Annotated in this window: 95 protein-coding genes and 1 tRNA gene (1 of these 96 only partly in view); 47 read left to right on the top strand and 49 right to left on the bottom strand. The window is 64.8% G+C overall.

What is annotated here, in order from left to right; genetic code table 11:
• The coding region (locus QO014_RS19465) for a TetR/AcrR family transcriptional regulator (RefSeq protein WP_307258818.1) at positions 1 to 242 on the bottom strand (242 nt) is incomplete at its 3' end.
• Between the two features lie 237 nt (positions 243 to 479).
• On the opposite strand from QO014_RS19465, the gene QO014_RS19460 reads away from it, so the two are divergent.
• The 4 genes from QO014_RS19460 (at position 480) to chrA (ending at position 7,273) form a co-directional block, all read left to right on the top strand.
• Positions 480 to 1,688 (top strand): efflux RND transporter periplasmic adaptor subunit, encoded by a 1,209-nt coding sequence (locus tag QO014_RS19460; protein ID WP_266350396.1) that lies wholly within the window; start codon positions 480 to 482, stop codon positions 1,686 to 1,688.
• Positions 1,685 to 4,771 (top strand): efflux RND transporter permease subunit, encoded by a 3,087-nt coding sequence (locus QO014_RS19455; protein ID WP_266350395.1) that lies wholly within the window; start codon positions 1,685 to 1,687, stop codon positions 4,769 to 4,771. Before QO014_RS19460 ends, QO014_RS19455 begins: the two co-directional genes overlap by 4 nt.
• 196 nt (positions 4,772 to 4,967) lie before the next feature.
• A complete protein-coding gene (locus tag QO014_RS19450; protein WP_266350394.1) occupies positions 4,968 to 5,909 on the top strand; it encodes an alpha/beta hydrolase family protein in 942 nt (313 codons plus the stop codon).
• Positions 5,910 to 6,091: 182 nt separating this feature from the next.
• Entirely contained in the window at positions 6,092 to 7,273 is a 1,182-nt protein-coding gene (chrA, locus tag QO014_RS19445) for a chromate efflux transporter (RefSeq protein ID WP_266350393.1), read from the top strand.
• A gap of 86 nt (positions 7,274 to 7,359) precedes the next feature.
• Here the strand turns inward: chrA and QO014_RS19440 are convergent, their stop codons facing one another.
• From QO014_RS19440 to QO014_RS19430, 3 genes are all read right to left on the bottom strand, one after another.
• Complete coding sequence (locus QO014_RS19440; protein ID WP_266350392.1) at positions 7,360 to 8,874, bottom strand: DHA2 family efflux MFS transporter permease subunit; 1,515 nt, start codon at positions 8,872 to 8,874, stop codon at positions 7,360 to 7,362.
• 62 nt (positions 8,875 to 8,936) lie between these two features.
• Positions 8,937 to 10,106 carry an HlyD family secretion protein gene (locus tag QO014_RS19435; RefSeq protein WP_266350391.1) on the bottom strand — a complete coding sequence of 390 codons (1,170 nt, stop codon included), beginning with the start codon at positions 10,104 to 10,106 and terminating at the stop codon, positions 8,937 to 8,939.
• A complete protein-coding gene (locus tag QO014_RS19430) occupies positions 10,103 to 10,609 on the bottom strand; it encodes a MarR family winged helix-turn-helix transcriptional regulator (RefSeq protein WP_266350390.1) in 507 nt (168 codons plus the stop codon). Before QO014_RS19430 ends, QO014_RS19435 begins: the two co-directional genes overlap by 4 nt.
• Positions 10,610 to 10,912: 303 nt before the next feature.
• On the opposite strand from QO014_RS19430, the gene QO014_RS19425 reads away from it, so the two are divergent.
• Entirely contained in the window at positions 10,913 to 12,085 is a 1,173-nt protein-coding gene (locus QO014_RS19425) for an OpgC family protein (protein WP_266350389.1), read from the top strand.
• A 98-nt stretch (positions 12,086 to 12,183) separates the two neighbouring features.
• Here QO014_RS19425 and QO014_RS19420 read toward each other — a convergent pair whose 3' ends face one another.
• Entirely contained in the window at positions 12,184 to 12,366 is a 183-nt protein-coding gene (locus QO014_RS19420; protein WP_266350388.1) for a YdcH family protein, read from the bottom strand.
• A 265-nt stretch (positions 12,367 to 12,631) separates the two neighbouring features.
• Here QO014_RS19420 and QO014_RS19415 point away from each other — a divergent pair, with 265 nt between their 5' ends.
• On the top strand, positions 12,632 to 12,838 hold the full coding sequence (locus QO014_RS19415) for a YdcH family protein (protein WP_266350387.1): 207 nt from the start codon (positions 12,632 to 12,634) through the stop codon (positions 12,836 to 12,838).
• A gap of 47 nt (positions 12,839 to 12,885) precedes the next feature.
• Here the strand turns inward: QO014_RS19415 and QO014_RS19410 are convergent, their stop codons facing one another.
• Positions 12,886 to 13,551: a GGDEF domain-containing protein gene (locus tag QO014_RS19410; RefSeq protein ID WP_266350386.1), complete on the bottom strand. Its 666-nt coding sequence runs from the start codon at positions 13,549 to 13,551 to the stop codon at positions 12,886 to 12,888.
• Positions 13,552 to 13,718: 167 nt separating this feature from the next.
• Between QO014_RS19410 and purE the strand changes: the two genes are divergently transcribed.
• The 4 genes from purE (at position 13,719) to QO014_RS19390 (ending at position 19,865) form a co-directional block, all read left to right on the top strand.
• On the top strand, positions 13,719 to 14,183 hold the full coding sequence (purE, locus tag QO014_RS19405; RefSeq protein ID WP_266350422.1) for a 5-(carboxyamino)imidazole ribonucleotide mutase: 465 nt from the start codon (positions 13,719 to 13,721) through the stop codon (positions 14,181 to 14,183).
• A complete protein-coding gene (locus QO014_RS19400) occupies positions 14,176 to 15,264 on the top strand; it encodes a 5-(carboxyamino)imidazole ribonucleotide synthase (RefSeq protein ID WP_266350385.1) in 1,089 nt (362 codons plus the stop codon). Before purE ends, QO014_RS19400 begins: the two co-directional genes overlap by 8 nt.
• Before the next feature lie 360 nt (positions 15,265 to 15,624).
• On the top strand, positions 15,625 to 18,786 hold the full coding sequence (gene ileS, locus QO014_RS19395) for an isoleucine--tRNA ligase (RefSeq protein WP_266350384.1): 3,162 nt from the start codon (positions 15,625 to 15,627) through the stop codon (positions 18,784 to 18,786).
• Positions 18,787 to 18,872: 86 nt separating this feature from the next.
• Positions 18,873 to 19,865, top strand: coding sequence for an LLM class flavin-dependent oxidoreductase (locus QO014_RS19390; RefSeq protein ID WP_266350383.1), 993 nt, complete (start codon positions 18,873 to 18,875; stop codon positions 19,863 to 19,865).
• Positions 19,866 to 19,901: 36 nt separating this feature from the next.
• Here the strand turns inward: QO014_RS19390 and QO014_RS19385 are convergent, their stop codons facing one another.
• The 3 genes from QO014_RS19385 to QO014_RS19375 are packed head-to-tail and all read right to left on the bottom strand — an operon-like array spanning position 19,902 to position 21,784.
• Positions 19,902 to 20,462, bottom strand: a complete 561-nt coding sequence (locus QO014_RS19385) for a biotin transporter BioY (protein ID WP_266350382.1) — start codon at positions 20,460 to 20,462, stop codon at positions 19,902 to 19,904.
• A gap of 51 nt (positions 20,463 to 20,513) precedes the next feature.
• Positions 20,514 to 21,113, bottom strand: coding sequence for an energy-coupling factor transporter transmembrane component T family protein (locus tag QO014_RS19380; protein ID WP_266350381.1), 600 nt, complete (start codon positions 21,111 to 21,113; stop codon positions 20,514 to 20,516).
• On the bottom strand, positions 21,110 to 21,784 hold the full coding sequence (locus QO014_RS19375) for an energy-coupling factor ABC transporter ATP-binding protein (RefSeq protein WP_266350421.1): 675 nt from the start codon (positions 21,782 to 21,784) through the stop codon (positions 21,110 to 21,112). Before QO014_RS19375 ends, QO014_RS19380 begins: the two co-directional genes overlap by 4 nt.
• A gap of 163 nt (positions 21,785 to 21,947) precedes the next feature.
• Between QO014_RS19375 and QO014_RS19370 the strand changes: the two genes are divergently transcribed.
• Positions 21,948 to 22,589, top strand: coding sequence for a 2-dehydro-3-deoxy-phosphogluconate aldolase (locus QO014_RS19370; RefSeq protein WP_266350380.1), 642 nt, complete (start codon positions 21,948 to 21,950; stop codon positions 22,587 to 22,589).
• Between the two features lie 109 nt (positions 22,590 to 22,698).
• On the top strand, positions 22,699 to 23,502 hold the full coding sequence (locus QO014_RS19365; RefSeq protein WP_266350379.1) for a tellurite resistance TerB family protein: 804 nt from the start codon (positions 22,699 to 22,701) through the stop codon (positions 23,500 to 23,502).
• Positions 23,503 to 23,572: 70 nt separating this feature from the next.
• Here QO014_RS19365 and QO014_RS19360 read toward each other — a convergent pair whose 3' ends face one another.
• Positions 23,573 to 24,757: a pyridoxal phosphate-dependent aminotransferase gene (locus tag QO014_RS19360; RefSeq protein ID WP_266350378.1), complete on the bottom strand. Its 1,185-nt coding sequence runs from the start codon at positions 24,755 to 24,757 to the stop codon at positions 23,573 to 23,575.
• A gap of 163 nt (positions 24,758 to 24,920) precedes the next feature.
• Here QO014_RS19360 and QO014_RS19355 point away from each other — a divergent pair, with 163 nt between their 5' ends.
• The 5 genes from QO014_RS19355 to QO014_RS19335 are packed head-to-tail and all read left to right on the top strand — an operon-like array spanning position 24,921 to position 28,714.
• Positions 24,921 to 26,717: an IlvD/Edd family dehydratase gene (locus QO014_RS19355; RefSeq protein WP_266350377.1), complete on the top strand. Its 1,797-nt coding sequence runs from the start codon at positions 24,921 to 24,923 to the stop codon at positions 26,715 to 26,717.
• A gap of 12 nt (positions 26,718 to 26,729) precedes the next feature.
• Positions 26,730 to 27,023, top strand: coding sequence for an immunity protein CdiI family protein (locus tag QO014_RS19350; protein ID WP_266350376.1), 294 nt, complete (start codon positions 26,730 to 26,732; stop codon positions 27,021 to 27,023).
• A gap of 19 nt (positions 27,024 to 27,042) precedes the next feature.
• Positions 27,043 to 27,222, top strand: a complete 180-nt coding sequence (locus QO014_RS19345; RefSeq protein WP_266350419.1) for a hypothetical protein — start codon at positions 27,043 to 27,045, stop codon at positions 27,220 to 27,222.
• Positions 27,219 to 27,905 carry a GNAT family N-acetyltransferase gene (locus QO014_RS19340; RefSeq protein WP_266350375.1) on the top strand — a complete coding sequence of 229 codons (687 nt, stop codon included), beginning with the start codon at positions 27,219 to 27,221 and terminating at the stop codon, positions 27,903 to 27,905. Before QO014_RS19345 ends, QO014_RS19340 begins: the two co-directional genes overlap by 4 nt.
• Positions 27,906 to 27,958: 53 nt before the next feature.
• Positions 27,959 to 28,714, top strand: coding sequence for an SDR family oxidoreductase (locus QO014_RS19335; RefSeq protein WP_266350374.1), 756 nt, complete (start codon positions 27,959 to 27,961; stop codon positions 28,712 to 28,714).
• Positions 28,715 to 28,874: 160 nt separating this feature from the next.
• Here the strand turns inward: QO014_RS19335 and QO014_RS19330 are convergent, their stop codons facing one another.
• Together QO014_RS19330 and QO014_RS19325 are read right to left on the bottom strand one after the other, a co-directional pair.
• The gene (locus QO014_RS19330; RefSeq protein ID WP_266350373.1) at positions 28,875 to 29,852 is read right to left on the bottom strand and encodes a 2-hydroxyacid dehydrogenase; all 978 of its coding nucleotides are present in this window, start codon (positions 29,850 to 29,852) and stop codon (positions 28,875 to 28,877) included.
• Positions 29,853 to 29,878: 26 nt separating this feature from the next.
• Positions 29,879 to 30,949: a LacI family DNA-binding transcriptional regulator gene (locus QO014_RS19325; RefSeq protein WP_266350372.1), complete on the bottom strand. Its 1,071-nt coding sequence runs from the start codon at positions 30,947 to 30,949 to the stop codon at positions 29,879 to 29,881.
• A gap of 98 nt (positions 30,950 to 31,047) precedes the next feature.
• On the opposite strand from QO014_RS19325, the gene QO014_RS19320 reads away from it, so the two are divergent.
• From QO014_RS19320 to QO014_RS19310, 3 genes are all read left to right on the top strand, one after another.
• On the top strand, positions 31,048 to 31,944 hold the full coding sequence (locus tag QO014_RS19320) for an NAD(P)-dependent oxidoreductase (RefSeq protein ID WP_266350371.1): 897 nt from the start codon (positions 31,048 to 31,050) through the stop codon (positions 31,942 to 31,944).
• Between the two features lie 43 nt (positions 31,945 to 31,987).
• Complete coding sequence (locus QO014_RS19315) at positions 31,988 to 32,977, top strand: SDR family oxidoreductase (protein WP_266350370.1); 990 nt, start codon at positions 31,988 to 31,990, stop codon at positions 32,975 to 32,977.
• A 260-nt stretch (positions 32,978 to 33,237) separates the two neighbouring features.
• Entirely contained in the window at positions 33,238 to 34,242 is a 1,005-nt protein-coding gene (locus QO014_RS19310) for an aromatic ring-hydroxylating dioxygenase subunit alpha (RefSeq protein WP_266350369.1), read from the top strand.
• A gap of 16 nt (positions 34,243 to 34,258) precedes the next feature.
• Here QO014_RS19310 and QO014_RS19305 read toward each other — a convergent pair whose 3' ends face one another.
• The 4 genes from QO014_RS19305 to QO014_RS19290 all read right to left on the bottom strand — a co-directional run bounded on the left by QO014_RS19305 (position 34,259) and on the right by QO014_RS19290 (position 38,486).
• The gene (locus QO014_RS19305; RefSeq protein ID WP_266350368.1) at positions 34,259 to 35,473 is read right to left on the bottom strand and encodes an MFS transporter; all 1,215 of its coding nucleotides are present in this window, start codon (positions 35,471 to 35,473) and stop codon (positions 34,259 to 34,261) included.
• 2 nt (positions 35,474 to 35,475) lie between these two features.
• Positions 35,476 to 36,393 (bottom strand): DMT family transporter, encoded by a 918-nt coding sequence (locus QO014_RS19300; protein ID WP_266350367.1) that lies wholly within the window; start codon positions 36,391 to 36,393, stop codon positions 35,476 to 35,478.
• 77 nt (positions 36,394 to 36,470) lie between these two features.
• Positions 36,471 to 36,971 carry a MarR family winged helix-turn-helix transcriptional regulator gene (locus QO014_RS19295; protein WP_266350366.1) on the bottom strand — a complete coding sequence of 167 codons (501 nt, stop codon included), beginning with the start codon at positions 36,969 to 36,971 and terminating at the stop codon, positions 36,471 to 36,473.
• 72 nt (positions 36,972 to 37,043) lie between these two features.
• Positions 37,044 to 38,486 carry an outer membrane beta-barrel protein gene (locus tag QO014_RS19290; protein ID WP_266350365.1) on the bottom strand — a complete coding sequence of 481 codons (1,443 nt, stop codon included), beginning with the start codon at positions 38,484 to 38,486 and terminating at the stop codon, positions 37,044 to 37,046.
• 200 nt (positions 38,487 to 38,686) lie between these two features.
• On the opposite strand from QO014_RS19290, the gene QO014_RS19285 reads away from it, so the two are divergent.
• Complete coding sequence (locus QO014_RS19285) at positions 38,687 to 39,685, top strand: KpsF/GutQ family sugar-phosphate isomerase (RefSeq protein WP_266350364.1); 999 nt, start codon at positions 38,687 to 38,689, stop codon at positions 39,683 to 39,685.
• A gap of 99 nt (positions 39,686 to 39,784) precedes the next feature.
• On the opposite strand, the gene hemH is transcribed toward QO014_RS19285, so the two are convergent.
• Positions 39,785 to 40,840, bottom strand: a complete 1,056-nt coding sequence (gene hemH, locus QO014_RS19280) for a ferrochelatase (RefSeq protein WP_266350418.1) — start codon at positions 40,838 to 40,840, stop codon at positions 39,785 to 39,787.
• Positions 40,841 to 41,020: 180 nt separating this feature from the next.
• Here hemH and QO014_RS19275 point away from each other — a divergent pair, with 180 nt between their 5' ends.
• From QO014_RS19275 to QO014_RS19265, 3 genes are all read left to right on the top strand, one after another.
• Positions 41,021 to 42,520, top strand: coding sequence for a bifunctional metallophosphatase/5'-nucleotidase (locus QO014_RS19275; RefSeq protein ID WP_266350363.1), 1,500 nt, complete (start codon positions 41,021 to 41,023; stop codon positions 42,518 to 42,520).
• A gap of 157 nt (positions 42,521 to 42,677) precedes the next feature.
• Positions 42,678 to 43,238, top strand: coding sequence for a TRAP transporter small permease subunit (locus tag QO014_RS19270; RefSeq protein WP_266350362.1), 561 nt, complete (start codon positions 42,678 to 42,680; stop codon positions 43,236 to 43,238).
• 11 nt (positions 43,239 to 43,249) lie between these two features.
• The gene (locus tag QO014_RS19265; protein WP_266350361.1) at positions 43,250 to 45,277 is read left to right on the top strand and encodes a TRAP transporter large permease; all 2,028 of its coding nucleotides are present in this window, start codon (positions 43,250 to 43,252) and stop codon (positions 45,275 to 45,277) included.
• A gap of 78 nt (positions 45,278 to 45,355) precedes the next feature.
• On the opposite strand, the gene QO014_RS19260 is transcribed toward QO014_RS19265, so the two are convergent.
• Both QO014_RS19260 and QO014_RS19255 read right to left on the bottom strand, forming a co-directional pair.
• Positions 45,356 to 46,462 carry a TRAP transporter substrate-binding protein gene (locus QO014_RS19260; protein ID WP_266350417.1) on the bottom strand — a complete coding sequence of 369 codons (1,107 nt, stop codon included), beginning with the start codon at positions 46,460 to 46,462 and terminating at the stop codon, positions 45,356 to 45,358.
• A gap of 135 nt (positions 46,463 to 46,597) precedes the next feature.
• Positions 46,598 to 47,593 carry an aldo/keto reductase gene (locus QO014_RS19255; RefSeq protein WP_266350360.1) on the bottom strand — a complete coding sequence of 332 codons (996 nt, stop codon included), beginning with the start codon at positions 47,591 to 47,593 and terminating at the stop codon, positions 46,598 to 46,600.
• 139 nt (positions 47,594 to 47,732) lie between these two features.
• On the opposite strand from QO014_RS19255, the gene QO014_RS19250 reads away from it, so the two are divergent.
• Positions 47,733 to 48,683, top strand: a complete 951-nt coding sequence (locus tag QO014_RS19250; RefSeq protein ID WP_266350359.1) for a LysR family transcriptional regulator — start codon at positions 47,733 to 47,735, stop codon at positions 48,681 to 48,683.
• Positions 48,684 to 48,777: 94 nt separating this feature from the next.
• Positions 48,778 to 49,566, top strand: a complete 789-nt coding sequence (locus QO014_RS19245) for a gamma-glutamyl-gamma-aminobutyrate hydrolase family protein (RefSeq protein WP_266350358.1) — start codon at positions 48,778 to 48,780, stop codon at positions 49,564 to 49,566.
• On the opposite strand, the gene QO014_RS19240 is transcribed toward QO014_RS19245, so the two are convergent.
• From QO014_RS19240 to QO014_RS19220, 5 genes are all read right to left on the bottom strand, one after another.
• Positions 49,567 to 50,589, bottom strand: a complete 1,023-nt coding sequence (locus tag QO014_RS19240; protein ID WP_266350357.1) for a nickel/cobalt transporter — start codon at positions 50,587 to 50,589, stop codon at positions 49,567 to 49,569.
• Positions 50,580 to 51,224, bottom strand: a complete 645-nt coding sequence (locus QO014_RS19235; RefSeq protein ID WP_266350356.1) for a DUF1007 family protein — start codon at positions 51,222 to 51,224, stop codon at positions 50,580 to 50,582. Before QO014_RS19235 ends, QO014_RS19240 begins: the two co-directional genes overlap by 10 nt.
• A gap of 85 nt (positions 51,225 to 51,309) precedes the next feature.
• The gene (locus QO014_RS19230) at positions 51,310 to 52,218 is read right to left on the bottom strand and encodes a LysR family transcriptional regulator (RefSeq protein ID WP_266350355.1); all 909 of its coding nucleotides are present in this window, start codon (positions 52,216 to 52,218) and stop codon (positions 51,310 to 51,312) included.
• A gap of 12 nt (positions 52,219 to 52,230) precedes the next feature.
• Positions 52,231 to 53,415, bottom strand: coding sequence for an amidase (locus QO014_RS19225; RefSeq protein ID WP_266350354.1), 1,185 nt, complete (start codon positions 53,413 to 53,415; stop codon positions 52,231 to 52,233).
• A gap of 127 nt (positions 53,416 to 53,542) precedes the next feature.
• On the bottom strand, positions 53,543 to 55,132 hold the full coding sequence (locus tag QO014_RS19220; RefSeq protein ID WP_370877173.1) for a gamma-glutamyltransferase family protein: 1,590 nt from the start codon (positions 55,130 to 55,132) through the stop codon (positions 53,543 to 53,545).
• A 733-nt stretch (positions 55,133 to 55,865) separates the two neighbouring features.
• On the opposite strand from QO014_RS19220, the gene QO014_RS19215 reads away from it, so the two are divergent.
• From QO014_RS19215 to QO014_RS19200, 4 genes are all read left to right on the top strand, one after another.
• Entirely contained in the window at positions 55,866 to 56,996 is a 1,131-nt protein-coding gene (locus QO014_RS19215) for a type III PLP-dependent enzyme (protein ID WP_266350353.1), read from the top strand.
• A gap of 8 nt (positions 56,997 to 57,004) precedes the next feature.
• Entirely contained in the window at positions 57,005 to 57,562 is a 558-nt protein-coding gene (locus QO014_RS19210; RefSeq protein ID WP_266350352.1) for a GNAT family N-acetyltransferase, read from the top strand.
• A gap of 164 nt (positions 57,563 to 57,726) precedes the next feature.
• Complete coding sequence (locus QO014_RS19205) at positions 57,727 to 59,160, top strand: homospermidine synthase (protein ID WP_266350351.1); 1,434 nt, start codon at positions 57,727 to 57,729, stop codon at positions 59,158 to 59,160.
• A gap of 260 nt (positions 59,161 to 59,420) precedes the next feature.
• Positions 59,421 to 59,573 carry a DUF1127 domain-containing protein gene (locus QO014_RS19200; protein WP_266350350.1) on the top strand — a complete coding sequence of 51 codons (153 nt, stop codon included), beginning with the start codon at positions 59,421 to 59,423 and terminating at the stop codon, positions 59,571 to 59,573.
• A 246-nt stretch (positions 59,574 to 59,819) separates the two neighbouring features.
• On the opposite strand, the gene QO014_RS19195 is transcribed toward QO014_RS19200, so the two are convergent.
• Positions 59,820 to 60,350 (bottom strand): DUF2937 family protein, encoded by a 531-nt coding sequence (locus QO014_RS19195; RefSeq protein ID WP_266350349.1) that lies wholly within the window; start codon positions 60,348 to 60,350, stop codon positions 59,820 to 59,822.
• A gap of 137 nt (positions 60,351 to 60,487) precedes the next feature.
• Between QO014_RS19195 and QO014_RS19190 the strand changes: the two genes are divergently transcribed.
• Complete coding sequence (locus QO014_RS19190; protein WP_266350348.1) at positions 60,488 to 60,856, top strand: hypothetical protein; 369 nt, start codon at positions 60,488 to 60,490, stop codon at positions 60,854 to 60,856.
• Between the two features lie 39 nt (positions 60,857 to 60,895).
• Here the strand turns inward: QO014_RS19190 and QO014_RS19185 are convergent, their stop codons facing one another.
• The 13 genes from QO014_RS19185 to QO014_RS19125 form a co-directional block, all read right to left on the bottom strand.
• The gene (locus QO014_RS19185) at positions 60,896 to 61,879 is read right to left on the bottom strand and encodes a WD40 repeat domain-containing protein (protein ID WP_266350347.1); all 984 of its coding nucleotides are present in this window, start codon (positions 61,877 to 61,879) and stop codon (positions 60,896 to 60,898) included.
• A gap of 157 nt (positions 61,880 to 62,036) precedes the next feature.
• Positions 62,037 to 63,092, bottom strand: a complete 1,056-nt coding sequence (locus tag QO014_RS19180; protein WP_266350346.1) for a CobW family GTP-binding protein — start codon at positions 63,090 to 63,092, stop codon at positions 62,037 to 62,039.
• A gap of 103 nt (positions 63,093 to 63,195) precedes the next feature.
• The gene (locus QO014_RS19175; protein ID WP_266350345.1) at positions 63,196 to 64,206 is read right to left on the bottom strand and encodes a dipeptide ABC transporter ATP-binding protein; all 1,011 of its coding nucleotides are present in this window, start codon (positions 64,204 to 64,206) and stop codon (positions 63,196 to 63,198) included.
• On the bottom strand, positions 64,203 to 65,210 hold the full coding sequence (locus tag QO014_RS19170) for an ABC transporter ATP-binding protein (RefSeq protein WP_266350344.1): 1,008 nt from the start codon (positions 65,208 to 65,210) through the stop codon (positions 64,203 to 64,205). The genes QO014_RS19175 and QO014_RS19170 overlap by 4 nt, the downstream gene beginning before the upstream one ends.
• Before the next feature lies 1 nt (position 65,211).
• Positions 65,212 to 66,117, bottom strand: coding sequence for an ABC transporter permease subunit (locus tag QO014_RS19165; RefSeq protein ID WP_266350343.1), 906 nt, complete (start codon positions 66,115 to 66,117; stop codon positions 65,212 to 65,214).
• Positions 66,107 to 67,117: an ABC transporter permease subunit gene (locus QO014_RS19160; protein ID WP_266350342.1), complete on the bottom strand. Its 1,011-nt coding sequence runs from the start codon at positions 67,115 to 67,117 to the stop codon at positions 66,107 to 66,109. Before QO014_RS19160 ends, QO014_RS19165 begins: the two co-directional genes overlap by 11 nt.
• Positions 67,118 to 67,293: 176 nt before the next feature.
• Positions 67,294 to 68,883: an ABC transporter substrate-binding protein gene (locus QO014_RS19155; RefSeq protein ID WP_266350341.1), complete on the bottom strand. Its 1,590-nt coding sequence runs from the start codon at positions 68,881 to 68,883 to the stop codon at positions 67,294 to 67,296.
• Between the two features lie 150 nt (positions 68,884 to 69,033).
• A complete protein-coding gene (locus tag QO014_RS19150; protein ID WP_266350340.1) occupies positions 69,034 to 69,960 on the bottom strand; it encodes an NAD(P)-dependent oxidoreductase in 927 nt (308 codons plus the stop codon).
• 99 nt (positions 69,961 to 70,059) lie between these two features.
• Entirely contained in the window at positions 70,060 to 70,869 is an 810-nt protein-coding gene (locus QO014_RS19145; protein ID WP_266350339.1) for a creatininase family protein, read from the bottom strand.
• Between the two features lie 9 nt (positions 70,870 to 70,878).
• Positions 70,879 to 71,289: a hypothetical protein gene (locus QO014_RS19140; protein WP_266350338.1), complete on the bottom strand. Its 411-nt coding sequence runs from the start codon at positions 71,287 to 71,289 to the stop codon at positions 70,879 to 70,881.
• Position 71,290: 1 nt separating this feature from the next.
• Positions 71,291 to 72,646, bottom strand: a complete 1,356-nt coding sequence (locus QO014_RS19135) for an 8-oxoguanine deaminase (RefSeq protein WP_266350337.1) — start codon at positions 72,644 to 72,646, stop codon at positions 71,291 to 71,293.
• Between the two features lie 345 nt (positions 72,647 to 72,991).
• Positions 72,992 to 74,350: an 8-oxoguanine deaminase gene (locus QO014_RS19130; RefSeq protein ID WP_370877172.1), complete on the bottom strand. Its 1,359-nt coding sequence runs from the start codon at positions 74,348 to 74,350 to the stop codon at positions 72,992 to 72,994.
• A gap of 82 nt (positions 74,351 to 74,432) precedes the next feature.
• Positions 74,433 to 75,446 (bottom strand): YeiH family protein, encoded by a 1,014-nt coding sequence (locus QO014_RS19125; protein ID WP_266350335.1) that lies wholly within the window; start codon positions 75,444 to 75,446, stop codon positions 74,433 to 74,435.
• Positions 75,447 to 75,547: 101 nt separating this feature from the next.
• Here QO014_RS19125 and QO014_RS19120 point away from each other — a divergent pair, with 101 nt between their 5' ends.
• A complete protein-coding gene (locus tag QO014_RS19120; protein ID WP_266350334.1) occupies positions 75,548 to 76,429 on the top strand; it encodes a LysR family transcriptional regulator in 882 nt (293 codons plus the stop codon).
• Between the two features lie 3 nt (positions 76,430 to 76,432).
• Here QO014_RS19120 and QO014_RS19115 read toward each other — a convergent pair whose 3' ends face one another.
• Together QO014_RS19115 and QO014_RS19110 are read right to left on the bottom strand one after the other, a co-directional pair.
• Positions 76,433 to 77,323: a metallophosphoesterase gene (locus QO014_RS19115; RefSeq protein ID WP_266350333.1), complete on the bottom strand. Its 891-nt coding sequence runs from the start codon at positions 77,321 to 77,323 to the stop codon at positions 76,433 to 76,435.
• Between the two features lie 115 nt (positions 77,324 to 77,438).
• Positions 77,439 to 77,828, bottom strand: coding sequence for a RidA family protein (locus tag QO014_RS19110; protein WP_266350332.1), 390 nt, complete (start codon positions 77,826 to 77,828; stop codon positions 77,439 to 77,441).
• Between the two features lie 375 nt (positions 77,829 to 78,203).
• Here QO014_RS19110 and QO014_RS19105 point away from each other — a divergent pair, with 375 nt between their 5' ends.
• From QO014_RS19105 to QO014_RS19075, 7 genes are all read left to right on the top strand, one after another.
• Positions 78,204 to 79,208 carry an ABC transporter substrate-binding protein gene (locus tag QO014_RS19105; RefSeq protein WP_266350331.1) on the top strand — a complete coding sequence of 335 codons (1,005 nt, stop codon included), beginning with the start codon at positions 78,204 to 78,206 and terminating at the stop codon, positions 79,206 to 79,208.
• A 115-nt stretch (positions 79,209 to 79,323) separates the two neighbouring features.
• On the top strand, positions 79,324 to 80,160 hold the full coding sequence (locus QO014_RS19100) for an ABC transporter ATP-binding protein (protein ID WP_266350330.1): 837 nt from the start codon (positions 79,324 to 79,326) through the stop codon (positions 80,158 to 80,160).
• Positions 80,157 to 81,020: an ABC transporter permease gene (locus QO014_RS19095; RefSeq protein WP_266350329.1), complete on the top strand. Its 864-nt coding sequence runs from the start codon at positions 80,157 to 80,159 to the stop codon at positions 81,018 to 81,020. The genes QO014_RS19100 and QO014_RS19095 overlap by 4 nt, the downstream gene beginning before the upstream one ends.
• Before the next feature lie 2 nt (positions 81,021 to 81,022).
• The gene (locus QO014_RS19090; protein WP_266350415.1) at positions 81,023 to 82,336 is read left to right on the top strand and encodes a cytosine deaminase; all 1,314 of its coding nucleotides are present in this window, start codon (positions 81,023 to 81,025) and stop codon (positions 82,334 to 82,336) included.
• 2 nt (positions 82,337 to 82,338) lie between these two features.
• Positions 82,339 to 83,760, top strand: coding sequence for an FAD-binding oxidoreductase (locus QO014_RS19085; RefSeq protein ID WP_266350328.1), 1,422 nt, complete (start codon positions 82,339 to 82,341; stop codon positions 83,758 to 83,760).
• Positions 83,761 to 83,762: 2 nt separating this feature from the next.
• Entirely contained in the window at positions 83,763 to 84,344 is a 582-nt protein-coding gene (locus QO014_RS19080) for an NAD(P)H-dependent oxidoreductase (protein ID WP_266350327.1), read from the top strand.
• Entirely contained in the window at positions 84,345 to 84,932 is a 588-nt protein-coding gene (locus tag QO014_RS19075) for an NAD(P)H-dependent oxidoreductase (RefSeq protein ID WP_266350326.1), read from the top strand. It begins immediately after the preceding gene.
• 162 nt (positions 84,933 to 85,094) lie between these two features.
• Here the strand turns inward: QO014_RS19075 and galU are convergent, their stop codons facing one another.
• On the bottom strand, positions 85,095 to 85,979 hold the full coding sequence (galU, locus tag QO014_RS19070) for a UTP--glucose-1-phosphate uridylyltransferase GalU (RefSeq protein ID WP_266350325.1): 885 nt from the start codon (positions 85,977 to 85,979) through the stop codon (positions 85,095 to 85,097).
• 142 nt (positions 85,980 to 86,121) lie between these two features.
• Here galU and galE point away from each other — a divergent pair, with 142 nt between their 5' ends.
• From galE to QO014_RS19055, 3 genes are all read left to right on the top strand, one after another.
• Complete coding sequence (gene galE / locus QO014_RS19065) at positions 86,122 to 87,114, top strand: UDP-glucose 4-epimerase GalE (protein WP_266350324.1); 993 nt, start codon at positions 86,122 to 86,124, stop codon at positions 87,112 to 87,114.
• Between the two features lie 74 nt (positions 87,115 to 87,188).
• Positions 87,189 to 88,400, top strand: coding sequence for a lytic murein transglycosylase (locus tag QO014_RS19060; protein WP_266350323.1), 1,212 nt, complete (start codon positions 87,189 to 87,191; stop codon positions 88,398 to 88,400).
• 203 nt (positions 88,401 to 88,603) lie between these two features.
• Entirely contained in the window at positions 88,604 to 89,764 is a 1,161-nt protein-coding gene (locus tag QO014_RS19055) for an SGNH/GDSL hydrolase family protein (protein WP_266350322.1), read from the top strand.
• A 215-nt stretch (positions 89,765 to 89,979) separates the two neighbouring features.
• Here QO014_RS19055 and QO014_RS19050 read toward each other — a convergent pair whose 3' ends face one another.
• Both QO014_RS19050 and gltB read right to left on the bottom strand, forming a co-directional pair.
• Positions 89,980 to 91,401 carry a glutamate synthase subunit beta gene (locus tag QO014_RS19050; protein WP_266350321.1) on the bottom strand — a complete coding sequence of 474 codons (1,422 nt, stop codon included), beginning with the start codon at positions 91,399 to 91,401 and terminating at the stop codon, positions 89,980 to 89,982.
• A 14-nt stretch (positions 91,402 to 91,415) separates the two neighbouring features.
• The gene (gltB, locus tag QO014_RS19045; protein ID WP_266350320.1) at positions 91,416 to 96,137 is read right to left on the bottom strand and encodes a glutamate synthase large subunit; all 4,722 of its coding nucleotides are present in this window, start codon (positions 96,135 to 96,137) and stop codon (positions 91,416 to 91,418) included.
• Between the two features lie 406 nt (positions 96,138 to 96,543).
• Between gltB and QO014_RS19040 the strand changes: the two genes are divergently transcribed.
• Positions 96,544 to 97,632: a threonine aldolase family protein gene (locus QO014_RS19040; protein ID WP_307258781.1), complete on the top strand. Its 1,089-nt coding sequence runs from the start codon at positions 96,544 to 96,546 to the stop codon at positions 97,630 to 97,632.
• 83 nt (positions 97,633 to 97,715) lie between these two features.
• On the opposite strand, the gene QO014_RS19035 is transcribed toward QO014_RS19040, so the two are convergent.
• A complete protein-coding gene (locus QO014_RS19035; RefSeq protein WP_266350413.1) occupies positions 97,716 to 98,183 on the bottom strand; it encodes an Hsp20 family protein in 468 nt (155 codons plus the stop codon).
• Between the two features lie 263 nt (positions 98,184 to 98,446).
• Between QO014_RS19035 and QO014_RS19030 the strand changes: the two genes are divergently transcribed.
• Both QO014_RS19030 and QO014_RS19025 read left to right on the top strand, forming a co-directional pair.
• A complete protein-coding gene (locus tag QO014_RS19030) occupies positions 98,447 to 98,869 on the top strand; it encodes a hypothetical protein (protein WP_266350319.1) in 423 nt (140 codons plus the stop codon).
• A 228-nt stretch (positions 98,870 to 99,097) separates the two neighbouring features.
• Complete coding sequence (locus QO014_RS19025; RefSeq protein ID WP_266350318.1) at positions 99,098 to 100,042, top strand: alpha/beta fold hydrolase; 945 nt, start codon at positions 99,098 to 99,100, stop codon at positions 100,040 to 100,042.
• Positions 100,043 to 100,049: 7 nt separating this feature from the next.
• Here the strand turns inward: QO014_RS19025 and hisN are convergent, their stop codons facing one another.
• Positions 100,050 to 100,832, bottom strand: coding sequence for a histidinol-phosphatase (gene hisN / locus QO014_RS19020; RefSeq protein ID WP_266350317.1), 783 nt, complete (start codon positions 100,830 to 100,832; stop codon positions 100,050 to 100,052).
• A 347-nt stretch (positions 100,833 to 101,179) separates the two neighbouring features.
• Complete coding sequence (locus QO014_RS19015; protein ID WP_370877178.1) at positions 101,180 to 102,061, bottom strand: N-formylglutamate amidohydrolase; 882 nt, start codon at positions 102,059 to 102,061, stop codon at positions 101,180 to 101,182.
• A gap of 201 nt (positions 102,062 to 102,262) precedes the next feature.
• Between QO014_RS19015 and cpdR the strand changes: the two genes are divergently transcribed.
• On the top strand, positions 102,263 to 102,622 hold the full coding sequence (gene cpdR, locus QO014_RS19010; protein WP_266350412.1) for a cell cycle two-component system response regulator CpdR: 360 nt from the start codon (positions 102,263 to 102,265) through the stop codon (positions 102,620 to 102,622).
• A gap of 101 nt (positions 102,623 to 102,723) precedes the next feature.
• Positions 102,724 to 102,798: transfer RNA gene (locus QO014_RS19005), tRNA-Val, on the top strand.
• A 213-nt stretch (positions 102,799 to 103,011) separates the two neighbouring features.
• On the opposite strand, the gene QO014_RS19000 is transcribed toward QO014_RS19005, so the two are convergent.
• The 3 genes in view from QO014_RS19000 to QO014_RS18990 are tightly spaced (at most 31 nt apart) and all read right to left on the bottom strand, a layout consistent with a single transcriptional unit that may run on beyond the window.
• On the bottom strand, positions 103,012 to 103,749 hold the full coding sequence (locus tag QO014_RS19000; protein WP_266350315.1) for a ThuA domain-containing protein: 738 nt from the start codon (positions 103,747 to 103,749) through the stop codon (positions 103,012 to 103,014).
• Positions 103,750 to 103,776: 27 nt separating this feature from the next.
• Positions 103,777 to 104,853 (bottom strand): ABC transporter ATP-binding protein, encoded by a 1,077-nt coding sequence (locus tag QO014_RS18995; RefSeq protein WP_266350411.1) that lies wholly within the window; start codon positions 104,851 to 104,853, stop codon positions 103,777 to 103,779.
• Between the two features lie 31 nt (positions 104,854 to 104,884).
• Positions 104,885 to 105,403 carry the 3' portion of a carbohydrate ABC transporter permease gene (locus QO014_RS18990; RefSeq protein WP_266350314.1) on the bottom strand. The gene runs 396 nt beyond the window's last position, so only the last 519 of its 915 coding nucleotides appear in the window; the start codon falls outside the window, past its right edge — the gene reads right to left on this strand; it ends in the stop codon at positions 104,885 to 104,887.

Raw genomic sequence — 105,403 nt, 5'->3', positions numbered from 1 at the left:
CCCTCGCCCGTCAGCCCCGCAGATGCCTCTATCCCAGAAAGATGCGCCTCAACCAGACCACTCAATAACGCCTGCTTCGTCGGAAAGTGATAGAGAAGGCCGCCCTTGGATATGCCTGCCCGCTCCGCCACGGCCTCAAGCGACAAATGCCCCGGGCCAATATCCTGCGCGACTAAAGCCGCCGCTTCCAATATCCGAGCGCGGGCATTGCCTCGCGTGCCGGAACGGCCACTTGGCGACACTAGAACACCATCCTTGCTGATCCGATCTTCTTGTCGCCTGTGTTGCGAACCGGTCGCGCCTGGCGATCAATCATCATCTGCTGCAGCGCAGCACGTTGACACTACCGTCCGGACGGTACACTAATTCGATCCTTACGGGCAAGCTTTCCGCCATCTCTGGCGGGGCGTACCATTGTCCGTTATTTCCAGACCACAGCTGTCGCCCGGCGGTCGGGCACGCCTTTTGGATTGCCTGTCATGAAGCGGTTTATTATTGCCACCCTGCTCCTGATCGTCGTCGTGGCGATCTGCGGCGGCCTGATCTGGTTCAATTTCTTCCGCGACAAGATGATCGGGCAGTTCTTTGCCAATATGAAGGCGCCGGTCGTGACGGTCTCGGCCATCGAGGTCAAGCCGCAGACGTGGACGCCCGGCATCGAGGCGGTCGGCACGGCGGCGGCCTCCGAGGGTGTCGACATCGCCGTGCAGGCGAGTGGCATCGTCCAGACCATCGCGTTCAAGGCGAATGACCGCGTCACGCAGGGCGAACTGCTCGTGCAACTCGACGATTCCGTCGAGCGCGCCGGCTTGATCAGCGCGCAGACGAATGTGGCCGTGGCGCAGGACGCCGTGACCCGCACGCAGGCGCTGTTGAACCGCAATGTCTCGACGGTGGCGACGCTGCAGGATTCGCAGAACAATCTCGACAAGGCCAAGGGTGCGCTTGCCGAGCTCGAGGCGACGCTCGACCACAAGGCGGTCAAGGCGCCGTTCGCGGGCACGATCGGTATTCCGCGGATCGATGTCGGCCAGTATGTGCAGCCCGGCACGCTCGTCGCCACGCTGCAGAACCTCGACACGATGAAGGTCAACTTCACCATTCCCGAGCAGCAGCTGACGCAGTTGAAAATCGGGCAGACGGCCAAGTTCGGCCTGACCGAGGATGACTTGCGCTTCACCGGCAAGATCACCGGCATCGATCCCAAGATCGATCCGAGTTCACGTCTGGTCTCGGTGCAGGCGCTCGTGGACAATTCGGCCGGCATATTGCGTCCGGGCCAGTTCATTCGCGTCCGCGTCGATCTTCCGCAGGAAGACAATGTGATCGCGCTGCCGCAGACGGCGGTGACGATCAGCCTTTATGGCGCCTATGTCTATGTCGTGCAGGATGCGCCGCCGCCGGCCGCGCCCGCCACGCCGGCTCCGGACGCCGCCGCAAAGCCCGCCGATGGTGCGGCCAAGCCGGCCGAGGCCCCCGCCGCGCCGAGCCTCATCGCCAAGCAGCAATTCGTCACGCTCGGCCGCCGTTCGGGTGATCTGGTCGAGATCGTCAAGGGTGTCGAGCCGGGCATGCAGATCGTGACTTCCGGTCAGAACAAGCTCTCGAGCGGCAGCTCGGTCGCCATCGACAATTCCGTGCAGCCGATCAGCGACGCCGCCGCCAAGACGGGGGCGTCCAAGTCATGAGTTTTTCGGAAATCTTCATCCGCCGACCGGTCCTTTCGACCGTCGTCAGCTTCCTGATCCTGCTCCTCGGCGCGCAGGGCATCCTCTCCATGTCGATCCGGCAATATCCGAAGGTCGACGAGACGGTCGTGACCGTGACGACGGCCTATCCGGGCGCCAGCGCGGACGTGATCCAGGGCTTCATCACCTCGACGATCACCAAGTCGGTGTCGTCGGCCGAGGGTGTCGACTATGTGACGTCGAAGAGCGCGCTCGGCCTCTCGACGGTCTCCGTCTTCATGCGCCTCAACACGGATCCAGACAAGGCGCTGACCGAGATCATCGCCAAGGTGCAGCAGGTCCGCGGCCAGTTGCCGACTGAGGCGAAGGATCCCGTGATCCAGAAGGGGACGGGCTTCCAGTTCGCGCTCATGTATCTTGCTGCACGCAGCGAGACGATGAACGCGCAGGAACTGACCGATTATCTGATCCGCGTGATCCAGCCGCGCTTTGCGACCGTCAACGGCGTCGCCAATGCGGATATTCTCGGCGCGCAGGAATTCGCCATGCGCGTCTGGATCGATCCGGTCGCGCTCGCATCGCGCAACGTGACCGCGACCGAAGTGCTCGCGGCGATCAACAGTTCCAACTTCCTGTCGGCTCCCGGCAAGACCAAGAACGAATATTACGCCTATTCGATCGAGGCCAAGACGACGCTGCAGGATCCGGAGACCTTTGGCGCGTTGCCGCTCCGCAACAATGGTGCCGAGATCGTGCGCCTGCGCGATGTGGCCCATATCGAGCTCGCGGCCGCCTCGACCGATACGGCGGTTCGCTTCAATGGCAAGGAAGGCGTCTTCCTAGGCATCTTCCAGACGCCGTCGGCCAATCCGCTCGACGTCGCGGCCGGCGTTCGCGCCGAACTGCCGTTGATCCAGAACTCGCTGCCGTCGGGCATGACGATCGAACTCGTCTATGACTCGACCGAGGCCATCAGCGCGTCGATCGACGAGGTTCTGCACACCATCCTCGAGGCTTCGGCGATCGTCGTCGTCGTCATCTTCCTCTTCCTCGGCTCGTTCCGCTCGGTCGTCATCCCGATCGTGACGATCCCGCTCTCGCTCATTGGCGTCTGCTTCATCCTGTGGGCGCTCGGCTATTCGCTGAATACGCTCACGCTGCTCGCCATGGTGCTGGCGATCGGCCTCGTGGTCGACGACGCGATCGTGGTGGTGGAGAATATCCACCGCCATATCGAGGAGGGCCTGAAGCCGATGCGCGCCGCGATCGTCGGCATGCAGGAAATCACCGGCGCGGTCATCACCATGACGATCACGCTCGCCGCGGTCTATGCGCCCATCGCCTTCACGCAGGGCGTGACGGGCGCGCTGTTCCGTGAGTTCTCGCTGACGCTTGCCGGCGCAGTCGTTCTGTCGGGCTTCGTCGCATTGACGGTCTCGCCCATGATGTCCGCCCGTATCCTGAAGCCGGGCGGCGGTCGCATCCAGCATTTCATCGATCGGGTCTTTGACCGGTTCGGCAATTGGTATGCGCGCCGGTTGACCGGCTCGCTCAAGGTCCGGCCGATCACGCTCCTTATGGTCCTCGCCCTTCTCGGCACCATGGTGTTCCTGTTCACCAAGACCTCTTCGGAGCTGGCGCCTGAGGAAGATCAGGGCGCGATGTTCGCGGTCGTCAACGCGCCGCAATATGCGACGATCGACTACACGCAGCTCTATATTGACGAGATCGCCGCCAAGACGATGGACATTCCCGAGCGCGAAGCCCTGTTCTCGATCGCCGGCTCCGGCGCCGCGAATTCGGGCTTTGCCGGCCTGGTGCTGAAGCCCTGGAGCCAGCGGACACGTTCGCAGGCCCAGGTCCAGCAGGAGGTGCAGGGCCGTCTGGACAAGGTGGCCGGCGTGCAGGCCTTCGTGTTCGGCGTGCCATCATTGCCGGGCACCGGCGGCGGCCTGCCGATCCAGGTCGTGATTCAGTCGACGGAAGCCGCCGACCGCGTCTATGCGGTCGCCGACGAGATCAAGAACCGCGCCATGGCGTCGGGCAAGTTCATCATCATCCAGAACTCGCTCTCCTTCGATACGCCCAAGGTGAACGTCCTGATCGACCGCAATCGCGCCGCAGCACTCGGCGTCTCGGTTGCGGATATCGGCAACACGCTGACCCTGCTCGTCGGCGAAAACGGTGTCTCCAAGTTCGATCGCGAAGCCCGCGCCTATGACATCATCCCGCAGGTGCCGCAGAAGTACCGCATGAACCCGGAAAGCCTGGGCACGTTCTTCGTGCGGTCCCAGTCGGGTGCCATGGTGCCGCTCTCCGCCGTCGTCTCGGTCAGCACGACCGGATCGGCGCCCGCGATCGAACAGTTCAATCAGTTGAACTCGGCGACCCTTTCGGCCCTGCCACGGCCGACGGTGACGTCGGGCGAAGGCCTGGCCACGCTGCAGCAGATCGCGAAGGAAGTCATGCCGCGAGGCTATTTCCTCGAATATGCGGGCCAGTCGCGCACGGAAATCGAGACGGGCAATACACTGTTGATCGTGTTCGGGCTCGCGATTGTGGTGATCTACCTCGTGCTCGCCGCCCAGTTCGAGAGCTTCCGCGATCCGCTCATCATCATGATGTCGGTGCCGCTTTCGATCTTCGGTGCATTGGTTCCGCTCAATCTCGGCCTGGCCTCGCTCAACATCTATTCGCAGGTGGGCCTGATCACGCTGGTGGGCCTGATCACAAAGCACGGCATCCTGATGGTGGAGTTCGCCAACCAGCAGCGCGAATTGCGCGGGCTCAATCGGCATGATGCGATCGTGGAGGCGGCGCGCGTGCGTCTTCGCCCGATCCTGATGACGACGGCCGCCATGGTGTTCGGCGTGCTGCCGCTGCTCTTCGCGGAGGGCGCTGGCGCCAAGGCCCGCTTCTCCATGGGCCTCGTCATCGCCATGGGCATGTCGATCGGCACGATCTTCACGCTCTTCGTGGTGCCGATGTTCTACACCTACCTGTCGAGCCCGCATCACAAGAAGGAAGAGGACGAGGGCGCTCCGGCAGCTGCTACGCCGCCCGATGCCGTCCCCGCCCATTGACGCGGGCGAACGATCCGATCACGAAAAGGCCGGCCTCTGTGCCGGCCTTTTCTTTGCCGTCAGCTCTGCATTGAGCGAACGAACGGCATCCGAACGCACGGAATTATCGCAGTATCGAACGGAAAACCGGCAGCGACTTTCTCCCGGCTTGGCTTAGCATCGAGTCGTGTTCGACTCGCTTCATGGGGATCATTCGATGCTGAGAAAACTGCTGTTGTCCTCGTTCATGCTCATCGCGATCGTCGGATCGGCCATTGCGGAGGACGCGACGGCCCGGTTGACCGAGGCCGCCAAGGCGACGCTCGCGCGGGCTCCCGGGGAGGTCGTCGAAACCACGGTCAAGATCGCGCGTGGCAAGGAAACGATCGTGGGCACGCTGGCGCTTCCGAAGGGCGTCGCCAAGCCGCCCGTCGTACTGCTCCTGCATGGTTTCACCGGCAAGCGCGACGAACTCGCCATCGAAGGCACGAAGGAAGGCGTCTATTCGCGCACCGCGCGCATTCTCGCCGAACGCGGGCTCGCGAGCCTCAGGATCGACTTCGTCGGCTCGGGCGAGAGCTCCGGCAAATGGGAGGACACCACCACGTTCAGCCAGATTGCCGACGCGATTGCGGCGTTCGACTGGCTGAAGACGGAGACGGATATCGACCCGGCCAAGATCCATGTCATCGGCTGGAGCCTTGGAGGGCTGGTGGCGTCGCATCTCGCGGCGGAGCGCCCCGTCGCGAGCGCAACGCTCTGGGCCGCCGTCGCCAATCCGGTCTTCACCTTCGGCGTCGTGCTTGGAAAAGAGGCGCTCGACAAGGCCATGGCAGCGAAGGATCCGAACGAACTGATCGAGGGAACATTGCCGTGGGGCGCCAAGACCACCCTCAAGGCTGCCTTCTTCCAGTCTCTCGTCGTGACGGATCCCGTGGCCGCCATTGCGCGATATGATGGCCCGCTCTTCGTCATTGTCGGAACCAAGGACACGGTCGTGACGCCGCAGCCCCAGGCCGGCGAGATATTCCTGACCTATCACGAAGGCGAGGAAAGCCTGATGATCCTGCCGACCGATCACGGCTTCGATGCGTTTACCGGCCCTGCCACCGTCGATCTGATGGCCGCCGCCTCGCTGGACTTCATCGCAGCCCATTAGGATGGATAGGCTTGGCCGGCAGTTGTGCCGGTCTGGCCTATCCTTCAATTCGAAGCTCTCACGAGCCCAAGGGAGCTTCCTCCCGCCCGCCGATCGGCTATCGTCGCGCCGGTGCAGTGGCGGGGCCTATTTCAATGCGGCGGGGATCTGAAGTGCTTGAGGAGGCGGATGGCGCCGTCTTGGTGCCGCCTTCTCGCGTCTTTCTCGAATTCCTGCGCCTCGGCCTGACGGCCTTTGGCGGGCCGATTGCGCATATCGGCTATCTTCGGGCAGCCTTCGTCGATCGGCTGAAATGGATCGACGAAGCCTCGTTCGCCGATCTGTTCGCGCTCTGCCAGTTTCTTCCCGGCCCGACATCGAGCCAGCTCGGAATGGCGATCGGCATGGAGAAGGCGGGACTTGGCGGCGCGATCGCCGCGTTCCTCGGCTTCACACTGCCCGCGGCTCTGCTGATGACGAGTTTCGCGCTCGGGCTCGCGGCCCTGGGGGGCTCGATCAATGCGGGCGTGCTGGCGGGGCTCGGCATTGTCGCGGTCGCTATCGTCTTCGATGCCGTGCGCAGCATGGCTGTGACGCTCGCCCGCGGCCGGCTCAATGGTGCCATCGCGCTCGCCGCCGCGGTGATCTGCCTGATCCTGCCCGGCAGCGCGGCGCAGATCGGCGTGCTGTTCGCCGGCGGGCTCCTGGGCCTCGCTTTCGGCGTCGTTGAGCACCCGACTGCCACGGGGCACGTATCGCACCATGCGGTTTCGCGCGGTTATGCCGTGGCGGCACTGGCGCTCTTCGGCCTGCTCCTCATGCTGCTTCCACTCGCAGCCTCGGCATGGGCATCACCGACGCTTCATCTGCTGTCGGCGCTCTACCGCGCGGGGGCCCTGGTGTTTGGCGGCGGCCATGTCGTGCTGCCACTGCTGCAGGACGCGGTGGTCGGGCAAGGCTTCATGTCGTTGCAGACCTTCATGGCGGGCTATGGCGCGGTCCAGGCGGTTCCCGGTCCGCTGTTCAGCTTCGCCGCCTTCCTGGGGGCGACCGCGCTGTCACCGCCTCTGGCCGGTGCGGCGCTGGCGACGCTGGTTCTCTTTGCTCCAGCCTTCCTGCTCATCGTCGGGATCATGCCGTTCTGGCAAAGGCTGCGGCGCGTCGAGGCGATCCGCCGTGCGCTCTCCGGCGTCAACGCGGCCGTGGTCGGCCTGCTCGCGGCCGCGCTCTATGACCCGATCTTCATCACGGCGATCCATGGTGCGCGCGACATGGCGCTCGCTGTCGTCTGCTTCGGCCTGGTGACAGTCGGCCGGGTGCCGGCTTGGCTGGTCGTGCCCTTTGCCGGTCTTGCCGGATGGGCCTGGCTGTCGCCGCCCGTTTGACGAATGGCTTCGGCGCTTCCGGCTCTTCCGCGGCTCACCTGGTAGGGACAGGATGGCCGGGAAAGGAGCGGAAGCGCCGAACCGGGCTACTCCAGTGCGACGTGCTGCGCGGGACCCTTCTGGGGCCGATAGCGCAGGACGAGCAGGAGCGGAATCGTCGCGAGCGTGACGTACATCATGAATTTGAAATCATCGAGATAGGCGATGAACATCGCGTCGCGCGTGATGACGTTGTCGATCGCCTGCAGGCTGGAAAGGCTGCCCATGGCGGCCTCGGCCGGCAAAGCCGGGTTGAACGGCGTCACGTGGCCGGCGAGGACCTGATGGTTGATCTGCGTATTTTGCGACAGCAGCGTCGCGACGATCGAGACGCCGATCGAGGAGCCCAGATTGCGCACGAGGCTGAAGAGGCTCGCCGCATCGGTGCGCCAATGCGGCGGAAGCGTCGCAAAGGCGATGGTGGATAGCGGCACGAAGACGAAGCCGAGGCCGAATCCCTGCACGACGCCGGTGATCATGAAGGGCGTCGAGCCCATCTGCGGCGCCCATGTGGTCATCTCGTAGAGCGACCAGCTCGTCGCCGACAGCCCGAGCAGGATGAGCAGGCGTGGATCGACCTTCCCCATCAGCCGCCCGACCAGGATCATGGCGACCATGGTGCCGACCCCGCGCGGCGCGAGGATCACGCCGGTCGTGATGACGGGATAGCCGTAGAGGTTCTGCAGCATTGGCGGCAGCAGTGCCATGGTGGCGAGCAGGATGATGCCGATGATGAAGATGAAGACGAGCCCGGTGACGAAGTTCCGGTCCTTGAAGATGTGCGGATCGAGAAAGGTGAGCTTCGATGTCGCCATGTGGATCGCGAAGACCCAGAAACCGATCAAGGTCAGCGCCGCCTCGATCAGCACCTCGGGCGAGGAGAACCAGTCGTTCTGTTCGCCGCGGTCGAGCATCATCTGCAGCGCGCCGATGCCGAGCGAGAGGAAGGCGAAGCCGAAGAAGTCGAACTTGCGGCTGCGCGTGGCGCCTTCTCGCATGAAGATGAAGATGCCGGTGAAGGCGACGATGCCGACCGGCAGGTTGATGAAGAACACCCAGCGCCAGTTGAACGAGTCGGTCAGCCAGCCGCCCAGCGTCGGGCCGATAATCGGGCCGACCATGATGCCGGCGCCCCAGAGCGCCATGGCCTGGCCGTGGCGTTCCTTCGGATTGATGTTGAGGAGAACCGTCTGCGACAGCGGCACCAGCGCCGCGCCGAACAGGCCCTGCAGGATGCGGAATCCGACCATCTGCATCAGGCTGCCGGAAAGGCCGCACAACATGGACGCCAGCGTGAAGCCGGCGATGCAGATCAGGAACAGGCGCTTGATGCCGATCCGGTCGGCAAACCAGCCGGTGATCGGCGTCGCAATGGCCGCGGCCACGATATAGGACGTCAGGACCCAGGTGATCGTATCCTGCGCCGCGCCGAGCGATCCCTGCATGGAGGGGAGCGCGACGTTCGCGATCGTGGTGTCCAGCACCTGCATGATCGTCGCGAGCATGATCGAAAGCGTGATCAGCCCGCGATGCGGTACGGGTTTGAATTCCGTGGTGCTCATCGCGTTTCGATGCTCGTGGCGGCGATCGCTAATCCGCTAGGCTGGACCAGCGCCTGTTGGGATCACGGCGTTGCGGGCGTGTTCGGCCCGGCGACTGCCTGGCCGAGGCCGGGCAGCGAGCGGTGGTATTCGGTGTCGACATCGACGGCGGCGCTCATGCCGGCGCGCAAGGCGGCTACGTCGACCGTCCCGTCGAGCTTGAGGCGGACGGGGATGCGCTGGACGACCTTCACCCAATTGCCCGTCGCGTTCTGCGCCGGCAACAGCGAGAAGACCGATCCTGTTCCGGCATCGATCGACTCGACCTTCGCCTCGAAGGGCCGGTCGGGATAGGTATCGAGCGTAACGGTCGCCTTCTGCCCGACCTTCATATGCGTGAGGTCGGTTTCCTTGAAATTCGCCTCGACATAGGTCGTGCCGGTTTCGACCAGGCTCATCAGCGCCGTCGGTGCCATGGCCGGGTTCGTCACATATTGGCCGACGCGCAGGCGGTCCGTCTGCGATACGACGCCGTCGGCCGGCGCGAAGGCCGATGTCTGCTTCAAGGCCAGGGCCGCGTTCGCATCGGCCGCCATGGCCTGCTGAACTGCGGGATGATCCTCGGTCTTGATGTCGGGATTGCCGCCGAGGCCGGTCAGTGCGCCGACGACCTTTTCCTTCGCCTGCGCCACGGCCTGCTCGGCCACACGAAGATTGTTCTGCGCATCGTCGAAGGCCGCGTTGGAGGCGACGCCGCGCGCGAGCAGGTCCTGCTGGCGCTGGAAGTTCTTCTCCTGATAGGCGAGCGTATCCTCGGCGGTCTTCTGCTCGACGAGCGCCTGCTGATAGGCCGACCGCAATTGCTCGACCTGGAGGCGGGCCGTTGCGACGGCCGCATCGGCCTGGCGAAGCGCGATCTCATAGGGCTCGGGATCGATGCGGAAGAGCAGGTCGCCCTTCTTCACATGGTCGTTCTCGTGCACCGCGACTTCGACGATGCGGCCGGACTGGTCGGCCGTGATCGTGACGCGATTCTGCTCGAGATAGGCGTTGTCGGTCGAAACGTAGCGCCCGCCGGTCAGCCAGAGATAACCGCCGCCAATCGCGAGCACGATGGGCAGGGCGAGCATGAGGGCGATACGCCCGCGACGCTTCGGAGCCGTGGGCGGCGGGGCGATCGATAGGACGGGGGCGGCTGGCCTGCTTTCATTGCTGGCGTCAGCGGCTTCGCGCGGCTTGGGTTCGGCACTCATGTCAGGGCCTTCTTCGTCTTGTCGTTTCGTCCAGGAGCCACAGGCGCTGGCTCATCCACGGTTTCGATGCCGCGGCCGGCCATGTTCGAACGCATCCGGCTCAGCACCTCGATCATGCGGTCGGTCTCGTCGTCCGACACGCCTTCGAGGGCCGCGGAGAGAACCTCCATGCCGATCGCCTTCATGGCATCGAGCTGCGGCTGCACTGCCTTGGTCAAATAGAGCCGTCGCGCGCGTCGATCAGTGGGGTCGGGAAGGCGGGACACGAAGCCGAGCGCCTCGAGCCGATCGATATGTCGCGAAAGTGTGATGGGCTCGACATCGAGCGCTTCGGCTACGCTGGCCTGATTTGTCCCCTCATTGTGGAAGAGATAGGCCAGAACCTGCCATTGCGCCCGCGTCATGCCGCAATCCTGCGAACGCTGGTCGAACGCGCGGCGGAGCAGGCGCGCGACGTCGTTGATCAGGAATCCAAGATGTTTTTCACGGGGCGGCGTATTCATGCCTCAACATATAATAAGCTTACTTATAATATGCAACGACATTGATGCGGCCAAACTGACACAGTTCGTGATCGTCAAGGCCGATTGCGGCGCTGCGACGGACCTTGAGTGTGTGGAACCGGGCAAGGAAATCGATTGGCGGACCTTTTGGCCGCTTGCCGCGTTGATCAGCCTATCGATCTGTCGCAAGCTGGCCTTGTTTGCCGGTTAATCGGATTTTCATCTGTGCCAACTGGGTTTGACGGGTACCAGGAGAAGATTGGGCCGATGGTTTTCAGAAATAGTCGAGGATTTGCCGCCGCCATGCCGCGAGACTACCGGATCGATTTCTTCCGGGGCCTCGCGCTGATTTCGATTTTCGTCAATCACATTCCCGGCAATTTCTTCTCGAATTTCACCCATCGCAATTTCGGCTTGTCCGACGCGGCGGAGGTTTTCGTGCTGCTCGCCGGCATGTCGGCCGCGCTCGCCTATTTCCCGCGCTTCGTGTCGGGGCAGGGGCCCCGCGCCGTCGGGCTGGTCGCCAAGCGGATCGGCACGCTCTATATCGCGCAACTCTCCTCGATCCTGATCGGCTTTTCGATCTACGCCATCGCGTCGATCTGGTTGCAGGATCCTGGCCTCATGCTTCCGGACGAGCGTCGCTGGATCGTCGAGGTCCCGATCAAGGCGCTGGCGGGGCTCGGCCTGCTCACCTACCAGACCGGCAATTTCAACATCCTGCCAATGTATATCGGCATGATGGCTTTGCTGCCGGCGATCATGCTGATCGCGCGCTTCCGCCTGTCGCTCGCCGTTGCCGCGAGCTTCCTGCTCTGGCTGGTCGCCAATATCTTCCGGATCAACCTGCCCAATTTCCCCTCTTCCGGGGGCTGGTACTTCAATCCGCTGACCTGGCAGTTCCTGTTCACGATCGGCTTTGTCGGCGGCGTGATGCTGCGGCGCGGCGATCGGCTGTATTATTCCAAGACGCTCTATTGGCTGGCGCTCGCCTATCTGGTGGCCTCGGCCGTCCTGGTCGTCGGCCATTATTGGGATAGCTTTCCGCCGCTGCCGCAATGGGTCTGGCTGTCCGGCTTCGACAAGACGTGGGTCGGTGCCTTCCGCATCCTCCATGTCGTGTCGATCGGCTATGTCGTCGTCTTCAGCCCGATCCCGGCCATGCTGAAGCGCTGGCTTTATGCAGAGAACTGGATCGTTCGTCTCGGCCGCAACACCTTGCCCGTCTTCTGGCTCTCGACCGTGCTCGCCGTCACGGGCCACATCCTGCGCGAAAGCGTCTTCGGGCTGCCGAACGACCCGACCTTCACGGCGACCGGCATCATGCTCGATCTCCTGCTGATACCGGTCGGGCTCGCCATCATGTTCGGGCTCGCCGCCTTCCTGGACTGGACCAAGGCCAGCGCGTCCCGTCCGTCCGCCGCCGAAGAGGGCGCGCGTGGGCGCAGCAATGCGGGCATGGTTCCGGCGGAATAGGAGCTTCCCAAAAAAGAAGCGCCGCGGCCAGGCCGCGGCGCTCTTTAGGGTGGCGATGCCAAGCGCCCCGGGCGCACTGGCATCGCCGTGATCACGTCCTAGTGGATGGTTCCATTCGATTTCAATCTTGCGATCTCATCCTTGAGCTGGAGCTTCTTGCGCTTCAGATTGGCGAGTTCCACGGCATCCGCGCTCGGATGAGCCTTGGTAACAACGTCGATTTCCCGCGAAAGAGCTTCGTGACGCCGCTCCAGCGCTTCCAGATGCGATTCGATTGACATGAGAATGGGCCTCCCTTCGTTTGACCGATGATGGCTGGGGCAGGATGCCACAAGCCGGGTGGGCTGTCGAACAGGCGGGACACCTTTTGTGACCGGCAAATGACGCGCCGGCTCAGTTCCCGCCTTTATCTGATCTGTGGGCGGAGATGGTCCTCGTCAAGGGGGCGCTGATCGGAAACGAGGCTCGCAAGAGGCTGTTCGACAATGTATCCTGTGCGCGTCGCCGGCATGATCCGGCGGGCATGTCTCGGCGAGGTTGGGGTGTATGACCGAGGAAGAAGAGCAAGAAGTTCGGTTCGAACTCGCGCGGCTGAAGCAGGAGCACAGTGATCTCGACGCGGCGATCGCCGTGATGTCGGAGACCGGCAAGATCGATCCCTTGCGCATCCAGCGGCTGAAGAAGAAGAAACTGGCGCTGAAGGACAGGATCGCTGCACTTGGCGACCAACTTCTGCCTGACATCATCGCCTGATGGCACGGGGCAGCTGCTGAGCGTCTGGGCTTGCGGCGAGATCCGGATCAGGCCGCAAAGGCCTGATCGGCGCGGGCAATGATGGCCTCGGGCGTTTCGCCCGGCTCGATCCCGGTCACGGCCACGTCAAATCCGATCGCCACGTCCGGACCGAGAAATGCGAGGTCCAGACCGGCAATGGCGGTCTTCAGCGCCGAAAGGCGCTGGTCGCAATCGGCTGGCGCGGCATTCCACAGCACGATGCCGAACTGTTCCTCGCCGATCCGCGCGCCGACGTCGCAGGAGCGGATGGAGGCGCGGATATGGTCGCCGATGATGCGCAGCAGCCGGTTTGCGACCGTGCGGCCAAGGCGCTGCCCGATCGCGGTGAGGCCTTCGAAATTCACCAGCGCGACCGAAGTGACGGTGCGATAGCGGCCCTGGAACTGCAGCGCGCGCTCGATCTCGCGGCTGAAGGCGCGCTCGTTGAGAAGGCCCGAGAGTGGATCTTCCGAGACCTCGGCCTCGAGCGTCGCGATGCGGTGATGGCTCTGCTCGAGCGCGCGCCGCAAGGCCGCAACCTCCTGCGAGAGCCGTTGGATCAGGGCGCGCGGCTCGACGGGAAACGATGCCGGATCGGCCTCGGCCGGGAATTCCCGGCGACGGGTCGGCGGAATCTCGTTCGCTTCGGGCGCCTCGATACGGCGCTGTCGGGACGGCAGGGGCTCGGACATGGAGCGATTGTGCCGCGCTTTGGTTCAATTCTGGTTAACAAGATGTGACGATCGCGTGGCAGCGCCACGACTTGCGGATGAGGCGTCCACCTCTATAATCCGCGGCCTTCACCATATCGCTCGGAGGGTTGAGCTTGGCAGGAACCACGGCGCCGGTCGCCATCATCATGGGCAGCCAGTCCGACTGGCAGACCATGCGCTTTGCCGCCGAGACGCTCGATGCGCTTGCCATTCCTCATGATGACCGCATCGTCTCGGCGCATCGCACGCCGGACCGGCTGGTGGCCTTTGCCAAGAGCGCACGCGATGTCGGCTACAAGGTGATCATTGCCGGTGCTGGTGGTGCTGCCCATCTTCCAGGCATGGCGGCCGCGATGACGCCGCTGCCCGTCCTCGGTGTTCCCGTCGAATCGAAGGCGCTTTCGGGGCAGGACAGCCTGCTTTCGATCGTGCAGATGCCCGGTGGCATTCCCGTGGGCACGCTGGCGATCGGCAAACCCGGCGCGATCAATGCGGCGCTGCTGGCTGCCGCGATCCTGGCGCTGAACGATCCCGCGCTCGCCGAACGGCTCGACGCATGGCGTGCGGCGCAGACGGAAAAAGTGCAGGAGCGGCCGTCCAACGATGTCTGATACCGTCCTGAAGCCCGGTGCGACCATCGGCATTCTCGGTGGCGGCCAGCTTGGCCGTATGCTCGCCGTTGCGGCGGCGGAGCTTGGTTTCCGCTGCCATATCTATTCGCCCGAGGGCGAGAGCCCGGCCTTCGATGTCGCGGCGGCCCGCACCGTATCCTCCTACGAGAATGAGAGCGCGCTGGCGGCCTTCGCCGGATCGGTCGACGTCGTGACCTATGAATTCGAGAACGTGCCGGCTGCGACCGCGAAGTTTCTCGCCGAGCAGATCGACGTGCTGCCGAGCCCGCGTGCGCTCGCCATCTCGCAGGACCGCCTCTCCGAGAAGGAGCTGATGCAGAGCCTCGGCATTGGCGTTGCGCCGTTTGCGCGCGTCGACGGCGTGGCGGATCTGGAGGCGGCGCTCGATCGTCTCGGCCGTCCGGCGATCCTGAAGACGCGTCGGCTCGGCTATGATGGCAAGGGGCAGGTTGCGATCCGCGAGGGTGACGATCCGGCGCACGCCTGGGATGCCGTCGGTCACAAGCCGTCGGTGCTCGAGGGCTTTGTCTCGTTTGCGCGCGAGGTTTCGGCGCTGGTCGTGCGCGGCCGGTCGGGTGAGACGGCGGTTTATGACATCACCGAGAATGTCCACCGCAACCACATCCTGGCGACTTCGACCGTCCCGGCCGCCATCGCGCCGGCAACCGCCGACGCGGCGCGCGCGATCGCCATCAGGGTCGCTGATGCGCTCGATTATGTCGGCCTGCTCGCCGTGGAGATGTTCGTGGTCGAGACCGGTGGCGGCGAGACGCTGCTGGTCAACGAGATTGCCCCCCGCGTTCACAATTCCGGTCATTGGACGCAGGATGGTTGCCTTGTCTCGCAGTTCGAGAACCATATCCGCGCCGTCGCCGGCTGGCCGCTCGGCGCGACCGAACGCCACTCGAATGCGGTCATGACCAATCTCGTCGGCGCCGAGGCGGATGACTGGCATCGCCTCGCGGCCGAAGGCGGAGCGCGGCTCCATCTCTACGGCAAGAGCGAGACCCGTCTCGGCCGCAAGATGGGGCATGTGAACCGGATCGCGCCGAAGCGTTAGGCCCTCACCTAGCCCTCTCCCGCAAGTGGGAGAGGGAGCGCTGGCCGTAGAAGCTCGCGCGTCATGAAGTGCACGGTTCGCCCTCTCTCCCGCGAAGCGCGGAAGAGTGGGAGAGGGGGGCTTTCATCCCCCGACGGAGAACGAGGGGATGGAGCTCTGATTTCGATACGTCTCGGCAGCTAGCCCCCTCCCTAACCCTCCCCCGCTTTGCGGGAGAGGGGACGGCAACCTCCTGCTGCCCTGACCTTCAAAACCCGGCTTGCACGCTCTATATGCTGCTCCCTTGCCTCAGGGGTGGCGCAGCCCGCCCAAAGGCGCTATCGAAGGCGCCGATTTCCGCCGAGAAACGAAGACCCCGTCATGACAGAGCAGAAGACCGTTTATCCCGCCGCCGAGCCGTCGCCGTCCTTCCCCAAGATCGAGGAAGCGATCGGCGCCTGGTGGAAGGAGAACGGTATTTTCGAACGCTCGATCGCGCAGCGCCGCGACCGGGGTGCGTCGGAATTCGTCTTTTATGACGGCCCGCCCTTCGCGAACGGCCTGCCGCATTATGGCCATCTCGTCACCGGCTTCGTGAAGGACCTCGTGCCGCGCTATCAGACGATGCGCGGCAAGGTGGTCGATCGCCGTTTCGGCTGGGATTGCCACGGCCTGCCGGCCGAGCTGCAGTCCGAGAAGGAGCTGGGCGTTTCCGGCCGTCTCGAAATCCTGAAATATGGCGTCGCCCGCTTCAACGAGCATTGCCGCACCTCGGTGCAGCAGTTCACGTCGGACTGGGAATATTACGTCACGCGGTCCGCGCGCTGGGTCGATTTCGAGAACGACTACAAGACCATGGATCTCTCCTTCATGGAGAGCACCATGTGGGCCTTCAAGCAGCTCCACGATAAGGGGCTGATCTATGAGGGCTATCGCGTCGTGCCCTATTCCTGGGCCGCGCAGACCCCGCTCTCCAATTTCGAGACGCGCCTCGACAATTCCTATCGCATGCGCCAGGATCCGGCGCTGACGGTCGGCTTCACGCTCGATCCGCTGCCGGGCGAGGTTTCGCCGACGCGGCTCGTCGCCTGGACGACGACGCCCTGGACGCTGCCGTCCAATATGGCGCTCGCCGTGGCGCCGGATGCCGACTATGCGGTGCTGGAAAAGCATGGCGAGCGGGTGATCGTCGGCGCGCCGCTGGTCGTGAATTACGCGCGCGAGCTTGAGGGCTTCGTCGAAGTCGCGACGCTGAAGGGCGCCGATCTCGTCGGCCGCACCTATCAGCCGCTGTTCCCCTTCTTCGAGGCCGAGCGCGCCAATGGCGCCTTCCGTGTCCATGCCGGCTCGTTCATCGAGATGACGGACGGCACCGGCGTCGTCCATATCGCGCCCGCCTTTGGCGAGGACGACATGGCGCTGGCGCAGGCGAACGGCATCCCGGTCGTCGATCCGGTCGATTTCGCCGGCAATTTCACCGATCTCGTACCGGTCTATGCGGGCACGAACGTGTTCGAGGCCAACAAGGACGTCATCCGCGACCTGAAGCATCAGGCCGGCGTCGTGCTGCGCCACGAGACCTATGACCACAACTATCCGCATTGCTGGCGCACCGATCAGCCGCTGATCTACAAGGCGCTGCGTTCCTGGTATGTGAAGGTCACGGCCTTCAAGGACCGCATGGTCGAGCTGAACCAAGGCATCACCTGGGTGCCCGAGCACATCCGGGACGGGCTGTTCGGCAAGTGGCTGGAAAATGCGCGCGACTGGAACATCGGCCGCAACCGCTTCTGGGGCTCGCCGATCCCGGTCTGGAAGTCGGACGATCCGAACTATCCGCGCCTCGACGTCTATGGCTCGCTCGACGAGATCGAGCGGGATTTCGGCGTGCGACCGCATGACCTGCACCGGCCCTATATCGACGATCTGACCCGCCCGAATCCGGACGATCCGACGGGCAAGTCGGTGATGCGCCGGGTCGAGGACGTGCTCGACTGCTGGTTTGAATCCGGCTCGATGCCGTTCGCGCAGGTGCACTATCCGTTCGAGAACAAGGACTGGTTCGAGAACCATTTCCCGGGCGATTTCATCGTGGAATATGTCGCGCAGACGCGCGGCTGGTTCTACACGCTGATGGTGATGTCGACGGCGCTCTTCGACAAGGCGCCGTTCCGCTCGGTCGTGTGCCATGGCGTCGTGCTGGACGAGAGCAAGCAGAAGCTCTCCAAGCGGCTGAAGAACTATCCGGACCCGATCGACGTCTTCAACACCTATGGCGCCGACGCGCTGCGCTGGTATCTCGTGTCCTCGCCGCTGCTCTCGGGTGGCGATCTCGCCATGCCGAAGGACGGCCGCGCGATCGCGGAGACCGTGCGCCAGGTGATGCTGCCGATCTGGAACGCCTATTCCTTCTTCACGCTCTACGCCAATATCGACGGCCTCAAGGGGCGGATGGTCACGACGGCCGACGCCGAGCTCGATCGTTATATGCTCGCCAAGACCGCCGACCTGATCCGCGGCATCGAGGCGGCGATGGAGAAGCTCGACCTCGCCGGCGCGACCAACGCCTTCCCGCCCTTCATCGAGGCGCTGAACAACTGGTTCATCCGTCGCTCGCGCGAGCGGTTCTGGAAGGGCGAGAAGGACGTCGACAAGCAGGCGGCCTACGACACGCTATACACCGTGCTCGTTACCATGACGCGCGCGCTGGCGCCGTTCCTGCCCTATCTCGCCGAGCACATCCACCGCGCGCTGGTCGATGGCGAAAGTGTCCATCTGGCCGACTGGCCGGACGCGTCGGCGTTCGACTATGACGCGGCCCTGGTCGAGCGCATGGATCTGGCCCGTGCCGTGGCTTCCGCCGCTGCCTCGATCCGCACCGTCAAGAACCTGCGCACGCGCCAGCCACTCACCACGCTTACCGTCGCCCACCCGACGGACGTCGACCAGTTGATCAAGGTCCAGGACCTGCTCAAGGACGAGGCGAACGTCAAGAACGTCGTGTTCTCGACGACTCCCTCGGACTATGGTCATCCTATCCTGACGCCGAACCTGCCGGTTGTCGGCAAGCGGCTGGGCGCGGCGCTGCGCAACGTCATTGCGGCCGCGAAGGCCGGCGAGTGGAAGCTCGGCGCCGACGAGGCTGTCGAGGTTGGAGGCGTAGTGCTGGCCAAGGGCGAGTACTTCCTCAAGTTCCAGGCCAATGACGGCGTCGATGCGGCGCCGTTCGACGGCTCGGCCGGCGTTGTTGTGCTCGATACGCATGTCGACGAGGCGCTGGAGCGCGAGGGCATCGCACGCGACTTCATCCGCCTGGTGCAGGTGGCGCGCAAGGAAGCCGGCTTCCAGATCGCCGACCGCATCCATATCGAGGTCAGGATCGCCAACGGCCTCGGCGACGTGCTCGTCGACCATGCCGAGACGATCCGGGCAGAAACGCTGGCCGAGACGCTGCGCCCGACCGACGACCAGCCGGAAGGCTTCGTCTCGGAGACGAGCCTTCTGGAACAGCCGATCGAGATCGGCGTCCGCGTCGCTCGCTAAGGTGCTGATATAAAGAATGTTATCGCCCGGCCGATCTCGGCCGGGCGATGCCTTTTCCGGCCCTCGCCGCATGATTGGGGATTGCCATGACGCCCTTGTCCATTCTCGAACTCGTACGCGTGACGGAAGAGACGGATGCGAGAGGTGCGCTCGACAACGCCCGCGATCTCGCCGCCCATGCTGAAGCGTGGGGCTATAACCGCATCTGGGTGGCCGAGCATCACAACATGGCCGGCATAGCGAGTGCGGCGACCTCGATCGTGCTGGCCCATATCGCGGCAGGCACCAAGACGATCCGGGTCGGGGCCGGCGGCATCATGCTGCCGAACCACGCGCCCTACATCATCGCCGAGCAGTTCGGCACGCTGGCGCGGCTGTTTCCCGGCCGCATTGATCTGGGCCTCGGCCGGGCACCCGGTACTGACCAGATGACGCTGCGCGCCTTGCGCCGCTCGCCGAACAATGCCGAGAATTTCCCGCAGGACGTGCTGGAATTGCAGGCGTTTCTGGCGCCGGCCGGCCCCGACCAGCGCATCGTCGCCGTGCCGGCGGCGGGCACCGAGGTTCCGCTCTGGATCCTCGGATCGAGCAATTTCGGCGCGATGCTGGCGGCCGAACTCGGCCTTCCCTATGCCTTCGCCTCGCATTTCGCGCCTGATCTGCTGCTGCCGGCGCTGGAGATCTACAAGAGCCGCTTCAAGCCGTCGGAACAGCTCGACCGGCCCTATGCCATGGTCGGCGTCAATGTGATCGCGGCGGAGACGGATGCCGAGGCGAGGCGGCTGGCGACGACGCAGCAAATGTCGTTCGCGGATATTTTCAAGGGTGCGCGCGGGCTTTCGAAGCCGCCGATCGACGACATCGAGACCTATTGGGGGCCGATGGAGCGGGCGCAGGCGAAGCAGATGTTGGCCCGCTCGATCGTCGGATCGCCTTCGACGGTCCGCGCCGGTCTCGACGCGCTGGTCAGGGAGACGGGCGCCGACGAACTGATCCTGGTTTCGGATGTCTACGACCATGCGGCGCGGCTGCGCTCGGTCGAACTGATCGCCGAAAGCTGGGGCATCGGCGCCGGTTGACAGCGCCGATCCTGTTCGCGATCCGGTAACGGCGCGTTACCGCGCCGTCTGCATCAGCGGGTAGCTGCGGCGGACCGTTTCGGCGATGACGGCGGCGACGATCGCCTTGACGAGATCACCCGGCACGAAGATCAGCGAGCCCTTGGCCGCGTCGAACAGCGAGAGCTTGGCGACGAAGGCGAGCCACGGAATGCCGATCAGATAGACGACGCCGATGCCGCCGATCACCGAGAAGATGAAGAACCAGACCGCATTCATCCGCTTCCAGTTCAGCTCGGTCAGCCAGCCGGTGACGAAGGCCGCGAAGGGCCAGGAGATGATGAAGCCGGCGGTCGGGCCGAAGAAGACGCCGAGGCCGCCATGGCCGCCTGCGAGCAGCGGCAGGCCGAGAGCGACCAGCAGCACGAAGAGCAGGATGGCGAGGCCGCCGCGCTTGGCGCCGATCAGGCAGCCGGCGAGCATTACGCCGAGCGTCTGCGCCGTGATCGGGACGGGCAGGAAGCCCACCTGGATCGCCGGCACGAGGTTGACCGCTGCCATCAGGGCGGCGAAGAGCGCGATATAGACGATGTCGCGTGTCGATACGTCCTTGGTCATCGGATCCCGATCTCCTGTTCGATTGGATCATTCATCTGAAATGTCGTTCGTTCAACCATCATAGCCGCGGGCCTCGATCGCGTCGGCGAGTTCGTCGGCCGCCTTCAGCGTGCGGATGATCAGCGGCACGAAGAGCGCCAGCGGGTTGGCGGCGAGGCCGCGCGCCGCCTGCGCCTCGCGGATATGGCGAAGCTCCTCCGCGATCAGCGGGATGAAGCGGATCGCGAGCGCGATGGCGAGGCCGACCTTTTCCGGATTGACGCCGAGCGGGCGCAGCGGGCTCAGCAGCCATTCGACCAGCGCCGCCATTTCCGAAATCGGCGTCGCATGGGTGATGGCGCTCGCGAGCAGGATCAGCGTCGCGAAACGCGCCACGGTCAGCACGCCGTCGGCGATCGAGCCGAATATCGCATGGAAGGCGAAGATGATCAGAAGCAGCACGGCCGGGCCGCGCAGCTCCGCGATCAGGCGGCGAAAGGGTGCGCCGGTCGAGAGGTAGACCGCAAAGGCCACCGGCACGGACAGAAGCGCCAGCGCCGTCGAGGGAATGAGGAAAAGCGCCAGCGACACGACCAGCAGCCCGGCGAGCTTGGCGCCCGCAGGCAGCCTGTGCAGGGCCGAATGGCCGGGCTGGTAGAGCCCGATCGTCACCGCATCTGCTCGCGGTAGAAGGCGAGCACGTCGGCCGGCCGGCCATCGGCGGCCACGCGGCCATCGGCGATCATCAGCACGCGCTCGAAGCCGGAGAGAAGGTCGAGATCATGCGTGACCACGATGGTCGGATGCGGCAGCGCATCGATCGCCTCCGCGACGCGGTTGCGGTTCCGGAGGTCGAGCAGCGTGGTCGGCTCGTCGAAGACGATGATGGTCGGCTCGGTCACCAGCACGGCCGAGAGCGCGACGAGCTGCTTCTCGCCGCCGGAAAGCGTGTGGACCGGCCGCTCGCGCAGATGCCCGAGGCCGTAGCGGGCGAGCGCGGCGTCGATCCGGCCGTCGATCTCGCCCTTCGGGATCTTGCGCGCCTTGAGGCCGAAGGCCATGTCCTCGGCAACGATCGGCATGACGATCTGGTGGTCGGGATTCTGGAACACGAAGCCGACCTTGCGCCGGATCGCCTTGACGTCCTTGCGCGTGTCGATGCCGTCGATCAGCACGTGGCCGTGGTTCGGGACGACGAGGCCGTTCAGCAGGCGCGCAAAGGTGCTCTTGCCCGATCCATTGGCGCCGACAATGCCGATGCGGCGCTCGGCGAGCGTGAGATCGATATCGACGAGGACCGGCCGGCCATCGAAATCATGGCTGACGGCTTCCAGCACGATCATGCGCGTTCGGCGCTCCCGCTTGCCGGTTGTGCGTTGCCGCATGCGATAGAGGCTGTCATGCGCCGGGTCAATCGACGACAACAACGGAGCCGGCTCAGCGATCCGCCGATCTGGGTCAAACGGTGCTCTTTCCCTCCGTTACGGCTTTGGCTACAACCATCTCATGACCCAGAATCTCGCCGCACTCCTCCCCATAGTGAAAGCCGCGCCGGTTGTTCCGGTGCTCATCATCGACGACGTCAAGACGGCGGTGCCGCTTGCCAGGGCGCTGGTCGCCGGCGGGCTGACGGCGCTCGAAGTGACGCTCCGCACCCCCGACGCGCTCGAATGCATCCGCGCGATCAAGGGCGAGGTCGAGGGCGCCAATGTCGGCGCCGGCACGATCCTGACGCCGAAGCAGTTCGACGAGGCGGTTGCCGCCGGCTCGACCTTCCTGGTCAGCCCCGGCATCAGCCCGAAATTGCTCGCCCATGCGGCGGGCTCGCCCGTTCCGCTGCTGCCGGGCATCGCCACGGCCGGCGAAGCGATGTGGCTGCTCGAGGAAGGCTATGGCGCCGCCAAGTTCTTCCCCGCCGAGCAGGCCGGCGGCGCGCCCTATCTGAAGGCGCTCGCCTCGCCGCTGCCGGGCCTGATGTTCTGCCCGACCGGCGGCGTCAGCCTCAAGAACGCCTCGACCTATCTGGCGCTCAAGAACGTTGTCTGCGTCGGCGGATCGTGGGTTGCGCCTGCCGCCGCCGTCGCGGCCGGCGACTGGGCGGCGATCACGACGCTGGCGGCCGAGGCGGCGGCGCTCAAGGCAGCCTGACGGCCGGCCGCTTCGGCGGTTCGGTAACCGTCCCGCCCTTGTCGTCGCCTCTCGCGTTCACTACGTCCGAAAAGCCCGCAACGGGCGGACAGAACGAGAGGAGACGACCATGTTCGACAGCAAGAAGTTGCTGGACCAGCTCTTGGGCGCTGCCGGAGGGCAGGGGACGACGGCGCAGGGCGCGTCGGGCGGCCTCGGCAATCTGGGCGGGCTCGGCGATCTTGTCGGCGGCGTGCTGGGCGGCGGTCAATCCTCGGGCGGTGGCCTTGGCGGCGTGGTCGGCCAGGTTACCGACTATGCCAAGAAGAATCCGGGCCTTTCCACGGTCATCGCCGGCGGCCTCGCCACCGTGCTGCTCGGCGGCAAGGGGCCGAAGATCAAGGCCGATGCGCTGACGCTCGGCGGCCTCGCCGCGATCGGCACGCTCGCCTACAAGGCCTACCAGCAATACAAGATCAACAATCCGGACGCGCCGCCGCCGGCAACGCCTGCGAGCGTGCCGCAAGTACCGGCGCCCGCGGATACCGGCTTCAATCCGGCCAATGCCGGCGCGCCGGATCTCGTCGCGCTCTCGATCATCTCGGCCATGATCGCGGCGGCAAAGGCGGACGGCAAGGTCGACGAGACCGAGAAGCAGAAGATCATCGGCAAGCTCTCCGAGGGCGGGCTGTCGGCGGAGGAGCAGGCCTTCCTCAACACCGAACTGGCCGCGCCGCTCGACATCAACAGAATCGTCGATTCCGCGACGGGGCCCGAGCATTCGATCCAGCTCTATGCCGCGTCGCTGCTGGTCATCGCGCCGCCGGGCTCGCCGGCCGAGCGTGCCTATCTCGACATGCTGGCGGCCCGCTTCGGCTTCGACGCGCAATTGAAGACCGCGATCGAGCAGACGGTCGCGAGCGCGGCCGCCTGATCGGGCTCTTGGGTGGCGTCATCCCGGGCCGGGCCCGGGGTGACGCTACACTTTCGGGCGAGACGAGCCCTTATGCCGCCTTGGCGTTCTTCTCCAGGAAGGCGCCGATGCGGGCGAGCGCCTTCAGGATGTTCTCGGTCGAATTGGCGTAGGAGAGGCGGATATAGCCCTCGCCATGAATGCCGAAATCCGGACCGCCGATCGTCGCAACGCCGACTTCCTCCAACAGCGCCGAGGCGAGCGGCTTCGATTTCCAACCCGTCGCGGTGATGTTGGGGAAGGCGTAGAACGCGCCCTTCGGCACGGCGCAGGAAACGTTCGGCAGCTTGTTGGTCTCGGCGACCACGACATGGCGGCGGGCGTCGAACTCGGCCACCATCGCATGGACGGCGTCCTGCGGGCCGGTGAGCGCGGCGAGGCCGGCCCATTGCGCCGGCGCGTTGACGCAGGACCAGCAATTGACGGCGAGCTTGCGGATCTTGTCGACGAGCGGCTGCGGCCAGACCGAATAGCCCATGCGCCAGCCTGTCATGGCATAGGTCTTCGACCAGCCGTCGAGCAGGATCACGCGGTCGCGGATCTCCGGATAGGAGAGCAGCGAGGTGTGGGCGAGACCGTCATAGACCATCTGGCCGTAGATCTCGTCCGAGAGGATCGCGACATCGGGCCAGTTGGCGAGGCCGGCGACGAGCTTGTCGATCTCGGCCTTGGGCGTCACGCCGCCGGTTGGGTTGGCAGGCGAATTCAGGATGATCAGCCGGGTCTGCGGCGTGATCAGCGCCAGCGTCTCCTCGGCCGAGAAGGCGAAGGCGTTCGCCTCGCGAATCGGAATCGGCACCGGCCGCGCGCCGGTGAACTCGATCATCGAGCGATAGATCGGGAAGCCGGGATCGGGATAGAGGATGTCGGCGCCGGGTTCGCCGAACATCAGGATCGCGGCGAACATCGTCACCTTGCCGCCCGGCACGATCACGACCTGCTCCGGCGAGACCGGCGCACCCGAGCGCTTGGCCACATCGGCCGCGACCGCCTCGCGCAGCGGCAAAATGCCCGTGGCCGGCGTATAGCCGTGTTCGCCATCGCGCAGCGCCTTCACGGCCGCCTCGACGATGTGCTCCGGCGTTTTGAAATCCGGCTGGCCGATGCCGAGATTGATGATGTCGCGGCCCTGGCGCGCCAGCTCGGTGGCGCGCGCCAGCACGGAAAAGGCGTTTTCCTCGCCGATACGGTCGAAATTGGCGACGGTGTGGAACATGATCGAACTCTCCTCGGCCCCTCTGTGGCGTCTCTCGGGACGCGTTCTTTCGGGTGTCCCGTCGCATGCCGCAGCGCACAACAGACGCCCATTGATTTCGTATGATGTTTCAGCGCATCCTCCGGCCAAAATCAAACCGATTTAGTCCGGGAGACAAGTCACCATGTCCTCAAGCTCACCGCTCAAGCTCCGTTCGCAAGCCTGGTTCGACAATCCCGGCAACCCCGGAATGACGGCGCTCTATATGGAGCGCTATCTGAACTATGGCCTGACGCGCAAGGAATTGCAGTCCGGCAAGCCGATCATCGGCATCGCGCAGACGGGTTCGGACCTGTCGCCGTGCAACCGCCACCATCTGGTCCTGGCCGAGCGCGTGCGCGAAGGCATCCGCGAGGCCGGCGGCATCGCGATGGAATTCCCCGTTCATCCGATCCAGGAGACGGGCAAGCGTCCCGGCGCCGCGCTCGATCGCAACCTCGCCTATCTCGGCCTCGTCGAGCTGCTCTATGGCTATCCGCTCGACGGCGTGGTGCTGACGATCGGCTGCGACAAGACGACGCCGGCCTGCCTGATGGCCGCCGCCACCGTCAACATTCCGGCGATCGCGCTGTCGGTCGGCCCGATGCTGAACGGCTGGTACAAGGGCGAGCGCACCGGTTCGGGCACGATCGTCTGGAAGCAGCGCGAGCGGCTCGCCGCCGGCGAAATCGACTATGAAGAGTTCATGGAGATCGTCGCCTCGTCGGCGCCGTCGACCGGCTATTGCAACACGATGGGCACGGCCTCGACGATGAACTCGCTCGCCGAAGCGCTCGGCATGCAGCTTCCCGGTTCGGCCGCGATTCCCGCGCCCTATCGCGAGCGCCAGCAGATCGCGTACGAGACGGGCAAGCGCGCGGTCGAGATGGTCTGGGAAGACCTGAAGCCCTCCGACATCATCACCCGCGAGGCGATCGAGAACGCGATCATCGTCAATTCGGCGATCGGCGGCTCGACCAACGCCCCGATCCACATCAACGCGATCGGCCGCCACGTCGGCGTCGAGGTCAATGTCGATGACTGGCAGGAGCTTGGCCACAAGGTTCCGCTGCTCGTGAACCTGCAGCCGGCCGGCAAATATCTCGGTGAAGACTTCCAGCATGCCGGCGGCGTCCCCGCCGTCGTCGCCGAACTGATGAAGCACGGCCTGATCCGCGAGAACGCGATGACGGTCAACGGCAAGACCATGGGCGAGAACTGCCGCAACGCGGTGATCGAGCTTCCCGACGTCATCCGCACCTTCGATACGGCTCTGGTCAAGGACGCCGGCTTCATCGTGCTGCGCGGCAATCTGTTCGACAGCGCCATCATGAAGACGAGCGTGATCTCGAAGGAGTTCCGCGACCGGTACCTCTCCAATCCGAGCGATCCGGAGGCCTTCGAAGGCCGCGCGATCGTGTTCGACGGGCCGGAGGATTACCATCACCGGATCGACGACGAGACGCTCGAGATCGACGAGCACTGCATCCTCTTCATCCGCGGCACCGGCCCGATCGGCTATCCGGGTGCGGCGGAAGTCGTGAACATGCAGCCGCCTGCAGCCCTCATCAAGCGCGGCATCCACTCGCTGCCCTGCATCGGTGACGGTCGCCAGTCGGGCACGTCGGGTTCGCCGTCGATCCTGAACGCCTCGCCGGAAGCAGCCGCCGGTGGCGGTCTCGCTATCCTGCGCATGGGCGACCGCGTCCGCGTCGACCTGAACAAGGGCCAGGCCAACATCCTGATCTCGGATGAGGAGCTGGCAGCCCGCTATGCTGAGCTCAACAAGCATGGCGGCTACCACTTCCCGGCCAGCCAGACGCCGTGGCAGGAAATCCAGCGCGCCATGACCGACCAGCTCGCGGACGGCATGGTCCTGAAGCCGGCGGTGAAGTATCAGAAGGTGGCGCAGACCTTCGGCGTTCCGCGCGACAACCACTAGGCGAAAGCGTTAATGCCCAAGCTTCTGATCGCGCCTGAAGGGGTCGGCGAGCATCTCTGGATCGTTCCGGAGAACAAGCCGCCCTTTCCGGTCGAGATCGAGGATCTGGATCTGTCGGAAGAGCTGATGGACCGGATCGAAGCCTGGGGCGACGCCTTCGACGCCATCTATGATCCCGCCCACCCGGCGGGATCATCCTTTCCCTCCGCCGAGGCCGAAATCGTCTGGCGCGCCGAGGGACAGCTGATCGCAGCCGCCATCCGCGACGAGCTGGATGACGATTGGGAGATCGAGACGAAGTTCTGAGGGGGCCGTCTTGGGCAGGATGAACAAGGCCTGGCATGAGGCCAACCCCATGCCCTTGAAGGCGACGCTCGATCAGCGTATCGCCTGGCACCTTGCCCATATCGAACATTGCGGCTGCCGCGACCTGCCGGACGGCATCAAGGCCGAGCTTCGCCGCCGCGGCCTGCCCATCCCCGCCAGAAAGGATGCCGTCGCATGAGTACCCTGCCGGTCGGCGTTCCCGTCGACGCGAAGCCCGCGCCCCGGCCCGGGCGCGTCACGCTGGACGGCCGTTTCGTCTCTGTCGTGCCGTTCGATCTCGCCCTGCATGGCCGCGATATCTTCGCGCTCTCGGCAGGACGTGAGAATGAAGACCTCTGGGCCTATCTGGGCCAAGGGCCGTTCGCCGACTATGAGGCTTTCGCGGCCCATTATGCGGTGGCTCAGACCAGGGATGATCCGCTGCTCTTCGCCATCGTCGACAAGGCGTCGGGGCGCGCCGTCGGCCACGCCACCTATCTCCGGATAGCTCCCGCCGATCGCGCCATCGAGGTCGGCAATCTCCTGTTCACGCCCGCGCTCCAGCGCACGCCCGGGGCCACCGAGGCGATGTATCTGATGATGCGCCATGCCTTCGATGATCTCGGCTACCGCCGCTATGAATGGAAGTGCAACGACCTGAACGCCCCGTCGCGGCGCGCGGCGCTGCGGCTCGGCTTCACCTATGAGGGCACGTTCCGGCAGCACATGATCATCAAGGGCCGCAATCGCGACACGGCCTGGTTCTCGCTGCTGGACCATGAATGGCCGCGCGCCAACGCGGCTTTCGAAGCCTGGCTCGACCCGGCGAATTTCGACGCGGAGGGGCGTCAGATTCGTCGACTGGAGGATCTGCGCGCCTGAACGCCACGGCCGCAGGATGCGATCAAGAACAATATAGGGAGAGAGAAACAATCATGACGGACCGTCTGAAGGGCAAGCGCGCCTTCCTGACTGCGGCCGGCGCCGGGATCGGCCGCGCCACCGCGATCGCCTTCGCCGCCGAGGGGGCGCATGTGATCGCGACGGATCTCAAGGGGGAGCTGATCGCCGACTTGGGGACGCATGGCGTGGCGGAGGCCTATCCGCTCGATGTCCGCTCGACCGAGGCCATCGAGGCGCTGGCCCAGCAGGTCGGGCCCGTCGACATCCTCTTCAACTGCGCCGGCTTCGTCCATCACGGCACTGCGCTTTCCACCTCGGACGAGGATTGGGATTTCTCCTTCGACATCAATGTGAAGTCGATGCATCGCACGATCCGCGCCTTCCTGCCCGGCATGCTGGCGCAGGGCTCCGGCTCGATCATCAACATCGCATCCGGCGCGAGCTCGGTGCGCGGCATTCCGAACCGCTATGTCTATGGCGCGTCGAAGGCCGCGGTCGTCGGCCTCACCAAGGCGGTTGCGGCCGATCACATCCGCCAGGGCATCCGCGTCAATGCGATTTCGCCCGGCACGATCCAGTCGCCTTCGCTCGATGGCCGCATTGCCGATCAGGCGGCGAAGACCGGCAAGAGCGAGGCTGAGATCCGTCAGCAGTTCATCGACCGCCAGCCCATGGGCCGGCTCGGAACGGCGGAGGAGATCGCGTATCTGGCAGTCTATCTGGCGTCGGACGAGGCGAGCTACACCACGGGTCAGGTCCATCTGGCCGATGGCGGCTTCGCGCTCTAGACCATCTCAGCGGAAACGCTGAGGCGATCTATCTATTTGATTTACAGCGCTTTCTTGACGCGAAGCGGCGTCGATTTCGCTGAGGCGCTTTAGCCGCGCCGCGCGCATCATCCCGGGCGATTTCCCGGGATGATGGCGAGAGCGAAGGCGGCGGACGGGACTATTTCGTCTTCCACCCAGTGAACGGCGTCTCGCCGACCGGGCTCAGCGGCGGCTTGCCCTCGTCCCATGCGGTCAGGTTGTCGATCACGCGCTGGCCCATGGCGTCGCGCGTATAGAGCGAGGCCGAGCCGACATGCGGGAGCAGGACGCAGTTTTCGAGCGCGATCAGCGCTTCGGGAACCTGCGGCTCCTTCTCGAACACGTCGAGGCCGGCGCCCAGAATGCGCTTTTCGGTCAATGCCTCGATCAGCGCCGCCTCGTCCACGACGGTGCCGCGGCCGATATTGACGACGATGCCGCGCGGACCGAGCGCATCGAACACGGCGCGACCGATCAGCTTGTCGGTAGCGGCTCCGCCCGGCAGCACGCTGACGATCGTGTCGACTTCCTTCGCCATGGTGATGAGGTCGGGATAATAGCGATAGGACACGTCGGGCTGCGGGCTGCGATTATGGTAGACCACCGGCACGTCGAAGGCCTGAAGCCGCCTTGCGATCGCCTTGCCGATGCGGCCGAGGCCGACGATGCCGACCGTGCGGTCGCGCAGCGTGCCCGTTGTCAGCGGATAGGGGCCGCGCGGCCATTTGCCGGCGCGCAGATAGCGCTCTGCCTGCGGAAATTCGCGCACGGTGTTGAGGAGCAGGCCGAGCGCCGTATCGGCGACTTCCTCGGTCAGCACATCCGGCGTGTTGGTCACGATGATGCCCTTGGTCGCGGCATATTTCGCGTCGACATTGTCATAGCCCACGCCGAAATTCGCGACGATCTCGAGCGCCGGCAAGCGGTCGATCAGGGCCTTGTCGATGATCGGTCCGCCGCCACCGCAGGCGATCGCGCGGATTCGGGGCGCGACTTCGGCGAGCAGCGGCTCGCGATCGGCGAGTTCATAGAGTCTGTGGACGGTGAAGCGTTGGTCGAGGGCGTCGTTGACGCTCTTCAGCATGCGGCCGGGCATGAGAATTTCGGGCCGGGACATCGGGCTCAGGTCTCCTGTCGATAAGGTCAGCGTTTGGCGGGATCGGTGGATTCGCGAATGCGAAGCGCCGGCTCGATCAGGACATGTTCCGGCGGCACGCGCTCACCCTCGATCTGGCGGCGCAGCAGGTCGGCGGCCAGGCTGCCGATCTGCTCGGGAACATTGAACACGGAGGTGAGGGCGGGCGTCGACCAGGCCGCGAGTTCGGTATCGTCATAGCCCGCCACGGCGATATCGCGTCCCGGCGTGATGCCGGCGCGGTGCAGCGCCGCGATGAGACCGGAGGCGACGAGGTCGTTGAAGCCGAAGATCGCCGTGGGGGGTGGCGATAGCGACAGCAGATGCGGCGCCGCGTCGCGCCCGCCGGCCGCCGTCATCGCTTCGGAAATATGGAGCGTGGGATCGAGCGTCAGGCCTGCTTCCTCATGCGCCGCCGCATAGCCGGCATGGCGCTCACGGCCGGCGCTGGAGGCCCGCCGCCCGCCGACAAAGGCGATGCGCTGGTGGCCGGCGGCGATCAGATGGCGGGTGACGGAACGCGAGCCGGCGAAATCGTCGCCGCGCACCATGGGAAGGTCGACCTCGCCCGTGCCGCCGACATCGCGGCAGATCATGACGCAGGGCATGCCCGAACGCGCAATGCGGTTCATTTCCTCGGGCGTCGTGCCGACAGCCGGGCAGATGATCAGCCCGTCGGCGCGATGCTGCATCAGCGTTTCGACGAAGGTGCGCTGGCGGCGGACATCGTCGCCATGATTGCAGATCATGATCGCGAGAGACTGGGCGTTGAGGGCGCCCTCGACCGCGCGGAAGATCTCGGCGAAATAGGGGTTCAGCACGTCGTGCACGACCACGCCGACCATATTGGTGCGCGCGGTCCTGAGGCTGGCGGCGGAACGGTTGGCGACATAGCCGACTTCCTCGGCGAGCGCTCGCACGCGCAGGCGTGTGGACTCCGCCACCAAAGGCGAATCGCGCAGCGCCAGCGATATGGTCGCGGTGGAGAGCCCGAGCTGTTCGCCGAGGGCACGCAACGTCAGGCCGCGTCGCGGCTCGGTCGGATGCCACGTCTCTCCCTGGTCGCTCATTTCGCTCATCGACCGGCCGGTCTCCTCGTCGGCTGCCTCTATCCTAACGGCTTAAACCAATTTAGTTTCGGGAAACATCGGAATTTCCAATCTTTGGGAGGGACGCAATGTCTGATCGCAAGGTCGGCTTCATCGGGCTCGGATATATGGGCGAAGGCATGGCCGCCAACATACTGGCCAAGCACGGCCAACTCACCGTGATGGCCAATCGCCGGCGCGATGCGGTCGATCGCCTGGTCGCGGGCGGCGCCAACGAGGTCTCGACGCCTGCCGAAATGGCAAAGGGCTGCGACGTGATCTTCCTCTGCGTCACCGGCTCGCCGGAAGTGGAAGCGGTGATCGAGGGGCCGAACGGCATTCTCGCCGGTGCGAGCGACGGCCTCATCGTCATCGATTGCTCGACCGCCGAGCCGACCTCGACGGTGGCGCTCGCCGCGAGGCTTGCCGCTGTCGGCGCCCGGCTCGTCGATGCGCCGCTCGGCGGCACGCCGGCCGGTGCGGCGGCCGGAACGCTGCAGGCGCTGGTTGGCACCGACGCCGACACATTCGCCGAGGTCCAGCCGCTGATCGCCTGCTGGGCGGCGACGATCGTCCATGTCGGCGCGGTCGGCGCGGGCCACAAGATGAAGCTGATCAACAATTTCATCTCGCTCGGCTATGCGAGCCTCTATTCCGAGGCGCTGGCGCTCGGCCAGAAGGTGGGCATCACGCCGGAGGTGTTCCACTCGGTCATCGGGCAGGGCCGCATGCGCTGCGGCTTCTACGATACCTTCATGACCTGGGTGATGACGCGCGACGAGAACGCCCACCGCTTCACCATCGCCAATGCCTACAAGGACCTGCGCTATCTCGGCGCGATGGCCGACAATGCCGCTGTCGTCAACGTCATGGGCTCGGCGGTGAAGAACCAGTTCGCGGCCTTTGCGGCGGCCGGCGGCGCGGAGAGCTATGTGCCGATGCTGTCGGATTTCGTCGCGACGCAGAACGGCACCAAGCTCGCCTGATCGCGACCGGCCCCTTCAACCCAGTTACAAGCGGATAGTCCCCATGTCCCTGAACGTCCTGTTTGTCGGTGGAACCGGCCAGATCTCGCTGCCCTGCGTCGAGAAGGCCGTCGAGGCCGGCCACCGCGTCACGGTCTTCAACCGCGGCCGCGCCGATGCGGGCTTGCCGGCCGGCGTCACCTCGATCGTCGGCGACATGAAGGACGCGGCCGCCTATGGCGCGCTCGCCCGCCAGTCCTTCGACGTGGTCTGCCAGTTCATGGTGTTCACGCCGGAGGAGATGGCGACCGACATCGCGACCTTCACCGGCCATGCCGGCCAGTACATCTTCATCTCGTCGGCCTCGGTCTATGAGAAGCCGGCCCGGCATTATGTCATCACCGAAAAGACCCCGGCGGTGAACCCGTTCTGGCCCTATAGCCAGCGCAAGATCGCCTGCGAGAACCTGCTGAAGGCGCAGGATCAACTTCCCTGGACCATCGTGCGCCCGAGCCATACGGTCCGCAACGGCCTGCCCTCGATGATGAACGATGGCGACACGACCGCCTATCGCATGCTGGCCGGATTGCCGGTGATCGTCTGCGGCGACGGCACGACCCCCTGGACGCTGACGCGCTCCGTCGATCTCGCCGTGCCCTTCATCGGCCTGTTCGGCAAGGAAGCGGCGCTCGGCGAGGATTTCCACATCACCTCGGACAAGGGCTATGGCTGGGACCAGATCTATCGCGCCATCGCCGCCGGGCTCGGCGTCGAGGCGAAAATCGTCCATGTCCCGACCGATACGCTCATCCGCTACAATCCCGAATGGGAAGGTCCGCTGATGGGCGACAAGACCTGGGCGGCACTGTTCGACAATGCCAAGGTCAAGCGCGTCGCCGGAGATTTCACCTGCTCGGAGAACATTGACGAGGTGCTGGCGGAATCGATCGCGCATGTGAAGCGCCGCATCGCTGCCAATGCCGGCAAGCCGGTTGATCTCAATCCGATCATGGACCGGATCGCCAGCGAGCAGGCGGCGCTCGGGCAGGGCTGATCGCAGCCCGGCGGTTTCATCCGCAGGGCCCCCGCCGGAGTGCGGCCGAGCCGATGCGACGTCGAACGCATTGGCAGGTGGTGCGGCCGGTGCTCTGCCGTGAGCGAACAGGACTGGCCGTTCCGATGAAGGCATCACCGACGGCTGCCCATGATTTGTGCGCGGTCGGACGCCGGGCTGGTCGACACAAAGGGTGGCCTTGCCGTCTGGTCTGGCATCAACCTTGCTGACATGTATGCAGAAACTCATGGAGATGCATAATGCGAGTAACCCAGGAGCCGCTCCTGCGGAAGTTCTGGTATTGCGTGATGCCGATGTCGGCGCTGGGCGATACGCCGGTCGGGATGAAGCTCTGCGGCGAGCCGATCGCGCTCTGGAAGGATGCGAGCGGGGCGCCGCGCGCGGTCAAGGATCGCTGCCTGCATCGCACTGCCAAGCTCTCGCTCGGCACGGTCGAGAACGGCAATATCGTCTGCCCCTATCATGGCTGGGCCTTCGACGGCACGGGCCATTGCGTCAAGGTTCCGCAGGACGTGGTGGAGAAGCCGAACCCGTTCGGCGTGCCGGGCTATCGCTGCGTCGAGCGCTATAATCACGTCTGGGTCGCGCTGGACGAGCCCTTCTACGACATCCCGGTGATCCCGGAATTCGGCGCGCCCGGCTATCGCCAGGTGATCGAGTTCTGCGACGACTGGGCCTGCGCGCCGCTGCGCATCATGGAGAATGCGTTCGACAACGCCCATTTCGCCTTCGTTCACAAGGGCAGCTTCGGCGATACCGATCCCGTGCCGCCGCCTTTCACGCTCGAGGATACCGAGGACGGCTTCGTCATGCGCACCGAGGTGCCCGTGCGCAATCCCGAGGGGATGCGCGACGCCATCGGTATGACGTCCGACCGCACCGTGCGCCGGACGGCCAACCGCTTCTTCGTGCCGTTCTTCCGCGCCGGCAAGATCACCTATCCGAACGGGCTGGAGAACATCCTCTGCACGGCGGCGACGCCGATGGATGAGGGCAAGACCCGCTTCGTCCAATGGGTCATCCGCAACGATACCGAGGAGCAGGTCCCCTCGGAGAAGGTGATCGCCTTCGACAAGCGGGTCAGCCTGGAGGACAAGCTGATCCTGGAATCGACCGATGAGAACGTGCCGCTCGATGCGAGCGAAGGCCGCGAATTGCACATGGTCTGCGATCGCCCCGGCGTTCTCATGCGCAAGAAGATCCGCCAGCTTCTCCGCGCCACACCGGAATCGACAGCGGCCTGAACCTGCGCCGCGCGTGTCAGGCGGTCGCCCGGCGCATGGGCGACAGCACGATCCGTGCGGCGAAGCTCACCACCGCTGTTGCGAAGACGGCGAATCCCGTGAGGCAGAGGAAGGCGCCGAACAGGCCGAGCGTGTCGCCGAGCTTGCCGAGCACCAGCACGGGAAGCGCATTGGCGAGATAGCCGGTCATGTAGAAGGCCGAGATCCACGTCGACCGGCGCCGTGGTGGCGCGATGCGGTTGGTGATTCCGGCCGCGCCGACGAAGGCGGCGCCATAGCCGACGCCGTTCAAGACGGTGCCGGCGATGAAGAGCGCCGGCGCGCCGATCCAGATCGCGGTGGCGCAGAGCATGGTTGCCGTGGCGATGACGATCGTGCCGGCGATCAGCGCCCGATCGGAGCGGAAGTTCTGGCAGGCGATCTGGCTGATGCCCGCCACGAGCTGGAACAGCGCGATGATGACGCCAGCGGCGGCCATGCTCCCGATATCAAGCAGTTCGTGGATGAAGGTCGGGCCGAGGGCCGCGAAGGTCGAGCCGACGGACCAGGCGATGATCAATCCACCCGCCGCAACGGCGAATGCGGTCAGCCGTCCGCGCTCGGGCATTTCGGCAGCGATCTCGGCGCTGGTCGGGGCCGTCGTCACACGTGGCGCAACCCGCCAGCTCGCCGTGAGCAGGCCGACCAGCGTGATCACGGCGAGGGCGGCGATCACGAAGAAGGGCAGTTCGAGCGGCCAGGCATCGAAATGAAGCGCGACGGCGCTCAGGAGCGGTCCGAGCGCGCAGCCGCCGGTGAAGGCTGCCGTCGCGATCACCGCATTGCGGCGTGTGTCCGCTTTCGGATCGAGCTCGATCAGCGCGGCGTTGGCGGCGCCGGTCAATCCGCCCGTGCCGACGCCGGCAAAGAGCCGGCCGATCAAGAGTGCATGCAGATTGCCCGCCGTCGCGAATAGGATGGCGCCGGCCATGACGATCAGGAGCGAGACGCCGATCAGAATCCGCCGGTCGGGCAGGCGGTCGGACAAGCGGCCGAGGACGAGCAGGGCCGTCAGCGTGCCGAGCGCATAGATCGCGAAGATGGCCGAGATGGTGAACGCGTTCAGCGACCACATCTGGCGATAGGCGGTATAGAGCGGCGAGGCGGCGGTGCTGTTGAGCAGCGCCACCAGAATGGCGAGCGCGACAAAGAAACGTGCCTGCCGGTTGGCGCTCGTGGTCGGGATCGCCATGCCTATGCGCCGTCGATCGTGCTGGGCGGCCTGTCGGGCGCGCGCAGGTGTTCACGGTAGAGCAGATAGATGCCGCTGACCACGATCACGCCGGCGCCGACAAGCGTCCGCGGTTCCGGCAGGTTGCCGAAGACGAGGTAGCCGAGCAGGATCGCCCAGACCATCTGGATATACATGAAGGGTGCCAGCACCGGCGCGGGCGCCAGCGTATGGGCGCGGATCACGCACCAATGCGCCAGAATGCCGAAGACGCCCATCATCAGCAGCGCGACGCCGATCGGAATGGTGGGGGGCATGATCGCTTCGGGGATGGCGAGCGGGGCCAAGGCGAGCGCGGGGATCGCGGCGGCGTAGAGCAGCAGGCTCTGCATGCTCTCCGTGGCGGTGAGCAGGCGCGTGGAGAGGATGAAGAAGGCGTAGGAGAGCGCTGCCGACAACGCCAGGAAGATGGCCGGCTTGAACGTACCGACACCGGGCGCGGTCACGATCAGCACGCCGATGAAGCCGATGAAGATCGCCATCCAGCGGCGCGGCCCCGCCCATTCGCCCAGGAACGGCCCGGCAAGGCCGGCAATGAAGAAGGGGCCGGAAAAGCCGATCGCCGCGGTTTCGTCGAGCTGCAATTCCCGCAGCGCCATGAAATTGAAGATGGTCGAACCCGCCAGCACGAGGCTGCGCGCGATCTGCAGGACGGGCCTCTTGGTCTTGTAGAGGTTCCAATGGCGCCAGGGCCTGAGGATCGCGATGGCGAGCAGCGCATGGACGACGAAGCGCATCCAGGAGACTTCGAGTGCGGGGAGCGCCGTGCTCGCGAATTTCGCCGAGGTATCGAGGCTGGAGAAGATCAGCATGGACGAGCAATAGATCAGAATGCCGCGCAGGCGTTGCGCGGCCTCCGCGGCAGACGGCGAGGCGGACATCCGGACTCCGGGGGAGGATAGAGGCGTGGCGTCGCGCTCTGCGACCCGGCCCAATCAATCAGATCGGCGCGCCGGGCTCAAGCAACAGGTTCGGCAACAGGCTCCGCTTCTTCGACCTCGTCCTCCGCCGGCTCGTCGACGGCATCAACGGTCGCGGAGAGATTGCGCTCGATCTGCCGAAGCAGCTTGCGAAGGCGCTTCACGTCCTTGTCGTCGATCCCGGCCAGTGCCTCCTTTTCGAGGCGCTTCCAGCCCTTGTCGACATCGGCGATGGTGTCGCTGCCCTGCTCGGTCAGGAACACATGAGCCTGCCGACCATCGCCCTTCGAGGCGCGGCGCTCGACATAGCCCTGCGCGGCAAGGCGGCTCACCATCTTCGTGACGGTGGGCGGCTGGACCGAAAGGGTCTGGGCAAGCTGGCTCATCGACAGCCCGTCCTGTTCGGCGAGCGCCTTCAGAACGCTCTCCTGGCCTGGATGCAGGCCGATCCGCACGAGATGGTCGCCAGAGCGGCCGCGCGCGGCGCGGGCGGTCTGTGCGAGGCGGAAGGTGATCGTCTTGCGATGGTTGAATGCCATGATTGTTCCCGGATAGCCGAAATTCGTGTCGGGTTGATGACACGGCAAAGCATTGTGCCCGGGGTGGCGAGTTCAGCGCTGCAGGCGAATACCGATCGTTGCTGTCGTCGTCGGATAGTTGCCGCCGGGTTCCGCGCTGACATAGTACTCCTGACTGAGCCGGCCGACGAGCCATGCTTCACGATTGAGTTTCCACGTCGCGGTCATGCCGGCTTCATAGGTGATGTCGCTCTGGTCGGTGCCCTCGTAATGCTCGTGGCGCCAGCCGAGATCGCCTTCCAGCGTGAAGTTCCGGCGAACAAACCGCTTCACCGTCAGACCAAGATCATAAACCAGCGAACTGGATGCGTTCGGATCGTCCGTCGCGTCGATATAGGTCGCCGCGATGAAGCCGATCTCGGTCAGCGGCGAGGGCGACCAGATCAGAGACGCGTCGATCGTCGGCGCGCCGACATCGGCAAAGGCCGGGTCGTCATAGATTTCGCGGCGCCAGCCGAGCGCGATCTCGCCCTTCAGGATCGGATCGGCCGAATAGGCGATGCCGCCGCGGATCGTGACGCCGGAGCTGTCGCGGTTGATGCCGTCCTGCGCGTTGGCCTGGTTGAAGCTTCGCCGGGAGAGCTGGGTCTCCACGAAGGGCGCGATCGACGGCGTCACCTGGTAGCCGACGCGGACGGCGCCGCTGGTCAGCAGATTGTTGCGATAGCCCTGGTAGATACGCGTGTCGCCATCCCAGCCATCTTCATAGTCGGTATAGGTGCCCGTGCTGCGCAACTGGAAGACGGTCTTGCCGAAATGGCCGTCGAGGGTCGCGCCGCCATCGAAGGTGTTGACGCCGGGCGGATTGGTCGCGCCGGTGGGATAGTCGAGGCTGTCGGTCGACTGGGTTTGGTAATCATAGTCGGCCTTGAGGCGGAGGGCCCAGTCCTGCGGCAGGTCGATGCGGCCATTGCCCTCGACATAAAGCACCGGATTGGGCGCGACGCTGGTATCCGTATAGTAGTCATAGGCGCCCTTGAGCGCGAAGCCGAGCTCGTGCCGGTCCCAGTCCGATCGCAGCACGATATCGGGCGCCGCCGTCAGGACGCCGGACGGGCCGCCCGTCGACGATCCGGCCGCGTTCGAGGTGTAGCCGCCCCGGAGTTCGATCGCCGGCAGCAGGATGAAGCTGCCGAGGCGGATGCCGAGCGGATCATAGCTGGTCTCGTCGCGCGCATCGGGGGCACGGCGGCGGCCCTGTGGCGCCTCGCCTTCCTCGCCGGTGATCGGCGCCTCGCGTTCGGCGCGGCCGATTCGCCCGTCCTCGACCTGATCCGCGACCGTGCCAGGATAGCCCGGCGGCGCGGTGCCGATCTCCACCGGCTGGCCCGGGTCCGTGCCGCGCAGTTGCGAGAAATCATCGGCGGTGTCGAAGGAAATCGGCGGTCCGTCGCCATCTTCCGCATGCGCGGCCGGCAGGGGCATGAGCGCTGCGAGGAGCGCAGCCTTTGCCAGGAGCCGAAAGGTGAAGCGCATTGCGGAGCCGTATTCCGGGATTGGAGGCGGAGGCCATGGGTGGACCGGCCCGGGCTGGCCGAACCGCTATGGTTTCCGAATGGTAAACGGCCTTGGTTAAGAGATGGTTGTCACCGCCTCGCCCATGCGTCGCCTTTTCTTGCGCGTGGCGGTGCCGGCTATGCTAAAAGCCCGCGCGGAAAACAGTTGCGGAGCAGAGCATGCAGAATGCCGTCCAGCCGAGCGCGATCGTGGCGGGCGAATCGGTCGCTTCCGGGATCCGGACGATCGAAAGCGAGCGCGCCGGGCTCGATGCGCTGGTCGCGGCGCTGGCTGGTCCACTGGCGGCCCCCTTCGCGACCGTGATCGACCTGGTTCGCCGGACGAGCGGCCGTGTGGTCGTGACAGGTGTCGGCAAGAGCGGCCATGTCGGCGTCAAGATCGCGGCCACGCTCGCCTCGACCGGCACGCCCGCGCTCTTCGTTCACGCGGCCGAAGCGAGCCATGGCGATCTCGGCATGGTCGCGCGCGACGATGTCATCCTGGCGCTGTCATGGTCGGGCGAGACGGCTGAATTGCGGGCGATCGTCGAATTTGCCCGGCGCTTCCGCAATCCGCTGATCGCCATGACGTCGAATGCGGAAAGCTCGCTCGGGCGCCAGGCTGATCATGTCCTGCTGCTGCCCAAGGCGGAGGAAGCCTGTCCGCACGGCCTCGCGCCCACCACCTCGGCGGTCATGCAACTCGCGCTCGGCGACGCGCTCGCCATCGCGCTCCTGGAGACGCGCGGCTTCACCGCGCAGGATTTCCGCCTGTTCCATCCCGGCGGACGGCTCGGCGCCAGCCTCCATTTCGTGCGCGACATCATGCATCGCGACGAAGCTCTGCCGCTGGTCGCGACCGCGACCTCGATGAGCGAGGCGATCGTCGCGATGACGGCGAAGGGCTTCGGCTGCCTCGGCGTGCTGGACCGCGACGGCATGCTGATCGGCATCATCACCGATGGCGATCTGCGCCGGCATCTCGGGCCGGACCTCCTGTCGCGCACGGTCGATGAAGTCATGACGCGCGCGCCGAAGACGATCGTCCCCGACATGCTCGTCGGCACCGCGATCGACCTGCTGAATACCGCCAAGATCACGGCGTTCTTCGTCGTCGAGAACCGCCGCCCGGTCGGCATATTGCATATGCACGACCTGCTGCGGATCGGGGTCGCCTAGGGCATTCCCGGTGAACCCCGGTTCACCGTGAATGCCCTATCTGCTTGCCATGACACATTTTCTTCACGCGAACCGGTGCCCACTTCGCTCGAAAATGTTCTAGATCCAACCCATCAGCTCGCGCCGCGCGAGATGCTCGAGTAGCGTCATGCCCTCCGGACTGTCGTTGAGACAGGGGAGGGCGGCGAAATGCTCGCCGCCATGCTCGTGGAAGATCTCGGCATTCTGCATCGCGATTTCTTCCAGCGTTTCGACGCAATCTGCGGCGAAGCCCGGGCTGACGACGGCGATGCGCTTGACGCCGCTCTTCGCCAGGGCCTCGACCGTCTTGTCGGTATAGGGCTGCAGCCATTCCGCGCGCCCGAAGCGTGACTGGAAGGTGAGCTTCATCCGCTCCGGCGACCAGCCGAGCCGGTCGCGCAGCAGCCGCGCCGTCTTGTGGCAATGGCAATAATAGGGGTCGCCCTTGTCGAGATATTCCTTCGGCAGGCCATGGAACGAGGCGAGCACGAGCTCGGGCTCGAAATCGAGCGCGGCGATCGAGCGCTCGATCGATACGGCCAGCGCGTCGATATAGACCGGGTCGTCGTGATAGGGCGGCAGCGTGCGCAGCGCCGGCTGCCAGCGCATGGTCTTCAGCGCGTCGAACGCCTTGTCATTGACCGTCGCCGTCGTCGCAGCCGCATATTGGGGATAGAGCGGGGCGACGAGGATCCGCTCGCAGCCGGCCTTCTGCATCGCCTCCAGCCGGTCCTGGATCGACGGCGTGCCATAGCGCATGGCCCAGTCGACGATGAGCTCTTCATGGTCGCCGAGGGCAAGGGCGAGCTTTTCCGATTGCGCGCGGGTGATCGTGCGGAGCGGCGATTCGTTCTTTTCGGTGTTCCAGATCGACCGATAGGCATGGCCCGAGCGCGATGGCCGGATCGTCAGGATGATCAGGTTGAGGATCGGCCACCAGAGGAGACGCGGCACCTCGATCACGCGGCGATCGGAAAGGAACTCCTTCAGATAGCGCCGCATCGACCAGTAATCGGTGCCATCAGGTGTGCCGAGATTGACCAGCAGGAGCCCGATCCGGCCATGCGCGACCGGCGGATGGCCGGCCGGGAGCGCGGATCTGGCCGGTGCGTTCAGTTTCGGTGTGATGTCCATGCGATCGCTATGCCCCGCTCCTTCGCGTTCGTCCAGAAGATAGATACGGTCGAGCGAGGGCAAAGGATCTGCGTCGATCGACCCCATGGCCGTTTTTCGGATGACAGCGGCGCCTCGCATTGAGAAAGTCGGAGGTAGCGAGATCCTCGCCCCGATCTCGGCCCTCCTGAGGAGCAGACGATGAAACACCCCATCCGCCTTCTGGCCGCCTCGGCCTTCGCCCTCGCACTGAGCTTCCCTGCACTGGCCGAGACCGTCACGATCAACTTCGTGCAGACCAACGACATTGACCGGATGGAGGATCTGAAGGGGCGGGGCGGTTTCGCCAAGGTCGAGGCGGTGGTCGCCGCAGAGCGCGCCAAGGGTCCGACGCTGTTCATCCATGCGGGCGATACGATCTCGCCATCGCTGCTCTCCGGCATCGACAAGGGCGCCCATGTCATCGACATACTGAACCAGATGGGCGTCGACATCTTCACGCCGGGCAATCACGAATTCGATTTCGGCCCGGATGTCTTCCATGCCCGTATCGGCGAGGCGAAGTTTCCCGTCATCACCTCGAACATTCGCGAGAAGGATGGCAGCCAGCCGAAGAACACGACCGACGACAAGATGGTTGAGATCGGCGGCGTCAAGATCGGTTTCTACGGCCTGACGACCGAGGACACGCCCGTCGTGGCGACAGCCGGCGATACGGTGTTCAATTCCTCGATCGAGACGGGCAAGGCGAAGGAAAAGGCGCTGCGCGCCGCCGGGGCCGACCTCGTTGTCGCCGTGGTGCATACGCCGCTCTCGGTCGACATGGCGCTGGTCCGCAACCGCGCCGCCGACCTCGTCTTCTCCGGCCATGACGAGCATCTGCTCGCCTTCTTCGACGGCAAGACCGCGCTGACGGAATCCGGCTCGCAGGGCGACAATGTGATCGTCACCCGGGTCACGATCGACAAGACCGAGAAGGACGGCAAGACGACCGTTGCCTGGCAACCGCATTTCGAGATCATCGACACGAAGGACATCACGCCCGATCCGAAGATCGCCGCGGTCGTGAAGACCTATCAGGACGAGCTCGACAGCCAGATGAAGGTCGAGATCGGCAAGACGGAAACGCCGCTCGACAGCCGCCGCGCGACGGTGCGCGGCGAGGAGGCGGCGATCGGCAATCTGGTCGCCGATGCGACGCGCGCGGCCGTCGGCGCCGATATCGCCATCACCAATGGCGGCGGCATTCGCGCCGACCGGGAATATCCCGCGGGCGCGACGCTGACGCGGGGCGACGTCTTCGCCGAGCTGCCCTTCGGCAACAAGACGGTCAAGCTGGTCGTCACCGGCGACATGGTCAAGGCCGCGCTTGAAAACGGGTTCAGCCAGGTCGAGGGCGCGGCGGGGCGCTTTCCCCAGGTCTCGGGCCTCGTCGTGACGGTCGACCTGAACGCTGCGCCGGGCATGCGGGTCAAGAGCGTGATGGTTGACGGCGCGCCGCTCGATCCGGCCAGGAAATATACGCTCGCCACCAATGACTACATGGCCGATGGCGGCGACGGCTATGTCGTGTTCAAGGATGCGGCGCGGCTGGTCGGCGTCGCGGACGGCCGGCTGATGGCGAGCGAAGTCATCGATTATATCGCCGACAAGAAGACGATCGCGCCCGTCGTCGAGGGTCGGATCAAGCCTGTTTCCTGAGCCCCGGCTTCTGCTCGAAGCCCCGCGCTCGCCTCTCGCGCGCAGCGTGGGGCAACGCCTCTTGCCTGCCGTCCTCCAATAGGCTGTTATCAGCGGCACAGCATTGACCGGTCATTCAAGAGCCGGCATGCGGGGCGAAACAGCGCCAGGGGGATTGATGGATGCATTGCTGAGCCTCAGCCGAGGCATTGATCGGCTGACCGCATCGATTGGCCGAAGTGTATCCTGGCTGATCCTGGCGGCGATCCTCGTGAGCGCGATCAACGCGACCGTCAGGAAACTGTTCGACACCAGTTCGAATGCTTGGCTCGAATTGCAATGGTACCTGTTCGGCGGTGCCTATCTTTTGGCCGCCGCCTATACGCTCCAGCGCAACGAACACATCCGCATCGACATCGTCTCCAACCTGCTGCCGAAGCGGGTGCGCGACTATATCGATCTCTTCGGGCATTTCCTGATGCTGATGCCCTTCGTGATCCTCATGATCTACGAATCCATCCCCTTCGTCGCCCGCTCGGTGGCACAGGGCGAGCATTCGCCCAATGCCGGCGGGCTGCTGCTCTGGCCGGCCAAGGCCCTGATCCTGGCGGCGTTCGTGCTGCTCTTCATCCAGGGCATATCGGAGATCATCAAGAGGATCGCGATCATTCGCGGCCTGATCGAGGACCCGTTCGCGCATACCGGCCACGCTCCGCCGGTTCCTGTTCCAACTGAATAGGGAGCGCCCCGATGCTCGATTTCATTGCCGCGAACATCGCGCCGATCATGTTCGGCGCCCTCATCATCATGCTGCTGATCGGCTATCCGGTCGCCTTCGCGCTGGCAGCGACCGGTCTCGGTTTCGGCCTGGTCGGCATGGAACTCGGCCTGATCCAGACGACGTTCTTCCAGGCCCTGCCGGAGCGCATCTTCGACACGATGCGCAACGAGACGCTGCTCGCAATCCCCTTCTTCACCTTCATGGGGCTGATCCTCGAGCGAAGCGGCATGGCGGAAGACCTGCTCGAGACCGTCGGCCAACTCTTCGGCCCGATCCGGGGCGGCCTCGCTTATGCCGTGGTCTTCGTGGGCGCCCTTCTCGCCGCGACGACGGGCGTGGTGGCCGCATCCGTCATTGCCATGGGGCTGATCTCGCTGCCGATCATGCTGCGCTATGGCTATGACCGGCGGCTCGCCGCCGGCGTCATTGCCGCGTCGGGCACGCTGGCGCAGATCATTCCGCCGAGCCTCGTCCTGATCATCATGGCCGACCAGCTCGGCCGCTCCGTCGGCGACATGTATGCGGGCGCCCTGGTGCCCGGCCTGCTGCTCGCCGTGTTCTATGCCGGCTATATCTTCCTGGTGACGCGCCTTTCGGCCAAGGCCGCGCCCGGCCTGCCGCCGGAGGCCCAGACGCTTCGCGAAAAGCCCGCCGATACCGACCGGAAATTCTACTGGCCGCTGGCGCTGGCCCTCGCTCTGCTCACGACCTTCGCGATGGTTCGGCTCTGGGGTGCGCCTGGACTCACGGCCTCGCTCCTGCCGGAAGCGATCAATGCCGCCGCCTGGTCGGTCGGCGGCGTGATCATCCTGACCGCCTTCTTCCGCGGCATGGTCCGCGTGCTGACGGCCTCGCTCGTCATCCTGATCGCGATCGTCGCCGTGCTCTCGATCTTCTTCGATCATTGGCTGGTCGGGCGCGTCCAAACCGGGTCGGAGATGATCGTGGCGGCGTCGGCGGCCTTCGTGGTCGCCTATGTCGTGGCGCTCGCCAACAAGATGCTGGGCGTGCATTTCCTGTCGCGCTTGGCGCAGGAGGTCATCCTCGTCCTGATGCCGCCGCTGGCGCTGATCTTCCTGGTGCTCGGCACGATCTTCATCGGCCTCGCCACGCCGACGGAGGGCGGCGCGATGGGCGCGGTCGGCGCGCTGGTGCTGGCGGCGGCCAAGCGCCGCCTGAGCTTCGAAAGCGTGAAGCACGCGCTCGATTCAACCACCAAGCTCTCGGCCTTCGTGCTGTTCATCCTGATCGGCTCGCGCACCTTCACGCTGACGTTCTTCGGCGTGAACGGTCACAAATGGGTCGAGCACCTGCTGGTGAGCCTGCCGGGTGGTGAACTCGGCTTCCTCGTCGTCGTCAACCTGCTCGTCTTCTTCCTCGCCTTCTTCCTCGACTATTTCGAGCTTGCCTTCATCATCGTGCCGCTGCTGGCGCCGGTGGCCGACAAGCTCGGGATCGACCTGATCTGGTTCGGCGTGTTGCTCGCCATCAACATGCAGACGAGCTTCATGCATCCGCCTTTCGGCTTCTCGCTGTTCTACCTGCGCTCGGTGGCGGCCAAGGTGCCCTATCTCGACCGGATCACGGGACGCAGTATTGCGCCGGTCACGACGGGGCAGATCTATGCCGGCGCGATTCCGTTCGTGCTCATCCAGATCATCATGGTGGTGATCACGATCGCCTTCCCGGGGATCGTGACGCATTACAAGACGGAATACGTTGCGCCCGCATTGGACCAGAACGCGCCGCCGCCGGGGCTCGATCTGCCGGGTGCTGCGGGAGCGCCGGGGCTTGACCTGCCATCGCCCGGCGGTGCCCCAGGCCTCGACCTGCCGGCACCGGGCGGCGCCCCGGGTCTCGACCAGTCGCCGCCCGCCGCGCCGGGCTTCGATGCCGCGCCGCCGTCGCTCGATGGACCGGCCGCGCCCGCCGCGCCGACAACAGCGCCAACGCCGCCCGCTGCCGATCCCCTCGGCCCTCCGCCGGCCCTGCCATAGCGGACCGACACGAAAAGGCCGGGCGAAAGCCCGGCCTCGTCATTTGCGCTCGATGGGTTGCGGTCGGTCCTCGGCGGATCAGACCTTCTTCTGCTGTTGCAGATAGCTCATGAAGCGGTCGAAGGTGCCGTCGGCATATTGCTGCCAGAGATCGGCCTCGCCGCGATAGGCAACGAGCGAATCATAGACCTTCTTGAACTTCGGGTTTTTCGCCGAGGTCTCCTTGTAGACCTCCTCGGCTGCGTTGAAGCTCGCGGTCAGGATCTCGACCGAGAAGGGCAACACCTTCGCGCCCTGCGCATGCAGGCGGATCAGAGCCTTCGGGTTCTCGATATCGTATTTCGCCAGCATCCACGTATTCGCATAGGCGGCGGCGCTTTCGATCGCCGCCTTGTAGGCCGGGGGCAGGGCGTTGAACTTGTCGATGTTGACGAAGGCGTGGACGGTCGGGCCGCCCTCCCAGAAGCCGGGATAATAGTAGTAGGGCGCGACCTTCACGAAGCCGAGCTTCTCGTCGTCATAGGGGCCGACCCACTCGGCCGCGTCGATGGTGCCCTTTTCCAGCGCGGGATAGATGTCGCCGCCGGCGATCTGCTGCGGCACGACGCCGAGCTTGGTCATCACCGTGCCGGCGAAGCCGCCGATGCGCATCTTGAGACCCTTCAAGTCCGCGACGGTCTTGATCTCCTTGCGGAACCAGCCGCCCATCTGGGCGCCGGTGTTGCCGCAAGGGAAACCCTGGACATTATAGCCGGCGTAGAATTCGTCCATCAGCTGGTTGCCGCCGCCCATATAGAGCCAGGCATTCTGCTGGCGCGTATTGAGGCCGAAGGGGATCGAGGCGCCGATGGCGAAGGTCGGATCCTTGCCGACGTAATAATAGCTCACCGTGTGGCACATCTCGACGGTGTCGTTCGAGACGGCGTCCAGCGCCTGCAATCCGGGAACGATCTCGTTGGCGGCGAAGACCTGGATCTGGAACTTGCCGTCGGTCAGGTCCGAGACGCGCTTGGCGAAGAACTCCGCGCCGCCATAGATGGTGTCGAGCGATTTGGGAAAGCTCGATGTCAGCCGCCACTTGATTTCGGGCGCGCTCTGCGCGATCGCCGGCGCCGCGAGCGTGGCGGCTGCGACCGCCGTGCCTGCACCGACGCCGGCCGTCTTGATGAATCGGCGCCGATCCAACTTCTTCTGATCCATAGGTGTCTCCTCCCGTGAGCAGGCCGTTGCTTGACCTTCCTCCAATGGTAGAGCACGGCATCAGGCACGCCCTGTCAATCGGCTTTGATCGACGGGGCGCGGGAGATGGCGAAGCCAGGCTCAGGCCTGGAGCGGTCCGCTGCCGGCCCCGGTCGCGGTGATCGCCTTTTCGATCGTGGCGAAGTCGTCGGCGTCGAGCGCAAGGGTGGCGGCGCCGATCCAGCCATCGATCTGGGCAGGGCTGCGCGCGCCGACGATCGTGGCGGTGAGGCCCGGCCAGGCGAGCGCCCAGGCCAGAGCGACTTCGCCGATATTCGCCTCGTGCTTCTCGGCGATCGGGCGGAGCGCCTCGACGAGGGCAAGGTTCTTCTCGAGGGTTTCTCCGGTGAACTGGCTGTCCTTCTTGCGCCAGTCGCTGTCGGGCAGCCTGGCCGCCCGCTCGGCCGAGAAGGTGCCCGTGAGCAGGCCGGCCTGCATCGGGCTGTAGACGATGGTGCCGGTTTCATGCGCGTTGCACCAGGGCAGGATTTCGGCGGCGACGTCGCGGCGGATCATCGAGAAGGGCGGCTGCAGCGTCTCGACATGGCCGAGCTTCTCGCAGGTTGCGAGCGCGCCGGCATCGTGGTTCGAGAGGCCGACATGCAGGACCTTGCCCTCCTTCTTCAGATCCAGCAGCGCCTGCCAATAGGTCTCGAGCGGGAAGTCGCTGGCCGGCCAGTGCATCTGGTAGAGGTCGATGACTTCGACATCCAGCCGCTTCAGCGAGGCTTCGACCTCGCGCCTGATGCTGGCCGGGTCGCCGGAGCGACGGACGTCGTTCTTGTTGTTCGGGTCCCAGACGAGGCCGCATTTGGTGAAGACATAGGGCCGCTCGTCCTTGCCGATCCCTTTCAGCGCCTCGGCGACGATCTCCTCCGAATGGCCGCGGCCATAGATGGCGGCCGTATCGATCCAGTTGACGCCGCTGGCGACGGCGTGGCGGATGGCAGCGACGGAATCATTGTCGTCCTGCGGCCCCCATGAATCGCCGCCGATCGCCCAGGCGCCGAAGCCGACGGGCGTGATCTCGAGGCCGGTCTTGCCGAGCGGACGGGTGGGGAGGTGTGTCTTGGGCATGGGAATCTCCTGATGGGCGGCGGGATCATCGGAAAGGCGGATTGATCTTTCCAATAGAAATTTGAGCTGATATTCAGCTTGAAGAACGATCAATGGCCCGAACGGCTCATCGTTCCGGCCTTTCTTGCGGATGGCGCCCATGGATCTGCGGCAAATCGAGCATTTCGTCGCTGTCGCGGAAGACCAGCATTTCACGCGCGCGGCGCGGCGCCTCAACATCGTGCAATCCGGCCTTTCAGCCTCGATTCGTGCGCTCGAAACCCAGCTCGGCGCGCCGCTCTTCGTTCGCAGCACGCGCCGTGTCGACCTGACGGCGGCCGGCACCGTGTTTCTGGCCCATGCCAAGCGCATGCTCGCCGCCGCGCGCGACGGGCGCGATGCCGTCGCCGATGTCCAGGGGCTGGTGCGTGGGCGCCTTGCCATCGGCCTGGTGCAATCGCCGGCGCCGTTCCTCGACCTGCCCGACCTGCTCGCCACCTTTCATTCAGCCCATCCCTCGATCGAGATCCATCTCTGCCAGGCGGGTTCGGCGCACATGATCGAGAAATTGCGTGATGGGCGGGTCGATATCGCCTTCGTGCCGCTGTTCGGCGAGGCGCCGGAGGGCATGGCGACCGAGATCTTTGCCTGCGAGCCGCTGGTTCTGGTCTGCGCCCCGGATCATGCCCTGGCCGGCAGCGAGAATGTCGCGCTCGCGGCGCTGGCCTCGGAGACCTTCGTCGATTTCCAGCCCGACTGGTCCACCCGCCGGCTGGTCGACGCCGCCTTCCTTTCGGCGCGATCCGCACGGCGCGTCGCCTTCGAGGTCAACGACCTCGCCACGCTGCTCGATCTCGTCGCGCGCGGGCTCGGCGTCGCGCTGATGCCGCGGGCGATCGCGTCGGCCCGCGCCGGTGAGGCCTCGGGACCGGCGCTCGCGATCGTCGAGCTCGCGGGCCCCGAAATCTGCTGGGAGCTGGCGCTGCTCCATGTCGCCGATCCGCGTCCGGGCGCGGCCGTGCCGGTCAATGCGGCGGCGCGCGCCTTTCTCGGCCTGTTCAATGCCGCGCTCTCGCGCCGGCATCGGGGCGAACTCGAAACGGCGGCGTGACGCGGGCCATTCTTGCCACTTGCCGGCGTCGAGCCGTCTCGCCATTTGTTGGGCCTGGGTGTAGGACACTTCGATCAACAGCCGATCGCACATCATGACCAAGACTAGACCTTTCTCTCCGCTTGTTGCCGTTACTGCCGACGTCAAGGATCTCGACGGCTATCGCTGGCACGCGGCCTCCGAGACCTATCTGAATGCGGTCACGGTCGGCCTTGGCGGTATTCCGGTCGTGGTGCCGTCGCTGGGCGATGCGCTCGATATCGAGCGGCTGCTGGATCGGGTCGATGGCGTGCTGCTGACGGGCAGTCGCTCGAATGTTCACCCGGAACTCTACGGGGCCGAGGCCGATCGACGGTCGGAGCCCTATGATACCGCGCGCGACGCGACGAGCCTGCCCCTGATCCGCGCCGCGCTGGCGCGCGGCATACCGTTGCTCGCGATCTGCCGTGGATTCCAGGAGCTGAATGTCGCGCTGGGCGGGACGCTGATCTCGGAAGTCCAGGAATTGCCCGGGCGGCACGATCACCGTGCGCCCGTCTCCGACATTCAGACCGAGCGCTTCGCGATCCGGCAGGATGTCGCGATCGTCACCGGCGGCTGCCTCGGTCGCATCGTCGATGCCGATGCCATCAAGGTCAACTCGCTGCATCGCCAGGCGGTCGGCACGCTCGCCGAGGGTCTGACGGTCGAGGCTGTGGCGCCCGATGGCACGATCGAGGCGGTCAGCGTCACCGACGCGCCGGGCTTTGCCGTCGGCGTGCAATGGCATCCCGAATATTGGGTGGCGACCGATGCCCCGTCGGCGCGCCTCTTCCGCGCCTTTGGCGAGGCCATGCGGGCGCGTGCCGCCAGTCATGCTGGGCTTGCGGCCGCCGCCGAATGATCAGGTGGTGGCGAGCGCGCCGCCGAGCATGATTAATCCAAATACCAGTATGCCGGCCGCCGCGGCGATTTCCACGCCGCGGATGGCGCGCGCCTGACCAAGCGATTCGCTGCTGGAAAAGCGCAGCGCCACGTCCTTGGCTTTCACGGCAAGGGTCGCGAGCGCGGAGACGGTGAGGCCCGTGCCGAGCGACATGAACAGCACGGAGAGAATGCCGGCCCAATAGAGCTTCTGCGAAATCGCGAAGACGAGAACGATGATCGCCCCGGAGCAGGGACGGATGCCGACGGCGAGAATAGCCGACCAGGCGCCGCCGATCGTCAACGGGCGATCGAGCGCGGCGGGGTCCGGCGCATGCGAGTGGCCGCAATCGCAGACGAAGCCGGCGCTGCTTCCATGGTCATGCACGGCGCAGTCATGGTCGTGATGGTCATGTCCGGCATGATCGTGCGTGCCTTCGGCATGCGCGTGGCTGTGACCGCGGCCGGTGGCCTTCAGCCAGAGGATCCAGGCGCCGCAGATCGCGATCATGGTGTAGCTGGCGATTTCCAGCGCATCCGTCGCGCGCGTCATGGTGACGGCGGTGACGTTCAGCACCAGGGTGCCGATCGAGACCACGACGATCGCCGAGATCGCCTGCACGAAGGCCGAGGCAAACGAGATCACCACGCCGCGTTTCAGCTTGTCGCCGGAGACGAGCAGATAGGACGAGATCACCGCCTTGCCGTGGCCGGGGCCGACGGCGTGGAACACGCCATAGGCGAAGGAAAGTGCGACGAGGAAGATGGCGGCATGGCCGCTTTCCGTCAGATGCGTCAGTGCGCTGGTGAGCGCGCGATAGAACGACGCCTGCTGGGCATTGATCCAGAGAAAGAAGCCCTTGAACGGACCGGCCCATGCCACCGATCCGGAGCCATCCGGCGTGGCGATGCCGAAGGGCGTCGAAACGGCGAGCGCGATCCCCGGCCAGGCCAGCAGGGTCGCAAGGGCCGCAAGCAGCCGGCGCAGCCGCTTCACGAGCATTTGACCGAAATCAGGCTCGCCAGGCTCGATGCGGCGTCGGCGAGGTTTTCCGGCAGATCGTGCTGGTCGGCGGGAATGGCCGCGAGCATGGCCATGGTCTTCTCATCGAGCTCATGCGGCGGGCGATAGCCAGCCTTGCAGTTCGGCGGTGCGCCGTTCAGCGTGATGGCATGGTCCTTCACGAAATCGAAGGCGACGAAATATTCCGGATCGAAGACTTCGAGCGTCGTCTGCTTGCCCGGCGCGATCGGCTTGCGGATCGGCAATGTGTAGAAGAGCGTCAGCCGGCTTTCGTGGAAGTCGAGCCAGTATTCGGTCGGGAAATCGACCGGAACATGATGGCCATCGACCTTCAGCAGCGTGAAATAGGCGTAATCCTTCAGGGAATCGACATTGACCTTGGCGAGCGGCTGCAACTCCGCATCGGAAAGCTTGCCGTCGCCATTCGCGTCGAGGCCCTGCACCGCAAAGGCGGTGAACGCCTCGTCGAATTGCCAGATATGGCGGATGGCGGTCATGCGGCCCTGCGGGTCGAACACGATCTCCTCGCGGGCATCCACGAACACATGCGGATGGGCGAAAGCGGCCGCCGGGCCGAGCGTGCAAAGGGCAAGGGCGATCAGCAGGCGAAGCATATCGTTCGGTCTTTTTGCCGAGGAAACTGCCACGAAATGGCCAGATAACTGCGGCCGGATCATGTCGATCGCGGCCGCGACCAGCTCAGCACATGCCCGATGGGGGCCTGTGCTCCTCGAACCATTTCACCAGGAAATCGATGAAGGCGCGGACCTTGCCCGAAAGGTGTCGGCGATGCGGATAGACCGCATAGATCCCGACGGCCGGCGGCTCGAACGCCTCAAGGACCGGCACGAGCCGGCCCGATGCGATATCGTCGCGCACGACGAGGAAGGGCACGATCATGAAGCCGAGTCCCGCCAGGGCCGCCTGCCGGCCGGCATTGGGGCTGTTCACTTCAACCCGGCCCTTGACCGGCACCGAGATACGTTCGCCATCGAGCATGAACGGCCAATTGCCCCGATAGGCGACATTGGTGTCGATGATGCAGGGCTTGCCGGCCATGTCGTGCGGCTCGGCAGGCATGCCATAGCGTTCGATCACGTCGGGCGTGGCGCAGATCATGATGCGGAAGGATTCGAGCCGGCGCGCGATCAGGCTCGAATCGTTCATCGCCGAAATGCGGATCGCGACGTCGAAGCCTTCGTCGACGACATCGACGAAACGGTCCTCGAGATGAAGATCGATGGTGATGCCGGGCTCGCTGACGACGAAATCCATGATGGCGCGGCCGAGCTCGCCATCGCCGAAGGTGCGCGGCGCACTGATCTTCAGCCGTCCGCGGGCAGCGGCATGCGCGTCGCCGACGGAGCTCTGCAAATCCTCGATCCGCTGCAGGATTTCCGTCGCATCACGGGCATAGGACGATCCCACCTCCGTCAGCGACAATGTCCGCGTGGTGCGATTGAGGAGGCGCGCGCCGAGTTCATCCTCGAGTTCGCGCACATATTTCGAGATGAGCGCCTTGGAGCGCCCCATCTTGCGGGCAGCGGCGGAGAAACCTCCGGCCTCGACAACCTCGACGAAGGTGCGCATGCGGGTCAGCGTGTCCATGCGACGTCGATCCTAGCCGGCCATGATGCGGCGCGCGAGTTCGATCAAGGCACGGTCGCGACCGGCGGGCGCAACCAGCGAGACGCCGAGCGGACAGCCTTCATGCTCGGCGAGCGGCAATGAAATCTGCGGCAGGCCGGCGAGGCCGGCGGTGCAGAGCATGGAGAGGGCGCGGTTGCGGTAGGATTCGAGCGTATCGCCGTCGAGGCCGATCAGCGGCGCGATGCCCGGCGTCGTCGGAATGGCGAGCACGGTGTCGTCGCCGAGAAGCTCGGTCAGCCGGTCGCGCACATGCTGCCGTCGCAAATCGGCCGCGTCATAATCCTCGCGCGTGACACGGCTCGCCCATTCGAAGCGCTCGCGAATGCCGGGTCCGAAGACGGGCTGGTATTGTTGGATCCAGGCGCCGTGCGCCTGCCACGCCTCATAGGCCTGCAGCGTGCGGAAGATCATCCGCCATGCAGTCAGGCCGTCTTCCGAGACGATGACGGCGCCTGCAGGCTCCAGATGGGCCGCGATGCGCGGCGAAGCGGAGCGAACCGCCGCCTCTTCGAGATCGCCGAGGAGGAGCGCGTGAATGTCGTCGCCGACGATGAAGCGCCTGAGCGGCGGGCCCGCTTTGTCGTCGCCGAGCAGCACGTCGCCGACGCGGGCGAAGGTGTCCGCATCGCGTGCGAACCAGCCGACCGTATCGAAGCTCTCGGCGAGCGGCACGACGCGGGAAATGTCGATCCGCCCGAAGGTCGGGCGGAGGCCGATCAGCCCGTTATAGGAAGCCGGCGCGCGGACCGATCCGCCGGTGTCGCTGCCGAGGGCGAAATCGACCAGGCCGGCCGAGGTCGCTGCCGCCGAACCGGAGGACGAGCCGCCGGGAATGCGGCCGGCCGCGCGGATATTGACCGGCGTGCCGTAATGGAAGTTCTCGCCATTCATGGAATAGGCGAGTTCGTCCGTATGGGTCTTGCCCACGAAACGGGCGCCCGCGTCGAGAATGCGCTGAACGGCCGGAGCGCTCACCGTCTTGATGTCGCTCTGGCTGCGCTTCAACGGATGGCCAGCGCCGGTGGGATAGCCGGCGACGTCATAGAGGTCCTTGACCGCGAATGTGAGGCCGGCAAGCGGGCCTTCGGCGGCCGACGGAACCTCGACGGGCGGATAGTCGAGAAAGGCGTTGACCGGATCATGGGGCAGAAGCATGGGCGGCTTTCGGTTTCCTTGCGGAACGAATTCGCATCACGGCAGGCGAAGCGCGATGCAGGCGACATGAAGCCCTGTCATAGCGCTATTTTTAGGCCTGTGCCAAAAATCGATGCGAATGCGCTTGTCACGCCGAAATGGCGGCGCCATCAGAACGCGGATCGGACGCGCCGTAGATGCGTCCGTCCTTGCGCCGCACCAGCGCGCCGGCATGGCCCATGACATCGGCATAGCCCTCGCTGATCACCTCGACATCGTGGCCGGCACGCGCCAGCGCCGCGACGAGGTCGGGATCGAAGCGGTTCTCGAGCCGCAGATTGGTGTGCTCCGAGCCCCAGGTCTTGCCGAGCAGCCAGCGCGGCGCGTCGATCGCGTCGCCCAGCTCCATGCCGAAGCGGGCATAGCGGGTGAAGACGGCGCCCTGCGTCTGTGGCTGGCCTTCGCCACCCATCGTGCCATAGCTCATGATGCGGCCGTCATCGAAGCGGGCCATCGCCGGGTTCAGCGTGTGGAACGGCTTGCGGCCGGGCTCGAGCGGGTTCAGCGCCTTGCGATCGAGCGAGAAGCTCGAGCCGCGATTCTGCCAGGTGATGCCCGTGCGCGGCAGCACCACGCCGGAGCCGAACTCCCAGAATATCGACTGGATATAGGAGACGGCGAGGCCGTTGGCGTCGATCGCGCCGAGCCAGACCGTATCACCCTTCGGCGCCGGCTGCGGCCAGGGCAGGGCGCGCTTCATGTCGACGAAGCTCGCCTCGCGATCGAGCGCGCGCGGCGTCAGATGGACGGAGAGGTCGCCCGCGAAAGTCGGATCGGTCACGTGCTGGTCGCGGATCATGAAGGCGCGCTTGGTCGCCTCCACCAGGCCGTGCACATGCTCGAAGGTCTCGCCGCGCTTCACGCCGAGGCGGTCGAACACGCCGAGAATGATCAGCGAGGCGAGGCCCTGCGTCGGCGGCTGCGCGTTATAGACGGTCGCGTCGTCGAGGCGCACGGAGAGCGGCGTGCGCATCCGTGCCTCATGACGCTTCAGGTCCTCATGCGTCACGGGGCTGCCAACCCGGTCGAGGTCGGCGGCGATCTCGTTCGCGATATCGCCGCGATAGAAATCGAGGAACCCTTCGCGAGCGAGATGATCGAGCGTATCGGCGAGGCGCTCCTGGCGCAGGATCGCGCCGAGTTCGGGAGCCTGGTCGTCAACGAGGAAGACGTCCTTGAAGCCGGGCGCGGCCGACAGCGCCGCCAGATGCTGCCTGGTCAGGCCGGCCTGCGAGCGCGTGACGGCGCTGCCGTTTCGCGCGAAGGCGATGGAATTCGAGAGCAATGTCGGCCGGTCGAGCCGCCCACCGAGGCTCTGCGACAGCTCATAGGCCATGTTCCAGCCGGAAACGGCGCCGGCGACGGTCAACGCCGCATCCGGTCCGCGCGTCGGGATGCGCTCATATTCCTTTTCGCGATAGGCCTTGATCGTCGCCTTGGCGCCGGCGCCGCCGCAGGCCTCGATATAGCGCGGCTCCTTGCCGGGCTCGCGCACGAGCCAGAAGCCGTCGCCGCCGATCGAGTTCATATGCGGATAGACGACGGCGATGGTGGCGGCCGTCGCGATCATCGCCTCGAGCGCATTGCCGCCCTGGCGCAGGATTTCAGCGCCTGCCTCCGCGGCCGCCTTGTGCGGCGCCACGACCATACCCCTGTCGCCGACGATCGTTTCGCTCACCCGGATGCTCCCTCAATGACCGTCCTCTGCATAGGAGAAATAGGCCGCCGTCGGAAGGACGAATCACCGCTGCGGCGTGCGCGCCAGCCTAGGCGTTTCGCTATGAAAACGCCTCGAAATCCCGAGTTTTGGCTGCACGAGGATCATGGAAATCGAGCTTTGCCTTAATGCGAGGCGCCGTCCGCGCTTTTTTGGGCAGAAGGCGCAAAAACCGCTTGAATGTGAAGGGCCATGCGCATACGTACCTCCTCGCCCAATTATCGCACGTGCCTGTGGTTGCGTGCCGACCGGTGGGGCTTCGGACAAGAGGCCGAAGCGACGCCCAGGTGGACCCCGAAAGGGCCACGAGGAGATCGGGAGTGATCCCGAATAGGTCGGCAGCCGGAAAGCGAAACCGGTGAACTCCGTCTCCGCGGAGGACGCGACTTGAAGCAACGACGTAGCGGGCTTTTTTGGTCTCACCCGGCTCTCCAAAGGTCGGGGTCACTGAAGAGGCACTACATCCTTGCCGGGCGTGCGGATCGGGTCTCCCGTTCCAAGCGACGGCAGCGCTCACGGAAAATCACATGATTTTCCTGCGTGACTGCCACCCGCGAAAACAGCCGGTTCGCCGGCAAAACGGTTCGTTCTCAACGTTCCGATCGCGTCCATAGCGGTCGAAGCGACGATTTCGTACCGGTTCGCCCTCGCTTTGCAACGCTTTAGGCCTTCATTGGCCTCGGGGAGACCCACCATGACCGCACGCATCATCGACTTCCTCAACACCCGACGTCCCGACGGCCCGTGCCTTGTGGTCGATCTCGATGTGGTCAGAGAGAATTACCTCACCTTCGCGCATGCCCTGCCCGATACGCGCATCTTCTATGCCGTGAAGGCCAATCCGGCGCCGGAAGTGCTGGCTCTGCTCGCCTCGCTCGGCTCGAACTTCGACTGCGCATCGGTCGCCGAGATCGACATGGCGCTGGCCGCCGGCGCTACGCCCGACCGCATCTCCTATGGCAACACGATCAAGAAGGAGCGCGATATCGCCGCTGCCTTTGCCCGTGGCATCGACCTCTATTCGGTTGATTGCGAAGCCGAGGTCGAGAAGGTCGCGCGCGCTGCCCCCGGCGTCCGCGTGTTCTGCCGCATCCTCTGCGACGGCGCCGGCGCGGAATGGCCGCTGTCGCGCAAGTTCGGCTGCGAGCCCGAAATGGCGATCGGCGTGCTGGAGCATGCGCAGGCGCTCGGCCTGCGCGCCTATGGCATTTCGTTCCATGTCGGTTCGCAGCAGGGCAACACCGAAGCCTGGGACGGCGCTCTGGCTTCGGCCGCCGGCATCTTCCACACGCTGGCGGAGCGCGGCATCCAGCTCGGCATGGTCAATCTGGGCGGTGGTTTCCCGACGAAGTATCTGAAGGACATCCCGGGCGTGGAGAACTATGCCTCCTCGATCGACGCTGCCCTGAAGCGCCATTTCGGCAACCGTATCCCGGAGACGATCATCGAGCCGGGCCGCGGCATGGTTGGCAATGCCGGCATCATCAAGTCGGAAGTCGTGCTCATCTCGAAGAAGAGCGCGGATGACGAAGTGCGCTGGGTCTATCTCGACATCGGCAAGTTCGGCGGTCTCGCCGAGACGATGGACGAGTCGATCCGCTATCCGATCCGCACGTCGCATGATGGTGACGCGAAGACGCCGTGCATCCTCGCAGGCCCGACCTGCGACTCCGCCGACGTGCTCTACGAGAAGGCTCCCTACGAGCTTCCCGTGACGCTTTCGATCGGCGACGAGGTGCTGATCGAGGGCACGGGCGCCTACACGACGACCTATTCGGCCGTCGCTTTCAACGGCTTCCAGCCGCTCGCCTCCTACATCATCTGAGGCCAGCCATGATCGCAATCGGTGCGGAGGCGCCGGCGGAAGCCGGCGCCCGCGAGATGCTGCTCGACCGGACCATGGGTCCGGATCGGTTCCTGAAATGTTCGGAGCGTCTGCGCGAAGGCCGCCTGCCCGCCAACGGGCTGGCGCTCGTCGCGCGCGACGGCGACGAGATCATCGGCACGGTCCGCCTCTGGAACGTCTCGGCCGGCGGCCGCGACGCGCTGATGCTCGGCCCGCTGGCGGTCTCGCCAGAGCGGCAGAGTGAGGGCATTGGCGGCAAGCTGATGCGCGCGGCGCTGAACCGCGCCATCATGTTCGGCCATGGCGCGGTGATCCTTGTCGGCGACGCGCCCTATTATGCGCGTTTCGGCTTTTCGACCGAGGCGACCGCGCGGCTGCAAATGCCGGGACCCGTCGATCGCAACCGCTTCCTTGCGGTCGAACTGGTCGCGGGCGCGCTCGACGGCGCAGCCGGCATGGTCGTGCCGACGGGCGAGTGGGCGGTTCCGCCGATGCTCGTTCCCGACTATGCGCTGGTCGCTGCGCCGATGCGCCAGGCCGCCTGAATCGGACGCAGGGCTGGACCATACGGTCGGCAGTCACTACCTATAGCGTTGTCTGACATGCGAGGACGGGACAGGGTGCTGTTCCGTCCTTCGCTTTTTATCCGTCACAATAGAAGGTTATCCTAGCCGATCTGTTTGTGTGCGCATTCAAGGAGTATCGTTTTATGACGAACTGGCCCGTCTATGGTCGTATCGATGGACCCGTTGTGATCATCGGATTTGGTTCGATCGGTCGGGGAATACTCCCCCTGCTCAGGCGACACTTCGCGCTCGACCGCTCGCAGATCATCGTTGTTGAGCCGAGCGACGAAAATGCGGGCCTGCTCGCGACCTTCGGGGCGCAACACATCAAGGTCGCGCTGACGCGCGAGAATTATCGCAATGTGCTGACGCCGCTCCTGACCGGCGGTGCGGGGCAGGCCTTCTGCGTCAACCTCTCGGTCGACACCTCCTCGCTCGACATCATGAAGCTGACCCGCGAACTGGGCAGCCTCTATATCGACACGGTCATCGAGCCCTGGCCGGGCTTCTACTACGACCACAAGGCCGATCCGGCCTCGCGTTCCAACTATGCGCTGCGCGAGGAGCTTCTGGCCGAGAAGCGCGCCAATCCCGGCGGCCCGACCGCGATCTCCTGCTGCGGCGCCAATCCGGGCATGGTGTCCTGGTTCGTCAAGCATGCGCTGGTCGACGTCGCGCGCGATCTCGGCATGGAATTCGACGAGCCGAAGACGCGCCGCGAATGGGCGAGCCTGATGCGTGCGACGGGCGTCAAGGGCATCCACATCGCCGAGCGCGACACGCAGCGTTCGCGCAATCCCAAGCCGCTCGATACGTTTGTGAACACCTGGTCCGTCGACGGCTTCGTCTCGGAAGGGCTGCAGCCGGCCGAACTCGGCTGGGGCACGCATGAGAAGTGGATCCCCGACCACGCCCGCGCCCACGATACGGGCAGCGGCGCGGCGATCTTCCTGCTCGGACCGGGGGCGGATACGCGCGTGCGGAGCTGGTGCCCGACGCCGGGACCGCAGCTCGGCTATCTCGTCACGCATAATGAGGCAATCTCGATCGCCGACCATTTCACGGTGCGCGAGGGCGGCGAGGTCGTCTACCGGCCGACCTGCCACTATGCCTATCATCCCTCCAACGATGCCGTGCTCTCGCTGCACGAGATGTTCGGCCGTGCCGGCCAGCGCCAGACCAAGGCGCATATTCTGAGCGAGGAAGAGATCATCGCCGGCCGCGACGAGCTCGGCGTCCTGCTCTATGGCCACGCCAAGAACGCCTATTGGTATGGCTCGCGCCTGACGATCGACGAGGCGCGGCAGAATGCGCCGTACCAGAACGCGACCGGCATGCAGGTCACCTCGGCTGTCATGGCCGGCATGGTCTGGGCGCTGGAACACCGCATGTCCGGCATCGTCGAGGCCGACGAGATGGACTATCATTTCTGCCTGCGCATCCAGCGGCCCTATCTCGGCACCGTCGAGGGCATCTATACCGACTGGACGCCGCTGACCGATCGACCGGGCTTCTTCCCGGAGGATATCGACGCCAGCGACCCCTGGCAGTTCCGTAACGTGCTGGTCCATTCCTGAGGGCAGGGCGTCGGTTCAAACGATTCTGGAAGGCCGTGGCGGCGTCGCAAGGCGCCGCCATATTCTTGTCGGACTCATTAATGCTGCGATGCACCATGGCCTATGCTGTTAATGCTGCGTTGCGTTAGGCGCATTGCTGGCATACGCATTTTCGCAGTGCTCATCTCTCGGGACCGTCCGTATATTCAGGTCAACAAGAACGGCGCAGACGAAAGAGCGCGACGTTCAAACGAAATTCGAAGATCTGAAGGAAGACGAAAATGGCCAACAATCTGTTCGCGACGTATAAGAACTGGCTCAAGTACCGTGAGACGTGCAACGAACTGAACCGTCTCAGCAACCGTGAGCTCAATGATCTCGGCATCAATCGCGGCGAGATCACCCAGCTGGCCAAGCGCGCCGCTGGTTACTAAGAATTCTGGAATTCGCAGGGTACGAACCTCCTCCCTCGTTCCCAGCGATCTGGCGAAAGGCAAACCTCCTCCCTTGCCTGACGCCGTCCTTGAAAGACCCGCCGACCTCCTCCCCGGCGGGTCTTTTTTTGTCTCGAATTCCCGCCGAAGCATCCGACCGAAAAGTGGAATCCGGTTTTCGGATCGATCCGATGCGAAAACGAAGAGATGGATCGCCTCTTTGCGTCCGGCAGGACGCATGGCGATCTAGAACGGCTCTTCCTCCGGGAACCAGCGTCGCCGAGGGCGCTCGCGCCGCCGACGTGGACGCAGCAGCCAGGCAAGCGGCGCAAGCACGAGATAGACGAGAAGAAAGCCGAGGCCAGCCATGACCAGGCCGGCAAGGTTGGTCGGCACCGCCGGCTCGTAGTGATCCAGGGTCGCGCGAAGCAGGGGCTGGTCCGGCGCCTCGATAAGCGCGCGCACGCGGCCAAGCGGCCCATTGCGCTCGAAATCGGCATATTGGGCGCTGAGCCGGCCGTAACGGTTGATCGCCGCCTCCACGCTCGCGCCGCGAAGCTGGATGAAGGTCTGGTCGGACGATTTCATCGCCGCGACGGCCTTCTGCCGGTCGAGCCCTGCATTCCCGGCGTCGCGATCGAAATCCCTGACGACACGGCCAAGTTCATCGACGGCCCCGCCGAGGCGCTGGCGATATTGCTGGGCGAATTCCGGCGCCTGCGACGCGGCAAAGCCGCAGAACAAGGCCGTCGCCATGGCCAATGACCGTCCGATCATCGCATCCGATTTCCGTTCCTGCGCGAAGCCTCGACATGAGGGCTCATCGCAATCTGGAACTATTTTGATCTACATCATTTCAGAGCATAAAGGCGTGGGGGCCGGGGGAGATGAGTCGGCGCCCCTTGCGGAGGGACATGATGCCGAAAATCAGCCAATGGTTCATCAAGAGCGCCATCATCTATCTGATCATCGGGATGTGCGGCGGCATCTTGATGGGCATGAAGCAGGATTTCACGCTTGCGCCGGCGCATGCGCATTTGAACCTGATCGGCTGGGTCACGCTGGCGCTGATGGGGCTCTACTATAACGTTCACCCGCTCAAGGCCGCCGGCAGCCTGGCGCGGATCCAGTTCTGGGTGTCGACCGTCGGCGTCTGGATCATGATCCCCGGTCTCGCCCTGACGCTGATGCAGATCGCGCCCGGCGAACTCCTGACGATCCTCGGATCGATCGTGACGCTCGCCGGCGTCGTCCTGTTCGCGATCAACGTCTTCCGGGACTGAACGGCGCGCTGCGTCTGACCGGCGCGCCTGTCGCCGGCATCAGCCGCGAAGATCGACGATACCCGCTTCGCCATCCTCGGTTCCGAAGGCGAGGCGGATTCCAGTCTTGTCCCAGGCCAGCGCCGTGACGGGGCTTTCGCCCGCCTTGCGCAGCACGACCTCGTCGCCATCGCCGAAGCGGGCGGCGAGTACCATGCCGTCCTTGTAGCCGATCGCCACGACCTCCTCGGTCGGATGGCAGGCGACGACGGTGACCACCGTCTTGTCGCGCGCGCCGAGTTGCAGCGGCTGCTTGCCCATCGGGCCGTCCTTGAAATGGAACGGCCAGAGCACCGCCATTTCCGCGCCGGAGGTGGCAAGGAAGCGCCCCTTGACCGACCAGGAGATGGACTTGACCTTGCCGGGATAGCCCGACATCCGCATGTGGCCGCCGCCATCGGCGACGCGCCAGCCATGCAGCGCGTTTTCCTGCATCGCCGTGACGACATGCCGGCCATCGGGCGAGAAGGTCACGCCGATATGCGAGCCCTTCCATTCGAGCGATTGTGGCTTGGCGTCGGTGCCGATCCACCAGAGCGACACGCCATTATAACGGGCCACTGCCAGGCGAAGGCCCTTCGGCGCGAAGGCGAGGCCGGCGACGGTCCGCTCATGTTCGAGCGTCCGTTCCTTGCCGTTCGGGAAATGGACATAGGCCTCCCGCCCGCCGGCGAAGGCGATCACGCCATCGGGGCCGGTGGCGAGCTGGTCGATCCACTTCTTCGGCTTTTCGGCGATCGTGTCGATCTTGCCCGCCGGATCGATCGCGACGACACGGCCATCATCGCCGCTGGTGATCAGGCGGTCGCCATCCCAGGTGCGGGCGGCGGCGAGAAGGCCGCCGGAATGTGCCTGAAATTTTTCCGCCGACACGCCGTCCGCGAGCGCGACCATGCCGTCGCCCAACGCGAAGACCGGCGTCTTGCCGAGAAAATTCGCCGCGACGACATAGGCTCCGAGGGGGAAGGACTGGATGGTGGGCAAAGCAATCGTTCTTCTATGGGGTGGTCGAGAGGTGGTCTGCGAGCCGGCTTGCGGCCGGCTTCGGCGACAGGGGGAGAGGCCAAGGAGCCATCCGCTCATCATCGCCGGCTTGGCGCCGGCGATGAATTGTCCGTTGGGCGGGGCCGAAGCCCAGGCCTCAGGCCGCGATCAGGCAGGCCTCGAAGCTCTGTCTCAGCGCCTCTTCATTCAGCTTGCGGCCGATGAAGACGAGGCGGCTCTCGCGCTTCTCGTCGTCCTTCCAAGGGCGCTGATGCGTGCCCTCGACGATCATGTGCACGCCCTGCAGCACATAGCGGTCCGGGTCGCGATCCATCGAGAGGATGCCCTTCAGCCGCAATATGTTCGGACCCTCGACCTGCGTCACCTGCTGGATCCATGGGAAGAACTTGTTCGGATCGAGCGTGCCGCCGCGCAGCGAGACACTGAACACCGAATCGTCATGGCGCGGATGGTGGTGATGGTCGTGGTCATGATCATGGTGGTGATGATCGTGATCGTGGTCATGGTCGTGATCATGATGGTCATGATCGTGGTCGTGCTCGTCGGCCTCGAGGAACTCGGGGTCGAGCGTCAGGATGCGGTCGAGATCGAAGGCGCCGCGATCGAGCACCTTGGTCAGGTCGATGGCGCAGCGCTCGGTCCGGTGGATCGTCGCATGCGGATTGATCTCGCGAATGCGCTTCTCGACAGCGTCGAGCTGCTGGGCGCTGACCAGATCGGTCTTGTTCAGCACGACGACATCGGCAAACGCGATCTGCTCCTCGGCTTCCGGCGCATCGTCGAGCCGGGTCAGCAGGTTCTTGGCGTCGGCAACGGTCACGACCGCGTCGAGCTTCGACTTGGCGCGGACGTCGTCATCCATGAAGAAGGTCTGCGCGACCGGTGCCGGATTGGCGAGGCCCGTCGTCTCGACCAGGATGCCGTCAAAGCCGCCGGGGCGCTTCATCAGGCCTTCGACGACACGGATCAGGTCGCCGCGCACGGTGCAGCAGACGCAGCCATTATTCATCTCGTAGATCTCTTCGTCGCTTTCGACGATGAGGTCGTTGTCGATGCCGATCTCGCCGAACTCGTTGACGACGACGGCGTATTTCTTGCCGTGGTTTTCCGAGAGAATGCGGTTCAACAGCGTCGTCTTGCCGGCGCCGAGATAGCCGGTGAGCACGGTGACCGGGATCTGGGTTTCCGTCATGAATGAGTCTCCAGCGCGGATTTGAGCCCTACGCGAAAGGGGAAGGACGAGGCCAGTGATATAGGCGATGTCCGCCCGGATTGCATCAGGGATGCAACAATGTTCAGGCCACCCCCGGCTTGGCCTTCGACCGCGCGGCGCTATCCCTGTCCACCGCCCAGCACGCCACCTGCGTCTCGCCATGCCATGCGAGCTCCGGCCGCTCGACGCGGCAGCGATCGAAGGCGAGCGGGCAGCGCGGGTGGAAGGCGCAGCCTTGCGGCGGGTTGAAGGGGGAGGGGAGTTCGCCCTTCAGGCGGATGCGGTCGCGGTGACGGTCGGGATCGGCGACCGGGGTCGCCGAGAGAAGGGCCTGCGTATAGGGGTGCAGCGGCTCGGCGAAGAGCTTCTCGCGCGGTGCCTTCTCGACGATCCGGCCGAGATACATCACGACGATCTCGTCGGCCATGTGGCGCACGACCGAGAGGCCGTGGCTGATGAAGAGGTAGGAGAGGCCGAGGCTCTCCTGCAATTCGACCAGGAGATTGAGCACCTGCGCCTGGACCGAAACGTCGAGCGCGGAGACCGGCTCGTCGAGCACCAGGATCTTCGGCCGCAGCATCAGCGCGCGCGCGATCGCGATCCTCTGGCGCTGGCCGCCCGAGAACATGTGCGGATAGCGATCAATATGCTCGGGCCTGAGGCCGACGCGCTTCAGCATGTCGAGCACGGCCGCGCGGCGCTCGCTCGCGCTCATGGACTTGCGGTTGATCAGGAGCGGCTCGGCCAAAGCGTCGCCGATCTTCTGGCGCGGATTGAGCGAGCCATAAGGATTCTGGAAGACGATCTGGACTTCGGACCGCAGCTTCTTCAGCGCCGCATGGTCGGCGGAGGCGATGTCGGTATCACCGATCATCAGCCGGCCGGCGCTTGGCGGCTCGATCATGGTCACGAGACGGGCGAGCGTCGACTTGCCGCAGCCGGATTCGCCGACAACCGCGAGCGTCCGGCCCGCCTCGAGCACGAAACTGGCCTCGGCCAGCGCCCTGATCGTCGCGCTCGGACGGAAGGCGCCGCGGCTCACCTCGTAGAATCGTGCGAGATGGCTCGCCTCGAGGGCGACGGGAGCATTCATGCTGCGATCTCCCGGCCTTCGGGGTGGGGATGGCCGACCGGGCGACCATGCGTCAGCGGGTAATGACAGAGCGCTAAGCCGGCGATGGCGCCCTGGCGCGGCGGCGCCTTTTCGCGACAGCGTTCGGTCGCAAAGTGGCAGCGCGGCTCGAACAGGCAGGCCGGCGGCCGGTCGAACTGGCCGGGCACGACACCGGGGATCGAAGGCAGGCGACGACCCTTGGCGCGTTCCGGCAAGGCTGCAAGCAGCGCGGCCGTATAGGGATGATGCGGATCGGCGAAGAGCTCGCGCACCGGCTGTTCCTCGATCTTCTGCCCGGCATAATGGACGGAGACTCGCTCGGCCGTCTCGGCGACGACGCCCATGTCGTGCGTGATCAGGACGAGGCCGGTGCCGGTCTCTTTCTGCAGCGAGACGAGCAGTTCGAGGATCTGTGCCTGGATGGTGACATCGAGCGCGGTCGTCGGTTCATCGGCGATGATCAGCTTTGGCCGGCAGGCGAGCGCGATCGCGATCATGACGCGCTGGCTCATGCCGCCGGAGAGCTGGTGTGGGAAGGCGGTCAGGCGTCGCTCCGGATCAGGAATGCCGACCGAGGCGAGCAATTCGAGCGAGCGCTGCTTGCGCGCGGCCTTGTCGAGACCGAGATGGACCTTCAGGCTCTCACCGATCTGGTAGCCGACCGTGAAGCACGGGTTGAGGCTCGACATCGGCTCCTGGAAGATCATGGCGATGTCCTTGCCGATCAGCCGGCGCCGTTCGCGCGGCGTCAGGCTCAGGAGATCGCGGCCGTCGAATGCGAGCGTCTTGGCGGTAACCGTCGCCGTCCAGGGCAGCAGGCCCATGACGGCGAGCATGGCGACGGATTTGCCGGAGCCGGATTCGCCGACGATCGCCAGGATCTCGCTCTTGTCGACCGAGAGGGAAACACTGTCGACGGCGCGGAACTGCCCGCCGCCGGTCTTGAACTCCACCGTGAGGTCGGAAATCTCAAGCAGCGCCATTTCAGCTCCTCCGCATCTTGGGATCGAGTGCGTCGCGCAGGCCGTCGCCGACGAGGTTGATCGAGAGGACCGTGATCAGGATGGCGAGGCCGGGCTCGGTGACGATCCAGGATGCGCTCTGCAGGAATTCGCGCGCGGAGGCGAGCATCGCGCCCCATTCCGGCGAGGGCGGCTGCGCGCCGAGGCCGAGGAAGCCGAGCGCGGCGGCCTCCAGGATGGCGTTCGAGATGGTCAGGGCCGCCTGGACGATGATCGGCGCCATGCAGTTCGGCAGCACCGTGATGAACATGATGCGCAGCGTGCCGGCGCCGGCGACGCGCGCCGCCACCACATAGTCGCGCGTCTTTTCCGAAAGCGCGGAGGCTCGGACGAGACGGACATAGTTCGGCAGATAGACGACCGTGATCGCCACGATCGTGTTGGTCAGGCTCGGGCCGATGATCGCGACGATGACGATGGCGAGCAACAGGCTCGGCACCGAGAGGATCACGTCCATGGCGCGCATGATGACGATCGACGGCCAGCCAGGCGCGAAGGCGGCGACGAGGCCGAGCACGATGCCGGCGATCATCGAGGCGACGACGACGGACAAGCCGATGAAGAGCGAGAGCCGTGCGCCGAAGATCAGGCGCGAAAGCATGTCGCGGCCGATCTCGTCGGTGCCGAGCAGGAAGGCGCGGTTGCCGCCTTCGACCCAGGCGGGCGGGATGCGGGTGAACTCGCGGAACTGCTCGCTCGGGCCATAGGGCGCGATGAAGTTGGCGAAGATCGCAACCAGAACCAGCAGGCTCAGGATGATCAGACCGAGAAGTGCCGCCCGGTTTTCGGAGAAATCTCGAAAGAAGGCGGCGATCGGTCCGGGCGGGGTCTCGACGCGCGGCGCGGAGGCGGTCGTGTCAGCGGGCATGGCGGATCCTCGGGTTGAGCACGCCGTAGAGCAGGTCGACCAGGATGTTGATCACGATCACGATGCCGGAGATCAGCAGCACGCCGCCCTGGAGCACGGGATAGTCGCGGCGCTGGATCGATTCGATCAGCCAGGTGCCGATGCCGGGCCAGGAGAAGATGTATTCCGTCAGCACCGCGCCGGCCATCAGCGCGCCGACCTGCAGGCCGATGACCGTCACGACCGGGATCAGCGCATTGCGCAGCGCGTGGATGCCGACGACGCGAAATGGCGACAGGCCCTTGGCCCGGGCCGTGCGAACATAATCCTCGCCCAGCACTTCCAGCATGGCGGAGCGCGTCATGCGCGCGATGGTCGCGAGCGGGATGGTGCCCAGCACGATCGTCGGCAGGATCAGATGCGACACGGCCGAAAGGAAGGCGCCGTCCTGGTCGGAGAGGAGGCTGTCGATCAGCATGAAGCCGGTGACGGGCTCGAAATAATAGAGCAGGTCGATCCGGCCCGAGACGGGGGTCAGGTCGAGATTGACCGAGAAGAACAGGATCAGCAGCAGGCCCCACCAGAAGATCGGCATGGAAAAGCCGGTCAGCGCGACGCCCATCAGCGAATAGTCGAGGAAGGTCCCGCGCCGCGTCGCCGCGATCACGCCGGCTGGAATGCCGAGCACGACCGCGAACACCATCGCGCAGAAGGCGAGCTCCAGCGTCGCCGGAAAGAGCGTCGCGAATTCGCTCAGGACGGGCGCATGCGTCGAGATCGACGTACCGAAATCGCCATGGGCGAGTTGCCAGAGATAGTCGAGGAATTGCTTCCACACCGGCTGGTCGAGGCCAAGCTGATGGCGGAATTCGGCGAGGCGTTCGGGAGAAATGCCGCGCTCGCCGGTGCGCACCTCGATCGGATCGCCGGGAACCAGGCGGATCGCAACAAAGGTCAGGAACGCGATCGCCAAAAAGGTCGGGACGACCAGAAGCGTGCGTCGGATGATGAAACCGAGCATGGTATGTCCGTGGCGGCCGAGACGGTTCTTGCGCCTGCCGACGTCATCCCCGCGAAAGCGGGGATCCATCCTGCTCCGGACCGGAGCAGGATGGATCCCGGGTCTGCACTGTGCTTCGCCCGGGATGACGGAGGTGTGGTGCGTCCCCCGTCATCGGTCCATATGCCTGCGAGAGGCTATTTCAGGTCGACGTCGGTGAATTCGTGGCGGCCCAGCGGGCTGACCTTGTAGCCGACGACTTCCTTCCGTACGGGCTCGAACACGACCGAGTGGGCGATGTTGAACACCGGCACCTCGTCATGGGCGATGACCTGCATCTCCTCATAGAGCTTGGTGCGCTCGGCCTTGTCGGTGATGCGGCGCGCCTGCTTCAACTTGTCGTCGAAGTCCTTGTTGCACCATTTGGCGAGGTTCTGTCCGCCGGGGCGGGCCGCATCGCAACCGAGCAGGAAGAAGAAATTGTCCGGATCGCCATTATCGCCGGTCCAGCCGAGCTGGCCCATCTGGTGCTCGCCCGCCTGCAGGCGCTTGCGATATTCGCCCCATTCATAGGAAACGAGATTCGCCTTGATGTTGAGCTTGGCGAGGTCGGCCTGCATGATTTCCGCCACGCGCTTGGCGTTCGGATTGTACGGCCGCTGGACGGGCATCCACCAGAGATCGGTCTCGAAGCCGTTCTCGAGACCAGCCTCCTTCAGGAGCTCCTTGGCCTTCTCGACATCATGCGGATAGTCGACGATCTTGTCGTTGTAGCCCCAGATCGTCGGCGGGATGAGGTTCTTGGCGGGCTGGCCGGCGCCGAGATAGACGTCCTTGAGGATCGCGTCCTTGTCGATCGCATAGGTGACGGCGAGGCGCACGCGCTTATCGTCGAAGGGCTTCTTGGTGACGTTGAAGGCGAGGTAGCCGATATTGAGGCCCGCCTGCTGCATCAGGTCGACATTCGGATCCTTGCCGATCGCTTCGAGATCGGCCGGATTCGGATAGCCCATGATGTGGCATTCGCCCTTCTGGACCTTGGCCCAGCGCGCGGTCGGATCCTTGGTGATCGCGAAGACGAGATCGTCGATCTTCGGCTTGCCGGCCCAGTAATCCGGGAACGCCTTGTAACGGATCACGGCGTCCTTCTGGTACGCGACGAAGGAGAACGGGCCGGTGCCGACCGGAACCTGGTCGACCTGCTCGGGCGTTCCGGCCTTCAGCATCGCGTCGGCATATTCGGCCGAGAGGATGGTGGCGAAGTCCATGGCGAGATTGGCGAGGAACGGAGCCTCGGGACGAGCCAGCGTGAACTTGACCGTGTAGTCGTCGACCTTGTCGATCGACTTGATCAGGTCGGGCATGCCCATGTCGTTGAAGTAGTCATAAGCGCCGCCAGACACCTTGTGGTAGGGGTTGTCGTCCTTCCACTGGCGATTGAACGAGAACAGCACGTCGTCGGCGTTGAAGTCGCGGGTCGGGGCGAAGCCCTTGACCGAATGGAACTTCACGCCCTTGCGCAGGTGGAACGTGACTTCGAGGCCGTCGGCCGAGACGTCCCACTTTTCGGCGAGGCCGGGGACGACATTCGTCGTTCCGGGCTCGAACTGGACGAGCTGGTTGAAGGCCGGACGGGCCGCGTCGAGCGACGTGCCGGTCGTATTGATCTGCGGATTGAAGTTCTCCGGGCTGCCTTCGGCGCAATAGACCAGCGTCTTGGCCTCGGCGGCCGTCGCAAGGCCACTCACGAGCATGGTTGCCGCCAAAAGGCGGGTCAGCTTATGCATGTTCAAACTCCCCTGGCGAGCGCCAACGCGGCGCTCAACTGAATTCGCCACTGCAGCGGACCCCTTCTTATTGCGGGATCTCGATCTGGCGATAAGGCTTCAATCGAGCCGAGGCCGCGAGCGAATGCAAGAGGCAATTTTCGCGTGTGATCAACTGCTCAAAGCGCTTCGGACTTTCTCCACAATCGATTCAGAGGAGCGCCAATGGGATTCGAGGGTCAGATCGGCGATATGCGGGGTGAGGATCAGGTTGGGCACGCCGGCGAAAACAATGCCGGATTCGATCGTCAGCGGCTCGCTTTCGAAGCTGTCGAGCGCCGCGCCGCGCAGATGGCCGGCTGAGAGCAGGTTTGCCACCGTCGCCTCGTCGATGATGCCGGCGCCGCCGACCGAGATCAGCACGGAACCCGCCTTCATGCGGTTGAGCGCCATCGCGCCGAGGCGGCCCTTCAGCTCCGGCCGCGCCGGCAGATGCACGCTGACGACGTCGGCCTCCGCGATCAGCGGATCGAGATCGGTCCGCTCCGTATCGTGCCATACCGGGTGGTCCGGCTTCAGGAACGGGTCCCAGCCGATCACCTTCATGCCGAGTGCGCGGGCGCGGCTCGCCGCCGCACGGGCGCCGAAATCGAAGCCGATCAGGCCGAGCGTGCGCCCGCCGATCTCGCGCCCGACCAGATGGCCCCGCGGCCATTTGCCGTTCACGACGTCACGCGTGGCGAAGAAGGTGCCGCGCGTGAGCATCAGCGCCGCGGCGATGACATATTCGCCGATCGCGTCGGCAACCATGTCCGGCGCGCGGATCACCTGGATCCCCCGCGTCTCGCAGCTCAGCGTATCGATATTGCCGGCCGGCGAGCCGACCTGGCCGATGACGCGAAGCGCGATCGCGTCGGCGATCAGCGGAATGTCGATCTCGGTCCGGTCGCGGACGATCAGGCCGCTCGCCCGGCGCAGAAGGCGTCCGAGCGCAGTGGGGTCCATGCCGAGCGTCGGCTCGTAATGGACCTCGAAGTCGCGCGAAAGCTCCGCGACCGCATGCTTGTGCATGAACTCTGAAATAACGATGTCGACCAATGCCCGCCCCCGGGGACCCGCGGCGAAACCGTCGCGTCAGCATCTAGTCTAGCGATCGCCCGGTCGATTTCCCAAGCGAAATCACTGTCACAATCGCAATCAGACGGGCGGATGCCAGAGACGGTCTGGATCGAATGCCGCAACGTCCTTCAGGAGTTGGACGAAGGCCAGCGCCTGATGCTCGACGACGATCTTGCCCTTTTCGGCGGTCGCGCGCGCCGCATTGCCGACGGCGCCGGCCGGATTGAGGTCCTGCGCCTTCCAGCCCATGGTCGCGACCGTGCCATGGAAGCGCAGATGCTCGAATTCCTGCATGAGATTCAATTGGGTGGAGCGGAAATCTTCGGCCTTGTCCATTTTCACCAGATCGGGCCGCAGATGGAGCATTACCGATGTCTCCATGTCGCCGCCATGGATGCCGTAGAAGCTCTCCTCGTCGAGGAACAGGCCGGCCGGTTGGCCGAAGCGCGACCATGCCGTCACGACGACCTGCATGTCGTATTTGATCCTGAGTTCGCGCGCGACGATGTCGACGATCGGCACATTGCCGCCATGGGAATTGACCAGCACCAGCTTGCGCACGCCGGCGCGCGCCACGCTGTCACCGATCTCGATCCACATCTTGGTCACGGTTTCCCATGTGAAGGTCAGCGTGCCGGGCGAGGAGATGTGTTCGTTCGACTTGCCGATCGACTGCAGCGGCAGGAACGTTGCCGGCAGATCCTCGGGCAGGAGCTCGACCACCCGCTTCATCAGGCCGCCGCCGATGCAGGCATCCGTGAAGACGGGCAAATGCGGACCATGCTGCTCGATGGCGCAGACGGGCAGGATGGCGATCCAGTCCTTCGTCGACGGATCACGGAAGTCGGGGGCCTGCATCTCGTGCCAATAGGGGCGGGGAAGGGTCATAAAGCTACCTTACTGTGCAAGTTCGGTGATTTGATCGAATAAGTCGCGCAGACCGTTCGCCGCGCTCTCCAGCGCTTCCGCATCTAGCGATATGCTGCCCTGCAGCTTCTCATTCCCGGCAACCATAACTATCTCGACGTACCGACCTCCCAAGACATCGCCAACGATCCTTATCGACAGCTCGCCGTCGAGAGCCTGCCAGACTTTGTCGCTTTCCCAAGAGCGCCAAGAGGCGGACGCCTCCAAGAAGGCACCGGCTGGCGATCCGGCAAATAGTGTCGAGCTTCCGACGACACCCGAGAAATGATCAAACCTTGCGGCGAACCGGAAGTAGATATCGTCATCCCACTTTCTGAGTTCGCCAAACTCGATCCAGCTAGAGCTCGATATCGATTTGATTCGAAATGCTTTTTCCTCCACCTCAAAGCGCCTCCAGGAATATCTTCGCGGCCTTGCCGTGCTCGTAGCGGAGTTCGCCGAGATCGACGCCGATCGGGGCGCCATCCTCCACCCGCCATTCGCCCTTGACCATGACGCGATCGGCCGCATGGGCGCCGCAGAGGACCAGCGCCGCGATCGGGTCGCCCGCGCCGGAAAAGCGCAGTTCGTCGAGCGACCAGAACGCCATGTCGGCCTGCTTGCCGACCGCGATCGTCCCGATATCGTCACGGCCGAGGCAGCGCGCGGAACCTTCTGTGCCCCAGCGCAGCGCGTCGAGATGGGTGACGCTTTCGGCGTTGTATTTCAGCCGCCCGATCATCAATGCGTGGCGAACGGCTTCCATCAGGTTGGAATTGTCGTTGGACGCGCCGCCATCGACGCCGAGGCCGATGGGCACGCCGGCGGCTTCCAGCTCCTTGGTGCGGCACATGCCCGATGAGAGCGTCATGTTCGAGGTTGGGCAGTGGCAGACGCCGACGCCATGCTGCCCCAGCTTCGCAACCTCTTCGTCGTCGAAATAGATGCCGTGCGCGAGCCAGGCCCGGTTCGTCAGCCAGCCGCAATCCTCCAGATAGTCGGCTGCTGTCATGCCATGTTTCTCGCGCGCGAAGGCCGCTTCCTGGCTGGTCTCGACGAGATGGGTATGGAGCCTGCAATCATGCTTCTCGGCCAGCGCCGCCGTCTCGCGCATCAGCCGCTTGGTGACGTCGAAGGGCGCATTCGGCGCCAGCGCCACGCGGGTCATCGCGCCGTCGGACATGTCGTGATAGCGCGTGATGACGCGCTCGCAATCGGCGAGGATGACGTCATCGTCCTGGATGGCGCCGCCCGGCGCCACGGCCTGGCTGTCTTCGGCCCCGGTCAGGTCCAGTGCGCCGCGGGTCAGCGTCATGCGCAGGCCGAGCTTCGCGGCCTCCTCGGCCTCGATGTCCATCGCGCCCTCGAGACCGCGCGGGAAGAGATAATGATGGTCGGAGGCGCAGGTGCAGCCCGACATCATCAACTCGGTCATGGAGAGCCGCGCCGCGAGGCGGAAGTTCTCCGCGTTCACATATTTTGTCCAATAGGGATAGATCGAGGTGATCCAGGGCCAGAGCGACTTGTTGATCGCAGCCGGATGCGCCCGCGTCATCGTCTGGAACATGTGGTGATGCGTGTTGACGAGGCCTGGCGTCACGACATGGCGCGCGGCATCGAAGACCTTGTGAACGGGATGGACGGGTTCGGCGCCAGCCGGCACCAGTTCCGCGATCCGGCCGCCCGCCACGACGACGCCACGCTCGGCTCCCGTCGCCAGCGTTGCAATCGGGTCCTTGATCCAGGTCCGCTCGGCCATGCTCGTCCTCGTCCCATCTTTGGTTGGAGACAAGATAGCGTTCGCTGGGATCGAGCAAGAACATATGTGCGGCAAGGATCGGCGCGATGTTCCCGGCGAAGAGGGAAGTGCGTGCGGATTGGCAGGGAAGGCAAGACGTTAATCGACTAACTCCGCCCAAACCCTCCCCTTGAGGGAGGGTCAAAACCGCTTCGCGGTTTTGGGGAGGGGGTGCTTGTGGCGGATCGAGGCGGTAAGAACGCCTTGGCGTCGCCAAGGCTAACCCCGCCCCAAAACCGCTTTGCGGTTTTGACCCGCCCGCAAGGGGCGGGTTGAAGACGGAGCGTGTCCCGAATGAGGGGGGGGTTAAATCGCTTCCAGGAACTTCTTCGCCGCCTGGCCGTGTTCATAGCGCAGCTGGCCAAGATCGACGCCGATCGGAGCGCCGTCCTCGACCTTCCAGTCGCCCTTGACCATGACGCGGTCGGCCTTGTAGGCGCCGCAGAGGACGAGGGCGGCGAGCGGGTCGCCCGCGCCGGAGAAGCGCAATTCGTCGAGCGAATAGAAGGCCATATCGGCCTGCCGACCGACGGCGATCGCGCCGATATCCTTGCGGCCGAGGCAGTTGGCCGAGCCCTCGGTCGCCCAGCGGAACGCGTCGAAATGGGTGACGCTCTCGGCATTATAGGTCAGGCGGCCGATCATCAGCGCGTGGCGGATGCCTTCCATCAGGTTTGAATTGTCGTTCGAGGCCGAGCCGTCGACGCCGAGGCCGACCGGAGATCCGGCGGCTTCGAGTTCCTTCGTGCGGCATTGGCCGGAGGCGAGGACCATGTTCGAGGTTGGGCAATGCGAGACGCCGACGCCGGCCTTGCCGAGGCGCTTCACCTCGTCATCGTTGAAATGGATGCCATGCGCGAGCCAGACCCGGTCGCTCATCCAGCCGACCTCTTCCAGATAGTCGACCGGGCGATAGCCGAAATGCTCGAGGCAATAGGCGTTCTCGTCGCGCGTCTCGGCAAGGTGCGTGTGCATGTGGCAATTGCATTTGGCGGCCAGCTCGGCCGTCTCCACCATCAGCCGCTTGGTGACGTTGAACGGTGCGCAAGGAGCGAGCGCCACTTGCAGCATCGCGCCCTCAGAGGCGTCATGGTAGCGGTTGATGACGCGCTCGCAGTCGGCGAGGATCGTGTCGGTATCCTGCACGGCATTCTGGTCGGCATTGCCGCCTTCAGCCTCGGTCAGGTTGAGCGAGCCGCGCGTCAGCGTCATGCGCACGCCGAGCTTGCCGGCCTCGTCGGCCTGGATGTCCATCGCCTCGTCGAGGCCCTTTGGATAGAGATATTGATGGTCCGAGGCGGTGGTGCAGCCGGACATCAGCAGTTCGGTCAGCGCGAGGCGCGTTGCGAGGCGAAGATTGTCCGGGTTGACGTTCTTCGACCAGATCGGAAACAGCGCCTGCAGCCAGGGGAAAAGTTCCTTGTTGATCGCCGCCGGATGGGCGCGGGTCAGCGTCTGGAACATATGATGATGCGTGTTGACGAGGCCCGGCGTCACGACGTGCTTCGAGGCGTCGAAGACCTTGTGGACAGGATGGGTGGGCTCGGCGCCCTTGCCGACCAGTTCGGCGATCTTGCCGTTTTCGACGACGATGCCGCGCTCTGCCCCATCGGCGAGGACCGCGATCGGATCCTTCAGCCATACCCGTTCGGTCATTGTCGGCATCTCCCGGCCCCGTGAATGATCGTCGGAGGCTAGGGCGCTGGCGGGGAAGTTACAAGCCGCCGCCACGCCGTACGGTTGATGTTCACGGGATGTGCAATAGGGCGATCAGGCCGAGGCTGATGGCGCCGAGGATGAGCAGGGAGATGAAGGCGGCGGCGAGAATCCGGCGCCCGGAGCGGAGGACCGCGCCTATATCGACGCCGAGCCCGAGCGCGGCCATGGCGATGATGGTCAGGATCGACGCGATCGCCTGGATCGGCGGAAGCGCGGCGGCGGGTATCAGTCCCGCTGTCCGCGTGGCGCCGAGGACGATGAATCCCACCACGAACCAAGGCACGAGATGATGGAGCGGCGGCAATTTGCCTTCGCTCCGGTTGCCCATGCCGAGCGCGAGCACGACCGGCCCCAGCATCAGTACCCTGAGCAGCTTGACCATGGTGCCGATCTGCACGCTTTGCGCGGCGACGGGAACCGTGGCGGCCAGAACCTGCGGCACGGCATAGACGGTCAGGCCGGCAAGCACACCATATTGGACGGCTGAGAGCCCCAGCAGCGGAACGAGCAGCGGCAGGGCGAGCACGGTCACGACGCCGAGCACGGCCGTGAAGGCGATGGAAGACACCACTTCGTCGGCATCCGCGCCGATGACCGGCGCGGTCGCGGCGATGGCGGAGTTGCCGCAGATCGAATTTCCCGCGGCCACGAGCAATGCCATGCGATGCGGCAGGCCGAGGGTTCGCCCGGTGATGTAGCTCGTTGCGATGGCGGTCGCCACGACCGCCACGACGCCGACCGCAAGCGCGGGGCCTGCTGCGCGAATGGCATCGATATCGACCGACGCCCCCAGAAGCACGATGGCGATCTCGAGCAGGATGCGTGCGGAGAAATCGGTTCCGCGCTTGAAGGCAGGGGCCGGGCGCCACACGGTGCGCAGGATGGCTCCGAGGATGATGGCGAGGACGAGTGCCTCGATCCAGGCGCGGCCGAACAGCCGGGCCTCGATGGATTGCAGCAGCAGCGCGGCGAGCGCCACGGCGCCGCAGAGACCCAGCCCGGGGAGGTATTCTTTTGCGCGATGAACGATGGAAACAGGCATGATATGATTTCTTGATCCGGTCACCCTGAGATCGCGCTTCTCATTCGTTCATTCCATTTCGAATTTTCTCACGAATTGTTCGCTTCAATCGAATGATATCCATGACGCTGGAACAGCTTCGTATCTTCGTCGCCGTGGCGGAGCGCCAGCATCTGACCCGCGCTGCCGCCGATTTGCGGCTGACGCCGTCCGCCGTCAGCGCGGCGATCCGCGTGCTCGAGGATCGCCATGGCGTCGCGCTCTTCCATCGTGTCGGTCGCGGAATCGAGCTGAGCGAGGCCGGGACCATCTTTCTGGCCGAGGCCAAGGTGGTGTTGGCGGGGGCCGAACGGGCGGAGACGACCCTGTTCGATCTCGCGGGCCTCCGGCGCGGCAGCCTCTTCATCAAGGCGAGCCAGACGATCGCCAGCTATTTCCTGCCGCCGCTTCTGGTCGATTTCCACGATGCCCATCCGGCCGTCGAGATCGGTCTCGCGATCGGCAATACCGAGACGGTTGCGGCGTCCGTGCTGGATGGCACGGCGCAACTCGGTTTCATCGAGGGCGCGATCGACGAGCCGGCCTTGTCGATCCGCGCCATTGCCGAGGATCGGCTGATCGTCGTGGTGGGGCCGAGCCATGAATGGTCGGATGGGCGCCTCGTGACCCGCGCGGACCTGTTGCGCACCCGCTGGATCATGCGCGAGCGCGGATCGGGAACCCGCTCATCCTTCGAGCAGGCACTGGAGGCGCAGGGGATCGAGCCCACGGCGCTCGATGTGGCGCTGGAACTGCCCTCCAACGAGGCTGTCCGTTCGGCCGTCGAACGCACGGCGCTCGCCACTGTGCTCTCGGAAAGCGTGGCGCTGCCGCATATCGAGGCCGGTCGGTTGAAGCGGGCAGGCTTCGATGCCGTACCGCGCCTCTTCTCGATGATCCGTCATAAGGAGCGCTATCGGACCCGGGCGGCGCTCGCCTTCGAGGAGCTTCTGCTCGGTCGCTGAGCCTCAGCCGCGCGCCAGTGGCAGCACACGGCTCTCCTCGCGGCCGAAGCCATGGATCGCGATGCGGTCCTCGAAGATCTCGACGATCGCATAGGTGTTCGAGTCGGGCGTATCGACCATGCCCTTGAAGTTGACGAAGTGGATGTCGCCGAGGGCGCCATAATTGCCGGCGTGATTATGGCCGTTGAAATAGGCCACGACATGCCTCGACCGGGTCAGCCTGTCGGCCACGCGCTCGCTGTCCCAGAGATTATGCGCGTTCGCGGGATAGACCGGGTAGTGGTTCATCACGATGATCCGCTCGCCCGCCTGCTCGGCCGCGCTGATGGTCTGGTCGAGCCAGGCGAATTGCGCGTCGCTGAGCGCGCCGTTCCAGCGCTGCGCATTGGCCGCGCCGGCAGCGGTCAGGGCTTCCAGATGGTCGGCTGCAATCGCCCGCCGGCTGTCGCCCTCCGGCGGCGCGAACAGGCTGACTTCATTGCCGTCGAGCAGGATGAAGCGATAGCCGCCGCCGGCAAAGTCGTAATAGGTCCGCTCCAGACCGACCCGCGCGGCGATGGCCGGCAGATGCTGGGCGGCCACGGCGAAATCGTGATTGCCGAGCAGGAAGAATTGTGGGTGCCGAAGCCGACTGTAGAGCGGGAGAATGTCGTCATAGCTCGCGAAATCGCGGTCGATGATGTCGCCGAGCGTCACGACGAACTGCAACTCGGCCGCGTTGAAGGTCTCGATCGCCTCGTTGAGCTTGCCGAGGCTCTTGGCGTAGTAGCGGTTGAGCTCGCGGTTTGGCGGGATCGCTGCATATTGCGGGTCCGCGATGACGCCGAAGCGAAAAAGCGGGTCTGACGGTCCACGGTTCGGATCGACCGTGAAGGCGGCGCGGGTGTCGGGCATCGAGGCGTTACCAATCGGGGAAGCGGGCCGATGCGAGGTCGCGCCGGCGTTGATCGTGAGCCGTCTTGGTAGCGTGCGAGGATTGCAATCGTTTGACGGCCCGAAAGGCCGGTGATCAGCCGGCCTTCGCCGCAACCGCCTCGACCTCGACGAGGAATTCGGGCCGGGTGAAACCGGAGACAATGAAGAGCGTCGAGGCCGGCAGAGGATCGCGCACATAGAGGTCGCGGACCGCCATGTAACGGCGCATGTCCTCGCGCTGGGTCACGAAGGCTGAGAGCCGCACGATATCGCCATAGTCCATGTCGGCCGCTGCCAGGATGCGGCCGATGGCCTGGAAGCAGATTTCGGCCTGCTCCTCGATCGTCTCCGGCACGCTGTCGTCGGCACGCACGCCGAGCTGGCCGGACGTATAGACGAAGCGGCTGCCGGCCGGCACTTCGACGCCATGGCTGTAGCGGCCGAAGGGCGCGCGGATATCGGGGGGAACGACGGATTTGTTCATCTTGTGCCTTTGCAGCGCTTCTCTGGTCGCGAAACTAAAACCCGCTGGGCGCCTCCGGCAAGGCCCGCTGGAGACCGTTCGCAATCAGGTCGCACAGGCTTTCAGCATTTTGTCGCACATGATGGCGTGCGCTTGACGCATCTGCTGCTATATCGAGCAGATTCTTTCCCATCGAACACCCGTTGCGAGATGGTTTATGGTCAAATCACAGCCTCGCGAGGCGTGTGCGCATGAGATGGGCATGGCACAGCTCTTGCGACAGTGTGCGGGTTCGTATGTTCGGTTGCTGCGCTTGCCGTGCGGGCGGCGGGACCGGGGGAACGGCGGGCGGCATCTGTCGCCGAGCAGAGAGGAAGGCGAGATCAGATGAGTTCGATGAAGACGAAGTTTATCGGCTTGGCGGCGGGGGCTGCTGCGCTTGCGTTCTCCGGTCAGGCGTTCGCGCTCGACGAAGTCCGCTTCGGCACCAACTGGCTGGCCGAGGCCGAGCATGGCGGCTTCTATCAGGCAGTCGCCGACGGCACCTATGAGAAGTACGGCCTCAAGGTCACGATCGTGCAGGGCGGCCCGCAGGCTGCTGGCCGTTCGATGCTCCTGGCCGGGAAGCTCGATTTCTTCATGGCCGGCAACCAGATGGAGACCTTCGCGTCCGTCGAGCAGGGTGTTCCGATCGTCGAGGTTGCCGCGGTCTTCCAGAAGGAGCCGCAAGTCCTGATCGCCCATCCCGATACGGGCATCGACAAGTTCGAGGATCTGGCCAAGGTCCCGACGCTCTATATGAGCGCGGAGGCTCTCTCGAGCTATTTCGCGTGGATGAAGTCGGCTTTCCCGGGCTTCAAGGATGAGCAGTACAAGCCCTACACCTTCAATCCGGCACCGTTCCTCGCCGACAAGAATTCCGCGCAGCAGGGCTATGTGACGTCCGAGCCCTTCGCGATCGAGACGCAGGGCGGCTTCAAGCCGAAGGTCTTCCTGCTCGCCGATAATGGCTTCGACACCTATTCGACCATGATCGAGACGATGCAGGACACCGTCGCCAACAAGTCCGATCTGGTGCAGCGCTTCGTCGATGCCTCGATGGTCGGCTGGTACACCTACATGTATGGCGACAACACGCTTGGCAACGAGTTGATCAAGAAGGACAATCCCGAGATGACGGACGCGCAGCTCGCGTTCTCGCTCAAGGTCATGAAGGAAGACGGCATCGTCGATTCCGGCGAGTCGCTCGAAAAGGGTATCGGCTGCATGACCGATGCCCGCTTCAAGTCGTTCTACGACAAGATGGTCAAGGCGGGCGCCGCAAAGCCCGACCTCGACCTCTCCAAGGTCTACACGACCAAGTTCGTCTGCAAGGGCGTCGGCAAGGAACTCAAGAAGTAAGTCCTGCCGCCCGACAGCTCCGTTCCGGGGGCACTCAACTGGCCCCGGAATGGCCGCATTCCAAACCGACTGAAGGCGGCCGCGACAGCGGCCTGGCCGAGTGAGAAGGTTGATCTTGTCCACTACCGCACCGAACCTCGTCGTCCCGCACAGTGCAGCCTCCGCGGCGCACGGCCGACCCATCGTCAGGCTCGATCATATTTCGAAGACGTTTTCCAACGGCACCATCGCGCTGAAGGATATGTCGCTGACGATCGGCGAGGGTGAATTCGTCAGCCTGCTCGGACCGTCCGGTTGCGGCAAGTCGACGGCGCTCAGGATCATCGCCGGTCTCGGCGAGGCGACAACCGGCCGTGTCGAATGGCCGACAATGTCGCACGACGCCGCTGGCAAGCCGGAGCGCGAGATCGGCTTCGTCTTCCAGGAGCCGACTCTGATGCCCTGGGCGACGGTGTTCAAGAATGTCTGGCTGCCGCTGCGCCTGCACGGCCTCTCCAAGACGGCGGCGCGCGAGCGCGTCATGGCCGCGCTCGAAATGGTCGGCCTCGAGAAATTTGCCGATTCCTATCCGCGCGAACTCTCCGGCGGCATGAAGATGCGCGTCTCGATTGCCCGCGCGCTGGTGACGCGGCCCCGCGTGCTGCTCATGGACGAGCCATTCGCGGCGCTCGACGAGATTACGCGCCAGAAGCTCAATGACGACCTCCTGCGGCTCTGGGAGCAGTTCGGCTGGACGATCGTCTTCGTGACGCATTCCGTGTTCGAGAGCGTCTATCTGTCGAGCCGCATCGTCATCATGGCCGCCCGGCCGGGCCGCGTGATCGACGAACTTTCGGTCGACGCGCCGCATCCGCGCGGCATCTCGTTCCGGACCTCGACGGCCTATAGCGACTATTGCCGTCAGGCGTCCGAATCCCTGCTTTCCGCCATCGGGGCGAATGATCATCTATGAGCAGCATGGACCAGACCAGCGTTGCGGCGGCGCCGCAGGAAGAAAAGGTGGCATCGCCCGGCGGCGGTATCGCGCCGAGCGAACGTGCGCTGCGGATCATCGTGCCGGTGGTGATGCTGGTCGCGCTGGTGGGGCTCTGGGAGTGGTACACGACCGCCTATAACGTCCCGCACTACATTCTGCCGGGTCCCGATCTCGTCGCGCAGTCGATGATCAATGATTGGCCGGTGCTCAGCCAGGCGCTGCTGGTAACGCTCAAGATCACCTTCGCCGCGCTCGGTATCGCGTTGGTCGGCGGCGTTTTGATAGCGATCCTGTTCGCCCAGTCGAAATGGATCGAGCTCGCCCTTTCGCCCTACATGGTCATCCTGCAGGTGACGCCGGTGGTCGCCGTCGCGCCGCTGATCCTGATCTATGCGCCGTCGACGCAGGCGGCGCTCCTGATCTGCGCCTGGCTCGTCGCCTTCTTCCCCGTCTTCTCCAATACGGCGCAGGGGTTGAAGAGCACGGACCACAATCTCCTGAACCTGTTCGAGCTCTACGGCGCCTCGCGCTGGCAGACGCTCATTCATCTGAAGCTGCCGGCTGCACTTCCCTTCTTCCTGGCGGGCCTGCGCATTGCCGGCGGTCTGGCGCTGATCGCCGCCGTCGTGGCGGAGTTCGCGGCAGGATCGGCCGGTGCCGGTTCGGGCCTCGCCTTCCGCATTCTGGAATCGCAATACAGGCTCAATATTCCCCGCCTCTTTGCGGCGCTGCTGCTGCTCTGTGGCACCGGCGTCGCGATCTATGGCGTGACGAGCCTGCTGTCCCATCTTCTGCTGCGTCGGTGGCATGAAAGCGCCATCCGGCGGGAGAATTGATGATGTCGACTGGTTTTGCCGCTCTGCCCGAGGCGGAGCGCTACGTTCTGGCGCGGGCGACGCTTCCGGCCGCCGTGGCCGAAGGCTTTGACGGCGCCGATGTCGGCGAAGGCCTGATGCGGGCCGATATCGTCATCGCGGATGGGCGCATCGAGGCGCTGCGTCCTGCCGGCAGCGTCACCGATCTGCCGCTCTTCGACCTCGATCACGGCCAGGTCTGGCCCTGCTTCGTCGACATGCACACGCATCTCGACAAGGGCCATATCCTGCCGCGCCGCTCGAACCCGGACGGCACCTTCGATGGGGCGCTCGAAGCGGTCGGTGCGGATCGCGACGCCCATTGGTCCATGGCCGATGTCACCGCGCGCATGGATTTCGCCATTCGCGGCGCCTATGCGCATGGCACCAGCCTGATCCGCACGCATATCGACAGCGTGCCGCCACAGTTTCCCACATCCTGGCCGGCCTTCGCCGCCATGCGCGACAAATGGGCGGGCCGGGTCGATCTGCAGGCCGTGGCGCTGACGCCGGTCGACCTCTATCTCGATCCGGCGTTTCGCGGCCGTCTGGTTGAGACCGTGCTCGAACATGGCGGGATATTGGGCGGCGTCACGTTCATGATTCCCGAACTCGCCACCGCGCTCGACCAGCTCTTTTATCAGGCCTCCGAGCACGGCCTCGATATCGACCTGCATGTGGACGAGACGGCCGATCCCAATGCGCGTTCGCTCCGGGCGATCGCCGAGGCCGCGATCCGGGCGGGCTATGAGGGGCAGGTGACGGTCGGCCATTGCTGCTCGCTGGCGCGGCAGGAAGCCGACGAGGCCGACCGGACAATGGATCTAGTCGCCGAGGCGGGTATCGCCGTCGTTTCACTGCCCATGTGCAACATGTATCTGCAGGACCGTCATCCGGGCCGGACGCCGCGCTGGCGTGGCGTCACGCTTCTGCATGAAATGGCATCGCGCGGGATCGCCACGGCGGTCGCGTCCGACAATACGCGCGATCCCTTCTACGCCTATGGCGATCTCGACGCCGTTGAGGTGTTTCGCGAGGCGGTCAGGATCCTGCAGCTCGATCATCCGCTCGATGCGGCGCCCCGTGTGCTCACCACGACCCCGGCCAGCGTGCTGCGGCGCCCCGATGTCGGCCGCATCAAGGTCGGCAATTCGGCCGATCTGGTCCTCTTCAAGGCGCGCAGCTGGACGGAATTCCTGTCCCGGCCGCAATCCGACCGCACCGTCATCCGCGCGGGCAAGGCAATCGATCGAACATTGCCCGACTACCGCGAACTCGATTCCCTCTTCGGACTTTGACCATGGCCCACCAGTTCAAGAACGACCTCGCCGGCTTCAAGGCTGACCTCGAAGGCATCGCCATCGAGGAGAATCCTGCGCTCGTGAAGCAGAAGAGCCGCGATTTCTTCTGGTATTCGCCGGTGCTGAAGCGACAGCTCGATCATGTGACGGCCGATCTGATCGTCACGCCCAAGGACGAGGCCGAGGTTGTCCGCATCATGAAGGCGGCCTTCGCCCATGATGTCCCGATCACCGCGCGCGGTGGCGGCACCGGCAATTACGGCCAGGCCATGCCGCTTTCGGGCGGCGCCGTGCTCAACCTTGCCGAGCTCAACAAGGTCAAGAGCATCACACCGGGCAGCGTCGTGGCGGAGACTGGCGCCATCGTCGCCCAGATCGACAAGGAGACGCGGGCGCACTCGCAGCAGGAATTGCGGATGCATCCCTCGACCGCCAATACCGCGTCGATCGGCGGCTTCGTCGCCGGTGGATCGGGTGGCGTCGGTTCGATCCGCTGGGGCGGTCTGCGCAATCTCGGCAATGTCATTCGCCTTCGGGTCGTGACGGCGGAAGCGGAGCCGCGGACGCTGGATCTCACCGGCTGGGATCTGCACAAGGCTGTGCACGCCTATGGCACCAATGGCGTGATCACCGAAGTCGAGATGCCGCTGACGGCCGCCTATGACTGGGTGGACGTGCTGGTCGGTTTCGACGACTGGATGACGGCCGTGCGCTATGCCGACGAACTCGCCCATGCCGACGGCCTGCTGCTCAAGGAAATTGCGCCGATCGCGGCGCCCGTGCCGCACGACTATTTCCTGCGCCACCAGAAGTTCATCCGCCGCGAGCAATCGGTCGTGGTGCTGATGGTCGCGCCGCAATCGATGGACGCCTTCCTCGCCTTCACACAGAGGGCGAAGGGCGAGGTGCTGATCCGCTACGACCAGGCCTCGCCTGCCGATTTGAAGGGCCTGCCGCCGGCCTTCGAGCTTTGCTGGAACCACACCACGCTCCGCGCGCTCCGGGTCGATCCAAGCATCACCTATCTGCAGACGCTCTATTCGCCGCCTGACCATATCGAGAAGATCGAGACCATGACGCGGATCTTCGGCGACGAAGTTCCCGGCCATCTCGAATTCAACCGCTTCGACGGCCGGATCGCGGCGTCGGGCCTGTCGCTGGTCCGCTTCACGACCGAGGCTCGGCTCGAGGAGATCATTCGCATCCATGAGGATCATGGCTGCCCGATCTTCAATCCGCACCGCTACACGCTCGAAGAAGGCGGCATGAAGCAGACCGACGAGATCCAGCTCGCCTTCAAGAAGGAAGTGGACCCGAAGGGGCTGCTCAATCCGGGCAAGATGATCGCCTGGGAAGACCCGAACTACGACTACCGCTCCCAGAAGACGTATCTGTTCCCGGGCCTTCAGCAGGCGAGCTGACCATGCGCGTCCTCGTGGTCTATGCGCATCCGGTCGAAACCAGCTTCAACGCCGCCGTGCATCGCACGGTGGTCGAGGCATTGGAAAAGGCCGGCCACGAGGTCGATGATTGCGATCTGAATGCCGAGGGCTTCGATCCCGTCCTGTCGCGCGAGGAGCGGCTCAACTACCACGATCTCGACGTCAACCGCCGCAACGTCGATCCCTATGTCCAGCGCCTGCTCAACGCCGAGGCGCTGGTGATCTGTCATCCAGTCTGGAATTTCGGCTTTCCGGCGATTCTGAAGGGCTTCTTCGATCGCGTCTTCCTGCCCGGCGTTTCGTTCCGGATGGAGAATGGGATCGTCAAGCCGAACCTCCACAACATTACCAAGCTGGCCGCCGTCGTGACCTATGGCGGCGCGCGCTGGCGGGCCTTTGCGGTGGGCGATCCGCCGAGGAAGATCGTCAAGCGCGTCTTCGGCGCGCTGATCAAGCCGTTCGGACCGGTGCTCTATCTCGCTCATTACGACATGAACCGTTCCACCGATGCGACCCGTGCCGCCTTTCTGAAGAAGGTCGCGGCAGCCATGGAGCGTTTTTGAGTGCGCGCGCTCGTCGTCTACGCCCATCCCGTTCCGGAGAGCTTCGTCGCCGCGCTGCGTGATACGACGGTCGAGGCCCTTCAAAGGGGCGGTCACGAGGTGAGGCTGCTCGACCTCTATGCGAGCGATTTCGATCCCGTGATGGGGCCGGACGAGCGGCGGCGCTACAACGAGCCCGGCATCAATGAGGCGCCAGTAGCCGAACATCTCGCGCTCATCAAATGGTGCGAGATGCTGGTATTCGTCTATCCCACCTGGTGGTTTGGCCTGCCGGCGATGCTGAAGGGCTGGATCGATCGCGTCTGGGTGCCGCATGTCACCTTCGTCATGCCGACCAAGCAGCATGGCCCGCTGCCGGCCATGCAGCACATTCGTCGCCTCGGCATCGTGACGAGTTGCGGCGCGACCTGGCTGATATCGAAATGGGTTGGCGAGCCCGGGCGGCGCACGATCATGCGTGGGCTGAAATCGCTCTGCCATCCGCGCTGTCGCACGATCTATCTCGCTCATTACGAGATGGACAGCTCGACACCGGAGAGCCGGAGCCGCTATCTCGCGAGCGTTCGCGACAAGATGGCCCGCTTCTGAATCACATCAGCGTAAGTCGGATCGCACCGCCGATGGCGCTTGCTCGCAGAGCGGTCAAGCATGTCATTCGCCGGTCACCCGGCTGTCGTCATTAGGAGAGTACGGCGGGCGATCGAGCCCGCCGTATGCGAAAGAGGATCGTGTCTCGGGATGCGCGGCCGTTCAGAGATGCTTCGCGATCAGCCTCTCGAGTTCCGGGCGGAACTCCTTCTCGATATCGGCGCGCTCGAGCGCAAAGGCGACATTGGCCGCGAGGAAGCCGACCTTGTTGCCGCAATCATAGGTCTCGCCATCGAAGCGGCAGCCATAGAAATACTGGCGGTCCATCAGCTTCAGCATGGCGTCGGTGAGCTGGATCTCGTTGCCGGCGCCGCGCTCCTGCTTCGACAGCAGGTCGAAGATCTGCGGCTGCAGGATATAGCGGCCATTGATGTAGAGGTTGGATGGCGCGACTTCGGGCTTCGGCTTTTCCACCATGGCATTGATGCGGAAGGCGGGGCCGCCGATCTCGGCGCCGACGCCGACAATGCCATATTGATGGGTCTGCGAGGGATCGCATTCCTCGACGGCCAGAATGTTGCCGCCGGTCTCCTTGAACACCTCGACCATCTGCTTGAGGCAGCCGGGCTGGCCCTTCATCACCATGTCGGGAAGCAGCACCGCGAACGGCTCGTTCCCGACCAGATCGCGCGCGCACCATACGGCGTGGCCGAGGCCGAGCGGAACCTGCTGGCGCGTGAAGCTGGTCGAACCGGGCTTCGGCAGGTCCTTGGAGAGGAGGTCGAGCGCCTCCTGCTTGCCGCGGCCATGCAGCGTCGCTTCGAGCTCGTACTGGACGTCGAAATGATCCTCGATGACCGACTTGTTGCGGCCCGTCACAAAAATGAGGTGCTCGATGCCGGCCTCGCGGGCTTCATCCACCGCATATTGGATCAGGGGACGATCGACGACCGTCAACATCTCCTTCGGCATGGCCTTCGTCGCGGGCAAGAAGCGAGTGCCAAGGCCGGCAACCGGAAAAACGGCCTTGCGGATCGGAGCAGTCATGAAAACCTCTCTGGCGGATTTCCGCGAAATGTAAGTACGATTCCTATCGACAACGCTAACAGAAACAGTTCGATCCTGACGGCATCAAGACTCCGTCGAATATTTCATACTTTATTAACGATATCACGAGCATGAGGGGATTATGACAGTTCTTGTTACGGGTGGTGCGGGCTATATCGGCAGCCACATGGTGTGGCGTTTGATCGATGGCGGCGACGATGTCGTCGTTCTCGATCGCCTGTCTACGGGCTTCCGCTGGGCTGTGGCGCCGGAGGCCGTCTTTGTCGAGGGCGATGTCGGCGACGAGGCGCTGGTCGGGCGCCTGATCTCGGAACATGGCATCGACTCGATCATCCATTTCGCCGGCTCGATCGTCGTCCCGGAATCGGTGGCAGATCCGCTCGGTTACTATCTGAACAATACGGTCAAATCGCGGGCGCTCATCGATGCGGCGGTGAAGGGCGGGGTCGAGAACTTCATCTTCTCGTCGACGGCCGCCGTCTATGGCGATGCCGGTACCGAGCCTGTCGTCGAGACCGCGCCGACCTTTCCGCTTTCACCCTATGGCCGCTCCAAGCTCATGACGGAACTGATGCTGCAGGACAGCGCAGCCGCGCATGACTTTCGATATGTTGCCTTGCGCTACTTCAACGTCGCCGGCGCCGACCCGAAGGGGCGTACGGGTCAGTCGACCAAGGGGGCGACGCATCTGATCAAGGTTGCGAGCGAGACGGCGCTCGGCAAGCGCGACAAGATCGAGATCCTCGGCACCGACTACGACACGCCCGACGGCACCTGCGTGCGCGACTATATCCACGTCTCCGACCTCGCCAACGCCCATGCCGACGCGCTCTCCTATTTGAAGGCCGGCGGTACCAGCCTCGCGGCCAATTGTGGCTATGGCCACGGCTATTCCGTTCGCGAGGTCGTCGACGCGGTCAAGCGGGTGTCGGGCATCGACTTCACCGTGGTCGAAGGGCCGCGGCGCGCCGGCGATGTGCCGGCGGTGGTGGCCGATTCGGCGCTCGCGCGGGCGAAGTTCGGCTGGAAGCCCATCCATGACGACCTCGACGCGTGCGTCTCGACGGCGCTTGCCTGGGAAGAGGCATTGTCTCGCCGCAATCAGAGGGATTAGTCCCGCCCATTGTTCGACCAGAGGAGGTTCGACGCATGACCATGGCCCTATCCATCCCTCGATGGCGGGATACCTTGATCGCGAGCCTCCTCGGTCTGGCCGTGGTGCTGGGCCTGCTTGTTTCTGCTGCCCCGGCCTTGGCCGATGCGGCCGGCCAGCGCTGGGTGGCGCAGTTCTGGCCCGTCGCCAAGAAGGCCGGGATCACGCGCGCGACCTATGATCGGGCGCTCGGCAATTTCACGCCCGATCCCGACGTGCTCGCCAAGGCGCAGTCGCAGGCCGAGTTCGTCAAGCCGCTCTGGGACTATCTCGACAGCGCCGTTTCGGCGAAGCGGCTCGAGAACGGCAAGGAAGCACTGGCGCGGTACGGCCGCCAGCTGCAGATGATCGAGGCCCATTACGGCGTCGATCGCAGCGTGGTCGTGGCGATCTGGGGCATGGAATCCTCCTATGGCCAGGTGCTCGTGAACGAGAAGATCGTCAAGAACACGATCCGCTCGCTCGCGACCCTTGCCTATCAGGGTGGCTCTCGCGCCAAATATGGTCGTCAGCAATTGATCGCGGCGCTTAAGATCCTGCAGCATGGCGATATCACGCCGCGCGGCATGGTCGGCTCCTGGGCCGGCGCCATGGGACACACGCAGTTCATTCCAACGACCTATCAGGCCTATGCGGTCGATTTCGACGGCGACGGCAAGCGCGACATCTGGAATTCCGAGATCGATGCGCTGGCCTCGACCGCCAATTATCTCGCCAAGATGGGCTGGCAGCACGGCCAGAGCTGGGGCTACGAGGTCGTCCTGCCGCGTGGATTCGACTGGCGCCTTGCCGATGACGGCAAGTCGGCGCCGCTCAGCGCCTGGCGCAAGGCGGGCGTCGCGCGTGTCGCCGGACGGCAATTCCCCGCCTCCGACGAGCCGGCACGGCTCTATGCGCCGGCCGGCGCCAAGGGGCCGGCCTTCCTGCTCCTGCACAATTTCCGCGTCATCAAGCGCTACAACAATGCCGATGCCTATGCGCTGGCGGTCGGCCATCTCGCGGATCGCCTGCGCGGATCGGGCACCTTCGTCTCCGAATGGCCGCGCGACGTGCGTCCCCTGACCGCGGCCGAGCGTGCCGAGGTGCAGGCCCTGCTGGCGCAGCGTGGCTATTACCAGGGCACGGTGGATGGCAAGATCGGCGCGGGAACGAAGAAGGCCATCCGCAACTTCCAGCAGAGCGCGGGTGTCGTAGCCGACGGCTATGTTTCGACCGGCCTGTTGCAGCAACTCCGGTCAGGCGGATAAGATGATCGCCTGAGGCGGGGGGCTCGCGCGATCGCCGGATCGCGCCGAAGCTGGTGGTTGGCGTGATGTTCGCTCGATCGATGCAGGCCCTCAGGGGCGGGTTCGTTGCGCTGGCCTTGATGCTCGTCGCAATTGGGCCTGCGGATGCTCAGTTTCGCGGCCCGGCCAGTTTCCTGAACCAGCTTTTCGGGCAGGAGCGCCAGGTGGCGCCACCCGCTGATATTCCGGGCCAGCCCGGACAGGCGCAGCGCCAGCGACAATTGCAGCAGCAGGGATCGGGCGCGCCCGGACAGGCGGCCCAGCCGCGCAAGAAGCGGCCGACGGCGCCGGCCGAACCGCCCTATCCCGTGGTCGACGTGCAACCCAAGGACCAGAATGCGCGCAAGGTTCTGGTGATCGGCGACTTCATGGCGAGCGGCCTCGCCTGGGGTCTCGACCAGGCCTTTGCCGAGGAGCCGCGGATCGCCATCATCGACCGGGCCGAGGGATCATCCGGCTTCGTGCGCGATGACCACTATGACTGGGCGGCGACGCTGCCGGAACTGCTCGACACAGAGAAGCCCGACATGACGGTCGTCATGATCGGCAGCAATGATCGCCAGCAGATTCGCACCGCCGACGGCAAGTTTGCGCCGCGTTCGGAAGAGTGGCAGCGGCTTTACCAGCAGCGCGTCGAGCGCTTCCTGCTGGCATTGCAGACCTATGGCAAACCGGTCTACTGGGTTGGTCTGCCGCCGCTCAAATCGGCCGATGGCTCGGCCGACATGGCCTATCTCAACACGGTCTTCAAGGCGCGGGCCGAGGCCGTCGGCGTCAAGTTCATCGATATCTGGGATGGCTTCGCCGACGAAAACGGAACATTCGTGTCGCGCGGTCCCGATGTGGACGGCCAGGCGCGGCAATTGCGCTCCGGCGATGGCATCAACTTCACCAAGGCCGGCCGGCGCAAGCTCGCCTTCTATGTCGAGCGCGAGATCACCCAGGATAGTGGCCTCGGCTCGACGCCGAGCGCCATGACGCTGACCAATCCGAACGAGACGACCGAGATTGGGCCTGACGGCAAGGAGCGCAAGGTCGGGCCGATCCTGTCGCTGACGGATCCGGCGCCGGGTTCGGCGGATGCAGCGCTCGATGGTGGCGGCGCGGCACAGCCGGCTTCGGCCGGAGGCGACGGCGCTCGCAAGCTCACCGTGGATGGCGAGCCACCGGCGCCGCAGATCGGTCGCGCGGATGATTTCGCATGGAAGCCGCCCGTGACGGATGAGGACAAGCCTGAGGGTTCGGGCGCCAGCATCATCGACGGCATCGTCATCCTGCCCGCCGCAACGGCGCGCAATGCCAGCGGCAGTTCCGCGGTTCAATAGACGAACTGCGGCGTCCGCTTTTCCCGGAAGCCAGGACGGACTGCCGAGAGGCCCATATCACATCTGCTCGACGGCTCGGTCCGGCAGGACGGGGAGGGCACATCCCGCCGAAACGCTCCGCTCCGGGGCTTTGATGTCCGCAGAAACGAAAACGCCCCTCGAGCCTGCCCGAAGGGGCTTGAGGGGCGTTCAATGTCGAGCCTATGGGCGGCTGATCACCACGGCAGCGTGGTGGCGCCCATCAGCTTCTTGTCGATCGCATGGGCGGCCTGGCGACCTTCGCGGATCGCCCAGACGACCAGCGACTGGCCACGGCGCATGTCGCCCGCGGCGAAGACCTTGTCGACCGAGGTCTGGTAGCTCTCGGTATCGGCCTTCAGATTGCCGCGACGATCGAGATCGGCGCCGAGTTCGGCCAGCATGCCCTCATGGAGGGGATGCGCGAAGCCGATCGCCAGAAAGACGAGATCCGCGCGGATGATGAATTCCGTGCCCTCGATCGGGCGGCGCTTCTCGTCGACACGGGCGCATTCGACGCCGGTCACCTTGCCGTTCTTGCCGACTACACGCAGCGTAGCGCAGGCGAATTCGCGCTCGGCACCCTCGGCCTGCGAGGACGAAGTGCGGAATTTGGTCGGCCAATAGGGCCAGACCGTCAGCTTCTCTTCCTTCAGCGGCGGCATCGGGCGGATGTCGAGCTGCGTCACGGCGAGCGCACCCTGGCGGAACGAGGTGCCGACGCAGTCCGACGCCGTATCACCGCCACCCACGACGACAACGCGGCGGCCGGTCGCGATGATTGGCTCCTCATGCACTTCTTCGCGTCCGACGCGACGATTCTGCTGCACCAGGAACGGCATGGCGTAATGCACGCCAGCAAGCTCCGAACCGGGGAGCTGCGGATCGCGCGGCGCCTCGGAGCCACCCGTGAGCAGCACGGCGTCATGGCCGGCGATCAACTCCGCCATCGGCAGGTTGACGCCGATATTGGCGCCGTAATGGAAGGTCGCGCCTTCGGCCTCGATCTGCGCGACGCGCCGATCGATGAAGTGCTTCTCCATCTTGAAGTCCGGGATGCCGTAGCGGAGCAGGCCGCCGGCCTTCACTTCGCGCTCATAGACATGAACGTCATGGCCGGCGCGGGCGAGCTGCTGCGCGGCTGCGAGGCCGGCCGGGCCGGATCCGACGACCGCGACCTTCTTGCCCGTCTTGACGGATGCGACTTCCGGCTTGATCCAGCCCTGTTCCCAGGCCTTGTCGGCGATCGACTGCTCGACCGACTTGATGGCGACCGGCACGTCTTCAAGATTGAGCGTGCAGGCCTCCTCGCACGGTGCGGGGCAGACGCGGCCGGTGAATTCCGGGAAATTATTGGTCGAATGCAGGTTGCGCGACGCTTCCTGCCAATCGCCATTATAGACGAGATCGTTCCAATCCGGGATCTGGTTGTGCACCGGACAGCCGGTCGGACCGTGGCAGTAGGGAATGCCACAGTCCATGCAGCGGGCCGCCTGGCGGCCCACATCCTGGTCGGAAAGCCGCAGCGTGAACTCGCGGAAGTGCCGAATCCGGTCAGATGCCGGCTGGTACTTCTGGTCCTGGCGGTCGATTTCGAGGAAGCCTGTTACCTTACCCATTCTGTGTCAGTTCCTCACTCGGCCGCCATGCCATAGCGCATACGCTCCAGTTCGATCAGGGCGCGCCGGTATTCGACCGGCATGACCTTCCTGAACTTCGGACGATACTGGTCCCAGTTCTCCAGGATTTCCTTCGCACGGACGGAGCCGGTGTAATGGAAATGCTGCGAAACCAGACGGTGCAGTCGCTCGTCGTCGAAGCGGTTCATGTTGGACGAGATGTCGATCCGTCCCTTGTGCTCGATGTCGCCGCCATGGTGATGCAGCTTTTCCAGCAGGTCGTCTTCTTCCTGGACCGGCTCGATCTCGACCATGGAGAGGTTGCAGCGCTCAGCGAACGTGCCGTCCTCATCAAGGACATAGGCGATGCCGCCAGACATGCCGGCCGCGAAGTTGCGACCGGTCTTGCCGATCACGACCACGATGCCGCCGGTCATGTATTCGCAGCCATGGTCGCCACAGCCTTCGGCCACAGCGATCGCGCCCGAGTTGCGGACCGAGAAGCGCTCGCCGGCGACGCCACGGAAATAGGCTTCGCCCTCGGTCGCACCATAGAGAACGGTGTTGCCGACGATGATCGATTCATGCGGCACGATCCGGGTGTTCTCTGGTGGGCGCACGATGATGCGGCCGCCGGAAAGACCCTTGCCGACATAGTCGTTGCCTTCGCCGATCAGGTCGATCGAGACGCCGCGTGCCAGGAAGGCCGCGAAGCTCTGGCCCGCCGTACCGCGCAGCGTGATCGCGATCGTGTCGTCGGGCAGGCCGTCGTTGCCATAACGACGTGCGACTTCGCCCGACAGCATGGCGCCAGCCGAGCGGTCGGTGTTGTGGATCGTCGTCTCGATCTTGACCGGCGTGCCGTTTTCGAGCGCCGGCAAAGCCTCGGCGATCAGCCGGCGATCGAGCACCTCGTGGATCGGATGGTTCTGCAGCTCCGTGTGGCGGATCGCGTCGAGCGGCGCATCGGGCTTGAAGAACAGCTTGGTGAAGTCGACGCCGGCTGCCTTCCAATGGTCGATAGCGGCGCGCTTCTCCAGCCGGTCGGACTGGCCGATCAGCTCGTCGAACTTCCTGACGCCCATCGCCGCCATGATCTGGCGAACCTCTTCGGCCACGAAGAAGAAGAAGTTGATGACGTCTTCCGGCGTGCCCTTGAAGCGCTTGCGCAGCACGGGATCCTGCGTGGCGATGCCGACCGGGCAAGTGTTCAGGTGGCACTTCCGCATCATCACGCAACCGGCGGCGATCAGCGGCGCCGTCGAGAAGCCGAACTCGTCCGCGCCGAGCAGCGCGCCGATGATGACGTCACGGCCGGTCTTGAAGCCGCCATCGACCTGGAGGGCGATGCGCGAGCGCAGGCCGTTCAGCACGAGCGTCTGCTGCGTTTCGGCGAGGCCGATCTCCCACGGGCTGCCGGCATGCTTGAGCGAGGTGAGCGGCGATGCGCCGGTACCACCCTCGAAGCCGGAAACCGTAATGTGATCGGCGCGCGCCTTCGCGACGCCGGCGGCGACCGTGCCGACACCGACTTCCGAGACGAGCTTCACCGACACGTCGGCCAGCGGGTTGACGTTCTTCAGATCGAAGATCAGCTGCGCCAGATCCTCGATCGAATAGATGTCATGGTGCGGCGGCGGCGAGATCAGGCCGACGCCCGGGGTCGAGTGCCGAACCTTGGCGATCGTCGCGTCGACCTTGTGGCCGGGCAATTGTCCGCCTTCGCCGGGCTTGGCACCCTGCGCGACCTTGATCTGCATCACGTCGGAGTTGACGAGATATTCCGTCGTCACGCCGAAGCGGCCCGAGGCGACCTGCTTGATCGACGAGCGCATCGAATCGCCGTTGGGCAGCGGCTCGAAGCGTTCAGCCTCCTCGCCGCCCTCGCCGGTGTTCGACTTGCCGCCGATCCGGTTCATGGCGATGGCGAGCGTCGTATGCGCCTCGCGCGAGATCGAGCCGAACGACATGGCGCCGGTCACGAAGCGCTTGACGATCTCCGTCGCCGGCTCGACTTCGTCGAGCGGCACCGGATCGACGCCGACATCCTCGGCCATGGTGATCTCGAACAGGCCGCGAATGGTCAGCAGCGCCTTGGACTGCTCGTTCATTTCGCGCGCATAGTCTTCATAGCGCGACCAGGAGCCGACGCGGACCGCATGCTGCAGGTTCGCGACCGAATCCGGCGACCAGGCATGGCGTTCGCCGCGCATGCGGTAGTTATACTCGCCGCCAATATCGAGCGTGTTCTTGAGGATCGCGCTGTCGCCGAACGCCTCGGCGTGCCGGCGCACGGTCTCTTCTGCGATTTCCCGCAGGCCGACGCCCTCGATGGTCGTGGCGGTGCCGAAGAAATAGCGGTCGACAAACTCCGATGCGAGGCCGATCGCGTCGAAGATCTGCGCGCCGCAATAGGACTGGTAGGTCGAGATGCCCATCTTGGACATGACCTTCAGGATGCCCTTGTCGATCGACTTGACGTAGCGATGCACGATCTCTTCGTCGTCGACCTCGTTCGGGAAGTCCTTCTTCATGTCGGTGAGGGTTTCGAAGGCGAGATAGGGGTTGATCGCCTCGGCGCCGAAACCGGCCAGCACGCAGAAATGATGGACTTCACGCGCCTCGCCCGTCTCGACGACGAGACCGACGGAGGTGCGCAGACCCTTGCGGATCAGGTGATGATGCACGCCGGCGGTGGCCAGCAGCGCCGGGATCGGGATGCGCTCCGGGCCGACCATGCGGTCGCTCAGGATGATGATGTTGTAGCCGCCATGGACTGCGGCTTCAGCCCGCTCGCACAGCCGCTCCAGCGCCTCGGCCATGCCATCGGCGCCCTTGGTCGAGGCATAGGTGATGTCGAGCGTCTTCGACTGGAACGGGTTGTCGTCCAGATCGCCGATCGCACGGATCTTCTCCAGGTCCTGGTTCTCCAGGATCGGCTGGCGCACTTCGAGGCGCTTGCGATGGCCCGCACCCTGCAGGTCGAACAGGTTCGGCCGCGGCCCGATGAACGAGACGAGGCTCATGACGAGCTCTTCGCGGATCGGATCGATCGGCGGGTTGGTCACCTGCGCGAAGTTCTGCTTGAAATAGGTGTAGAGCAGCTTCGACTTGTCCGAGAGGACAGAGATCGGCGTATCCGTGCCCATGGAGCCGACGGCCTCCTGGCCGGTCGTCGCCATCGGGCTCATCAGCAGCTTCAGATCCTCGATCGTGTAGCCGAAGGCCTGCTGCCGATCGAGCAGCGAGACATCGGTCCTGGGCGCGCGCGGCGGCACGGGCGGCAGGTCTTCCAGCACGATCTGGGTGCGCGACAGCCAGCTCTGATAGGGCAGGTTGGTGGCGAGCTGGTGCTTGATCTCCTCGTCGGAGACGATGCGGCCCTGTTCGAGGTCGATCAGCAGCATGCGGCCCGGCTGGAGCCGCCACTTGGTGATGATCTTCTCCTCGGGGATGGGCAGCACGCCGGCCTCCGAGGCGAGGACGACATCCCCATCCTCGGTGACGAGATAGCGCGCGGGGCGCAGGCCGTTGCGGTCGAGCGTCGCGCCGATGCGCACGCCATCCGTGAAGGCGACCGCCGCCGGTCCGTCCCATGGCTCCATGAGGGCTGCATGATATTCGTAGAAGGCGCGCCGGTCCTCGTCCATGAGCGGGTTGCCCGCCCAGGCTTCGGGGATCAGCATCATCGCCGCGTGCGGCAGCGAGTAGCCGCCGCGCACGAGGAATTCGAGCGCGTTGTCGAAACAGGCCGTATCCGACTGGCCTTCATAGGAGATCGGCCAGAGCTTGGAGATGTCGTTGCCGTAGAGCTCCGAATCGACCGAGGCCTGCCGCGCCGCCATCCAGTTGACGTTGCCGCGGACCGTGTTGATCTCGCCGTTATGGGCCACCATCCGGTAGGGATGGGCGAGGCGCCAGGACGGGAAGGTGTTGGTCGAGAAGCGCTGATGCACGAGCGCGAGCGCGCTCTCGAAGCGCTCGTCGTGGAAGTCGAGATAATAGGCGCCGAGCTGGTAGGCGAGGAACATGCCCTTGTAGACGATGGTCCGCGCCGAGAGCGACACGACGTAGAAATCGTTGTCGAGCCCGGAATAGGCCGCATAGATGCGGTTGGAGATCACCTTGCGGATGATGAAGAGCCTGCGCTCGAAATCATCCTCGCTTTCGCTGCTCTTGCCCTTGCCGATGAAAACCTGGCGGTGGAACGGCTCGGTCGCGGCGATGTCGGGCGCCTTGGACAGGGTGGCGTTGTCGACCGGCACGTCGCGCCAGCCGAGGAAGACCTCGCCTTCCTCCGCGATCACTTCCTCGACGAGCTTTTCCATGCCGGCGCGGATCTCCGCGTCCTGCGGCAGGAAGAGAAAGCCGACGGCATAGGTGCCCGGCTCGCTGAGCGAGAAGCCCAGGCGCTGCGCCTCGTCGGAGAAGAACCGGTGCGGGATCTGCACGAGCATGCCGGCGCCGTCGCCCATCAGCGGATCGGCGCCGACCGCGCCACGATGGGTGAGGTTCTGCACGATCTGCAGGCCGCTCTGGACGATGCGGTGCGACTTCTCGTTCTTCAGGTTCGCGATGAAGCCGACGCCGCAGGCGTCATGCTCGTTTCGCGGATCATAGAGGCCCTGGCGCGCCATCCCGCCGACCTTCGTGCGCAGCACGGCCGTGCTTTTGGCCGCGCGGGCCTCTGCCGCTCCCGCCAACCGCATTTCCGTCTCGCTCATGGCCTTCGGCATGTCACTGCCCTCGCTCTTCAGAATTTCAGATGCCCGCACGCCCTGCCGGCGGGTTTATCCCGCTGCTCGCGCCGGTTCGCTCCCACCACACCGGCCTGGCCGGCATGTCGCCCCTTAGTCAGAACACATCTAGCAAGTTCCGTTCCCGCAACCTGCCACGCCCCCCGACGCTATGCTACCTCGCGTCCTGTCGCAGCTAAAAATGGGACAGTGCTACTGTCCTATTAAAAGCGCGCCAAAATGCCAGAGATCATCTCTGGGTGCAAGCAGTTCCAACAGCCTCGGCATTATGTTTGTTTCGGCTCCAAAGAGGCAATGAAAGTTTCAGGTATGACAAGGGGCCTCGGCGCGAAAGATTCTTGCGTGCGCTCTGTCGACAGCCTGTCGGTCGACATCGGAGGAGGGCTTGCGCCAGACGCGCATGCCGTTCGATATGTCGACCATGAACTTTGCAAGCGATAATTGGGCAGGCGCTTCCGACCGTGTGGCGGCGGCGCTTGTCGGGGCGGCCGGCGGACATGCACCGGCCTATGGCAACGACCCGTTGAGCGAAGGTGTGACGGAGGCACTGTCGCGCATCTTCGAGCGTCGCGTGGCGGTGTTCTTCGTCGGCACGGGCACGGCAGCCAATGCGCTATCGCTCGCGCATGTGGCCCGTCCCGGCGGCGTGGTCTTCTGTCATCGCCATGCCCATATCGCCAATGACGAGGCCGGCGCGCCGGAGTTCCTTTCGGGCGGATCGCGGCTCCACTCGATCGAAGGCACGGGCGCCCGCGTGACGGCGGATGGATTGGCCGAGGCGATCGCGCTCTATCCGCCGCATGCCGTCTTCCACGGCCAGCCGGCGGCCGTATCCATCAGCCAACTGACCGAGGCCGGCACCGCCTATTCCGCGGCCGAGATCGCCGCGCTCGCCGATGTCGCCCACGAGGCGGGCTTGCCGCTTCACATGGACGGCGCGCGCTTCGCCAATGCGCTGGTCGGGCTCGGAGCCCGGCCTGCCGACATCACATGGCGCGCCGGCGTCGACATGCTCTCCTTCGGCGGCACCAAGAATGGATGCTTCGCGGCGGAAGCGGTCATCTTCTTCGATCCGGAGAAGGCGAGGGGGTTCGAGTTCCAGCGCAAGCGAGCCGGCCACCTGTTCTCCAAGAGCCGTTTCGTCTCGGCCCAGTTTTCCGCCTATCTGGAGGATGATCACTGGCTCGATCTCGCGCGGCACGCCAATGCCACTGCGCGGCGCCTCGCCGATGGCATCGAGCAATCGCCCGGAGCCCATCTGGCGCTGCAGCCCGACGGCAACGAGGTCTTCGCGATCCTGCCGCGCGCCGTCGATGCGCGGCTGAAGGCCGCGGGCGCAGTCTATTATGAATGGCATGCCGGCAACCTCGCCGGCGAAGCGGTGGCCCCCGACGAATTGCTGGTCCGCCTCGTCACCAGCTTCCGGACGACCGACGTTGAGGTCGACCGGTTCGTCGGCCTGCTCACGCAATAGGCGCAGCCACAAAAAAGCGCCCCGCAAACGTGCGGGGCGCCCATCGGAGCTTATCGTTCCGAGTCGTCGTCAGCCGGCCGCTATCAGGCCGCCTTGGCTTCGATCTGCTGCGGCGTGCTCTGCTTGCCGGTCGTGATCGCGATCGTGCGGGGCTTCATCGCCTCCGGAATCTCGCGTACGAGATCGACGTGGAGGAGGCCGTTTTCGAGGCTCGCACCCTTCACTTCGACATGGTCGGCGAGCTGGAAACGGCGCTCGAACGAGCGACCCGCGATGCCACGATAGAGAACGTCGCCATTCTTGGCTTCGTCGACCTTTTTCTCGCCCTTCACGGTCAGCGCATTCTCGCGCGACTCGATCGAAAGCTCGCTCTCGCCAAAGCCGGCGACGGCCATGGTGATGCGATAGGCGTTCTCGCCCGTGCGCTCGATATTATAGGGCGGATAGCCCGGGACGCCGGCGTCAACGCCAGCGGTCTGGTCGAGCAGCGAGAAAAGCCGGTCGAAACCGACGGTGGAACGATAGAGGGGGCTCAGGTCAAAAGTACGCATAGTCATGTCCTCCTTAAGAGCGACCAGGTTCAAGTTTCGTCCGTGTTCCTCCATTGGCCGGAACCGGACTTTCCAAGGGCGGGCCCGCAATCGGCGCCCGCAGACGAAATGTGGTGAGGGCTCTTCGCGGTTCAAGAGGCGTCGGGTGATGGCTGAACGGCAGATGAATGCCGGGTTCGGGCAGGGTTCAGGCGGCCGCCGCTAGGTTCGCGTCATACCGGCGACGAAGCGATCGCCGCCAGGACCAACCGCTGGAGACCATCATGATCAAGTCCAAGCTCATTGCTGCCATACTGTTTGGCACGCTCGCTCTGCCGGCCGTGGCCGAGGCGCAGGATTATCGCTTCGAGGGCGGTCGTGGCGGCTACCAGGACAATCAGGGCTACCAGGGTGGCGGTCGCGGATATGAGGGCCCGCGCGGCGGCGACTACCGCCCCGCCCGGCCTTATCCGCTCGGGCCGCGCGAGATCGTCCAGCGGCTGCGCTACCAAGGCTATCGCCAGGTCGACATCATCAACCAGCGCCGCGACGTGACCATCGTCCGGGCCATGGCGCGGGGGCGCGATCTGATCCTCGTCGTGGATGCCTTTTCGGGTGACGTGCTGCGGCAGCGCGTGGCCGATGATGGCTGGCGCGGCGATCGCGTCTGGCATGGCGGCTGGGGCCAGGACTGGCGCCGCTGGTAGTCGGAGCGCGAGCGCCATCGAATTCCCTGTCGGCCAGTCTCCTATCCGCCCGCACGGGGCTGGCCCGTCAGCCGGCGACATCCTCTGCCGGATGTCGCCGGTTTCTTTGTTGCGCGGCCGACCTCTCGCTTTGCCGCCAGGCCGGACGCGCATTTTCTGGCGTGATCCATATCCAATGCGGCCGAAAATGCTCTAAGACCGGTTGATTGGTCCTGGAACGCGTACCGCATGAATCTTCCGTCCTTCCCCGATAATCCGACGCCCGAAGGCATTGTCGCGCAGCCGGTGCTGACGTCGGATGGCGTGAGGCTGCGATCGGCCGTCTGGCGTCCGGCCGGGCCCGTTCGCGGCACGATCTGCCTGTTTCAGGGGCGGGCCGAGACGATCGAGAAGTATTTCGAGGTCGTGCACGAGCTTCTCGAGCGCAATTTCGCCGTTGCGGCGCTGGATTGGCGCGGGCAGGGCGGGTCGGAGCGCCGCCTGCGCAATCCGAAAAAGGGCCATGTCGACGATTTCATCGAATATGAGCGCGACGTCGAAGCCTTCATGCAGCAAGTGGTGCTGCCCGATTGCCCGCCGCCTTATTTCGCGCTCGCCCATTCGACGGGCGGGCTGGTCCTGTTGCGCGTGGCGCGGCGCTCGCGGCTTGCCTTCACGCGCATGGTTCTCGTGTCGCCGCTGCTCGATCTCGGCGCGATGAATCCGCCGCGCAAATTCGTCAACGCCACCTGCAGCGCGCTTTCGCTGCTCGGTCTCGGCGATGCGTTTCCGCCTGCCGCCCGGCTCGCACGCCTCGAGGCGCGGGGCTTCGAGGGCAACCAGCTCACAGGCGACGCGCGCCGGTTCGCGCGGACGGTCGCGATCGGCAAGACGGCGCCCACCCTGACGATCGGCCCCCCGACCATCGGATGGCTCAGTGCCGCATGCCGCGCCATGATTGAAGCCGAAGACCCCGCCTTTGCCGCCAGCGTGAAGATCCCAACCCTGATCGTCGCCGGCAGCGAAGACCGCGTCGTCTCGCCGCTCGCGATCGAGCGTTTCGTGCGCGAGATGCGGCTCGGTTCGCAGATCATGATCCCGGGAGCGCGCCACGAGATCATGATGGAGCGCGAGCCGATCCGCGAGCTGTTCTGGGCGGCCTTCGATGCCTTCATCCCGGGCAGCGAGGACTGACGCGCAATCAGGCGTTCAATGTCGCGAGGATCTGCTCGTGCAGCCGCGCATCGCCGGTCGCGACGACGCGCCCGCCGGCTGCGGCCGAACCGCCTTCCCAATTGGTGACCCGCCCGCCGGCGCCCTCAATCACGGGAATGAGGGCGACGATATCGTAGGGGTGCAGGCCGACCTCGACCACGGCGTCGATATAGCCGGCCGCAACCATGCAATAGGCGTAGCAATCGCAGCCATAGCGCACCAGGCGGACCTGGCTTTCCACGCGTTCATAGGCGACCCGATCGTCCCCCTTGAAGAGCGCAGGCGTCGTGGTGAAGAGGATCGCGTCGGCGAGCGTTTCGCATGGCCTCGTCGAGAGGGCGCGGGCACCATCCGGCCCCCGATACCAGGCGCGCTCGCCATTGCCGGCATAGCGCTCGCCGGTGAAGGGCTGCGCCATCATGCCGAGCGAAGGCTTTCCGTCTGTCATCAGGCCGATGAGCGTACCCCAGACCGGCAGACCGGAAATAAAGGCGCGCGTTCCGTCGATCGGATCCAGCACCCAGACATTCTCAGCGTCGAGATTCTCGTTGCCGAATTCCTCGCCCATGATGCCGTGGTCGGGGTAATTCTCGTTGATCAGGCTCCGGAGCGCCTGCTCGGCGGCCCGGTCGCCGGCCGTTACGGGATCGAAGCCGGATGCGGCCTTGTTCTCCACAAACCCGGCTGCCCGAAAATGCGGCATGATCGCTGCGCCAGCAGAATCAGCCAGGCGATCGAGAAAGCCGATCAGGTTCGAATCGGTCGTCATCGTTGTTTTCCGTCTCGGATTGTGCCCGACGGGCGGATCGGGCGGGCTGTGGCCGTGTTCCGGCCAAATCAATAACGCACTGTTATATATACGGAATTTTTCGGATGGCCATCACGGCTTCGTTCGTCGTCATGATGGTCGGGCAAATTTGATAATTCCGTCTAACAATCGAAAAAATGGGTCTTGATCTTTTTGCACTGCAAGCGCAGATTATTGCGGTGCGGTAGCTCGATTGGCGTCGGGTTGCTGCTGCCCTCCTTGGGCGTTTCCTCCCTAGACTTGGGCCGCCTCGTTTTACGAGCGGCCCTTTTTCTTTTCCGCTCGGTGTTCGTGCGGGGCCGGCTGCTTTATTCGGCGGCTTCGGGAACAGGGAAGAGACCCGTATCGGGTATGGATGACAGGAACGCGACCAATCGCGCCAGATCCCTCGCTACCGTCTCGAAATCGATGTTCTTCTGGAAATTGCGCTCGTTCATGTAGAGCCCGCGATTGACCTCGATCTGCAGGGCATGCAGGCCACGCAGCGGGCGGCCATAATGCTCGGTGATGAAGCCGCCGGCATAGGGCTTGTTGCGTGCGACCGAATAGCCGGCATCGGTCAGGAAGCTGTAGGCGCCTTCCGAGAGTTCCGGCGCGCAGCTCGCGCCGTAACGGTCACCGATGACGAAATCGGCGCGCACCCGCAGCGGCGCCGTCCGGATCGAGGACGGCATGGAATGGCAGTCGACCAGCACCACGAAGCCGAAATGCTGGTGGGTCTCCGCCATCAGGGCGCGCAGGCGGTCGTGATAGGGCTTGTAGACCGTCTCGATCCGCGCGAGCGCCTCGGCGACCGGGATCTGATCGGCATAGATCTCGACATTCTCCGATACGACCCGCGCGATGGTGCCGAGACCGCCGGCGACCCGTAGCGAACGCACATTCGCATAAGGCGGCAATTCACCATCGAACATGCGCGGATCGAGCTCATAGGGCTCGCGGTTGACGTCGAGCCAGGCGCGCGGGAAATGCGCCCGCATCAGCGGCGCGCCGAGCGGCACGACGGAACTGAAGAGTTCGTCGACGAATGTATCCTCCGAACGGCGGATCGTGCGCTCGTCGAGCCGCGAGGCGGCCAGGAAGGATGCCGGATAGTCGCGGCCGCTATGGGGGGAATTGAAGACGAACGGAATCCGCTGCTCCGCGGGAGCAATCACCTCGAATGGCGGCTTGGTGATCACGGGACCTATGGTCTTTCTCCTCGCCCGGACCGGCAATGGGCTTTCTGGCCGCGCATCGTGCCAAGTGGATTGCGCCCTGTCCACATTGCGCCGGATCGGTTTCATCCGCAGCTGTGAATGGCGTTCATTCACCCGATCTTTACTTCGCTCAGCCACATTTCAATAACCAAATCGCAGCGCCTCGAACGATTGCCCGCCATGGATTTCTCGATGAACCGCATCCTGCTTGCTGAAGACGACAATGACATGCGCCGCTTCCTGGCCAAGGCATTGCAGAACGCCGGCTACGACGTGGTCTCGTTCGACAATGGCCGCAGCGCCTATGAGCGCATCCGCGAAGAGCCGTTCACCTTGCTCCTGACCGATATCGTGATGCCGGAGATGGACGGGATCGAACTCGCTCGCCGGGCGACGGAGCTCGATCCGGACCTGAAGGTGATGTTCATCACCGGTTTTGCCGCCGTGGCGCTCAATCCCGATTCGAACGCGCCGAAAGAGGCGAAGGTGCTTTCCAAGCCCTTCCACCTGCGCGATCTGGTCAATGAGGTGGAGCGGCTGCTGGCCGCGTGACAGAGTTATGAACAGGGTGCGAATGGGTGCTTGAACCCTTCGCAATGACCTTGTATATCGCTGGCCAACGTCGCCGGTCCCGCCCGGTGGCACTGACGGATGGGCGTGTAGCTCAGCGGGAGAGCACTACGTTGACATCGTAGGGGTCACAGGTTCAATCCCTGTCACGCCCACCATCCTTTCAAGATCAAGCAACTGAAAAATCTGACAATGACGCGCGCCGGCCCGATTAGCTGTTGGCGTCGATGCCGCCACGTTTAAGGCCGCTTCGTCCGAAGCGCGCGGCACAGCGCCCGATTTCTCCGGACATGACGCAAATGGCTGCGGCGCAATCCATGACGAGCACAGATCGCGCCGCGAATTCTTGACCCCCAACGACTTGGCGGTTGTCAGTCCGGCCGCTTGTGGATCGGCTCGGCGCGGTGCCAGTTGGCCAGGATGCGGCCATCCGTGTGGGGCTGCTTGACCCAGCGGATTCCGTTGCCGATCACCTTGTGGACCAAGGGGTTGTGGTAGATCGGGAAGGTCTCGTGGCCGGGGCTGAAATAGAAGATCTTGCCCCGGCCGCGCTGGAAGGTGCAGCCCGAGCGGAAGACCTCGCCGCCCGAATACCAGGACAGGAATACGATCTCGTCCGGCGCCGGAATGTCGAAGGGCTCGCCATACATTTCCGAGGCCTCGATCTCGAAGAAGGGCGGCAACCCTTCCGCGATCGGATGCGACGGGTTGATGACCCAGACGCGCTCGAGATCGCCTTCCGGCATTTCACGCCACGACAGATTGGCGTTGGTGCCCATCAGCCGGCGAAACAGTTTCGAATGGTGTCCGGAATGGAGAACCACCAGGCCCATGCCCTTCAGAACGCGCTGCTGCACGCGATCGATCAGCCCGTCGCTGACTTCGTCATGCGCCATATGGCCCCACCAGAGCAGGACATCGGTATCCTCGAGCAGGGAATCCGGCAGGCCTTCGTCGGGATCGTCGAGCGTGCCGCGGCGGATCTCGAAATCCGGATCGGCGAGGCCGGCCGCGATCGCGCCATCGATGCGGTCGGGATAGATCTTCTGCACCTCCTCGTGCAGTTGCTCGTGGCGTCCTTCGTTCCAGATCGTGACCTTGATCGTCATGTCGTCCTCTGAGGAAAGTGAAATTCTTCAGGCGCGCGGGAGCGCGCGCCCGGCCATATCGAAGAAGTGGCAGGATTGGCGGTCGATCGAGAAACGCGCGCGGTCGCCGGGCCGCATCGCGATGTCGCCCTCGACGCGAACCATGATCGGCTGATCGAGCGAGCCGATGGTCAGGTAGGTCTCGACGCCGAGCCGTTCGACGACGAGAATCTCGCTGTCAAAATCGCCGTCGGCATCAGCGGCGAGACGCAGATGTTCCGGACGCACGCCGAGTTGGGCCGGCCCGGTCGGCAGCGGCATTGCGCTGTCGTCGATATGAATCGCTCCGAGCCTCGCCGCTGTCACCTCGGCCTTGCCATCGGCTGCCCGCGCGATCGTGACGGGCACGAGATTCATGCGCGGCGAGCCGATGAAGGTGGCGACAAAGGCGTTGTCGGGCCGGTGATAGAGCGCGATCGGCGCGTCTGCCTGCGCAACCTCTCCGCCCTTCAGCACCACGATCCGGTCGGCCATGGTCATGGCCTCGACCTGGTCATGCGTGACATAGACGACCGTCGCCTTCAGGTCGCGATGCAGGCGCTGCAGTTCGGCGCGCATCTGCACGCGGAGCGAGGCGTCGAGATTGGAGAGCGGCTCGTCGAACAAGATGACGGCCGGTTTCTTGATGATGGCGCGACCGATCGCGACGCGCTGGCGCTGGCCGCCGGAGAGCGCGGCAGGGCGGCGGTCGAGGTAATCGGTCAATTGCAGGATCTCGGCGATCGCCTCGACTTCTTTGCGGATCGTCGCCTTGGGCACCTTCTTCAGATCGAGCGAGAAGCCGATGTTTTCCGCGACGCTCATATGCGGATAGAGCGCATAGGACTGGAACACCATGGCGATGCCGCGCTTGTCCGGCGCGATATCGTTCATGCGTCGGCCGTCGAGCAGGAAGTCGCCGCCGTCTATGCCCTCGAGGCCGGCGATCATGCGCAGGAGCGTCGATTTTCCGCAGCCGCTCGGGCCGACGAACACGGCGAATTCGCCGTCCTCGACGCGAATATCGACGCCTTTGATCACTTCGAGCGCGCCGTAATATTTGCGGACGTTCTTGAGTTCAATCACGGCCATGAAAAGATACCTGAATGGAGAGACATCAGCCCTTCACCCCGCCTGAGAAGGTCTGGACGAGGAAGCGGCGAGCAAAGCCGAAGGCGATCACGGCCGGCAGCAGGTAGACGAAGGCGAGCGCCGCCAGGAAGCCGTAGTCGATCGTGTTGACGCGCAGGAAGGCGCGGAAGAGGCCGAGCGGCAGGGTCTGCAGATCGGGCGAAGAGAGCAGGATCAGGGGCAGCAGGAAATCGCCCCAGGCCGAGATGAAGGCGAAGAGGCCGGCGGCGCCCAGGCCCGGCAGCGCCAGCGGGATCAGCACGCGGCGGATGCGCTGGAGCATGGTCGCGCCATCCATCAGCGCCGCCTCTTCATAGTCGCGCGGCACCGTGTCGAAGAAGGTCTTCATGATCCAGAGCGCGAGCGGCAATTGCATCGTCGCGAGTACCAGGATCAGGCCGAGATAGCCGTCGATGAAGCCGACATATTTCAGGATCTCACGCGCCGGGCCGTTACCGAAGATCGCGCGCAGGACGCCGCCGAGCCAATTATTCGCGGTCAGCAG

Source organism: Kaistia dalseonensis, assembly GCF_030814715.1.
In the GTDB taxonomy this organism is placed as follows: domain Bacteria; phylum Pseudomonadota; class Alphaproteobacteria; order Rhizobiales; family Kaistiaceae; genus Kaistia; species Kaistia dalseonensis.
This window is presented reverse-complemented; position numbering and strand designations above follow the sequence as displayed.

Coding starts and splice junctions, on each gene's coding strand:
- hisN (WP_266350317.1), bottom strand. CDS start 100,832: ATGACGACCGATTCGAACCTGATCGGCTTTCTCGATCGCCTGGCTGAT.
- QO014_RS19390 (WP_266350383.1), top strand. CDS start 18,873: ATGACGCCCTTGTCCATTCTCGAACTCGTACGCGTGACGGAAGAGACG.
- QO014_RS19160 (WP_266350342.1), bottom strand. CDS start 67,117: ATGCTCGGTTTCATCATCCGACGCACGCTTCTGGTCGTCCCGACCTTT.
- QO014_RS19420 (WP_266350388.1), bottom strand. CDS start 12,366: ATGTCAATCGAATCGCATCTGGAAGCGCTGGAGCGGCGTCACGAAGCT.
- purE (WP_266350422.1), top strand. CDS start 13,719: ATGGGCAGCCAGTCCGACTGGCAGACCATGCGCTTTGCCGCCGAGACG.
- QO014_RS19190 (WP_266350348.1), top strand. CDS start 60,488: ATGATGCCGAAAATCAGCCAATGGTTCATCAAGAGCGCCATCATCTAT.
- gltB (WP_266350320.1), bottom strand. CDS start 96,137: ATGCCGAAGGCCATGAGCGAGACGGAAATGCGGTTGGCGGGAGCGGCA.
- QO014_RS19210 (WP_266350352.1), top strand. CDS start 57,005: ATGATCGCAATCGGTGCGGAGGCGCCGGCGGAAGCCGGCGCCCGCGAG.
- QO014_RS19110 (WP_266350332.1), bottom strand. CDS start 77,828: ATGAACAAATCCGTCGTTCCCCCCGATATCCGCGCGCCCTTCGGCCGC.
- QO014_RS19080 (WP_266350327.1), top strand. CDS start 83,763: ATGCGCGTCCTCGTGGTCTATGCGCATCCGGTCGAAACCAGCTTCAAC.
- QO014_RS19235 (WP_266350356.1), bottom strand. CDS start 51,224: ATGCTTCGCCTGCTGATCGCCCTTGCCCTTTGCACGCTCGGCCCGGCG.
- QO014_RS19085 (WP_266350328.1), top strand. CDS start 82,339: ATGGCCCACCAGTTCAAGAACGACCTCGCCGGCTTCAAGGCTGACCTC.
- QO014_RS19370 (WP_266350380.1), top strand. CDS start 21,948: ATGACCCAGAATCTCGCCGCACTCCTCCCCATAGTGAAAGCCGCGCCG.
- QO014_RS19285 (WP_266350364.1), top strand. CDS start 38,687: ATGCAGAATGCCGTCCAGCCGAGCGCGATCGTGGCGGGCGAATCGGTC.
- QO014_RS19095 (WP_266350329.1), top strand. CDS start 80,157: ATGAGCAGCATGGACCAGACCAGCGTTGCGGCGGCGCCGCAGGAAGAA.
- QO014_RS19135 (WP_266350337.1), bottom strand. CDS start 72,646: ATGGCCGAGCGGACCTGGATCAAGGACCCGATTGCAACGCTGGCGACG.
- QO014_RS19145 (WP_266350339.1), bottom strand. CDS start 70,869: ATGACCCTTCCCCGCCCCTATTGGCACGAGATGCAGGCCCCCGACTTC.
- QO014_RS19310 (WP_266350369.1), top strand. CDS start 33,238: ATGCGAGTAACCCAGGAGCCGCTCCTGCGGAAGTTCTGGTATTGCGTG.
- QO014_RS19120 (WP_266350334.1), top strand. CDS start 75,548: ATGACGCTGGAACAGCTTCGTATCTTCGTCGCCGTGGCGGAGCGCCAG.
- QO014_RS19410 (WP_266350386.1), bottom strand. CDS start 13,551: ATGTCCGAGCCCCTGCCGTCCCGACAGCGCCGTATCGAGGCGCCCGAA.
- QO014_RS19240 (WP_266350357.1), bottom strand. CDS start 50,589: ATGCTCGTGAAGCGGCTGCGCCGGCTGCTTGCGGCCCTTGCGACCCTG.
- QO014_RS19305 (WP_266350368.1), bottom strand. CDS start 35,473: ATGGCGATCCCGACCACGAGCGCCAACCGGCAGGCACGTTTCTTTGTC.
- QO014_RS19435 (WP_266350391.1), bottom strand. CDS start 10,106: ATGAGTGCCGAACCCAAGCCGCGCGAAGCCGCTGACGCCAGCAATGAA.
- QO014_RS19425 (WP_266350389.1), top strand. CDS start 10,913: ATGCCGCGAGACTACCGGATCGATTTCTTCCGGGGCCTCGCGCTGATT.
- QO014_RS19205 (WP_266350351.1), top strand. CDS start 57,727: ATGACGAACTGGCCCGTCTATGGTCGTATCGATGGACCCGTTGTGATC.
- QO014_RS19360 (WP_266350378.1), bottom strand. CDS start 24,757: ATGTTCCACACCGTCGCCAATTTCGACCGTATCGGCGAGGAAAACGCC.
- QO014_RS19355 (WP_266350377.1), top strand. CDS start 24,921: ATGTCCTCAAGCTCACCGCTCAAGCTCCGTTCGCAAGCCTGGTTCGAC.
- QO014_RS19215 (WP_266350353.1), top strand. CDS start 55,866: ATGACCGCACGCATCATCGACTTCCTCAACACCCGACGTCCCGACGGC.
- QO014_RS19090 (WP_266350415.1), top strand. CDS start 81,023: ATGTCGACTGGTTTTGCCGCTCTGCCCGAGGCGGAGCGCTACGTTCTG.
- QO014_RS19050 (WP_266350321.1), bottom strand. CDS start 91,401: ATGGGTAAGGTAACAGGCTTCCTCGAAATCGACCGCCAGGACCAGAAG.
- QO014_RS19175 (WP_266350345.1), bottom strand. CDS start 64,206: ATGAATGCTCCCGTCGCCCTCGAGGCGAGCCATCTCGCACGATTCTAC.
- QO014_RS19030 (WP_266350319.1), top strand. CDS start 98,447: ATGATCAAGTCCAAGCTCATTGCTGCCATACTGTTTGGCACGCTCGCT.
- QO014_RS19265 (WP_266350361.1), top strand. CDS start 43,250: ATGCTCGATTTCATTGCCGCGAACATCGCGCCGATCATGTTCGGCGCC.
- QO014_RS19170 (WP_266350344.1), bottom strand. CDS start 65,210: ATGGCGCTGCTTGAGATTTCCGACCTCACGGTGGAGTTCAAGACCGGC.
- QO014_RS19440 (WP_266350392.1), bottom strand. CDS start 8,874: ATGAGCACCACGGAATTCAAACCCGTACCGCATCGCGGGCTGATCACG.
- QO014_RS19115 (WP_266350333.1), bottom strand. CDS start 77,323: ATGCCCGACACCCGCGCCGCCTTCACGGTCGATCCGAACCGTGGACCG.
- QO014_RS19365 (WP_266350379.1), top strand. CDS start 22,699: ATGTTCGACAGCAAGAAGTTGCTGGACCAGCTCTTGGGCGCTGCCGGA.
- QO014_RS19290 (WP_266350365.1), bottom strand. CDS start 38,486: ATGCGCTTCACCTTTCGGCTCCTGGCAAAGGCTGCGCTCCTCGCAGCG.
- QO014_RS19165 (WP_266350343.1), bottom strand. CDS start 66,117: ATGCCCGCTGACACGACCGCCTCCGCGCCGCGCGTCGAGACCCCGCCC.
- cpdR (WP_266350412.1), top strand. CDS start 102,263: ATGAACCGCATCCTGCTTGCTGAAGACGACAATGACATGCGCCGCTTC.
- QO014_RS19255 (WP_266350360.1), bottom strand. CDS start 47,593: ATGCCCAAGACACACCTCCCCACCCGTCCGCTCGGCAAGACCGGCCTC.
- QO014_RS19195 (WP_266350349.1), bottom strand. CDS start 60,350: ATGATCGGACGGTCATTGGCCATGGCGACGGCCTTGTTCTGCGGCTTT.
- QO014_RS19105 (WP_266350331.1), top strand. CDS start 78,204: ATGAAGACGAAGTTTATCGGCTTGGCGGCGGGGGCTGCTGCGCTTGCG.
- QO014_RS19270 (WP_266350362.1), top strand. CDS start 42,678: ATGGATGCATTGCTGAGCCTCAGCCGAGGCATTGATCGGCTGACCGCA.
- QO014_RS19400 (WP_266350385.1), top strand. CDS start 14,176: ATGTCTGATACCGTCCTGAAGCCCGGTGCGACCATCGGCATTCTCGGT.
- QO014_RS19455 (WP_266350395.1), top strand. CDS start 1,685: ATGAGTTTTTCGGAAATCTTCATCCGCCGACCGGTCCTTTCGACCGTC.
- QO014_RS19450 (WP_266350394.1), top strand. CDS start 4,968: ATGCTGAGAAAACTGCTGTTGTCCTCGTTCATGCTCATCGCGATCGTC.
- QO014_RS19325 (WP_266350372.1), bottom strand. CDS start 30,949: ATGAGCGAAATGAGCGACCAGGGAGAGACGTGGCATCCGACCGAGCCG.
- galU (WP_266350325.1), bottom strand. CDS start 85,979: ATGACTGCTCCGATCCGCAAGGCCGTTTTTCCGGTTGCCGGCCTTGGC.
- QO014_RS19430 (WP_266350390.1), bottom strand. CDS start 10,609: ATGAATACGCCGCCCCGTGAAAAACATCTTGGATTCCTGATCAACGAC.
- QO014_RS19375 (WP_266350421.1), bottom strand. CDS start 21,784: ATGATCGTGCTGGAAGCCGTCAGCCATGATTTCGATGGCCGGCCGGTC.
- QO014_RS19230 (WP_266350355.1), bottom strand. CDS start 52,218: ATGGACACGCTGACCCGCATGCGCACCTTCGTCGAGGTTGTCGAGGCC.
- ileS (WP_266350384.1), top strand. CDS start 15,625: ATGACAGAGCAGAAGACCGTTTATCCCGCCGCCGAGCCGTCGCCGTCC.
- QO014_RS19320 (WP_266350371.1), top strand. CDS start 31,048: ATGTCTGATCGCAAGGTCGGCTTCATCGGGCTCGGATATATGGGCGAA.
- QO014_RS19025 (WP_266350318.1), top strand. CDS start 99,098: ATGAATCTTCCGTCCTTCCCCGATAATCCGACGCCCGAAGGCATTGTC.
- QO014_RS19180 (WP_266350346.1), bottom strand. CDS start 63,092: ATGACGGAAACCCAGATCCCGGTCACCGTGCTCACCGGCTATCTCGGC.
- QO014_RS19250 (WP_266350359.1), top strand. CDS start 47,733: ATGGATCTGCGGCAAATCGAGCATTTCGTCGCTGTCGCGGAAGACCAG.
- QO014_RS19385 (WP_266350382.1), bottom strand. CDS start 20,462: ATGACCAAGGACGTATCGACACGCGACATCGTCTATATCGCGCTCTTC.
- QO014_RS19035 (WP_266350413.1), bottom strand. CDS start 98,183: ATGCGTACTTTTGACCTGAGCCCCCTCTATCGTTCCACCGTCGGTTTC.
- galE (WP_266350324.1), top strand. CDS start 86,122: ATGACAGTTCTTGTTACGGGTGGTGCGGGCTATATCGGCAGCCACATG.
- QO014_RS19275 (WP_266350363.1), top strand. CDS start 41,021: ATGAAACACCCCATCCGCCTTCTGGCCGCCTCGGCCTTCGCCCTCGCA.
- QO014_RS19200 (WP_266350350.1), top strand. CDS start 59,421: ATGGCCAACAATCTGTTCGCGACGTATAAGAACTGGCTCAAGTACCGT.
- QO014_RS19125 (WP_266350335.1), bottom strand. CDS start 75,446: ATGCCTGTTTCCATCGTTCATCGCGCAAAAGAATACCTCCCCGGGCTG.
- QO014_RS19345 (WP_266350419.1), top strand. CDS start 27,043: ATGAACAAGGCCTGGCATGAGGCCAACCCCATGCCCTTGAAGGCGACG.
- QO014_RS19000 (WP_266350315.1), bottom strand. CDS start 103,749: ATGACGATCAAGGTCACGATCTGGAACGAAGGACGCCACGAGCAACTG.
- QO014_RS19335 (WP_266350374.1), top strand. CDS start 27,959: ATGACGGACCGTCTGAAGGGCAAGCGCGCCTTCCTGACTGCGGCCGGC.
- QO014_RS19330 (WP_266350373.1), bottom strand. CDS start 29,852: ATGTCCCGGCCCGAAATTCTCATGCCCGGCCGCATGCTGAAGAGCGTC.
- QO014_RS19155 (WP_266350341.1), bottom strand. CDS start 68,883: ATGCATAAGCTGACCCGCCTTTTGGCGGCAACCATGCTCGTGAGTGGC.
- QO014_RS19340 (WP_266350375.1), top strand. CDS start 27,219: ATGAGTACCCTGCCGGTCGGCGTTCCCGTCGACGCGAAGCCCGCGCCC.
- QO014_RS19130 (WP_370877172.1), bottom strand. CDS start 74,350: ATGCCGACAATGACCGAACGGGTATGGCTGAAGGATCCGATCGCGGTC.
- QO014_RS19315 (WP_266350370.1), top strand. CDS start 31,988: ATGTCCCTGAACGTCCTGTTTGTCGGTGGAACCGGCCAGATCTCGCTG.
- QO014_RS19350 (WP_266350376.1), top strand. CDS start 26,730: ATGCCCAAGCTTCTGATCGCGCCTGAAGGGGTCGGCGAGCATCTCTGG.
- QO014_RS19295 (WP_266350366.1), bottom strand. CDS start 36,971: ATGGCATTCAACCATCGCAAGACGATCACCTTCCGCCTCGCACAGACC.
- hemH (WP_266350418.1), bottom strand. CDS start 40,840: ATGGACATCACACCGAAACTGAACGCACCGGCCAGATCCGCGCTCCCG.
- QO014_RS19415 (WP_266350387.1), top strand. CDS start 12,632: ATGACCGAGGAAGAAGAGCAAGAAGTTCGGTTCGAACTCGCGCGGCTG.
- QO014_RS19245 (WP_266350358.1), top strand. CDS start 48,778: ATGACCAAGACTAGACCTTTCTCTCCGCTTGTTGCCGTTACTGCCGAC.
- QO014_RS19225 (WP_266350354.1), bottom strand. CDS start 53,415: ATGCTTCTGCCCCATGATCCGGTCAACGCCTTTCTCGACTATCCGCCC.
- QO014_RS19300 (WP_266350367.1), bottom strand. CDS start 36,393: ATGTCCGCCTCGCCGTCTGCCGCGGAGGCCGCGCAACGCCTGCGCGGC.
- QO014_RS19460 (WP_266350396.1), top strand. CDS start 480: ATGAAGCGGTTTATTATTGCCACCCTGCTCCTGATCGTCGTCGTGGCG.